111 protein-coding genes, 1 tRNA gene and 1 pseudogene (1 of these 113 cut by a window edge) are annotated in these 113,591 nt (G+C 60.9%); 68 read left to right on the forward strand and 45 right to left on the reverse strand.

Annotated features, from left to right (window positions below; translation table 11 throughout):
- Positions 1-21: 21 nt before the first annotated feature.
- The 5 genes from CLV41_RS27445 to CLV41_RS04310 all read right to left on the reverse strand — a co-directional run bounded on the left by CLV41_RS27445 (position 22) and on the right by CLV41_RS04310 (position 6,115).
- Positions 22-405, reverse strand: coding sequence for a hypothetical protein (locus CLV41_RS27445; protein WP_146048498.1), 384 nt, complete (start codon positions 403-405; stop codon positions 22-24).
- 434 nt (positions 406-839) lie between these two features.
- Positions 840-3,320, reverse strand: coding sequence for an ATP-dependent helicase HrpB (hrpB, locus tag CLV41_RS04295; protein WP_103220989.1), 2,481 nt, complete (start codon positions 3,318-3,320; stop codon positions 840-842).
- A 4-nt stretch (positions 3,321-3,324) separates the two neighbouring features.
- Complete coding sequence (gene glk / locus CLV41_RS04300; protein WP_103220990.1) at positions 3,325-4,359, reverse strand: glucokinase; 1,035 nt, start codon at positions 4,357-4,359, stop codon at positions 3,325-3,327.
- Entirely contained in the window at positions 4,356-4,787 is a 432-nt protein-coding gene (locus CLV41_RS04305; protein ID WP_103220991.1) for a methylglyoxal synthase, read from the reverse strand. Before CLV41_RS04305 ends, glk begins: the two co-directional genes overlap by 4 nt.
- 476 nt (positions 4,788-5,263) lie before the next feature.
- Positions 5,264-6,115 (reverse strand): DUF1194 domain-containing protein, encoded by an 852-nt coding sequence (locus tag CLV41_RS04310; RefSeq protein ID WP_208987262.1) that lies wholly within the window; start codon positions 6,113-6,115, stop codon positions 5,264-5,266.
- Positions 6,116-6,736: 621 nt separating this feature from the next.
- Between CLV41_RS04310 and CLV41_RS04315 the strand changes: the two genes are divergently transcribed.
- The 12 genes from CLV41_RS04315 (at position 6,737) to CLV41_RS04370 (ending at position 19,428) form a co-directional block, all read left to right on the forward strand.
- Positions 6,737-7,720 (forward strand): sugar-binding transcriptional regulator, encoded by a 984-nt coding sequence (locus CLV41_RS04315; RefSeq protein ID WP_208987263.1) that lies wholly within the window; start codon positions 6,737-6,739, stop codon positions 7,718-7,720.
- 49 nt (positions 7,721-7,769) lie between these two features.
- On the forward strand, positions 7,770-8,789 hold the full coding sequence (locus tag CLV41_RS04320; RefSeq protein WP_208987264.1) for a BMP family lipoprotein: 1,020 nt from the start codon (positions 7,770-7,772) through the stop codon (positions 8,787-8,789).
- 160 nt (positions 8,790-8,949) lie between these two features.
- A complete protein-coding gene (locus tag CLV41_RS04325) occupies positions 8,950-9,945 on the forward strand; it encodes a BMP family lipoprotein (protein ID WP_103220992.1) in 996 nt (331 codons plus the stop codon).
- Between the two features lie 73 nt (positions 9,946-10,018).
- Positions 10,019-11,575, forward strand: coding sequence for an ABC transporter ATP-binding protein (locus CLV41_RS04330; RefSeq protein WP_103220993.1), 1,557 nt, complete (start codon positions 10,019-10,021; stop codon positions 11,573-11,575).
- Entirely contained in the window at positions 11,572-12,678 is a 1,107-nt protein-coding gene (locus CLV41_RS04335; RefSeq protein WP_103220994.1) for an ABC transporter permease, read from the forward strand. Before CLV41_RS04330 ends, CLV41_RS04335 begins: the two co-directional genes overlap by 4 nt.
- A gap of 2 nt (positions 12,679-12,680) precedes the next feature.
- Positions 12,681-13,649, forward strand: a complete 969-nt coding sequence (locus CLV41_RS04340; RefSeq protein WP_103220995.1) for an ABC transporter permease — start codon at positions 12,681-12,683, stop codon at positions 13,647-13,649.
- Entirely contained in the window at positions 13,646-14,056 is a 411-nt protein-coding gene (gene cdd / locus CLV41_RS04345; protein WP_103220996.1) for a cytidine deaminase, read from the forward strand. Before CLV41_RS04340 ends, cdd begins: the two co-directional genes overlap by 4 nt.
- A 6-nt stretch (positions 14,057-14,062) precedes the next feature.
- Complete coding sequence (locus tag CLV41_RS04350; RefSeq protein WP_103220997.1) at positions 14,063-14,869, forward strand: purine-nucleoside phosphorylase; 807 nt, start codon at positions 14,063-14,065, stop codon at positions 14,867-14,869.
- On the forward strand, positions 14,869-15,645 hold the full coding sequence (gene deoC / locus CLV41_RS04355) for a deoxyribose-phosphate aldolase (RefSeq protein ID WP_103220998.1): 777 nt from the start codon (positions 14,869-14,871) through the stop codon (positions 15,643-15,645). Before CLV41_RS04350 ends, deoC begins: the two co-directional genes overlap by 1 nt.
- A gap of 45 nt (positions 15,646-15,690) precedes the next feature.
- Positions 15,691-17,007: a thymidine phosphorylase gene (gene deoA / locus CLV41_RS04360; RefSeq protein ID WP_103220999.1), complete on the forward strand. Its 1,317-nt coding sequence runs from the start codon at positions 15,691-15,693 to the stop codon at positions 17,005-17,007.
- Between the two features lie 80 nt (positions 17,008-17,087).
- Positions 17,088-18,308: a phosphopentomutase gene (locus CLV41_RS04365; RefSeq protein WP_103221000.1), complete on the forward strand. Its 1,221-nt coding sequence runs from the start codon at positions 17,088-17,090 to the stop codon at positions 18,306-18,308.
- Between the two features lie 112 nt (positions 18,309-18,420).
- A complete protein-coding gene (locus CLV41_RS04370; protein ID WP_103221001.1) occupies positions 18,421-19,428 on the forward strand; it encodes an adenosine deaminase in 1,008 nt (335 codons plus the stop codon).
- A 70-nt stretch (positions 19,429-19,498) separates the two neighbouring features.
- Here CLV41_RS04370 and CLV41_RS04375 read toward each other — a convergent pair whose 3' ends face one another.
- Positions 19,499-20,755: an MFS transporter gene (locus tag CLV41_RS04375; protein ID WP_103221002.1), complete on the reverse strand. Its 1,257-nt coding sequence runs from the start codon at positions 20,753-20,755 to the stop codon at positions 19,499-19,501.
- Between the two features lie 167 nt (positions 20,756-20,922).
- Between CLV41_RS04375 and CLV41_RS04380 the strand changes: the two genes are divergently transcribed.
- The 7 genes from CLV41_RS04380 (at position 20,923) to CLV41_RS04410 (ending at position 28,290) form a co-directional block, all read left to right on the forward strand.
- Positions 20,923-22,176 carry a DUF1688 family protein gene (locus CLV41_RS04380; RefSeq protein WP_103221534.1) on the forward strand — a complete coding sequence of 418 codons (1,254 nt, stop codon included), beginning with the start codon at positions 20,923-20,925 and terminating at the stop codon, positions 22,174-22,176.
- A 73-nt stretch (positions 22,177-22,249) separates the two neighbouring features.
- On the forward strand, positions 22,250-22,879 hold the full coding sequence (gene upp / locus CLV41_RS04385) for a uracil phosphoribosyltransferase (RefSeq protein ID WP_103221003.1): 630 nt from the start codon (positions 22,250-22,252) through the stop codon (positions 22,877-22,879).
- Between the two features lie 143 nt (positions 22,880-23,022).
- Complete coding sequence (locus CLV41_RS04390; RefSeq protein WP_103221004.1) at positions 23,023-23,922, forward strand: ribokinase; 900 nt, start codon at positions 23,023-23,025, stop codon at positions 23,920-23,922.
- 96 nt (positions 23,923-24,018) lie between these two features.
- Entirely contained in the window at positions 24,019-24,510 is a 492-nt protein-coding gene (locus CLV41_RS04395) for a retropepsin-like aspartic protease family protein (RefSeq protein WP_170107110.1), read from the forward strand.
- Positions 24,511-24,590: 80 nt separating this feature from the next.
- Positions 24,591-26,090 (forward strand): phosphomannomutase/phosphoglucomutase, encoded by a 1,500-nt coding sequence (locus tag CLV41_RS04400; protein ID WP_103221006.1) that lies wholly within the window; start codon positions 24,591-24,593, stop codon positions 26,088-26,090.
- A 93-nt stretch (positions 26,091-26,183) separates the two neighbouring features.
- Positions 26,184-27,206 (forward strand): aldose epimerase family protein, encoded by a 1,023-nt coding sequence (locus CLV41_RS04405; protein WP_103221007.1) that lies wholly within the window; start codon positions 26,184-26,186, stop codon positions 27,204-27,206.
- 55 nt (positions 27,207-27,261) lie between these two features.
- Entirely contained in the window at positions 27,262-28,290 is a 1,029-nt protein-coding gene (locus CLV41_RS04410; RefSeq protein WP_103221008.1) for a histone deacetylase family protein, read from the forward strand.
- A gap of 34 nt (positions 28,291-28,324) precedes the next feature.
- On the opposite strand, the gene CLV41_RS04415 is transcribed toward CLV41_RS04410, so the two are convergent.
- Positions 28,325-28,945 carry an HAD family hydrolase gene (locus CLV41_RS04415; protein ID WP_103221009.1) on the reverse strand — a complete coding sequence of 207 codons (621 nt, stop codon included), beginning with the start codon at positions 28,943-28,945 and terminating at the stop codon, positions 28,325-28,327.
- Between the two features lie 51 nt (positions 28,946-28,996).
- Here CLV41_RS04415 and CLV41_RS04420 point away from each other — a divergent pair, with 51 nt between their 5' ends.
- The gene (locus CLV41_RS04420; RefSeq protein WP_208987265.1) at positions 28,997-29,971 is read left to right on the forward strand and encodes a phosphate/phosphite/phosphonate ABC transporter substrate-binding protein; all 975 of its coding nucleotides are present in this window, start codon (positions 28,997-28,999) and stop codon (positions 29,969-29,971) included.
- A 3-nt stretch (positions 29,972-29,974) separates the two neighbouring features.
- Here the strand turns inward: CLV41_RS04420 and CLV41_RS04425 are convergent, their stop codons facing one another.
- The 5 genes from CLV41_RS04425 to CLV41_RS04445 form a co-directional block, all read right to left on the reverse strand.
- The gene (locus tag CLV41_RS04425) at positions 29,975-31,159 is read right to left on the reverse strand and encodes an acetate/propionate family kinase (protein ID WP_103221011.1); all 1,185 of its coding nucleotides are present in this window, start codon (positions 31,157-31,159) and stop codon (positions 29,975-29,977) included.
- 2 nt (positions 31,160-31,161) lie between these two features.
- Positions 31,162-32,574, reverse strand: a complete 1,413-nt coding sequence (locus tag CLV41_RS04430) for a bifunctional enoyl-CoA hydratase/phosphate acetyltransferase (protein WP_103221012.1) — start codon at positions 32,572-32,574, stop codon at positions 31,162-31,164.
- Between the two features lie 117 nt (positions 32,575-32,691).
- Positions 32,692-33,273: a TadE/TadG family type IV pilus assembly protein gene (locus CLV41_RS04435; RefSeq protein WP_103221013.1), complete on the reverse strand. Its 582-nt coding sequence runs from the start codon at positions 33,271-33,273 to the stop codon at positions 32,692-32,694.
- A gap of 4 nt (positions 33,274-33,277) precedes the next feature.
- Positions 33,278-33,754, reverse strand: a complete 477-nt coding sequence (locus tag CLV41_RS04440) for a TadE/TadG family type IV pilus assembly protein (RefSeq protein ID WP_208987266.1) — start codon at positions 33,752-33,754, stop codon at positions 33,278-33,280.
- Positions 33,755-33,923: 169 nt separating this feature from the next.
- Complete coding sequence (locus tag CLV41_RS04445; protein WP_103221015.1) at positions 33,924-34,388, reverse strand: pilus assembly protein N-terminal domain-containing protein; 465 nt, start codon at positions 34,386-34,388, stop codon at positions 33,924-33,926.
- Positions 34,389-34,912: 524 nt separating this feature from the next.
- On the opposite strand from CLV41_RS04445, the gene CLV41_RS04450 reads away from it, so the two are divergent.
- The 9 genes from CLV41_RS04450 to CLV41_RS04490 all read left to right on the forward strand — a co-directional run bounded on the left by CLV41_RS04450 (position 34,913) and on the right by CLV41_RS04490 (position 43,979).
- On the forward strand, positions 34,913-35,137 hold the full coding sequence (locus tag CLV41_RS04450) for a Flp family type IVb pilin (protein WP_103221016.1): 225 nt from the start codon (positions 34,913-34,915) through the stop codon (positions 35,135-35,137).
- A gap of 261 nt (positions 35,138-35,398) precedes the next feature.
- Positions 35,399-35,914, forward strand: a complete 516-nt coding sequence (locus CLV41_RS04455) for an A24 family peptidase (protein ID WP_103221017.1) — start codon at positions 35,399-35,401, stop codon at positions 35,912-35,914.
- 209 nt (positions 35,915-36,123) lie between these two features.
- Entirely contained in the window at positions 36,124-36,894 is a 771-nt protein-coding gene (cpaB, locus tag CLV41_RS04460) for a Flp pilus assembly protein CpaB (protein WP_103221018.1), read from the forward strand.
- Positions 36,895-36,932: 38 nt separating this feature from the next.
- Complete coding sequence (locus CLV41_RS04465; protein ID WP_208987267.1) at positions 36,933-38,342, forward strand: type II and III secretion system protein family protein; 1,410 nt, start codon at positions 36,933-36,935, stop codon at positions 38,340-38,342.
- 10 nt (positions 38,343-38,352) lie between these two features.
- Positions 38,353-39,066 (forward strand): CpaD family pilus assembly protein, encoded by a 714-nt coding sequence (locus tag CLV41_RS04470; RefSeq protein ID WP_103221019.1) that lies wholly within the window; start codon positions 38,353-38,355, stop codon positions 39,064-39,066.
- Positions 39,067-39,122: 56 nt separating this feature from the next.
- Positions 39,123-40,382 (forward strand): AAA family ATPase, encoded by a 1,260-nt coding sequence (locus CLV41_RS04475; protein ID WP_235867051.1) that lies wholly within the window; start codon positions 39,123-39,125, stop codon positions 40,380-40,382.
- 30 nt (positions 40,383-40,412) lie between these two features.
- Positions 40,413-41,960: a CpaF family protein gene (locus CLV41_RS04480; protein ID WP_103221021.1), complete on the forward strand. Its 1,548-nt coding sequence runs from the start codon at positions 40,413-40,415 to the stop codon at positions 41,958-41,960.
- Between the two features lie 7 nt (positions 41,961-41,967).
- Complete coding sequence (locus CLV41_RS04485) at positions 41,968-42,987, forward strand: type II secretion system F family protein (RefSeq protein WP_103221022.1); 1,020 nt, start codon at positions 41,968-41,970, stop codon at positions 42,985-42,987.
- An 11-nt stretch (positions 42,988-42,998) separates the two neighbouring features.
- Positions 42,999-43,979, forward strand: a complete 981-nt coding sequence (locus CLV41_RS04490) for a type II secretion system F family protein (RefSeq protein WP_103221023.1) — start codon at positions 42,999-43,001, stop codon at positions 43,977-43,979.
- Positions 43,980-44,275: 296 nt separating this feature from the next.
- Here the strand turns inward: CLV41_RS04490 and CLV41_RS04495 are convergent, their stop codons facing one another.
- Positions 44,276-45,055 (reverse strand): tetratricopeptide repeat protein, encoded by a 780-nt coding sequence (locus tag CLV41_RS04495; protein ID WP_208987268.1) that lies wholly within the window; start codon positions 45,053-45,055, stop codon positions 44,276-44,278.
- 201 nt (positions 45,056-45,256) lie between these two features.
- Between CLV41_RS04495 and CLV41_RS04500 the strand changes: the two genes are divergently transcribed.
- The 3 genes from CLV41_RS04500 to CLV41_RS04510 all read left to right on the forward strand — a co-directional run bounded on the left by CLV41_RS04500 (position 45,257) and on the right by CLV41_RS04510 (position 48,054).
- The gene (locus tag CLV41_RS04500) at positions 45,257-46,651 is read left to right on the forward strand and encodes a leucyl aminopeptidase family protein (RefSeq protein WP_103221025.1); all 1,395 of its coding nucleotides are present in this window, start codon (positions 45,257-45,259) and stop codon (positions 46,649-46,651) included.
- A gap of 59 nt (positions 46,652-46,710) precedes the next feature.
- The gene (locus tag CLV41_RS04505) at positions 46,711-47,061 is read left to right on the forward strand and encodes a MarR family transcriptional regulator (RefSeq protein ID WP_103221026.1); all 351 of its coding nucleotides are present in this window, start codon (positions 46,711-46,713) and stop codon (positions 47,059-47,061) included.
- A gap of 111 nt (positions 47,062-47,172) precedes the next feature.
- Entirely contained in the window at positions 47,173-48,054 is an 882-nt protein-coding gene (locus CLV41_RS04510) for a C40 family peptidase (RefSeq protein WP_103221027.1), read from the forward strand.
- Positions 48,055-48,094: 40 nt separating this feature from the next.
- On the opposite strand, the gene CLV41_RS04515 is transcribed toward CLV41_RS04510, so the two are convergent.
- Positions 48,095-48,394, reverse strand: a complete 300-nt coding sequence (locus CLV41_RS04515; RefSeq protein ID WP_170107111.1) for a hypothetical protein — start codon at positions 48,392-48,394, stop codon at positions 48,095-48,097.
- 112 nt (positions 48,395-48,506) lie between these two features.
- Positions 48,507-49,694, reverse strand: a complete 1,188-nt coding sequence (locus tag CLV41_RS04520) for a DNA recombination protein RmuC (protein ID WP_103221537.1) — start codon at positions 49,692-49,694, stop codon at positions 48,507-48,509.
- Positions 49,695-49,819: 125 nt separating this feature from the next.
- On the opposite strand from CLV41_RS04520, the gene def reads away from it, so the two are divergent.
- The 6 genes from def (at position 49,820) to CLV41_RS04555 (ending at position 55,750) form a co-directional block, all read left to right on the forward strand.
- Complete coding sequence (gene def, locus CLV41_RS04525) at positions 49,820-50,338, forward strand: peptide deformylase (protein ID WP_103221538.1); 519 nt, start codon at positions 49,820-49,822, stop codon at positions 50,336-50,338.
- 60 nt (positions 50,339-50,398) lie between these two features.
- Positions 50,399-51,031 carry a MarC family protein gene (locus tag CLV41_RS04530; RefSeq protein WP_103221028.1) on the forward strand — a complete coding sequence of 211 codons (633 nt, stop codon included), beginning with the start codon at positions 50,399-50,401 and terminating at the stop codon, positions 51,029-51,031.
- Between the two features lie 158 nt (positions 51,032-51,189).
- Positions 51,190-52,128, forward strand: coding sequence for a methionyl-tRNA formyltransferase (fmt, locus tag CLV41_RS04535; RefSeq protein WP_103221029.1), 939 nt, complete (start codon positions 51,190-51,192; stop codon positions 52,126-52,128).
- 21 nt (positions 52,129-52,149) lie between these two features.
- Positions 52,150-52,689 (forward strand): GNAT family N-acetyltransferase, encoded by a 540-nt coding sequence (locus CLV41_RS04540; protein WP_103221030.1) that lies wholly within the window; start codon positions 52,150-52,152, stop codon positions 52,687-52,689.
- Positions 52,689-53,510 carry a tRNA pseudouridine(38-40) synthase TruA gene (gene truA / locus CLV41_RS04545; protein ID WP_103221031.1) on the forward strand — a complete coding sequence of 274 codons (822 nt, stop codon included), beginning with the start codon at positions 52,689-52,691 and terminating at the stop codon, positions 53,508-53,510. The genes CLV41_RS04540 and truA overlap by 1 nt, the downstream gene beginning before the upstream one ends.
- 1,073 nt (positions 53,511-54,583) lie before the next feature.
- Positions 54,584-55,750, forward strand: a complete 1,167-nt coding sequence (locus tag CLV41_RS04555; protein WP_103221033.1) for a porin — start codon at positions 54,584-54,586, stop codon at positions 55,748-55,750.
- A 146-nt stretch (positions 55,751-55,896) separates the two neighbouring features.
- Here the strand turns inward: CLV41_RS04555 and CLV41_RS04560 are convergent, their stop codons facing one another.
- From CLV41_RS04560 to CLV41_RS04570, 3 genes are all read right to left on the reverse strand, one after another.
- Positions 55,897-56,463: a TetR/AcrR family transcriptional regulator gene (locus tag CLV41_RS04560; protein WP_103221034.1), complete on the reverse strand. Its 567-nt coding sequence runs from the start codon at positions 56,461-56,463 to the stop codon at positions 55,897-55,899.
- Between the two features lie 255 nt (positions 56,464-56,718).
- Positions 56,719-57,549, reverse strand: a complete 831-nt coding sequence (locus CLV41_RS04565; protein ID WP_103221035.1) for a DUF2189 domain-containing protein — start codon at positions 57,547-57,549, stop codon at positions 56,719-56,721.
- A gap of 196 nt (positions 57,550-57,745) precedes the next feature.
- The gene (locus CLV41_RS04570) at positions 57,746-59,953 is read right to left on the reverse strand and encodes a mechanosensitive ion channel family protein (RefSeq protein ID WP_208987269.1); all 2,208 of its coding nucleotides are present in this window, start codon (positions 59,951-59,953) and stop codon (positions 57,746-57,748) included.
- Between CLV41_RS04570 and CLV41_RS27715 the strand changes: the two genes are divergently transcribed.
- The 4 genes from CLV41_RS27715 (at position 59,952) to CLV41_RS04590 (ending at position 62,698) form a co-directional block, all read left to right on the forward strand.
- Positions 59,952-60,230, forward strand: coding sequence for a hypothetical protein (locus CLV41_RS27715; RefSeq protein WP_170107073.1), 279 nt, complete (start codon positions 59,952-59,954; stop codon positions 60,228-60,230). The genes CLV41_RS04570 and CLV41_RS27715 overlap by 2 nt on opposite strands.
- Positions 60,231-60,656: a DUF805 domain-containing protein gene (locus CLV41_RS04580; RefSeq protein WP_170107112.1), complete on the forward strand. Its 426-nt coding sequence runs from the start codon at positions 60,231-60,233 to the stop codon at positions 60,654-60,656.
- Positions 60,657-60,787: 131 nt separating this feature from the next.
- Complete coding sequence (gene dapE, locus CLV41_RS04585) at positions 60,788-61,945, forward strand: succinyl-diaminopimelate desuccinylase (protein WP_103221540.1); 1,158 nt, start codon at positions 60,788-60,790, stop codon at positions 61,943-61,945.
- 156 nt (positions 61,946-62,101) lie between these two features.
- Positions 62,102-62,698, forward strand: coding sequence for a hypothetical protein (locus tag CLV41_RS04590; RefSeq protein WP_208987270.1), 597 nt, complete (start codon positions 62,102-62,104; stop codon positions 62,696-62,698).
- Between the two features lie 119 nt (positions 62,699-62,817).
- Here the strand turns inward: CLV41_RS04590 and dapD are convergent, their stop codons facing one another.
- A complete protein-coding gene (gene dapD, locus CLV41_RS04595; RefSeq protein ID WP_208987339.1) occupies positions 62,818-63,672 on the reverse strand; it encodes a 2,3,4,5-tetrahydropyridine-2,6-dicarboxylate N-succinyltransferase in 855 nt (284 codons plus the stop codon).
- Positions 63,673-64,145: 473 nt separating this feature from the next.
- On the opposite strand from dapD, the gene CLV41_RS04605 reads away from it, so the two are divergent.
- The gene (locus CLV41_RS04605; protein WP_103221041.1) at positions 64,146-65,051 is read left to right on the forward strand and encodes a DMT family transporter; all 906 of its coding nucleotides are present in this window, start codon (positions 64,146-64,148) and stop codon (positions 65,049-65,051) included.
- A 228-nt stretch (positions 65,052-65,279) separates the two neighbouring features.
- Here CLV41_RS04605 and CLV41_RS04610 read toward each other — a convergent pair.
- Positions 65,280-66,181 (reverse strand): annotated as a pseudogene (locus CLV41_RS04610) (LysR family transcriptional regulator).
- Positions 66,182-66,316: 135 nt separating this feature from the next.
- Between CLV41_RS04610 and CLV41_RS04615 the strand changes: the two are divergent.
- The 3 genes from CLV41_RS04615 (at position 66,317) to CLV41_RS27450 (ending at position 67,876) form a co-directional block, all read left to right on the forward strand.
- Complete coding sequence (locus CLV41_RS04615) at positions 66,317-66,646, forward strand: nuclear transport factor 2 family protein (protein ID WP_103221042.1); 330 nt, start codon at positions 66,317-66,319, stop codon at positions 66,644-66,646.
- Positions 66,643-67,425 (forward strand): SDR family oxidoreductase, encoded by a 783-nt coding sequence (locus CLV41_RS04620; protein ID WP_103221043.1) that lies wholly within the window; start codon positions 66,643-66,645, stop codon positions 67,423-67,425. The genes CLV41_RS04615 and CLV41_RS04620 overlap by 4 nt, the downstream gene beginning before the upstream one ends.
- A gap of 235 nt (positions 67,426-67,660) precedes the next feature.
- Complete coding sequence (locus tag CLV41_RS27450; RefSeq protein WP_146048499.1) at positions 67,661-67,876, forward strand: hypothetical protein; 216 nt, start codon at positions 67,661-67,663, stop codon at positions 67,874-67,876.
- Between the two features lie 95 nt (positions 67,877-67,971).
- Here CLV41_RS27450 and CLV41_RS04625 read toward each other — a convergent pair whose 3' ends face one another.
- The 14 genes from CLV41_RS04625 to rpmH all read right to left on the reverse strand — a co-directional run bounded on the left by CLV41_RS04625 (position 67,972) and on the right by rpmH (position 79,462).
- Positions 67,972-68,898, reverse strand: coding sequence for an SRPBCC family protein (locus tag CLV41_RS04625; RefSeq protein WP_103221044.1), 927 nt, complete (start codon positions 68,896-68,898; stop codon positions 67,972-67,974).
- Complete coding sequence (locus CLV41_RS04630) at positions 68,895-69,236, reverse strand: ArsR/SmtB family transcription factor (RefSeq protein WP_103221541.1); 342 nt, start codon at positions 69,234-69,236, stop codon at positions 68,895-68,897. The genes CLV41_RS04625 and CLV41_RS04630 overlap by 4 nt, the downstream gene beginning before the upstream one ends.
- A gap of 302 nt (positions 69,237-69,538) precedes the next feature.
- Positions 69,539-70,105 carry a hypothetical protein gene (locus tag CLV41_RS04635; RefSeq protein ID WP_103221542.1) on the reverse strand — a complete coding sequence of 189 codons (567 nt, stop codon included), beginning with the start codon at positions 70,103-70,105 and terminating at the stop codon, positions 69,539-69,541.
- A 147-nt stretch (positions 70,106-70,252) separates the two neighbouring features.
- The gene (locus tag CLV41_RS04640) at positions 70,253-70,636 is read right to left on the reverse strand and encodes a GFA family protein (RefSeq protein WP_103221045.1); all 384 of its coding nucleotides are present in this window, start codon (positions 70,634-70,636) and stop codon (positions 70,253-70,255) included.
- 31 nt (positions 70,637-70,667) lie between these two features.
- Entirely contained in the window at positions 70,668-71,531 is an 864-nt protein-coding gene (locus tag CLV41_RS04645) for a LysR substrate-binding domain-containing protein (protein WP_103221046.1), read from the reverse strand.
- A gap of 87 nt (positions 71,532-71,618) precedes the next feature.
- Positions 71,619-72,362: a pyrimidine 5'-nucleotidase gene (locus tag CLV41_RS04650; protein WP_103221047.1), complete on the reverse strand. Its 744-nt coding sequence runs from the start codon at positions 72,360-72,362 to the stop codon at positions 71,619-71,621.
- The gene (argB, locus tag CLV41_RS04655; RefSeq protein WP_208987271.1) at positions 72,359-73,246 is read right to left on the reverse strand and encodes an acetylglutamate kinase; all 888 of its coding nucleotides are present in this window, start codon (positions 73,244-73,246) and stop codon (positions 72,359-72,361) included. The genes CLV41_RS04650 and argB overlap by 4 nt, the downstream gene beginning before the upstream one ends.
- A 97-nt stretch (positions 73,247-73,343) precedes the next feature.
- Positions 73,344-73,991, reverse strand: coding sequence for a ribosome biogenesis GTP-binding protein YihA/YsxC (yihA, locus tag CLV41_RS04660; RefSeq protein ID WP_103221048.1), 648 nt, complete (start codon positions 73,989-73,991; stop codon positions 73,344-73,346).
- Between the two features lie 80 nt (positions 73,992-74,071).
- Entirely contained in the window at positions 74,072-75,034 is a 963-nt protein-coding gene (locus tag CLV41_RS04665; RefSeq protein WP_103221049.1) for a hypothetical protein, read from the reverse strand.
- A 217-nt stretch (positions 75,035-75,251) separates the two neighbouring features.
- Positions 75,252-75,908 (reverse strand): CatB-related O-acetyltransferase, encoded by a 657-nt coding sequence (locus tag CLV41_RS04670; protein ID WP_103221050.1) that lies wholly within the window; start codon positions 75,906-75,908, stop codon positions 75,252-75,254.
- Between the two features lie 228 nt (positions 75,909-76,136).
- Positions 76,137-76,799 (reverse strand): transglycosylase domain-containing protein, encoded by a 663-nt coding sequence (locus CLV41_RS04675; RefSeq protein ID WP_103221051.1) that lies wholly within the window; start codon positions 76,797-76,799, stop codon positions 76,137-76,139.
- 227 nt (positions 76,800-77,026) lie between these two features.
- Positions 77,027-78,859 (reverse strand): membrane protein insertase YidC, encoded by a 1,833-nt coding sequence (gene yidC, locus CLV41_RS04680; RefSeq protein ID WP_235867052.1) that lies wholly within the window; start codon positions 78,857-78,859, stop codon positions 77,027-77,029.
- Positions 78,860-78,865: 6 nt separating this feature from the next.
- Complete coding sequence (gene rnpA / locus CLV41_RS04685) at positions 78,866-79,267, reverse strand: ribonuclease P protein component (protein WP_103221545.1); 402 nt, start codon at positions 79,265-79,267, stop codon at positions 78,866-78,868.
- A 60-nt stretch (positions 79,268-79,327) separates the two neighbouring features.
- Entirely contained in the window at positions 79,328-79,462 is a 135-nt protein-coding gene (rpmH, locus tag CLV41_RS04690) for a 50S ribosomal protein L34 (RefSeq protein WP_103221052.1), read from the reverse strand.
- 424 nt (positions 79,463-79,886) lie between these two features.
- Between rpmH and CLV41_RS04695 the strand changes: the two genes are divergently transcribed.
- The 10 genes from CLV41_RS04695 to CLV41_RS04745 all read left to right on the forward strand — a co-directional run bounded on the left by CLV41_RS04695 (position 79,887) and on the right by CLV41_RS04745 (position 92,431).
- Complete coding sequence (locus tag CLV41_RS04695; protein WP_103221546.1) at positions 79,887-80,696, forward strand: TVP38/TMEM64 family protein; 810 nt, start codon at positions 79,887-79,889, stop codon at positions 80,694-80,696.
- Between the two features lie 36 nt (positions 80,697-80,732).
- Complete coding sequence (locus CLV41_RS04700) at positions 80,733-82,163, forward strand: dihydrolipoyl dehydrogenase family protein (RefSeq protein ID WP_103221053.1); 1,431 nt, start codon at positions 80,733-80,735, stop codon at positions 82,161-82,163.
- A gap of 65 nt (positions 82,164-82,228) precedes the next feature.
- On the forward strand, positions 82,229-83,701 hold the full coding sequence (locus CLV41_RS04705; protein ID WP_103221054.1) for a sensor histidine kinase: 1,473 nt from the start codon (positions 82,229-82,231) through the stop codon (positions 83,699-83,701).
- 449 nt (positions 83,702-84,150) lie between these two features.
- Positions 84,151-84,227, forward strand: a tRNA-Arg gene (locus CLV41_RS04715).
- A gap of 220 nt (positions 84,228-84,447) precedes the next feature.
- The gene (locus CLV41_RS04720) at positions 84,448-85,053 is read left to right on the forward strand and encodes a LysR substrate-binding domain-containing protein (RefSeq protein ID WP_103221056.1); all 606 of its coding nucleotides are present in this window, start codon (positions 84,448-84,450) and stop codon (positions 85,051-85,053) included.
- 28 nt (positions 85,054-85,081) lie between these two features.
- Positions 85,082-85,969, forward strand: a complete 888-nt coding sequence (locus CLV41_RS04725) for an NAD-dependent epimerase/dehydratase family protein (protein WP_146048500.1) — start codon at positions 85,082-85,084, stop codon at positions 85,967-85,969.
- 432 nt (positions 85,970-86,401) lie between these two features.
- Positions 86,402-88,633, forward strand: coding sequence for a xanthine dehydrogenase family protein molybdopterin-binding subunit (locus CLV41_RS04730; RefSeq protein WP_170107113.1), 2,232 nt, complete (start codon positions 86,402-86,404; stop codon positions 88,631-88,633).
- 510 nt (positions 88,634-89,143) lie between these two features.
- Positions 89,144-90,181, forward strand: coding sequence for a Bug family tripartite tricarboxylate transporter substrate binding protein (locus CLV41_RS04735; RefSeq protein WP_103221059.1), 1,038 nt, complete (start codon positions 89,144-89,146; stop codon positions 90,179-90,181).
- A gap of 187 nt (positions 90,182-90,368) precedes the next feature.
- Entirely contained in the window at positions 90,369-91,874 is a 1,506-nt protein-coding gene (locus CLV41_RS04740) for a tripartite tricarboxylate transporter permease (RefSeq protein ID WP_103221060.1), read from the forward strand.
- The gene (locus CLV41_RS04745; RefSeq protein ID WP_103221061.1) at positions 91,871-92,431 is read left to right on the forward strand and encodes a tripartite tricarboxylate transporter TctB family protein; all 561 of its coding nucleotides are present in this window, start codon (positions 91,871-91,873) and stop codon (positions 92,429-92,431) included. Before CLV41_RS04740 ends, CLV41_RS04745 begins: the two co-directional genes overlap by 4 nt.
- 73 nt (positions 92,432-92,504) lie before the next feature.
- Here CLV41_RS04745 and CLV41_RS04750 read toward each other — a convergent pair whose 3' ends face one another.
- Complete coding sequence (locus CLV41_RS04750) at positions 92,505-94,256, reverse strand: thiamine pyrophosphate-binding protein (protein WP_235867053.1); 1,752 nt, start codon at positions 94,254-94,256, stop codon at positions 92,505-92,507.
- 238 nt (positions 94,257-94,494) lie between these two features.
- Between CLV41_RS04750 and CLV41_RS04755 the strand changes: the two genes are divergently transcribed.
- The 6 genes from CLV41_RS04755 to CLV41_RS04780 all read left to right on the forward strand — a co-directional run bounded on the left by CLV41_RS04755 (position 94,495) and on the right by CLV41_RS04780 (position 100,943).
- Entirely contained in the window at positions 94,495-95,703 is a 1,209-nt protein-coding gene (locus CLV41_RS04755; RefSeq protein ID WP_103221063.1) for a cupin domain-containing protein, read from the forward strand.
- Between the two features lie 44 nt (positions 95,704-95,747).
- Positions 95,748-97,187 (forward strand): ethanolamine ammonia-lyase reactivating factor EutA, encoded by a 1,440-nt coding sequence (locus CLV41_RS04760; protein WP_208987272.1) that lies wholly within the window; start codon positions 95,748-95,750, stop codon positions 97,185-97,187.
- Positions 97,188-97,193: 6 nt separating this feature from the next.
- A complete protein-coding gene (locus CLV41_RS04765; RefSeq protein ID WP_103221065.1) occupies positions 97,194-97,706 on the forward strand; it encodes a tripartite tricarboxylate transporter TctB family protein in 513 nt (170 codons plus the stop codon).
- Between the two features lie 95 nt (positions 97,707-97,801).
- The gene (locus CLV41_RS04770) at positions 97,802-98,752 is read left to right on the forward strand and encodes a tripartite tricarboxylate transporter substrate binding protein (protein WP_103221066.1); all 951 of its coding nucleotides are present in this window, start codon (positions 97,802-97,804) and stop codon (positions 98,750-98,752) included.
- Positions 98,753-98,818: 66 nt separating this feature from the next.
- Positions 98,819-100,312 carry a tripartite tricarboxylate transporter permease gene (locus CLV41_RS04775; protein WP_208987273.1) on the forward strand — a complete coding sequence of 498 codons (1,494 nt, stop codon included), beginning with the start codon at positions 98,819-98,821 and terminating at the stop codon, positions 100,310-100,312.
- A gap of 25 nt (positions 100,313-100,337) precedes the next feature.
- Positions 100,338-100,943, forward strand: coding sequence for an SAM-dependent methyltransferase (locus CLV41_RS04780; protein ID WP_235867054.1), 606 nt, complete (start codon positions 100,338-100,340; stop codon positions 100,941-100,943).
- A gap of 13 nt (positions 100,944-100,956) precedes the next feature.
- On the opposite strand, the gene CLV41_RS04785 is transcribed toward CLV41_RS04780, so the two are convergent.
- Positions 100,957-101,283 carry a non-heme iron oxygenase ferredoxin subunit gene (locus tag CLV41_RS04785; RefSeq protein WP_103221067.1) on the reverse strand — a complete coding sequence of 109 codons (327 nt, stop codon included), beginning with the start codon at positions 101,281-101,283 and terminating at the stop codon, positions 100,957-100,959.
- Positions 101,284-101,478: 195 nt separating this feature from the next.
- Between CLV41_RS04785 and CLV41_RS04790 the strand changes: the two genes are divergently transcribed.
- The 4 genes from CLV41_RS04790 (at position 101,479) to CLV41_RS04805 (ending at position 105,056) form a co-directional block, all read left to right on the forward strand.
- The gene (locus tag CLV41_RS04790; protein WP_103221068.1) at positions 101,479-102,102 is read left to right on the forward strand and encodes a cupin domain-containing protein; all 624 of its coding nucleotides are present in this window, start codon (positions 101,479-101,481) and stop codon (positions 102,100-102,102) included.
- Between the two features lie 2 nt (positions 102,103-102,104).
- On the forward strand, positions 102,105-102,704 hold the full coding sequence (locus CLV41_RS04795) for a cupin domain-containing protein (RefSeq protein WP_103221069.1): 600 nt from the start codon (positions 102,105-102,107) through the stop codon (positions 102,702-102,704).
- 54 nt (positions 102,705-102,758) lie between these two features.
- Positions 102,759-103,736, forward strand: a complete 978-nt coding sequence (locus tag CLV41_RS04800; protein ID WP_103221070.1) for a DMT family transporter — start codon at positions 102,759-102,761, stop codon at positions 103,734-103,736.
- Between the two features lie 414 nt (positions 103,737-104,150).
- Positions 104,151-105,056 (forward strand): LysR family transcriptional regulator, encoded by a 906-nt coding sequence (locus CLV41_RS04805; protein ID WP_170107114.1) that lies wholly within the window; start codon positions 104,151-104,153, stop codon positions 105,054-105,056.
- 6 nt (positions 105,057-105,062) lie between these two features.
- On the opposite strand, the gene CLV41_RS04810 is transcribed toward CLV41_RS04805, so the two are convergent.
- The 5 genes from CLV41_RS04810 to CLV41_RS04830 form a co-directional block, all read right to left on the reverse strand.
- Positions 105,063-105,302, reverse strand: a complete 240-nt coding sequence (locus CLV41_RS04810) for a hypothetical protein (protein ID WP_103221072.1) — start codon at positions 105,300-105,302, stop codon at positions 105,063-105,065.
- Between the two features lie 140 nt (positions 105,303-105,442).
- On the reverse strand, positions 105,443-106,465 hold the full coding sequence (locus tag CLV41_RS04815; RefSeq protein ID WP_103221073.1) for an amidohydrolase family protein: 1,023 nt from the start codon (positions 106,463-106,465) through the stop codon (positions 105,443-105,445).
- Between the two features lie 4 nt (positions 106,466-106,469).
- Positions 106,470-107,165 (reverse strand): 4-carboxy-4-hydroxy-2-oxoadipate aldolase/oxaloacetate decarboxylase, encoded by a 696-nt coding sequence (locus tag CLV41_RS04820; RefSeq protein ID WP_103221074.1) that lies wholly within the window; start codon positions 107,163-107,165, stop codon positions 106,470-106,472.
- 13 nt (positions 107,166-107,178) lie between these two features.
- A complete protein-coding gene (locus CLV41_RS04825; protein WP_103221075.1) occupies positions 107,179-108,171 on the reverse strand; it encodes a CobW family GTP-binding protein in 993 nt (330 codons plus the stop codon).
- Positions 108,172-108,175: 4 nt separating this feature from the next.
- Entirely contained in the window at positions 108,176-109,279 is a 1,104-nt protein-coding gene (locus CLV41_RS04830) for a zinc-dependent alcohol dehydrogenase (RefSeq protein WP_103221076.1), read from the reverse strand.
- A 108-nt stretch (positions 109,280-109,387) separates the two neighbouring features.
- Between CLV41_RS04830 and CLV41_RS04835 the strand changes: the two genes are divergently transcribed.
- Together CLV41_RS04835 and CLV41_RS04840 are read left to right on the forward strand one after the other, a co-directional pair.
- Positions 109,388-109,681 (forward strand): hypothetical protein, encoded by a 294-nt coding sequence (locus CLV41_RS04835; protein ID WP_103221077.1) that lies wholly within the window; start codon positions 109,388-109,390, stop codon positions 109,679-109,681.
- 13 nt (positions 109,682-109,694) lie between these two features.
- Positions 109,695-110,639, forward strand: coding sequence for a 4,5-dihydroxyphthalate decarboxylase (locus CLV41_RS04840; RefSeq protein ID WP_103221078.1), 945 nt, complete (start codon positions 109,695-109,697; stop codon positions 110,637-110,639).
- Positions 110,640-110,675: 36 nt separating this feature from the next.
- Here the strand turns inward: CLV41_RS04840 and CLV41_RS04845 are convergent, their stop codons facing one another.
- The 4 genes from CLV41_RS04845 to CLV41_RS04860 form a co-directional block, all read right to left on the reverse strand.
- Positions 110,676-111,533: an alpha/beta fold hydrolase gene (locus CLV41_RS04845; RefSeq protein ID WP_103221079.1), complete on the reverse strand. Its 858-nt coding sequence runs from the start codon at positions 111,531-111,533 to the stop codon at positions 110,676-110,678.
- Positions 111,533-112,354, reverse strand: coding sequence for a 3-methyl-2-oxobutanoate hydroxymethyltransferase (locus tag CLV41_RS04850; protein ID WP_103221080.1), 822 nt, complete (start codon positions 112,352-112,354; stop codon positions 111,533-111,535). The genes CLV41_RS04845 and CLV41_RS04850 overlap by 1 nt, the downstream gene beginning before the upstream one ends.
- A 129-nt stretch (positions 112,355-112,483) precedes the next feature.
- Complete coding sequence (locus CLV41_RS04855) at positions 112,484-113,479, reverse strand: 2Fe-2S iron-sulfur cluster-binding protein (RefSeq protein ID WP_103221081.1); 996 nt, start codon at positions 113,477-113,479, stop codon at positions 112,484-112,486.
- Positions 113,480-113,507: 28 nt separating this feature from the next.
- Positions 113,508-113,591, reverse strand: the 3' end of a protein-coding gene (locus tag CLV41_RS04860; protein ID WP_103221082.1) for an IclR family transcriptional regulator. 750 nt of this gene lie beyond the right edge of the window; the window shows 84 of its 834 coding nt (coding positions 751-834); the start codon falls outside the window, past its right edge; it ends in the stop codon at positions 113,508-113,510.

Here is a 113,591-nt window from a genome sequence, read left to right on the forward strand (position 1 = left end):
GGGTAAACCGCGAAGCGGTCACTAGGGCGACGTCACCGTTAAGCCAAGCATGGTTTGAATTTTGTCTTGGTAGGCTATTACTGCAGTAATTAAGGCTATTGCGGTCATTACAACGGTAAAAATATACCCTTTTGACGGAGGGTGGCTAACTTTTTCTTCGAGTTTTGGCAGTCTTTCGCGAACGTTCTTAAGATCAGGCCGAATTTCTCCAATGTTAGTCTTAATATTTTCTGTGTGAGCCTCTAGAGAGGCTACACGTGCGACAAGATCACTCATACCACCGTCTCCACCGTCTCCGGACCTAAGTGGTCCAACATCACTAAATGAACGCTCACCGAGGCGGTCCATTAATTCATGTGTTACATTGGGTTCGTAAGCGTCCGGGTCAATATTTGAATCCGTCATGTAACTTCGCCCCTGTTTTTTAGGGCACTGGACATCAACGAAGTCATCAGTCCGCGTAGTGCGTTTACACTTTCGATTGAACTTCTTCGCGATGCGTCCATTCTCTCATTGGCTCGTTCTAGCTCGCCGTTGCTGTATGCAGTTAGCGCATCTTGCAAAGCGTCTTGAGAGGTAACCATATGATTTATTGAGAAAAAAAGGTTGTCGATATCTTTTCTCGTAAGCTGAATCGAAACGTATTCGTCAGCCGGAATTTCAACCCACTGATCAACTGTGGCTTTCGGAATCGAATGCAAGATGGCAATGGTGGTCGTTGGTTTTCCATATGGGAAATACAACAGCAAAATACCTAGATGTGCGAATCTTTTTCTCTTCTTTTTTGTCTCTCGAGACTATTTTCGCTTTTGGATCAAGCGGTGTGTTGAGAATTCTTTTTAGGATCTGACGTTGCCTCGTGGCTTCACCCGCCGCGTTGCCTCTGCAACTGTCGGGTCGTCCGGCCAGAGGTGTCTTGGATAGCGTCCCTTCATGTCCGCCTTCACGTCCGACCAGGACCCCGCCCAGAAACCCGGCAGGTCCCGGGTGATCTGGATCGGGCGCTGGGCGGGGGAGAGCAGTTCCAGGATAAGCGGCAGCCGTCCTCCGCAGACGCTGGGGTGGTCCTTGAGGCCGAAGAGTTCCTGCACGCGGATCGAAAGCGTCGGACCGGCCGCCGCGCCATAATCTATCGGCACCCGGCTTCCTGTCGGCGCTGTGAAGTGGGAAGGGGCGAGCGCATCGAGCTGTGCGGTGGCGTCATAGGGCAGCAGGGCCGACAAGGCTGTCCCGAGCAGGCCGGCGTCTATCGCAGAGACGCTGGTGCAGCCTGCCAGAAAGGGCTCAAGCCAGGTTTCCAGGCTTTCAGTCAGCGCACCGTCCGAAAGATCCGGCAGATCGGCCGCGCCGTTGTGGCGGGTGTAGGCAACGCGCCTGCGCAGTCGCTCCTGGTCCTTGTTCCACGGAAGTCTAGCGACGCCACGGCGGCGAATTTCTGCGGTGAGCGCTCTTGCAATTGCCTCGGGGTCGGAAGCCTTGACCGGCACGGCCTGAAGCTCGACGGCTTTGTAGCGCCGCACGCGCCGCGCCTTGAGGGCTCCGTCGCCGGTCAACTGCACCTCTTCCTCTTCGGCGATGTCCGGGGCGAAAAGCTCTTCAATCTCGGCCCTGGTGATCGGGGCGCAAAGCTGGATGCGGCCGCTGGCCGCCTTGCCCTGGATGTCGGCCACGGTCAGGAAGGGCTCCGCCGCAAGTCCGTGCGAAGGCTCAAGCTCGGCCCCCCGGCCGTTGGCGAGGCGGAAACGGCCGGTCTGGCCGCGGGCTTGCGCGATACGATCTGGATAGGCGAGCGCCAGAAGCATGCCGGCGCTTTCGATATCGACTTCGCGACCGGAGTCCCGGGCCTGTTTCAGCCAGCGTTCGGCAAGGGTGCGGCCATCCTTCGCCCGTTGGCTCTTGTCATGGCGAAGCGCCTGCAGACGGACGCGGATGTCTGGATCGCGTCCGCCGAGGCCGGGTTCGGAGAGAAGCAGAGCGATCAGCGCGGCCGTGTGACCGAGGTTCTGTTTCACGCCTTCCAGCACCATATGCGCGAGCCTCGGGTGCAGCGGAAGATCCGCGAGCGCTTTGCCCTGTTCCGTCAATCGTCCCGTGGCATCGAGCGCGTGCAGATCCTGCAGCAGCGCTCTGGCTTCCGCCCAGGCGGCGCGCGGCGGTGGATCGGCGAAGCAAAGACTGTCCGGATCGCAGGTGCCCCAGGCTGCTAGATCCAGAACGAGGCCGGTGAGATCGGCCTCCAGGATTTCCGGTGTTTCCGACTGCGGCAGGGCGACAGTCTGGGCTTCGTCCCACAGCCGGTAGCAAACACCGGCTTCCGTCCGGCCCGCGCGGCCTCGCCGCTGGTCGGCGGAGGCGCGCGACACGCGCACGGTTTCCAGCCGGGTCAGGCCGGTTTGCGGCTCGTATCTCGGCACCCGCGCCAGCCCGCTGTCGATAACCACCCTGACACCTTCGATGGTCAACGAGGTCTGCGCGATGGCGCTGGCAAGAACGATCTTGCGTGTACCCGGCCGGGCGGGCCGGATCGCCTCATCCTGCGCCCTGGCGTCGAGACCGCCGTAAAGGGGCGCGATGACGCAGTTGCCGGGAACCTTTCCGGCGAGCAGATCGGCGGTGCGCCGGATCTCGCCCTGACCCGGCAGGAAAACCAGAAGGGAACCGCCGTCCGCGGCGATGGACTGCTGAATTGCGCGGGCGACCTGCGGTTCGATGCGCGTATTCGGCGTGCGGCCGAGATAGCGGGTCTCGACGGGGAAACTCCGCCCCTTGCTCTCTATCACCGGCGCGTCGCCCAGGAGGGTCGAAATCGCCGCGGCGTCCAGTGTTGCCGACATCGGCAGAAGGCGGAGGTCTTCGCGCAGGGCCGATTGCACGTCGAGCGCAAGGGCCAGACCGAGATCGCCGTCGAGCGAGCGCTCGTGGAATTCGTCGAACAGGACGGCGGCGACACCGGTCAGTTCCGGATCGTCCAGAATGAGCCGGGTGAACACGCCTTCGGTGATGACCTCTATCCGGGTCCGGGCGCTGACTTTGCTTTCCATGCGCACCCGGTAACCGACGGTTTCGCCCGCACGCTCGCCCAGTTCCCCGGCCATGCGCCGGGCGGCGGCCCGGGCGGCGAGGCGTCTTGGTTCCAGCACCAGGATTTTCCCGTCCTGCCGCCACGGCGCGCCCAGCAGCGCGAGCGGAACACGCGTCGTCTTGCCGGCGCCGGGCTCGGCCACCAGAACCGCGTTGGGGCGGCGGTCCAGCGTGTCGAGAAGGTCCTGAAGGACACCGTCAATCGGCAGAGGGGCGGCGAAGGCGGGAACGCTCACCATCGCATCAGGTCTGCGAAGCAGCGCTTCTCCAATGCCGGCCCTGCATGTCGACGGCAAAGGCATCCGGCATCTTGGCGAAGGCCACCAGGCCTTCCAGCGCCGGGTTCGGGTGGCGAACGATGAAGGTCGGGATCTTGGCCATCAGCGCCTCGTGCGGCGCTTTCGCCTCGAAGGCGGCCCGGAACCCGCCGTCGGTCAGGAACCGGGTGATCCTGGGTGTTATGCCGCCGGTCAGATAAACCCCGCCCCGGGCGAGGACGGTGAGCGCCAGATCCCCGGCGACCCGGCCGAGGCAACGCACGAACACTTCCAGGGTCTTGACCGCGACGGGATCGTTGTCCTGCGCGGCGGCGGTGATGCTGGACGGCGTTTCGAAGGTGCGCTCGGTGCGCATGTGGCGGGCCACCGCCCGCGCAAGGCGCGGCAGACCGGTCCCGCTCAGAAGCTGCTCGGCGCCAATACGGCCACCGACCCTTTCGATATGCGGCCAGATCTCGAAATCTTCGGGTGTGACCGGACCGAGTTCGACATGCCCGCCTTCTCCGGGAACGGGAACCCAGGTGTCGGAAGCATGGATCATCGCGGCTGCGCCGAGGCCCGTTCCCGGGCCGAGCACGAATTTCGCGGTGGCTTCGCGGATGGCGCCCGGTCCGATCTGCTCGACGTCGTTGCCGCTGTAGGCCGGAAGCGCAAGCGCCTGAGCTTCAAAATCATTCAGCACAACGACCTGCTGCAGGCCGAGATCGGCGATCATCTTCAATGGTTCGATCACCCAGGCCGCATTGGTCAGCGGAATGACATCGCCGGTCACCGGACCGGCCACGGCGATTATGGCGGTTCTGGGTGTAAAATTCGTCCCCGGCAAAACCGCGTTGCGGATGGCCGATGAAATGTCGGGATGGCCGGCGGTCGCCGTCTTTCCACACATGCGGGTCGGCGCGTCCGGGCCGTCCACCAGGGCAAACCGGGCGTTGGTGCCGCCGATATCGGCCACCAGAACAGGATAGGCGAAGGAGTTTGAAATTGCCGGAAAACTCATGATGCGAAGGTACCCACTTCCGGGGTCTGGGAACTTGTCTTGAGGCCGGTGAGGCGGGCCGAGCGCAGAAGGATGTCCGCCGTCGAAGGATTGAGCGCCATCGGCAGGTCATAGACCAGCGCCAGGCGCATCAGGGCTTTCACATCGACATCGTGCGGCATCGGCGAAAGCGGATCGACAAAAAACAGCAGCCCCTGCAGCTTGCCGTCGGCGATCATGGCGCCGATCTGCTGGTCGCCGCCGAGCGGGCCGCTTTTCAGCCGGGTGATCTCCAGGCCGGGGAAGGCCTCCTGTATGCGTCCGCCGGTCGTCCCGGTTCCAACCAGGTTGAAATCCTCCAGTTTGTCCAGATGCCGCCGGGCAAATTCAACCATGGCATCCTTTTTGGCGTCATGCGCGATGAGCGCGAGCGTAGGCTTGGAGGGCATCGAGGATCCTCTTTTTGCGAAGGCAACAACGGCCGGATGTGTTTAGCCGTTCAAAGCGCTTTAGGCAAAGGAAGATGGCCGAATATACGTAAAATGCCGGGGGCAAGAGGCTGCGACGGCGAAAAGCGCTACCGGAGCGTCCGGAGCGGCAACGGAAAAATGCCGCGCTCCGGCAGGGAACGCGGCAGGGAAATTATACCAAAGAGCATTGATTATGACCCATCTGATGGGTCATTCCCGGTCGCCGGTGAGGCGCGTTGCGCATCACGGCCTGGTTGGCCGACAAGTAACGCAACGAAGTCCGGCGGGTGGGAATGGCCCGCCGGAGGCCAGTTTTAGAGGGCTTTCGGACGGTGTCGCACGTCTTGTCCGATACCCCGCATCGCGCTGCGACGGGCTCCTGGCCTAAAATCCTCTAAAACCGGTCAGATGAGTCATAATCAACGCTCTTTGGTATCAAGGAGAAGACGCGGCTCTCAATCGAACAGGTTGCAGCGGATCGGTTCGCGGCCGGCAACCTTGTGCAGATAAGGCTCGGGCTGTGGCAGCGTCAGTCCGGCGATTTCCATCACCAGCTTCATGCGGATCGCGTCGGCAAAGCCTTCCTGCGACCGTACCGGGATGGCGAAGGAACCCGGACCGCCGATCACGCAGTCCTCGTAATAATGGTCGAGATTGAGCATGGCCTGCCAGGTGTTCTTGTTGGATTTCATCATCAGTGGCAGGCCGTTGATGGTCACGCCTGACGCAACCATGCGGTCGCGCATTTCCGTGACAGACCCGCCCTGGTTGTTTGGCCCGTCTCCGGAAATGTCGATGACCTGGCGAAGGCCCATATACTGATTGTTCTGCACCAGATGAACGGATTTCTCCAGTGCCGAGGCAATCGAGGTGCGCTGGACCTGCCGCAAGGGGGCCTCCGCGATCTTGGAAGCGAAATGGGAGGCCGAGCCGGCATCCCGGATGACGGTCCATTCGGCGACGATGAAATGTTCATCGACGCCGCCCCATTCCATGTAGGTGACCGCTACCCGCCCGATCGGACCGACCTGAATGGCATCTAGGAATTCCTGGGAGGTCAGGGCAGCCACATAGCCGGCACGCTGGACTTCCTGTTCTTCTGTATCCATGGACTGAGAGATGTCGACGGCCAGGACGAGTTCGACGTCCACTTCGCTGGCCGGATCATACGCATATTGCGATGAGGCAATCAGAGCCGGACGGTAATCCCGCGCGACTGAAGGTGCGGTGAGTAGAAAGACCGCACAGAAAAGAGACAGTAATTTCGTAAACGCGAGTGCACACAGTTTTGATAAGTCGAGACGCATTGTTTTTCTCCTTAACGACAGCCTTGCGGCTGGGTTGTTACGTCTCCCCAAATTATTTTGTTATTGTATTTCTTTGCTTTTCGTTCCTTGTGATTCCTACGTAGGCATTGTGAATGCCTTGGTTGAGCATGATGATTTACTTAGCAAGCTACATGCCAAACGTAGCCGAATAGAATTTATCTGGCAAAATCAAATGCGCACGGAGTGCATGTTATTCACAGATAGGAATAAAATACCGGATTGCTAGGCAGGAAATGCCGCGTTCCGCCGTTTTTCGCCGTCTGCCCGGCAAAAATTGCCGAATCCGCTTATCTGGTATGCGGGCAAGAAATTTGCCTAGAAAAGCATCATGCGTCTGGAAATTCGGCATTTTTTAAGGTTGACGCCAGCGTTGCGGCTGGTCATGATCTGAAGAAATTATCACTTGGTGAAGAATTTTTCAGGCGACTCTTTCGCAGAATCGCCTGGCAGGAACAAAAAAGCTTCAAAACGGAGCAAGGCTCAGGCGGCAGTGACCGGCATTGTTTCCGGTGGACACGGCTGGTTACAGGTGCCGGTTTCACGGGTCGGTTTCATGGGCCGGTTTCAGGGGCCAATTTCAAGGGAAGGTGTCGAGGCGGAATGCAGGTTCGCGACGACGACTGGACAACTCATATGGCTATCCGGGCGGCCTGGCTTTCCTTTGTGGGCGGCCGGACGCAGGGAGAGATCGCCTCTCAGCTCGGGGTGTCGCCGGCAAAGGTTCACCGCCTGATCGCCCATGCCCAGAAGGCCGGATATGTGAAATTCCAGGTCGATGGCCGGCCGATGGAATGCCTGAAGCTGGAAAATGAACTCACCGATCGGTTTCATCTGACGAATTGCATCATCGCGCCGGATCTCGGCGGCGGCGACGATGACAGCGCCGTGCGGGCGGTTGCCGCCTCCGGGGCGCAGTTCCTGGCGGCTCTCCTGAGCGGATCGAACCTCACCCGTCTTGGCGTCGGCATGGGGCGTACGCTCACGGCCACGGTCGAGGCGCTGCCCAAGATTACCCGCCCGGATCTGGAAATCATGTCGATCTGCGGTTCTCTGACCCGCACGCTTGCCGCCAACCCCTACGATATCATTCAGAAGATGCAGGAACGCACCGGCGGGGTCGGTTATTATCTGCCCGTGCCCTATTTCGCCGAAAACCGGGACGAGAAGGCGATGTTCCTGACCCAGCGCAGCGTGCAGGACCTCATGGCGCGCGCCGGCGGATCCGACGCCTTTCTGGTCGGTATCGGTTCGGTGGAAAATGAAGGCCACCTCGTGCGGCGTGGCATGATTTCGAAACAGGAACAGGAAGAATTGCTGTCAGTCGGCGCTGTCTGTGATTTGATGGGCCGGTTCTTGACGCTTGACGGAAAACTGGCGCCCGATACGCTCGGCGATTGTGCCGTCGGGCTGCACTTCGATGAAGTGCGCGGCAGCCGCGTGATTGCGCTGGTGGGCGGGGAAAGCAAGGTGGACGCCACGCTTGCAGCCCTGCGCACCGGTGTCATTACCGACCTCGTGACCGACGAGACCCTTGCGAGGGCTCTGAGCACACGGGCCGGATTGCAACTGGCACAGTCCGCATGACGCGGCTGGGCCACGAGGGGAAACGGGCCGGCCAAAGGCGGGCCCCCGCATGTCGGAGGACATACACGTGAAAAAGTTTCTAACCATCGGCACGGCGCTTGCCGGACTGGCTTTGTCAGCCTTGAGCGCGGCAGCGGCGGATATCCAGCCGGCCGTTCTCTACGATCTGGGCGGCCGTTTCGACAAGTCCTTCAACGAGGGCGCGTATAACGGCGCTGAAAAGTTCAAGGAAGACACCGGTATCGAATTCCGCGATTTCGAAATTCAGAACGACAGCCAGCGTGAGCAGGCGCTGCGTAACTTCGCCAAACGCGGCATGAACCCGATCGTCGCCATCGGCTTCTCTCAGGCCAATGCCGTGGAAAAGGTCGCCAAGGAATTTCCGGACACCCAGTTCGCCATCGTCGACATGGTCGTGGATCTGCCGAACGTGCGCTCCATCCTCTTCAAGGAGCAGGAAGGCTCCTACATTGTCGGCATGATGGCGGCGATGGCCTCTGAAACCGGCAAGGTCGGTTTTATCGGCGGCATGGACATTCCGCTGATCAGCAAGTTCTCCTGCGGCTACAAGCAGGGCGTCCTGTCCGTGAATTCCGACGCGGAAATCTTCGAGAACATGACCGGTACGACGGGCGCGGCCTGGAACGATCCGGTCAAGGGCGGTGAACTGGCCAAGTCGCAGTTCGACCGCGGTGCGGACGTCGTCTATCACGCGGCGGGCGGCACCGGCATCGGCGTGCTGCAGGCAGCGGCCGACAGCGGCAAGCTCGGCATCGGCGTCGACAGCAACCAGAACGGTCTGCATCCCGGTTCCGTCCTGACCTCCATGCTGAAACGCGTCGATATCGCCGTCTATCAGGCATTTGAAGATGCCAAGAATGACGCATGGACGTCCGGTTTCGAAGTTCTCGGACTGAAAGAGGGCGGTGTCGACTGGGCGCTGGACGACAACAATGCCGCGCTCGTTTCCGACGAGATGAAGGCGGCGGTCGAAGAAGCCACCCAGAAGATCATCTCCGGCGAAATCGCCGTTCATGATTACATGGCCGATCAGTCCTGCCCGGACTGAGGCAGGTAACAGCCTCGCACAGGAGTTCGGCCTGCTTTCATGGGGAAACGTATGAAAGCGGGCCGATCGATCTCAAGATGCCGGAGCGTCCTGTCCGTATTTTTTTAAACGCGGGATGCTCCGGGAATGTCTGCCGCCCGGGCAGGTTGAGGGAGACCGTATGATCCGTTTCACATCAGTCGTCTTCAGCGCGGTGATCGCTGCCGCGTTCACCGCGGCCGCGGCCTTCGCCGAACCGGCGATAGTCTATTCCGTCGGCGGCAAGTTCGACGGGTCCTTCAACGAAAGCGCCTATTCCGGCGTGAAGCGGTTCCAGGATGAAACCGGCAGCCCGGTCCGCGAGTTCGAGCTGGAAAGGGATGCGCAGAGCCTGCAGGCGCTGCGCAATTTCGCGAGCCGCGGTTATGAGCCGGTGGTCGTCATCGGCTTCAATCAGGCCAACGCGCTCGCTCAGTTGGCCCCGGATTTCCCGGAAATGGATTTTGCCATTGTCGACATGGTCGTCGACCGGCCCAATGTCCGTTCTTACGTGTTCAAGGAACAGGAAGGCGCCTATCTCGCCGGCCTGCTGGCGGCGATGGCCTCCAAAAGCGGCACCATCGGATTCGTCGGTGGCATGGATATCCCGATCATCCGGCGCTTCCTGTGCGGCTACAAGCAGGGCGCGCTGGCCGTCAATCCGGATATCAGGGTACTCTTCAACATGACCGGCGACACACCGGCCGCCTTCGCCGATCCGGTGCGCGGCGGCGAACTGGCAACGGTTCAGATCCGGCAGGGCGCCGACGTGATCATCCAGGCGGCGGGCGGCACCGGCATCGGTGTGTTGCAAAAGGCGGCCGACGCCGGAATTCTCGGCATCGGTACCGACAGCAACCAGAACGGCCTGCATCCGGGCAAGGTGCTGACTTCCATTCGCAAGCGTGTCGACAATGCGGTCTATGACAGTTTCCTCGCGGCCCGGGACGGAAGCTTCACGCCGGGCATCCGGGTGCTGGGCGTGGCGGATGGCGGTATGGACTGGGTGCTGGACGGCAATAACAGGGATCTCATCACGCAGGACATGAAGGCGGCGGCGGACGCGGCGGTCGCGGGTATTTCCGACGGCTCCGTCAAGGTGCACGATGTCGTCACCGAGGGGGCGTGTCCTTTTTAGAAAAACTGCGGACCGGTGAGATCCGAAGGGGCGAAACGATGACAAGGAAAATCCGTCAGGCCTGGGGGAAGGCATGAGCGAAACGCCGGCAATTGAACTGCGCGGGATCAACAAGAGCTTTGGTCCGGTCCACGCCAACAAGAACATCGACCTCGTGGTGAAGAAAGGCTCCATTCACGGGATCGTCGGAGAGAACGGCGCGGGCAAGTCCACGCTCATGTCGATCCTCTATGGATTTTACCACGCCGACGACGGCGACATTCTCGTCAACGGCAAGAAGGTCACGATTGCCGATTCCAAGGCGGCCATCGGCATGGGGATCGGAATGGTGCATCAGCATTTCATGCTGGTCGATAATTTCACCGTTCTTGAAAATGTCGTTCTGGGCGCGGAAGACAGCGCCATGCTGGCAGGCGGTCTGGACCGGGCACGCATCGAGCTGAAGCGTCTGGAAGAGGAATATGAACTGCGCGTCGATCCGGATGCGCTCATCCAGGACTTGCCGGTCGGCCTGCAGCAGCGGGTGGAAATCCTGAAAGCGCTTTACCGCAGCGCCGAAGTCCTGATCCTCGACGAACCGACCGGTGTTCTGACCCCGCCGGAAGCCGATCACCTGTTCAAGATCCTCGAAGTCCTCAAGAAAGAAGGCAAGACCATCTTGCTGATCACGCACAAGCTGCGCGAAATCATGGCCGCCACGGACAGCGTCTCCGTCATGCGCCGCGGCGAGATGGTGGCGACCCGCGAAACGCAAAACACCTCCATGGAAGAACTGGCCGAGCTGATGGTCGGCCGCAGCGTACTCCTGCGGGTCGACAAGAAACCCGCGGTCCCCGCGGAGCCGGTCATGGAGGTGGAGAACCTGTGCGTGACCGACCAACGCGGTGTCCAGGTGGTCAAGGATGTGAGTTTTTCCGTCCGCGCCGGCGAGATCGTCGGCATAGCAGGGGTCTCGGGCAACGGCCAGTCGGAGCTGCTGGAGACCCTTTCCGGCATTCGCCGCGCCACACAAGGCAGGCTCAAGATCAACGGCGAGACCATTGATCTTGGAACCAGCACTCTGGACGCGGCGGACATGCGCGCCAGGAGCATGGGCCACGTTCCCGAAGACCGTCACCGCATGGGCCTGATCAACAGTTTCTCCGAATACGAGAATTCCATTCTCGGCTATCACCGCGATCCGGCCTATTCGAGCGGTCTTTTGATGAATATCGCCGCCATCAAGGAAAACGCGGTCGCCGAGATCGGGAAATACGACATCCGGCCGCCCAACCCGATGCTCAAGACCGCCAGTTTTTCCGGCGGCAATCAGCAGAAGATCGTTCTGGCGCGGGAAATCGAACGGGATCCGGAGGTGCTGCTGGTCGGCCAGCCGACGCGTGGCGTCGATATCGGTGCGATCGAGTTCATTCACAGCCGTCTGGTGGAACTGCGCGATGCCGGCAAGGGTATCCTGCTGGTCTCGGTGGAACTCGATGAAATCCGGGCTCTTGCGGACAGGATCCTGGTGATGTTCGACGGCAGGATCGTCGGCGAGCGCGGCGCCAATGCGGACGAAGGCGAACTCGGCCTGCTCATGGCGGGTGTGGAGGACAATGCGAAAATGTCTGTAGAAGGAGACGTCCGATGAGTGCCGGTCAGCTCCCGCGCTGGGTCGATTACGGCCTGATTCCCTTCGTGAACCTGGCCGCGGCCTTCCTGGTGTCCGGCCTTGTGGTCGTCCTGATCGGGGAAAACCCGCTGGAAGCGGTGCGGATCCTGCTCTGGGGTTCGCTTGGCTATGGCGAAGGCATCGGCTTCACGCTGTTTTACGCCACCAACTTCATCTTTACCGGTCTTGCCGTTGCCGTCGCCTTCCATGCCGGGCTGTTCAACATAGGCGGCGAGGGCCAGGCCTATGTCGGCGGGCTCGGCGTCACCTTCGCCTGTCTTGCCCTCGACCACATCGTGCCCTGGTACGTGACGCTGCCCTTCGCGATCGTCGGCTCGGCGCTGATGGGGGCAGCCTGGGCCTTCATCCCCGCCTGGCTGCAGGCGACACGCGGTAGCCACGTCGTCATCACGACCATCATGTTCAACTTCATCGCCTCTTCGCTGATGGTCTACCTGCTCAACAGCGCGCTGAAGAAACCGGGCTCCATGCAGCCGGAAACGCGAACCTTCGAGGCGGGTGGCCGCCTGCCGTTCCTGAACGACGTCTTTCCCTCCTTCGGCTTTGGCTATGCCCCGGTGAACCTGTCCCTGTTCGTCGCGCTGGCCGCCTGCGTTCTGATCTGGCTGCTGATCTGGCGGACGAAACTCGGCTTTGAGATCCGCTCCTTCGGCGCCAACGCGACGGCCGCGGTCTATGCCGGCATTTCGCCCGTGCGCACCATCGTCATCACCATGCTGATTTCCGGCGGTCTGGCGGGCATGATGGCGATCAACGAGATCATGGGGTCGCAGCACCGTCTCCTGATCGATTTCGTCTCCGGCTATGGCTTTGTCGGCATCGCGGTGGCCCTGATGGGACGCGCGCATCCGGTCGGCATCGTTCTGGCGGCGATTCTGTTCGGCATGCTCTACCAGGGAGGCGCCGAACTGTCCTTCGAAATGCCGAATATCACCCGCGACATGATCATCGTCATCCAGGGACTGGTCATTCTGTTCGCCGGCGCGCTCGAACACATGTTCCGGCCGGCCATCACTAGATTGTTCACGCCTTCACGGGCCCTGGCGGCGGAGGAGGCGTAATCATGTTCGAGACCCTGATCCTCATCCTCGATTCCACCGTCCGCCTGTCGACGCCTTTGCTGCTGGCCTGTCTGGCCGGGCTTTATTCCGAACGCTCCGGCGTTGTCGATATCGGCCTGGAAGGCAAGATGCTCGGGGCCGCCTTCGGCGCGGGCGCCGTCGCCTATGTCACCGCAAACGCCTGGCTGGGGCTGCTTGCCGGCATTGGCGTCTCGGTAGCACTGGGGCTGCTGCATGGGTTCGCCTCGATCAGCAATCGCGGCAACCAGATCGTTTCCGGTGTGGCCATCAACTTCCTGGCTGCCGGCCTGACGGCACTGCTCGGCCAGACATGGTTCCGCCAGGGCGGCCGCACCCCGGCCCTGCCCGAGGGCGGCCGGTTCAGGGACATCGCCTGGCCCTATGCCGAGCAACTGCGCGAGATTCCCGTGATCGGGCCGCTCTACAGCGAGCTTCTGTCCGGTCACAATATTCTTGTTTATGCGGGCTTCCTTGCCGTCCCGCTGACATGGTGGGTGCTGTTCCGCACGCGCTTCGGCCTGCGGCTGCGCGCCGTCGGCGAAAATCCGGCCGCCGTGGACACGGCGGGGATCTCGGTTGCCTGGCTGCGTTACCGCGCGGTGATCGCCTGCGGCATCCTCTGCGGCTTCGCGGGTGCTTATCTGTCGATCGCGCAAGGGGCCGGTTTCGGCGTCAACATGACGGCGGGCAAGGGCTTCATCGCACTGGCGGCGCTGATTTTCGCCAAGTGGCGGCCGGCCAACGCGATGTTCGCCTGCCTGCTCTTCGGCTTCCTCGACGCGGTGTCCATCCGCATGCAGGGCCAGGAGGTCCCCGGCATCGGCGAGATCCCGGTTCAGTTCTTCCAGGCGCTGCCCTATATCCTGACGGTGATCCTGCTTGCCGGCTTCATCGGCAAGGCGGTGCCGCCGAAGGCGGCCGGTATCCCGTATCTGAAGGAACGGTCATGAGCGATCTGGACAAGCTGTTCGAAGCGGCCCGGGCGGTGCGCGAAAAGGCCTATGCGCCTTATTCCAACTTCCTGGTCGGCGCGGCGCTGCGCACTCCGGACGGCAGCGTCTTCACCGGCTGCAATGTCGAGAACGCGTCTTATCCGGTCAGTGTCTGCGCCGAGGGCGGGGCGGTCGGCGCCATGGTCGCGGCCGGCTATCGCGACATCGCGGAAGCCGTGGTGATCGGCGACGCGGCCCTGTGCACGCCTTGCGGCATGTGCCGTCAGCGGCTGAAGGAATTCGGCACGGACGATCTGATCGTCCATGTCGCGGACTTGAACGGTATCCGCCGCAGCTTCACCATGGACGAGCTGCTGCCGGCGGCGTTCGAACTGGATTACAAGTCAAATAACAGGAAGGACTGACCCTCAATGAGTGGTTATGGTCATGAATGCGCGGATATCGTTCGCGCCGCCCGCAAAGGCTCCTACAAGATCGGCATGATACTCGGCTCCGGCCTTGGCGCACTGGCCGAGGAAGTCGAGGATGCGGTACGCATTCCCTACACACATCTGACCGAATTCCCGGTCTCCACCGTGACTTCCCATTCCAGCGAACTGGTGGCCGGCACGCTGGCGGGGGTTCCCGTGGTGATCCTGTCCGGCCGCGCCCATTATTACGAGGCCGGCGACCCGTCCGTCATGCGCACGCCCGTCGAGACGCTGAAGGAACTCGGCTGCGAAATCCTTCTGGCGACCAATGCGGCGGGCTCCCTGCGGGAGGACGTGGCGCCGGGCTCGCCGATGCTGATCCGCGATCACATCAACTGGTCCGGCAAGAACCCCTTGATCGGCGAAGAGGACGAGAAACGCTTCCTGGACATGAGCGCGGCCTATGATCCCGAGTTGCTGGAAGCCATGAAGAAGGTCGCGGCGGAAACCGGCGATCCGATTGCAGACGGCGTCTACATGTGGTTCTCGGGGCCGTCCTTCGAAACGCCGGCGGAAATTCGCATGGCGAGGCTGCTGGGTGCGGATGCGGTGGGCATGTCCACCGTGCCGGAAGTCATCATGGCCCGGTTCATGGGTCTCAGGGTTGCGGCCATGTCGATCGTCACCAATTACGGGGCGGGCATGCAGACCCATGCGCTTTCCCACGACCAGACCAAATCGGTTGCCCTGCAGGGCATGGAACGCATGAAAGAGCTGGTGCGGGCATTTGTGAAGGAGGTCGGTTAATGAGTGACAGGATCGAAAACGCAAAACGCGCCCTCGGGCTCATCGATCTGACCAATCTCAACGACGATTGCACCGCCGCCGATATCACCGGACTGAGCATCCGCACGGTGACGGATCATGGCTCGGTCGCCGCCGTCTGTGTCTGGCCGCGTTTCGTCGCGCAGGCAGCGCGGGAGCTGAAGGGAACCGGCGTCAAGGTCGCCACCGTCGTGAACTTTCCGGCGGGCGAAGACGACACCGGTACCGTGACCGCCCAGACGAAGCAGGCGCTGGCCGACGGCGCCGACGAGATCGACCTGGTGATGAATTACAAGGCCTTCACGGCGGGCCGGAAGGGATATGCCGAAGAGCAGATTATCCGCGTCAAGGCGGCGATCCCGGAACCCGCGATCCTCAAGGTGATCCTGGAAACCGGAGAGATCGGCGATCCGCTGCTGATCCACGCCGCATCCAATGTGGCGATTTCCGCTGGAGCCGATTTCATCAAGACTTCCACAGGCAAGGTCGCCGTCAATGCGACGCTTGAGGCTGCCGAAATCATGCTGACCGCCATCGAGGAGGCGCGCCGCGACAACGGCGAGCGCGTTATAGGGTTCAAGCCCGCCGGCGGCATCAGGACGAGTGAGGATGCCGCCTCCTATCTGGCGCTCGCGGACCGGATCATGGGCCATAACTGGGCGTCGGCGTCCACCTTCCGTTTCGGCGCAAGCGGCCTTCTGGATGCGCTGATCGCAACGATCGAAGGCAAGGAACCAACGGTCGGCCAGAGCTATTGAAGCTGAAACAGGCTCCTGAAAAATGTTGCCACAAGGATACCAAGCATGCTGCCGCAGGAACTGATCCGCAAGAAGCGCGACGGGGGAACGCTCGACGCCGGGGAAATCGCTTTTTTCGTCAAGGGACTGGCCGATGGATCGGTCACCGAGGGACAGGTTGCGGCCCTCGCCATGGCGATCTTTTTCAAGGGATTGAGCGTCGATGAACGTGTCGCCCTGACACTTGCCATGCGCGACAGCGGCGATATCATGAACTGGTCCGGCATCGACGCACCGGTTCTCGACAAGCACTCCACCGGCGGTGTCGGGGACAATGTCTCCCTGATGCTTGCCCCGGCGCTTGCCGCCTGCGGCGCCGCCGTGCCGATGATTTCCGGCCGCGGCCTCGGTCATACCGGCGGCACGCTCGACAAGTTCGACAGTATCCCCGGTTACCAGACCCAGCCGGACAATGCGCTGTTCAAAAAGGTGGTCAAGGAGATCGGCTGCGCCGTCATCGGCCAGACCGGCAATCTGGCCCCCGCCGACAAGCGCTTTTACGGCATCCGGGACGTGACCGGCACAGTGGAGAGCATCGATCTCATCACCGCTTCCATCCTGTCGAAAAAACTGTCGGCGGGTCTGCAGGGACTGGTGCTGGACGTCAAATGGGGCACAGGCGCTTTCATGGCGACGCTGGAGGAAGCCCGCGCACTGGCGGAAAGCCTCGTTCAGGTGGCCAATGGCGCCGGTCTCAAAACCACGGCGCTGTTGACCGACATGAACGAACCGCTGGCCTCCGCCGCCGGCAACGCGGTCGAGATGCAGAACGCGGTGGATTTCCTGAAAGGAACGGCCATCGACAACCGCCTGTGGGACGTCACTGTTGCCCAGGGCGGTGAACTGCTGGCCACCGGCGGCATCGCCGCAACGGCCGAAGCGGGCGCCGCGATGATGCGCCAGGCCTTTGAAAGCGGCAAGGCGGCGGAAAAATTCGCGCAGATGGTCGAAGCGCTGGGCGGTCCGGCCGACTTCATGGAAAAAGCCGAACTCTACCTTGCAAAGGCACCTGTCGAAGCTCCTGTCTATGCCGATCATGACGGCATCGTCACGGGCGTGGATGCCCGGGCGGTCGGCGTGGCCGTGGTCGCGCTGGGCGGTGGCCGCAAGGCCGCCTCGGATGTGATCGATCCCGCTGTCGGACTGACAAGCCTCGCGGGTGTCGGCAACACGGTCGATGCGGATGCGCCGCTGGCGATCGTCCATGCAAGGTCGGAGGAGGACGCCGAAGCGGCGGCGCGTGCGGTGCGCAAGGCCTATACCCTTGGCTCGGCCGCGGAAGTCGTCGACCGGCCCATCGTTGCCGGCCGCATCGCACCGTAAGACACGAACTTGTGCCGGGACCGCAGGTTCCGGCGCGCTCCCGGCATCAGGCCGGCAATAGAAAACTTGAGGAGATGCCCATGCCCCGTGCAATTCTGTGCGTGCTGGACAGTTTCGGCATAGGCGGTGCGAAAGATGCGGATGCCTTCGGCGATGCCGGATCCGATACTTTGGGCCACATCGCCGCGCGTTGCGCGGCCGGTCTGGCGGACAGGGACGGATTGCGCAGCGGTCCTCTGTCGGTTCCCAATATGGACCGGCTCGGTCTGGGCGCCGCCGGGCGTCTGTCGACCGGGGCGGACGTGCCGGGTCTGGATTTCGCAGGCGATCCGCAAGGGCTCTGGGGCTATGCGGCGGAAGTGTCAAAAGGCAAGGACACCCCTTCCGGCCACTGGGAAATCGCAGGTGTGCCCGTGCGCTTCGACTGGGGCTATTTTCCGATGACGATCCCGACTTTTCCAAGCGAACTGATCGGGAAAATCAGTGAAAAGGCCGGACTGAAGGGCATTCTCGGCGACAAGCATGCATCCGGCACCGAAATTATCGCCGAACTCGGCGACGAGCATGTCAGAACGGGCAAGCCGATTTTTTATACGTCGGCGGATTCTGTCATTCAGATTGCCGCCCACGAAGAGCATTTCGGCCTTGAGAGGCTGTATGAGCTGTGCGAGATCACCCGCGAATTCGCCAATCCCTATAATATCGGGCGGGTTATCGCCCGGCCCTTCAGCGGTGAAACGGCCGAAAGCTTCGTCCGCACGGCCAACCGGCGGGACTATTCGGTTCTGCCGCCGGAGCCGACGCTGCTCGACCGGCTTACGCAGGCGGGCCGCACCGTCTACGGGATCGGCAAGATATCCGACATCTTCGCCCATCAGGGCGTCGCGAAGGTCCTGAAGGGCGCCGGCAACGATGAGCTTTTCGAAAAGACGCTCGAAGCCATGCAATTGGCCGGGGACGGAGATCTGATCTTCGTCAATTTCATCGATTTCGATTCGCTTTTCGGCCACCGCCGCGACGTTCCGGGCTATGCCGCCGCGCTGGAGCATTTCGACCGCCGGCTGCCTGAACTGCTTGCCGGATTGCGCGAGGGGGATTTGCTGATCCTGACCGCCGATCACGGCTGCGATCCGACCTGGAAGGGCACCGACCACACGCGCGAACATGTGCCGGTCATCGCGACCGGACCCGGTATCGCGGGCAGATCCGTCGGTGGACGAAAAACCTTTGCCGATATCGGCGAGAGCATCGCCGATCATCTGGGCATAGCCGGGGGGCTCAACGGTGAGAGTTTTCTTTAGGTCACGGACTCAGGCACAATGACGGACCGGTCCGTCTCTTCATGAGGACGCGGCTGCGATATACCGGGAACGGCGCACCTGCCATTCATTCACGATCGAGGACCCGCCGCACATGAGCGATCCCATCACGGTTCCGAAAGCCGAACTGCACTGTCACATCGAAGGCGCGGCTCCGCCGAGCCTGGTCAAGCGGCTGGCGGACAAGCACGGCATGGACGTGTCGAAGGTGCTGGATGGCAACGGCAAATATGTCTGGTCGGACTTCACCACTTTCCTGAAGGCCTATGACACGGCCAGCGCCGTGTTCAAGACCCCCGCCGACTATGCCCTCCTGACGGAAACCTATTTCCGCATGCTGGCCGCCGAGGGCGCGATCTACGGCGAAATCTTCATTTCACCGGATCATGCCCAGGCGACGGGCCTCTCCTACCGCTCCTACGTTGAAGGCCTGGCCGCCGGGATCGAGCGCGCCAAGAACGATACCGCCATCGAGGGCAGGATGATCGCCGTCGGGGTGCGTCATTTCGGGTCCGCCGCGGTGGAACGTGTCGTCAAGGAGGTGATCGCCAATCCCGATCCCCTGGTGACCGGTTTCGGTCTTGCCGGCGACGAGCGCTCGGGCCATCCCGCCAACTTTTCCAAGGCCTTCCGCATGGCCTCGGAGGCGGGTCTCGGGACAACGGCCCATGCCGGCGAATTCGGCGGACCGGACAGCATCACCGCGGCATTGGAATTCCTGCGCGTCAAGCGGATCGGTCACGGCGTGCGTGCCATCGAGGACAAGGAACTGGTGAAGCGGCTGGTTGACGAGGAGATCGTCCTGGAGGTCTGCCCGGGTTCCAACGTGTCGCTGGGCGTCTATACCCATCTGCGCTTCCACCCGGTGAACATGCTGCGCAGGCAAGGTGTGAAGGTCACCCTCAACTCCGACGATCCGCCTTTCTTCGGCACCACGCTCGGCAAGGAATATGCCTCCGTCGCCGAAACATTCGGCTGGACGTTCGACGACCAGATGGACATCACGCGTACGGCCATCGAGGCGGCCTTTTGCGACGAACTGACGAGGAAGCGGCTGCTGGTCCGGCTGGACAGCGCGGTGCAGAAGCCGGTCGAGGGGTAATACCGGAGACGCTCCCTTGTCTTTCCGCACAAGTGAGGTGGAGCCTTAATGACGGGGGAGCGAAAGTCCCTCAGATATCCCCGCCGGTCTCGTCGACTTCCGTCCTCGGGTCGAGCACGACCGTTTCCGGCGTTGTTGTCTGGGCGGTCGTCAGGACAGGCAGGAAGTCGGACTTGTCTTCGCTCCTCACCGGCGCCCGCTGGCGTATGCGCCAGATGGCAAACAGCATCATGGAAAGATGGGCCGCGGCGGTCACCTGAAAGAGGGCGCCGGGATAGGTGAAGGTCATCAGTCCGGCGGCCAGCAGCGGCCCGACCATCGTGCCCGTTCCGAAGATCAGCAGCAAGCCGCCGCTGATGCGCAGGAAGTCTCCCGGCTCCGCGTGGTCGCTGGCATGGGCGACGATCACCGGATACATGGAATAGATGATGCCGCCGAAGATCGCGATCAGCAGGATCGTAACCATTGGATCGTTGCCGCCGATCAGCGACAGGCTGGAGCCGAAGGACATGGCGGCGACCGCGAGGCCGACGAGGACAAGCCGCCGGTCCAGCCGGTCCGACAACATGCCGACCGGGATCTGCACCATGGCGCCGGCCAGAAGGGCGAGGCTCATCATGATGGCGATCTCTGGCACGTCGAGGCCGATACGGCGGCCGTAGACGGCGCCGAGCGTTCCGAAGGAGCCGTTGGACACACCGACCATGAAAACGGCGACCACCGCGATCGGCGAGTTGCGCCAGAGCTGCCTGGGATCGAGTTTCGCCTGGGTCAGCGGCTGCGGGGAGGCCGCTGTCGACAGCGCGGTCGGCAGCAGCGACAGGGAATAGATGATGGACCCGAGAACGAAGAAGAAATATCCGCTCGCGGATCCGAGCGTGAGCAGCATCTGACCGGCGGTTGTCGCCGCCAGGTTGATCATCGTGTAGAGGCCGAAGATCCGTCCCCTGGTTTCGGATGTGGAACGCTCGTTGAGCCAGCTCTCCACGATCATCGCCGCGCCGGAAAAGCAGAACCCGGAAATTGCTCGCAGAACGATCCAGACGGCGGCATCGATGAACAGCAGGTTGAGCAGAACGGTGATCGCGGCGAGCGAGGCCAGCGCACCGAACGACCGCACATGCCCGACCCGCTTGACGATGACCGGCACGGCGAGGCATCCGCTCATGAAGCCGAACGCCCAGCCGGCTCCCAGCAGGCCGAGCGAGGCATCGGAAAATCCCTGCGCAAGTCCGGCCAGCGGCAGCAACAGGCCATGCAGACCGCCCGCCAGCAAAAGCAGGCCTGATCCGGCGAGAAGGGCGGCGATCGAAACGACGGAGGACATGAATTTTCCAGTTGGGGCGATTGTCGGTGCGGGTTTTCATACAGCTGAATGATGATCAATGACGAACCCGTTTGACAAGTTTATGGTGGAAAGCCACACGAAACATGTCTTTTCGGGGTGCTGCCCGCAGCGATGCCGCCCGTCCCCCACTTTCCGGATTGTTTTTGATGAATGCTTCTGTCTCACCCCTGACCTTTTTCCAGCCGCGGGAAGTGTGGCGCGAGGCGCACCGGTTTCTCGATCTGGCGCAGGCGGGCACGCTTGCTCATGTGCGGGTGGATCTTGCGAAACTGGGCGACGCCCTGGTCACGGTTCTGGAGACAACCCGGGAGAACTATCCCGACTTCCAGATCCCGCCCTACGGCATCTGGCGCGACTTTGAAGCCGGTGGCATCGACCGCTGGGGCGCGATGGCAAGCGCCCGCAACTTCGAGACCGCCGAAGACATGCTCGCGGCGGCGGCAGATCTTGCGGTGCTCGGCACTTTCATGAAGACCCGGCATCCGCAAGGCTGGACATTCGAGGACCGGATGACCGGGACCTCCGCGACGGGCAGGCAGGCATCGGCGCTTGCCGCGTTTCACATGTTCGCCGCCGGCTCCTTTTCCGCCGAGATGACGGATCCCTACCGTGTCGATGCCGAAACCCTGATCCGGCTGGACGCGGAGGAGCTTGCCTTCGGCCTGCAATGGGAACTGGCGGACGATGCCGGACTGCTTGAAGACATGCAGCGGCACCTCAAGCGTCTGGGTGAAGCGCTGGCGCTGCGCCCGGATCTGTTTTCCGAGGGGGATGCCATCCGGCCCGGTTCACTGGCCACACGCCTGGCGAAAGACGGCGGTGGGGCTGTCAGCGCAGGGACGCTTCTCGATCACCTGCTTGAAGCGCTCGCCCCGGTCTGGGAGGGCGGGGCACAGGAAGGCGAGATTTCCCTTGGCGACAGCTTTGGCCATTCCGCGCTTCCGGCCGCGCTGCCGGAGGAAGAAAGCGTGATCGTTGTTCCGTTCCACCTCGCGGCGCAGGAAATGGTCTACGCCCTTGTCGAGCCCTTCGCCTGGGCCGGGCTTGAAGTTGCCGGTCTGGAGGACCTGACGGCGCCCGCCGACGAAATCCATGCCGCCCTTTTCGTTCACACCGGCGCAATGGCAGTCCGAACAGCCGCTGACGAGCTGACTTTCCAGGAGGAGCGGGACCGGATGATCGAATTGCGCGCCGTCAGTTCCGCCCTGACGGACAGGCTGGCGGAACTGTTGCGCCGGGAACTTGAGGTTCCGGCCGATCAGTTGCCGCTCACCTGCATTCTGGAAGGCGGCACGCACCGGGCCGGGCGGCGGATTCTGGAACGCGGTGCGGGCGACCTGAGCAAGCTCGGAAAATTTATGAACCCGGGGCCTGTTTTTTGGTTGCCGTTCGGGGCATAGGTCCCGAACATGAAAAATCATTGAGGCCGGTCCCGATCGTGCGGACCCAGACTTGAAGAAAAGAGAGGCAGATATGTCCGGAGCCAATGTCATCAGCCACCCGCTGGTCCAGCACAAACTGAGCATCATGCGCGACAAGGGAACCTCCACCCAGAGCTTCCGGCGTCTCCTGCGCGAGATTTCCACGCTGCTGTGCTACGAGGTGACCCGGGATCTGCCGCTGGTCCGTCAGACCATCGAAACGCCGCTGGCGGAAATGCAGGCGCCGACGCTGGCGGGCAAGAAGCTTGTCTTCGCCTCCGTCCTTCGGGCCGGCAACGGCCTTCTGGAGGGCATGCTGGACCTGGTCCCGTCGGCGCGCGTCGCTCATATCGGCCTCTACCGGGATCCGGAAACCCTCCAGCCGGTCGAATATTATTTCAAGGCGCCGGAAGATCTGAACGAGCGCCTGGTGATCGTCGTGGACCCGATGCTGGCGACCGCCAACTCCGCCATCGCCGCCATCCAGAAACTGAAGGAGCGGGGAGCCAACAACATTCGTTTTCTGTGCCTCCTGGCGGCTCCGGAAGGGGTTTCGAAATTCACCCAGTTGCACCCGGACGTACCGATCTTCACGGCTGCGATCGACGAGAAACTCAACGAAAAGGGTTATATCGTTCCAGGCCTCGGCGATGCCGGCGACCGGATGTACGGCACGAAATAATCCGGTTGACAGGCGGATCGGTCACAATCCCGCATTGATCGTTTCCGCACCGGCTTTCCAATCAAAACGGATATTCCAGCCACGCAATATTGCGGCCATGCGTTTGGCTGACTGACCCGCGCCAGAAAAAAGAGGACCACGGCATGATCACCGTTTTCGGCTCCATCAACCTCGACCTTGTCGTTTCCGTCCCGCGGCTGCCGAAAGCCGGGGAAACGGTCAGCGGACCGGATCACCAGTCCTTCGCCGGCGGCAAGGGCGCGAACCAGGCCCTGGCAGCCTGCCGGGCCGGCGCCGCGGTGAAAATGGTCGGCGCGGTCGGACGGGATGACTTTGCGGGTCCCGCCCTCGCCAATTTGCGGGAAGCCGGTATCGACCTGTCGGATGTCAGGGAGCTGGACGGCGCTACCGGCCTTGCCCTGATCGGCATCGATCCCTCCGGGGAAAACCAGATCATCGTCGCCAGCGGCACCAATGCGCGCGTCAAGGCCGACTGGCTGGAAGGCTGCCTGACGGACGGGCATATTCTGATGCTTCAGGGCGAAGCGCCGTATGAAGAAATCATGCGGGCCATGGGGCTGGCGCGCGGGGCGGGGGCATCCGTTTTCTGGAACCCGGCTCCCGTACCATCGTGCGATCCGGGCGCCGGGCTTGAAGCGGTCAATACGCTGGTGGTGAACGAAAGCGAAGCCGCCCAGCTTGCCGGTCGTCTTGGCATTGCGGGCGGAGCGGAGACCTTTCTGGACAGTGTTGTCGGGCCGGCGCGGACCGTGGTTGTGACCCTCGGGTCCGATGGCGTTGTTGCCGCCAAGGGAAAAGACCGGTTCCGGTTTGCATCGCCCTCTGTCGAAGCGGTGGACACCACCGGTGCCGGTGACGCCTTTTGCGGAGCCCTGGCGGCCGCGCTTGATCTTGGCCTGCCGTTCGAACGCGCGCTCAGGGAGGGGGTCGCCGCCGGTGCCCTTGCCTGCACCGTGACCGGAGCCCAGTCCAGCGCGCCGATGAAGGCGGACATTGCCCGCCTGGCGGATCAAATCGTGTGATGCGGTTTTACAGGCCGCTTTTTACAGGCCGCTAAGGAAACTCTGATATGCCAGCGGCATCTCGCTCTGAAGGGTCAGCCGGGCATGTGGCGGTTTATGGTGATTTTGCTGGTCTGCGTCGCTCTCGCACCGTTTGTGCCGGGACTGATCGAGAGCCGGTTGAAGTCGCTGGGCGGCCATGAAACATCCTCAGTCGAAGCCGAAGAGGATGCCGGCGAGCGGATACACCGCATTTCTTCAGACCCTCAGGGGCATTTTATCGCCGAGACACGTTTGAACGGCCGCTTTGTCGACCTGCTGGTGGATACCGGGGCGACGCTGACCGCGCTTCCGCGGTCTCTTGCTGAAGATATAGGCATCTTTCTGGACGAATCCGACTTCAAATATCCGATCCGCACAGCCAACGGCACCACTTTTGGCGCAAAATCGTCGATCGACCGGTTGAGCATCGGAGACATACGATTCACGAATGTGAATATATTGGTGCTGAAAGACCAGAGCCTGGGGAACCCGCTGCTGGGTATGTCCGTTCTCAACAGGCTGAGAAAGTTTGACATGTCCGACGGCACCCTTGTACTGATCCAGTAGAAAAATACTTATGGATTGATCGGTGTTCTCCGGGATCTGTCATTTTAGCAGGATCCGTCTTTTCAAATTGAGAGGCTTGCATGTTTCCCAAACCATTACCGAGTCTGACCCCGAATACATTTGAATATGAATCATTGCCCATGGTCAAAGCGACCGGTTTCCGGGAATATGACGCCCGGTGGCTGTTCGAAAAGGAAATCAACCTGATGGGATTGCAGGCGCTCGGAATGGGCATCGGCACTCTCATTCATGAGCGCGGTGTGCGTCCGGATCTCGTCGTCGGTCATGATTATCGCAGCTATTCGTCCTCGATAAAGATGGCGGTGGTCAACGGCCTGCTGGCGGCCGGCATCAATGTTCATGATATCGGTCTGGCCCTGTCGCCCATGGCCTATTTCGCCCAGTTCGCACTGGATGTTCCGGCGGTCGCCATGATCACCGCCTCCCACAACGACAACGGCTGGACCGGCGTCAAGATGGGCATCGACCGACCGCTGACCTTCGGACCCGACGAGATGGGCCGCCTGAAGGAGATCGTGCTGGAAGCCGCATTCGATCTCAGGGGCGGCGGCAGCTACCGCTTCGTTGACGGGTTCCCGGAGGTCTATTTCAAGGACCTGACCAACCGTGCGAAACTGAAGCGCCCGATCAAGATCGTCGCGGCCTGCGGCAACGGCACGGCGGGTGCGTTCGCTCCGAAAATCCTGGAGGCCCTCGGCGCCGAGGTCATCCCGCTCGACGCGGACCTCGATTACACCTTTCCCAATTACAATCCGAACCCGGAGGACATGAAGATGCTGCATGCGCTCCGGGACAAGGTTCTGGAGGTGGGGGCGGAAGTCGGCCTCGGCTTCGACGGTGACGGCGACCGTTGCGGCGTTGTCGATAATGAGGGCGAGGAGATTTTCGCCGACAAGGTCGGGGTGATGCTGGCGCGGGACATCTCGGCGCTTTATCCGGGCAGCCAGTTTGTCGTCGACGTGAAATCGACCGGCCTCTTCAACACCGATCCGGTGCTTCTGGCCAACGGGGCGAAGACCGACTACTACAAGACCGGCCATTCCTATATCAAGCGCCGGGTGACCGAACTGGACGCCATTGTCGGCTTCGAGAAGTCGGGCCACTATTTCTTCAACAAGCCGATCGGCCGCGGTTATGATGACGGCCTCGTCTCCGCCATCGCGATCCTCGACATGCTCGACCGCAGCCCGGACAAGACGATGGCCGATCTCCGCCGGGATCTCCCCAAGACCTGGGGGTCGCCGACCATGGCGCCGAAATGCGCCGACGAGATCAAATACGATGTCGTCGAGCGGGTGGTTGCCAGGTTCCAGGACATGAAGGCAAAGGGCGAGACAGTCGGCGGCCAGTCGATTTCGGACCTGATCACCGTCAACGGTGTCCGGGTGGTGGCAGAGGACGGCACCTGGGGTCTGGTGCGCGCCTCTTCCAACAAGCCGGAGCTGGTCGTCGTTGTCGAAAGCCCGGTGTCCGAGGCGCGGCTGCACGAAATGTTCAAGGCGGTGGATGGCGTTCTGCGCGAGAACCCTGAAGTCGGCGAGTATAATCAGACGCTCTGACCACTAAGAAATCACCCTGTTGGATTTCACGAAAAGGCGGCGGGTTCTCCGCCGCCTTTTTCACATCCGGCCGGTTCCTCAACGGAGACTCTCATGATCAGGGATTTCGGTGTGCTGCCCGATGGCACGCCCGGAGGCACGCCCGGAGGCAAGATGGTGCAAGAAGTGACACTGAAGAAAGGGGCGCTGGAAGCCTCGGTTCTGACCTTCGGTGCGGTCATCCGTGACCTGAAGGTGGACGGGCAGAGTGTCGTTCTGGGCTTTGAGGACCTGCAAAGCTACCTGGATCACCGGAACTATTTCGGGGCGATCGTCGGGCGCTGCGCCAACAGGATCGCCGCAGGCGGACTGACGATCGACGGGACCAACTATCAGCTTGACCGGAACGAGCAGGGTCTCAATCATCTTCATGGCGGATCGAATGGATTTTTCAACCGGGTCTGGCAGCTCGAACAGCACGACAAGGCCAGCGTCCTTCTGAAACTGGTCTCCGATGATGGCGACATGGGCTATCCCGGCCGCGTGGAGGCGCTGGTGCGCTATACGCTGACGGGAACAGGCGCTCTGCGTGTGAAGATCGCGGCGGTCACGGACAAGACCACGCCGGTCAACCTGACCCAGCACAGCTATTTCAATCTCGATGGCAACAGCACAATTCTCGATCACACGCTTGAAATCGCGGCGGAAACCTATCTTCCGGTCGACGATCAATTGATCCCGACGGGCGAAATCCGCAAGGTCGAGTGGACGCCGTACGATTTTCAGGGCGGACGCAGGATCCGCCGCAAGGCAGGCGAGGAAAATGTGATCTACGATCATAATTTCTGCCTCTCCGCGCAGCCGCGCGAGACCGTGCAATTCGCTGCGGCTCTTGAAGACGGGGCGGGAGAACGGCGCATGGAAGTCTGGACGACGGAACCCGGCCTGCAGTTTTACGACGCGGGCAAGCTGGATGTGCCGGTTCCGGGACTTGGCGGAAAACGCTACGGTCCCCATGCCGGCCTCTGTCTGGAAACTCAGCGCTGGCCGGACAGCGTCAACCGGGAAGGGTTTACAAGTGTGTTGTTAAGGCCTTCGGAAACCTATAGTCACGTTACGGAATACCGTTTTTCCTGAAATGGTTTACATTGGCCGGGTGGCTTGAGGCGGCAAGGGGACTGGGGGCAGGCGTGTGAAGACGGTTTTTTCAGAGACCCAGCTTGCGCACGCACCGGCGCAGGAAATTTCCGACGGAGAACTGAAGCCGGCGGTGGAGATACCGGCCCGCGCCGAAATCGTGCTGAAAACCGTCAGGGACCGGCAGGTTGGTGATGTCATCGCCCCTGAGGAGTTTCCACTGCGGCATATCCAGCGCGTGCATGCGCCCGATTACGTCGCCTTTCTGGAAAATTTCTGGCAGATGTGGACGGCCGTGGGGCGTTCCGGTGAAGCCTTTCCCTTTGTGTGGCCCGTCCGCTCGCTCAGGGTGGACACGCAGATCAATCACATTGACGGCCTTCTCGGCCGCTACTCGATGGATGCCGGCACGCCGCTGGGTGCGCATACCTACAAGGCGGCGCGCGCCTCGGCCGATACCGCGCTGACGGCGGCTCAACTCCTGTTGAATGGCGAGCAATCCGCCTTCGCGTTATGCCGTCCGCCCGGCCATCACGCGGGCTTCGACTTTCTGGGTGGCTATTGCTTCTTCAACAACGCCGGCGTGGCGGCTCAGTATCTGCGCGACAATGGCCTGAACAGGATCGCCATCCTGGACGTGGACTATCATCACGGCAACGGTACCCAGGCGCTGTTCTACGACCGGCCGGACATTCTGTTCCTGTCCATACATGCCGATCCGAAAGACGAGTATCCCTATTATCTGGGATACGCGGACGAGACCGGCGAACATGCGGGAACCGGGTTCACCCGCAACTGGCCCTTGCCGCTTGGCACCAACTGGGAAGCCTATGCTCCGGCGCTTGAAGAAGCCTGCCGCTGGCTTCTGGTCTACAAGCCCGAGGCGATGATCGTTTCCCTCGGGCTCGATTGCTTCGAAGGGGATCCCATTTCCGGGTTCAAATTCAAAAGCGAGGATTATCTCCGCCTTGGCGAGCGTCTTGCGAAGGTCGGCGTGCCGACCATGTTCGTGATGGAAGGCGGTTATGCCATCGACGCGCTCGGCACCAATTGCGTTAACGTCCTTGAGGGCTTTGCCGGCTGACGTTTACTTGAATAGAGGTTGACGAGATCGTCCGTCAGGCGGCGAGCAGACCCAGCCCGGTCAGCTCGCGGCGCAGAGCGGCGGCATTCTTGAAATGATGTGCGCTCATTCCCGCATTGCGGGCCGCGGCCACATTGGGCCCGGAATCGTCAATGAAGAAGCACGTCCGTGCATCGAGCCCGTTCCTCTCGAAGAGGACCTCGTAAATCCTTGGATCGGGTTTGATCAGCTTTTCCTCCCCGGAGACGACAACGTCCAGAAAACTGGTTTTCAGGAAGGGAAACCGTGTCCGCGCCTCGTTGAACTTCCCGGTCGAAAAATTGGTGATGGCATAGAGCGGAACTGCGCGCTCCCTGAGCTGGGCAAGAATGTCGCCGGTGCCCGGAATTTCTCCCGGAACCATCTCATGCCAGCGACGGTCATAGGCGGCGATCAGCTCCGCCTTGTCCGGATGCTGGCGGGAAAGCGTCTCCACCGCTTCGCTCCAGGAGCGGCCGAGATCCTGTTGCTGGTTCCACTCCGCCGTACAGACCGTTTCCAGGAAGGTTTTCCGCTCAAGCGGATCGGGAATGAGCTGACGGTACAGGTAGTCGGGGTTCCATTCGATCAGGACATTTCCTATATCGAAAACCACGGTCGTGATAAGATCGCTCATGAACTTGTCCGATGTTGCTGGCGGATGAATGCAGACAGACAGGAAAAGAATTTGCAAGTCGTCTCAGAAGGTTATGTCGGATTTGTGACGCCGCTGAAAAACTGCGTCCGGATGATTCTCCTTGCCTTTGCTCTTGTCTGGCTGCCAATGACAGCGGACGCGCGGGACGGCGGCGACATGCCGGAGAGGCTGCGTCTCGGGGTTATCGTTGCCGCCGACGAAGGCGCGCGTGAGCGGGTGGAGCCGTTTCGCCTCGCTCTGGAGGAAATCGCCGACCTGCCGGTGGACCTGTTCCTGCTGAAGACAATGGGCGAGGCTGTCGAGGCGATTGCCTCCGGCCGGATCGACTACGTCCGGCTGTCGCCCTCCGCCTATGCGGCGGCACATGAGTTGTGCGCATGCGTGGAACCGCTTGTCACCGCCGGCCCGGATGATTTTCCGGCCCGGTTCTACGCCATCCTGGTCGCAAGACGCGGCCCTGAAAAGTCCTCGCTCGCGGATCTCGCGGGCACCCGGCTGGCTGTGGGCGCCAGACAGGCGGTGACCGGATACCGTGTGCCGCTCGCCAATCTTGCCGCGGACGGTATAAACGCGCGCACGCATTTCAGCACGCTTGTTGAAGTCCGGGACCCGCTGGAAGGTTTGAGGGCAGTGCTCGACGGCCGGGTTCAGTCCTCCTTAGCCTGGTCGACTCTCGCCGGAGAAGCCAAGACCGGCTATACCGCCGGCACGCTCAATGATTATTACGTTGCCGGCGGACCGGGGTTCAAGGATCTTGAAATCGTCTGGCGGTCCCCGCCGATCCCCTATTCCGCGCACAGCCTGCGGACGGATTTGCCGGACGCCTTGAAACGGCGCGTGCGGGCCGGACTGATGGACCTGCGCCGGGAGGCTCCGGACGCCTATCTGGCAATCGAGCCGGATTTGCCGGGAGGTTTCGAGCCTGTGGTGCATGGGGACTACCGTCCGGTCCTGCGGACCTATGAAGACGATTTCGCCGCTCTCCTCGACCCTTCCGGCGGATAGGGATCAGGCTGAAATCGTTTCGGCGCTCAGCAGCTTTTCCGTGTGCCGCCGGATGATTTCCTCTTCGTTGGTCGGTATGACCAGGATCCGTGTCCTTGAGCGCTCCGCGGAAATGTCTTCGGCGCCATCCCGGTTTTTTGCCTCGTCGGCCATCAGTCCGAGCCATTCAAGGTCCGAACAGACCTTGCTGCGGACAAGGACGGAATTCTCGCCGATGCCGCCGGTGAAGACCAGTGTATCGAGACCGCCGAGCACTGCCGCCATCGCACCGAGTTCCCGGCGGATGCGGAAGACGAAATAATCTATTGCTTCCGTCGCTTTCGGGTCATCGCTTTCCGTCAGCGTGCGCATGTCCTGGCTGATGCCGGAAAGACCCTTCAGGCCGGACTCCTTATAGAGGAGATCGGAGACCTCCTCAGGCGTCATGCCCTTTGTGGTGAGAAGATAAAGCACCACACCGGGATCGAGCTGGCCGCAACGCGTGCCCATCGGCAGACCGTCCAGGGCGGTGAATCCCATCGTCGAGCCGATGCTCTGTCCGTCGCGGATGGCGCACATGGAAGCGCCGTTGCCCAGATGCGCCACCACCAGCCGGCCCGCGTATAGGTCCGGCCGGGTCTGCTTCAGATAGGTGCAGATATATTCGTAGGAGAGGCCATGAAACCCGTAGCGGCGCACACCTTCCTCGTAAAGCGGTCGCGGCAGGGCGAAAGTGTCGTTCACCCAGGGATGATTGCGGTGGAACGCCGTGTCGAAACAGGCACTCTGCAAGGCTTTCGGAAAGGCGGCGCGCGCCGCTTCGATGCCCGCCAGATTATGCGGCTGATGCAGCGGGGCAAGCGGCTCCAGCCTTTTGAGTTCCCTCATCACCTCGCCGGTGATGCGCACCGGGGCCGTCAGGGACACACCGCCATGGACCACCCGGTGACCGACCGCATCCACGCCCTGTCCGCCGAGCTCCTGCTCCAGGCTCGGCAGCAGTGCGGCGAGCGCTGCCGCGTGGGAACTGCCTTCCACGGCACTCAGGGCCCGGTCGACCCGGGTGCCCGTGACATGTGACTTCAGCGAGATATGCGGCTGCGCGCCGAGACCGGAAATCTGTCCGTTGAGCTGGACGGCATCGCCTGAAAACAGCGTGTATTTGATGGAAGACGAGCCGGAATTCAGGACCAGGATGACCGGTGCCATGATCACTCTCCTTCGCGGTCGAACATACCCGCGGGAGCGCCGGTAGCCTGCCAGTGCTTGTAGAGAAGCGCGAGTGCGCAGGACGCCAGCCGGGCGCGGCTGTCGTCGGCCCGGCTGGTCAGCATGACCGGTACCTTGGCGCCGATCACCAGCCCGGCGGCTTCCGCGTGGGCAATGAAGGTCAGTTCCTTGGCCAGCATGTTGCCCGATTCGAGATTTGGAACGATCAGCACTTCCGCATGGCCGGCGACCAGCGACGTGATCCCCTTCGAACGGGCCGCCTGGACATCGATCGCGTTGTCCATCGCCAGCGGACCATCGACGATGGCCCCCGTGATCTGACCGCGTTCGGCCATTTTTGACAGGATCGCCGCGTCCAGGCTGGATGGGATCAGGGGGTTCACGGTTTCAATGGCGGACAGGATGCCGACCCGCGGCATCTCGAGACCGAGCGCCAGCGCAAGGTCGATGGCGTTTTGCGTGATATCCACCTTGGTATTGAGGTCCGGCGAAATGTTGATGGCCGCGTCGGAGATCAGGACAGGCGTTTTCCGTCCCGGAATATCCATGACGAAGACATGGCTGATGCGCCGCCGGCTTCTAAGGCCGCCATCCCGCTTGACCACGTGGTGAAGCAGATGGTCCGTATGAAGGTGACCCTTCATGATGGCCTCGACGCGGCCCTCGTGAACCATCGCGACGGCCCGCCCGGCGGCTTCGGTTTCATCCTCGATGTCGATCAGTTCAACCGCGCCGAGATCTTCACCCAGTTCCTCGGCCGCTTGCGCGATCCGGTTTCGCGCACCGATCAGGATCGGCCGGATAAGACCTTCACGGGCCGCCATCAGCGCGCCTTCGAGCGAGTTGGCATCGTCCGGAGCAACAACCGCCGTCGACAGGGGCGGCAGGGTTTTCGCCAGTTCTATCATCCTGTTGAAATGCCGGTGCCGCTGAACGAGAATCGCCGGCAGATTGCTGGAATCGAATTCGATGGTCTCGGTCGGGGCGGCGACTTCCGCCACTCCCTCCACCAGACTGGTTCCGTCGTCGCGCGTTACGGAGAGATCGAAGACGATGATGTTGCCCGGGTGTTTTTCCCGCGCCGTGACCTTCACATGCAGTTTGTCGCCGACGGCCGCGCCTTCCAGGAAACGAAAGGACTGCGACTTGTAGACCGTGCCGGGCCCGGGAAGGATGTTGCCGAGGACAGCCGATGCAAGGCCGCCAACCCACATGGCGGGGGCGACCGGCTTGTCGATGTGACCGTCTCCGGTCCAGTCCGTATCCGGCAGGTGGATCGGGTTGTGGTTTCCCGAGGCATGCGCAAAGACCAGAAGATCGTTGGAAGAACACTCCCGGACAATCTCCGCCGTGTCGCCAACCGCAATCTGCTCATAAGTCTTGTTCGTCGCCATCGGCTTCGCAATCCCTGACTGAAAAATCCATATTGCAACGCAGCAATGGAAGAGGAGGTTAGCCGCATTATACGACGGAACAAATACGGGAGAGTTACTATGACGCCGCGTGAGGCTTCAGCAGGCCGGGCATTTTACCTTGTCGGTCAGGCGTGGACGCAGATAGAAAATGTCCTGCAGGGTGTAGGTGGCCAGGCGAGGGAAAGCCTCTGTGAGAAGCCCCGAAAACGGCGGCGAGTAGACCAGGGTGCTCTGCGCGAGGACGATCGAGGTCAGCGGGGCCGCGACGGTATCCGGCAAGGTGATCGGTGGGGCGGATCCTGCGGGCCAGGGGGTGCCTTTGTCGCTGTCATAGCTCCAGTCGACAGTCGGATCGCCGTCTTCGTCGAAGGTGATGCTTGAAATGATGGTGTCCAGGGTGTCGTCCGGATAGGGCGCCAGGATCTTTCCGCCCAGGGCCAGAATGTCATCCAGTTCAGCGGGGCTCAGGGTCTGGGACTGCGCCACCAGGTCGGTAGTCGCGTTCGCGATGCGGCTGACTTTCCGGTCCGCGTTGATGGCGCCTGAAAGTTCCGTCATTCCTATCAGGATAATCAGCATGAAGGGCAGGATCAGCGCGAACTCCGTCGCCGAAACCCCGCTCCGGTCACGCCAGAACCCATGCAGGAAGACCGGAATTTTGCGAAGTGACGAAGCCATGAAACTATTCCCAGGGTTCATTACGAAACACCATGGTCGAGGTGAGATGACGGAGGCCGCCACGGTCTTCAGGATAGAGTTCGAGATTGGACATGATCATCGGCCATTTGAAGATGACATGCATGACGACGATTTCGCTTGCCCCGCCGGTCACGAACTGCAGGTCCTCTCGAATTTCGCCTTCGTCGTCGTAGAGATCGTCGGTCTCCGTTGCCTCCGCAAAGCTGTCCACTGAGACAACTTCCACGGAAATCCTGTTGGTGTCGCACATGAAAGCCGGCAGGAAGCCGCAGATCTCGTCCTTGAACTCATCCGCGGTGAACGTGCCTTCCTGGGCCTGCCCCGTCCTGATCATCCTTGCGGCACTGACGACGGCGTTGTCGACCATACGGTTGACCACCTGCACAAGCCCGACTTCCAGGATGCCGATCGAAAGGATAAAGAAGGGCATGGCGATCAGGGCGAATTCAACCGCGGTCACGCCACTTCTGTCTTTAAGCAGCGACCGGCTGTTCTTGCGTCTGAATGGCCACAAGGGCCGTTTCCTGCCGCGCATGAAGAGTTCGCTCCGCAAAACCGTTTAGATCAACAAAGCTCCAGCCGGAATCGATTGGAGCTCTAAAAGTCGATCGATTGTAAAATGGCCGCGCCTATTTACCGCCGCCTGCCGCGTCCAGCGCAAGGCCGTTCCGCGCTGTTGCCTGTTCGGCGGCCTCATTAAACGCTTCCACGTCATCGCCAAGGCGAAGCGTCGGCTCGCACATCGGATTGCAGGAAAGGGTCTCCCGCTCGACGTTGCGGTAAACCGAGACGACATCGTCTTCAGAAGCGCGGACGGTAATCTCCTCGTCCACGATCGGTCTGTTGTCGGCATCCAGAATGACGAGATTGGTGGTGCCGTAGCTTTTGCCGGTTATGACGACCGTGTTCTTGTCGAACATGGCCACGTCGGCGATGAAGGGATTGCCGACGATGACGGCGGAAGCACCGTCTTCGATACGGAACACCTTGGCCCGGTCGACGGTCACCATGACCGGTCCGTCCTCAGCCATCGCTGCGCCTGCCTGAAACGCCAACACAAGCACGCCAGTCCATCTGATCAGGTTCGAAAACATGCTTATGAGTACTCCATATGCCACTTTTCCTGCGAGATCATGCCGTAGACGTAGTGAACGATCTGCTAACGCCGGGTAGCAAGAAGAGTAAATCACTGCCCTTGCAGTCTCCGAGTTGTTGAGCAGGGCAGCGGTGTATTCACCGGGTAATGCAAACATTTGGTCCGCGATCCAGGACGGAGAATTGATGGTTCACCTGAATATGGGGCACTGGAGATTTGCTTCATTCGAAGTATATTAGGAAAGAAAAGATAGTAAGTGAACGTATATTTTAAAAATAATAAAACAAATTTAAAAAAGAAAGAAGTTCTAATTTTTATATTAAATTATCAGATCGTATTAATTAAATTTTATCTATACGCTTCGTTAACTATAGTTATATTTGCCACCGAAACAAAGGCAGCTGATGGTAAATTTAACTGCTTGGAAAGCTATTTACTCTAGGGTCAGCTCATGTCCAATTGGACCCGAAAAAGATCCAGAGGACTTGAAGCTATCAGTTCAGTGGTACTTGGAGCAAACATATGAAAAATCTTCTGAAGCGCTTCGTCAAAGACGAATCCGGCGCAACTGCAATCGAATACGGCCTGATCGCGGGTCTGCTGTCCATCGTCATCATCGGCGCGGTCACCTTGACCGGTGGGTCTCTGACCGACGTGTTCACTTCCATTTCTACACAGCTTGATAGCGCTGTTGCTACGACTGGTGGCGGTGGTGATGCTACGGGTGGCGATGCAACCGGCGGCTAATCGCCTGGCGTGATCGTTGGATTATACCATCGAAAGAAAACGGGCAGTTCACTGCCCGTTTTTTTGTGAATCACTCTGATACCGACGCACTCTTCTGGAAACGCAAAAGCGATGAATCTTGAAGTGTGCGGGCACTATATCCGTTTTCGTCTGAATACAGATCCGAGGCTCTGGGTGAAGACCGACAGTGCGAACGTCCGCAAAAAATTAACAATCGGGCGATAGGATTCAGGGAGATGAAAAGGACTGAACGGTAACGCGATGATTGAAGCGGCCATCCTGGTGATCTTTCCGATGCTCGTTGCCTTTGGCGGCGCATCGGATCTCTTGACGATGACGATCCGCAACAGGGTGTCAATCCTCCTGATTGCCGGTTTCGCCGGTCTTGCTCTTGCAACCGGACTTCCCTTGAGCGACTGGGGAATGCATGCGCTGGGCCTGCTTGTGGTCTTTCCCGTCTGCTTCGGATTTTTCTCAGCCGGCTGGATGGGCGGAGGCGATGTGAAATTTATCAGCGCCATCGCATTGTGGATCGGACTGACACCGGAACTCGGCGCCTTCGTCATCCTCGTTTCCATTTATGGAATGGTGCTTACCTTTGGCCTCCTTTTCTTGCGGAAAATCGAAGTCGTGCCGGTGGCCCTTGCGACACAGGACTGGTTCGCGCGGCTTCACGACCGCAGAGGCGGCATCCCTTATGGTATCGCGATCGCGGCCGCCGGTCTGAAGATTTATCCGTCCACCGAGTGGTTTCAACTGGCCGCTCGGGGGCTTTAAAAACCACCTCCATACTATCTGAGTACTTCGGTTTCGTGCCCTGCGGATAGCTGATTTTTCGCAAAATGCGGTTGGTTTAAGAAGTCATTTAGTAAAGTTAATGAATGTTAACCAAAATCATCCAGATCTGGTTAACCATGTTTTGACTAATTACCCCTCATTCTAAGATTGAATGGCGCATCTGCGCACAGGATTATTGGGTATAGGTCATGAAATTCGCTCGACTTTTAGTACTGGCAGTTGCGGTAGCTGCAGGGTTTTTGGCTTTCCGCATGGTCATGATGTCCGGCGGAAATGACCAGGAACAGCAAACTGCTCAGACGCCGGCCGTTGAGCGAAAGCAGGCTCAAGTCCTGGTGGCCGCCAAGGATATTCCGCTTGGCGGGAAGCTGAAGGCCGACGATATGTCCTGGTCCCCGTGGCCGGAGGACGTGATCCCCAAGGGGGCGGTCACGCAGAAAACCTCTCCCGCGGCGAACAAGGAGCATGTGGGCCAGATCGCCCGTGCTCCGATTTTCGCGGGTGAACCGATTCGCCCGGAACGCCTGATCAGCACCGACAAGGGCTTCATGTCCGCCATCCTGCCGAAGGGCAAACGCGCCAGCGCGGTGAGCGTGGAAGCGGAGACCACGGCCGGCGGCTTCATTCTACCCGGCGACAAGGTCGATCTGATTCTGACGCGCAGATCCGACAGCGGAGTCAGCAGCGAGACAATTCTGGAAAACATCCGTGTTCTGGCGATCGACACCACGACTGCGGGCGAACAGGACAAGAAAAGCCTCTCTCCGAAAAAGACCGCGACCCTGGAGCTGACTCTGACTCAGTCGGAGATCGTGGCGCAGGCGCAGCAGATCGGAACGATTTCCCTGGCCTTGCGCAGCGCCCAGGATTCGGCCGACGACGCGGAACCGGAAAACGATAAGCGCCGCGGCATGAGCTATGTGAAATATGGCGTGACCAGCAAGTCGGGTTTGCGATGACATCGGTAATGAAAAGAAAGTCCAGCGCGAGGGGCGCGATGATAAACCAGCTTAAGAAGTTCATGGCCGCCGCAGCGTTTTTCGCCACGGCGCTAACCGTGACGACGCCTTTTGCCGCGGCCGAGGGCAATTTCCCGAGCCAGGTTCACATCGCCGCCGGAGAGCGGGCGAGCGGACGGATCCTGAATGTCGGCGTCGGCCGGTCGGTCGTCGTCAATCTGGCGGAAGACGCGGCCGATGTGCTCGTGTCCAATCCGGAGATCGCCGATGCGGTTCTGCGAACGCCGCGCCGGATCTTCGTCATAGGCAATACGGCCGGCCAGTCCCGGCTTGTCCTTTTCAGCCGCAGCGGCCGTGAACTGGCGAGCTTCGATCTCAGGGTGGAGCGGGATACTTCCGACATGACCCGGATCATCCGAAAGCTGATTCCGGGTTCGAACATCGACGCCGAATCGGTCAATGGCAACGTCGTCTTGAGCGGAACGGCGAAAAGCACGATCGAGGCGCAGCAGGCCGCGGATATCGCGGTGAAGTTCCAAGGCTCCGGGAACGCGCAGAACATCGTTAACCTGATCACCGTCGAAGGCAAGGATCAGGTCCATCTGAAAGTAACCGTCGCGGAAGTCGAACGCTCGGTCATCAAGCAGCTTGGTGTCCAGTTCTCCGGGTCTATAGGTGCAGGGAACTTCACCCCTTTCGGGTCGAACCTGCCGGAACTCACAGTTAACCCGACCATCGTCAACCAGGCGATCGCCGGGATCGGCTTTTCAAGCGGGACGACCAGCCTGGCCGCCCAGATCGAGGCCTTGCAGCGGGAAGGCGTTGTCAGGACCCTGGCGGAACCGACCCTGACAGCCATATCCGGCGAAAACGCGAGTTTCCTTGCCGGTGGCGAGTTTCCCATCCCGATCGCTCAGGACAATGGCGAGGTAACCGTCGATTTCAAGAAATTCGGTGTGGGTCTGGATTTCACTCCCGTGGTGCTGTCCGGCGGACGCATCAGCCTGCGGGTCAAGACGGAAGTAAGCGAACTCAGCAATGACGGTGCCGTCTCGGCGGGCGGGATCACGATCTCCGCGCTGAAGGTCAGGCGCGCGGAATCGACCATGGAACTGCCTTCCGGCGGTACGCTGGTGATGGCGGGCCTCTTGAAGGAATCCTATCAGCAGGCGGTCGATGGCGTTCCGGGCCTGATGCAGATTCCGATCCTTGGCGCCCTGTTCAAAAGCCGCGATTTCCTGCGCAAGCAAACGGAACTTATCGTCTTCGTGACGCCCTATGTGGTCCAGCCGGTCGCGGTTCAGAAACTGGTCCGGCCGGACAAGAACCTGATGCCGCCGTCGGATGCGGAAACGATTTTCCTGAACCGGCTGAACAAGATCTTCAGTCCGGCCGGTGATGCGGTCGAAGGCACCTACCACGGCCAGGTCGGCTTTATCTACAAGTGAGGACGGACGGATGAATACCAACAATACGGTCCGGGTTGCCGCAGCATCCAAATCCGCGCTTGTCGTTTTGGGATGCCTGGTGATGGCCGGCTGTCAGGGCTCGCAGTCGCAAAGCCAGATGCTGGCGTCGCACGACTACCGGCTGAGACACCCCATTGTCATTACCGAAGAACCGGAAACCCTCGATCTGCCGATCGGCCGTAACACGCGCCGGCTTTATGGACCGGTCGAAGACACGATCACGGCGTTTGCGGTGAATAGCCGGCGCAAGGGCGACGGCGCGGTCGAGATACTCGTTCCCTCCGGCGGAGCGAATGAATCCGCCGTCCATGCGATTTCCGGCGATATCCGCGCCGCGCTGCAGCGCGGCGGTCTCGGCCGCTCGCAGATCAGCACGCGCACCTATGCGGTCAACGACCGGGCGGCCGATGCCCCGATCCGGCTTTCCTACGCAAGGATGCAGGCGACCGCCGGCTCCTGCGGCAGCTGGCCCAGGAATATCGGCGGCAGCGGATTTGGCGAGAACACCGAATACGAGAATTTCGGCTGTGCGACCCAGTCCAACCTCGCCGCGATGGTTGAAAATCCGTCCGACCTCCTGACGCCAAGAGCCATGACGCCGGCCGATCAGGCACGGCGGGCGGTTGTCATCGAAAACTACAGAAAAGGTGACGTGACAGCCGGGGACTATCAGGAAGGCGTCGGCGCCCAGGTCTCTGAATAGGTGAAGATATGAGTGCAAATCCAGACTTGAGAGAAATGGCCGGCCATTTGGATACCATGTCGCTGCCTGATGAACAGCAGTTTGCCGTCAACGATGAGGCCATCCAGATCGGTCCCATTCCGCGCATCACGATTCACGGATTTTTCCTGAACGAATCGTCCATGCGTGTCGCGGAAGCGGCGATGGAAGACCGCCGGCTGGCCAAGGCCCATCTGAAGCTTGATACGGGCGGAATTCCGGCTGCGATCGAAATCTTCTCGCAAGCGCCGACACCGAACCTGATTGTCGTGGAGACGGCGGGTCACAAGGAAGATCTCATTGCCAGCCTTGATAACCTGGCCGAATATTGCGACGCGGGCACGAAGGTCATTGTCGTCGGTGATGTCAACGACGTCACGCTCTACCGGGACCTGATATCGCGGGGCGTCAGCGAATATCTGATCACCCCGATGAGCGTGCTCCAATTGATCGCCTCGATCGGAACCCTTTACGCCAGTCCCGACGCGGAACCTCTCGGCCGGACGATTGCCTTTTATGGTGTCAAAGGCGGCTGCGGAGCTTCGACAATCGCTCATAATGGCGCCTGGTCGCTAGCGCGCTGCTTCGAGAGCGAAGTCGTTGTCTCCGACCTGGATCTGCCCTTTGGCACGGCGGGCCTGGATTACAATCAGGACCCGCTGCAAGGGGTTTTCGAAGCCGTGTCCTCACCCGAAAGGCTGGATGAGACCTATCTGGACCGCATCCTGACCAAATGCAGCGAACATCTCAGCCTGCTCGCCGCGCCGGCGACTCTGGAACGGACCTACGACCAGAGCGAAAAGTCATTCGAACTGCTCCTGGAAACCATGCGGGCAAGCATGCCTCATGTGGTGCTGGACCTGCCGCATGCCTGGAACGCCTGGATCAAGAACACGCTGCTGAATGTCGATGAAATCGTGCTGGTCGCGGAGCCGGACCTGGCCAATCTGCGCAATGCCAAGAACGCCGCCGACATGCTGAAACAGATGCGGCCGAACGACCGTCCGCCTCACCTGATCATGAACAAGGTCAACATGCCCAAGAGGCCGGAAATCAAGCCGGATGAATTTGCCGGAGCGCTCGGACTGACGGTCCAGGCGTCGATCCCCTTCGAGCCGCAGCTCTTTGGCACCGCGGCGAACAACGGGCAGATGATCGCCGAACTGGATGGCAAGCATGCCATCACGCGCATGTTCGATGATCTGGCCCAGTCCGTTTCGGGCAAGGCGCAGCCGAGCAGGTCACCCAGGTCGAGCCTCGGCGGCTTGTTGTCGAAGCTGAAACGTAGGGCCGGCTGACCGGTTCTTGAGCGGAGCAGATAGTTCGTTATGTTTGGAAGACGTGGCAGTTCATCATCCGGAGTACGGACAGTCCGGCCGGCAGACGTGCCGGGGCTGCAGGATGCGCCTGCGCCGGCCGAAGACAACAGCCGTGCGGAGGTCTCTGCACCACCGCCGTCAGTTCAGACAGAACCTGAAAAACCGGCAGCTCCTGACCAGTCGTCGGCCCAGTCGTCAACCCAGGCACCTGCTCCGGGCCTCGCGCAGGAAGCCGCGCAATCGGCTCCGCCACCCCGCAAGAAGAACAGCGAATATTACGAGACCAAGGCGCAGATCTTCAACGCGCTGGTGGAAGCGATCGATCTGTCGCAGCTCGCCCGACTCGACGCGGAAGATGCCCGCGACGAGATCCGCGATGTCGTCAATGACATCATCGCCCTGAAGAATGTCGTCATGTCGATTTCCGAGCAGGAAGACCTGCTTGAGGACATCTGCAACGACGTGCTCGGCTATGGTCCGCTGGAGCCTCTGCTGGCCCGCGATGACATCGCCGACATCATGGTGAACGGCGCGCACACGGTCTATATCGAAACCGCGGGCAAGGTCGAACAGACCTCAGTGTCCTTCCGCGACAATGCCCAGCTGATGAACATCTGCCAGCGCATCGTGAGCCAGGTCGGCCGGCGGGTCGACGAATCGAGCCCGATCTGTGACGCGCGCCTGCCCGACGGTTCGCGCGTCAACGTCATTGCACCGCCCCTGTCAATCGACGGGCCGGCGCTTACCATCCGTAAGTTCAAACGCGACAAGCTGACCCTCGATCAACTGGTGAGATACGGATCGATCACGCCGGAAGGGTCGACGATACTGCAGATCATCGGTCGCTCGCGCTGTAATGTCCTGATTTCCGGCGGTACCGGCTCGGGCAAGACGACGCTGCTGAACTGCCTGACGGCCTATATCGACCATACCGAACGCATCATCACCTGCGAGGATTCCGCGGAGCTTCAGCTTCAACAGCCGCATGTGGTCCGGCTCGAGACACGCCCGCCGAACCTTGAAGGCGAGGGCGAGATCACCATGCGTGACCTGGTCAAGAACTGCCTGCGTATGCGTCCCGAGAGGATTATCGTCGGCGAAGTGCGCGGACCGGAAGCCTTCGACCTGCTGCAGGCGATGAACACCGGCCATGACGGCTCCATGGGCACGCTTCACGCCAACTCGCCGCGCGAGGCTCTGTCCAGACTTGAATCGATGATCACCATGGGCGGTTTTTCGCTGCCCTCCAGAACCCTTCGGGAAATGATCGTCTCTTCGATCGATGTGGTGGTTCAGGCTGCCCGCCTGCGCGACGGTTCCCGGCGGATTACCCATGTCACCGAGGTCATGGGCATGGAAGGCGACATCATTACCACCCAGGACGTCTTCCTTTACGACATGGTCGGCGAAGACGCGAACGGCCGGATCATCGGACGGCACCGCTCCACCGGTATCGGCAGGCCGAGATTCTGGGAGCGCGCGCGTTACTTCGGCGAGGAAGCCCGTCTGGCCCAGGCTCTGGATGCTTCAGAGATGCCCGAATATGTAGCGGATTGAGGCAAAAATGTCCGGACTTGAAGAACTGATTACCCCACAGGTTACAGGCCTCGCAATCGCGGTGCTGGTGATGCTCGCGGTCGGAGGCGTCATTTTCAGCCTCTTCCAGCCGATGTTGTCCGGAAGCAAGCGGCGCGACCAGAGACTGCAGGCGGTGGCGGAACGCCCACAAAGTGAAAAGCAGCGCAAGCATTTGCGCGATAACGACCGCCGCAGGAGGTCCATCCAGGACCAGCTGAAGGAATTCGACGACCGGCAGAAAGCCAAGCAGCACAAGCAGCAGAAAATTTCCCTGAAGGTCCGAATGGAACAGGCGGGTCTGACCTGGGAAATCAAGCATTTCATCATCTTCAGCGTTGTTTGCGGCCTCGTCTTTCTGGTGATCGGTTTTTTTGTCAGCAGCAACCTGCTCATCATCGCCAGCCTGACATTCGCGGGCGCTCTGGGATTTCCGCGCTGGTACGTGTCCAACAAGCGCAAGCGCCGGTTCGATGCCTTTTTGAACGAACTCCCCAACGGAGTGGATATCATCGTGCGAGGCGTAAAAGCCGGTTTGCCTCTCGGCGACTGCATCAAGGTGGTCGCGCGGGAATCCCGGGAACCTGTTGCCACCGAATTCCGCAAGATTACGGAAACCCAGGTGATGGGGATCTCGCTCGGCGAAGCGGTTGCCAAACTGCCGGATCGGGTTCCCGTTGCCGAAGCGAATTTTTTCGCGATCGTTGTCGCCATCCAGCAGAAAGCGGGCGGCGGTCTCGCGGAAGCGCTCAATAACCTGTCCAGGGTGCTGCGTGGCCGCAAGGCCATGAAGGGCAAGATCAAGGCCTTGAGTTCGGAAGCCAAATCCTCCGCGGCGATCATCGGAGCGTTGCCTTTTTTCGTTGGCGGGATCATTTTCCTGATCTCCCCCGACTACATCATGCTGCTGTTCACAACGACCACCGGCAACATCATTATCGCCGGGTGCCTGTTCTGGATGTTCCTCGGCATCATGGTCATGCGCGCCATGATCAACTTCGATTTCTGACGAGGGACAGCATGAATCTCGAAACGATCGCTTCAACACAATTCCTTGCGGCCCTGCTTGCAATGGTCGCCGTCTCGGGAACGATCTTCTCCCTGGTGTGGCCGATGTTTTCACGCAACGCCTTGAAGACCCGGATGAAATCTGTCGCCCTTGAGCGCGACAAATTGCGGGCCAGGGAAAGAGCGCGCCTTCAGGCCAGCCAGTCCGATGCAAGGGCGTCCCTGCGCAATCAGCCGAAGGCGAAAATGAAAAATTTCGTCGACCGGCTGAACCTGAAGGAAATGCTGTCGGACGAAAGCACGGTCGAACGCCTGCGCATGGCCGGTTTCCGTGGTTCTGCGCCGCTTTACTACTTTCTGACGGCGCGCATCGCATTGCCCGGTGTCATTTTCTTATTCGCGATCACCTACGCGTTTCTGGTGTTGCCGGCAACGCTTCCGGCAATCTCGAAAATCTGCTTCTGCATCGCCATCGCCGGGCTTGGTGCGTTCGTGCCTAATCTTTATCTGAAAAACAAGATCGACAAGCGCAAGCTGTCGATTCAAAGAGCCTGGCCGGATGCCCTCGATCTCATGCTGATCTGCGTTGAATCGGGGATGTCGATCGAAGGTGCGTTCCAGCGGGTCGCGGAGGAGGTGGGCATACAGTCCATCGACCTGGCGGAGGAAATGTCCCTGACCACCGCGGAACTCTCCTATCTGAGCGAACGGCGGCAGGCATATGAAAATCTTTCCAAGCGCACAGGCGTGGACGGTGTCAAGAACGTGATGATGGCGCTCATTCAGGCCGAACGCTACGGGACGCCGGTGGGGTCGGCCATCCGTACGATGGCGGACGACACCCGCGACCAGCGCATGCTCATGGCGGAGCAGAAGGCGGCTTCGCTGCCGCCGAAACTGACCGTCCCGATGATCCTGTTTTTCCTGCCCGTGTTGTTCTTCATCATCATGTCGCCCGCTGTCATGCAGGTGATGCAGATGAACGCCTTCTAAAGCGCGTCGCGTTAAATTGAATCCAGGAAATCGCCCGAACGCATTTGCAATGCAAACGCTGCCTCGGGCGTTCTCCTAAATCCATGAATCCGCTCAAACGCGACACGCCCTAGATCAGCAGACACTCGAACGGAATCGATCCGGGAGTATCCGTGTTGCTCAAGGCACAAAAGCTTTTCGACTTCAGAGTTGTCGGGGTGATCACGACTCGAGCGCTTCCAGGAAAATCCCAAAATCGGGCGGAGCGTCGCCGCTCCGCCCGGTAGCAATTCCAGCCTGTTTGATAAATCCGTGACCTAACCCTGGCGGCTCTGCATCATGGAGCGCAGATAGGCGATGTTGGCCTTCGCCTGCCGGGGGTCGAGTTCGGCCTGTGCCACCTGGATGGCTTCGTCATACTTGCCCTGAATTCCCAGAACCAGGGCAAGGTTCTGGCGGACGCGGCTGTCCGCGCCGGGCAGGGTGGCGGCGCGCCGCAGCGTGTATTCCGCATCGGGAAGTTCGTTGGACAGAAGATAGGACAGGCCGAGATTGTTGAGCAGGCTCGGGTCGTCCGGAGCGATTTTGAGGGCCTGCTTGTAAAGGTTCCGTGCTGTCGGGTGCTCGCCCATCTGGTCGTAGATGGCGGCCTCGGCGGACATCAGTTTCCAGTCCGGCATGTCCGCCTGCTGGGCTCTTTGCAGGACGTTGAGAGCTTCCTCGAAACGGCCGTTCATCGCCAGAACCTTGCCGTAGGCCGAGGCGATCTCCCGGTCCTTCGGATGGTTGATCACACCCGACCGCAGAACCGCCAGGGCCTGCGGCGTCTGGCCGTTCTGGCTTAGCGCATTGGCGTAGCCGAGAATCGCCGCGCGGTTCTTCCGGTCTTTCTGGTAGGCCTTCGACCATTTGGAAACGGATGAAATGGCTTCCCGCGAACCGGGGGCGGTGTATTGGGTTCCGTAGGCCGGGGAATGCGTTCCGGTGTCGGATTTGTTGGAGGCGCAACCTGTCACCAGGACCAGCGCGGTCATTGCCATCAACGTCGAGGCGAGGCGGGCGCGTCTTGGAAAGATACGGGTTACGGGCGCATGCATCTTCAACATCCTGGTGTCTGCAGCTTTTCTTGTTCTCCTACAGAAATAGATAATTAACCCTAATGCTTGGTTAAGCGGGCTTGCGAATTGCGAGATGACAGGGAATTCCGGTGACCCGCCGTCCCTTGCGGACATGTTGCGTCCTGCCGCGGTGCGGCTAATCTGGTCGACAGTGATTCTTGAAATTTCGGAGTATCTCCCGTGCGTGACTGCCTTGTGCGTAAAAGCGACGTTTCCCGGTCAACCCCCATCATTGCCGTGACCGAAGCCGGTCTTCCGGAGCTGCTCGACGAACTCGGGGACGCGGCGAAAAGCTGGTGCGGTGTGAATGACTTCACCGCCAAAGCCTCGACCTTTCAGCTTGTGCCGGGCTTGAGCGGGGAGGGAGCGGCGGTCCTTTTCGCTGTCGAGGAGACCGGCCTGCCGCATTCTTTCGCGCTCGGCGGCCTTGCCAATGCCCTGCCTGAGGGCGACTATCATCTCGCCGACGGGTTTCCGGACCAGGAGCAGGCCGCGCTCGGCTTTGCGCTCTCCGCCTATGCGTTCGGGCGTTACCTCTCGACGCCCGGCAAGAAGAGACGGCTCGCCGTCGATGCCGATGTGGACCTCGACCGGCTGCACATCGTTCTCGACGGCGTACAGCTCGCCCGGGACCTGATCAACACACCGGCAAACGATCTGGGCCCGGAGGAACTGGTGGCGGCCATCCAAAGCCTGTTCAAAGACCATGGCGGCAGCGGCAGGATCATTGCCGGCGGCGATCTGCTGGACGAAAATTTCCCGATGGTCCATGCGGTCGGCCGGGCGAGCTCGCGCGCACCGCGCCTTGCGGATTTTTCCTGGGGCCGGGAAGGGGATCCGAAGGTCACACTGGTCGGCAAGGGGGTCATCTTCGACACCGGCGGCCTGAACATCAAACCGGGGTCTTCTATGGCCCTCATGAAAAAGGATATGGGTGGGGCGGCCAACGTGCTGGGCCTTGCTTCGATGATCATGGCGGCGAACCTTGCCGTGCGCCTGCGGGTGATAGTCCCCTGCGTTGAAAACTCCATTTCCGGAAATGCTTTCCGGCCCGGGGACATCCTCCCCAGCCGCAAGGGCCTCACGGTCGAGATCGGCAACACGGACGCGGAAGGCCGCCTGGTGCTGGCTGACGCGCTTGCCCTGGCGGATGAGGAAACTCCGGATCTGCTGGTCGACATGGCGACCCTGACCGGCGCCGCGCGCGTCGCGCTCGGTCCCGACCTGCCGCCTTTCTACACCCATGACGATGAGCTGGCCGAAGATATCGCCGTGATGGCCGAAGCGGCCAACGATCCGCTTTGGCGCATGCCCCTGTGGCAACCCTATATGAAATATCTCGACAGCAAGGTGGCCGACATCAACCACATCAACACCTCCGGGGCGGGGTTTGCCGGTTCCGTGACGGCGGCGCTGTTCCTGTCCCGTTTTGTCGAAAATACCGGCAGTTGGGTCCATTTCGATATTTTCGGCTGGACGCCCATCGACAAGCCGGGAAAACCGGCCGGCGGCGAGGCGCAGGGGATCCGCTGCCTGTTCGACCTGATTTCGGAGCGTTATGCGGGCGCACAATAACGGCTCCGAAACGTTTTTGTGTTTCTATAGCCATGAGTTGGATGGGAACCTGACGATCCATGGCTGTCGAAATACGCGCCTCCCAGGCGTTGAAATTGCTGCATGAGGTGAACCTGGCGCTGGTGCGCGACAGCGAACAGGATCTGTCTGCCCGCCAGCTGACGATCCTTTTGACCGTCTATCTCGAACCGCCGCCCCACACGGTCCGCGGTCTTGCCGCGAAACTGAACGTCACCAAACCCGCCATCACCCGCGCACTCGACACGCTTGGCGGCATGCGGCTCCTGTCCCGCAAGCGCGACGCAGCCGACAAACGCAACGTGATCATCACCCGCACGGTTGAAGGCGCGCTCCATCTGGAGCACCTTGGCGATCTCGTGGCCGAAAAGGCGGCGGAACTGCCACGCTGATTTCAGGCAATTTCTGTTTATTTCGTGAGAGTGTAACCTGTAAGATGAGCGTCGTGTCCGCTGGATGCTCTCGTCAGGAAAAGCTTCAACACCCGGAACCGATTGTCGACCATGACCCAGAATTTCGACCGCCGCCGCCATCCGGTCCGGCCGGATCTCGCCGCAAGCGACTATGAAGGGCTGGCGGATGCCGGCCGTTTCGTCGAGGGTGAAGTCTTTCAGGTAAAAGCCGACCGCCTTGCCATGCGGCCGGAGCCGCGTCAGGACCGTCCGATCGACACCGAAGCCCTGCGCGGCGAATGGCTGACCGTCTATGAGCAGACGCCGGAAGGCTGGGCCTGGGGACAGCTCGATACGGACGGCTATGTCGGCTGGTTTTCCTCCGACGGTCTGGGACCCGTGACGGCCGCGACCCACCGGGTCAGGGCGCTGCGCACCTATCGCTATCCGGCGCCGGATCTGAAATCCGTGCCTCTCGGCCTCCTGTCGCTCGGCTCGAAGGTCACCGTGACGGGGGAAGCGGAAACACGCGGACTGGCCTATGCGCTGCTCAGCGACGGATCGGCCGTGGTGGCAAGGCATCTTGTGCCGCTGGAGGACCGCGAAGAGGATTGGGTGCGCGTTGCGGAGGAACTGCTCGGCACGCCCTATCTGTGGGGAGGGCGATCAAGTCTGGGGCTTGATTGCTCGGCGCTGGTGCAGCTCGCCGCCCAAACCGGCGGCCACGACCTGCCGCGCGACAGCGACATGCAGGAAGCCGAAGCCGGCGAGGAAATACCGCACGACGATCCGGCGGCGCTGGAACGTGGCGACCTGCTCTTCTGGAAGGGCCATGTCGGCATCGTCGCCGGTCCCGGCAAACTGCTTCATGCCAACGGCCACACCATGACGGTGGCCTTCGAACCGCTCGAGCAGGCAATCGAACGGATCGCGGCAACGGAATGGGGCGCGATCACCAAGGCCCGACGCCTGAGCGCACCTGAAAGCACCTGATAGCTTTTGAACGGCCGGCATTGCGCGGCCATCCGGGCCGTCAGATCGACGCGGCGATTTCCTCCCACAGCGCGTCAACGTCACGGCTCTCGACAGGTTTTCCGGCGCGCCGGAACCAGTAGGCCGCGTTGCCCGGATCGTTTTCGATCAGGTGGCACAAGCCATGGACCCAGTCATGCGGCATGTCGCCTTCCCGGCTCTGGCAGATCTCGTGCGCCCGTTCCCATTGCGGGCCGAGCGTCAAACCGCCTTTTTTCAGCCACCACAAGGCTTGCCTGGGAGGTGACAAATCAGCCGGCGGTTCAGCCGGAGAAAAATCCATCGGGGTCTGACTGGACATGAAGCACTCCTGAGTCAGTACGTGAGACCGGTGCAAGGGCAGGGCGGGAAAACACGCGCCGACTCAGGGAGCTCGAGGCTGCGCCGGGCGCATCGATGAAAATTCGAAAATACTACGATTCCGGCGACACGGCGAGTTGCGGCTCCGGCGCGGAGGCGTCTTCTTTTTCCCCCTGGATGTCGCCCAGCTCCAGGTCCTCGATCCTTCGGCTGCGTTTGCTGATCTTGTCGGTGGAAATCAGGATCTGGTCGATATCCTTGTTTGCCTGGGTGAAATGGGATTGCAGCTTGCCGACCCTGTCGTTCAGCCGGCTGACATCGACGATCAGATGACCGACCTCCGCCTGGATCAGGTGAGCCTGTTCGCGCATCTTGGCATCGCGCAGAACCGACTGGATCACCTGAATGGAGAGCATCAGCAGCGACGGTGAGACAATCACCACCCGCGCCCGGTGGGATTTCTGCACCAGGTCCTCGAAACTTTCATTGAGTTCCGCGAAGACGCTTTCCGACGGTACGAAGAGGAAGGCCGTGTCCTGGGTCTCGCCGGGAAGCAGGTATTTTTCGCTGATATCCTGAATGTGCTTGGTGAAATCCTTGCGGAACTGGGCTTGGGCGTATTTCAGCTGGTCGTCGCTTTCCGCCTTGCGCAGCAGGTTGAAGGCCTCAAGGGGAAACTTGGCGTCGATGGCAAGCGAAGGCGCGCCGTTGGGCATGTGGATGAGGCAGTCCGGGCGGCTGTTGTTGGACAGCACGGCTTGGAAGGAATAGGTGCTCGGCGCCATCTGGTCCTGAACGATCGCCTCCATCCGTCCCTGACCGAAGGCACCCCGCGTCTGCTTGTTGGAGAGGATCGCCTGCAGCTGCCCGACCTGGCCGGAAAGATCGGTGATCGTGCGCTGTGCCCGGTCGATGACAGCGAGCCGCTCATGCAGGTGCCGCAGCCCGTCCTGGGTGCGCTTGCTGGTATCGGCCATGGACAGGCCGAGCTTGTGGCCCATGCCGTCCAGGCGCTCGTTGACGGAGCGCATCATGTCGGAATGCCGCGAGCCGAAGACCTCGGCCATGGTCTGCATGCGCCCGGTCATCTCGCCCTGCGATTTCAGAAGCTGCGACAGATGGCTTTCCAGCTCGTGAACGCGCTCCGTTGCGGCCGTATCGGCCTCCGCGCGCAGCCGGATCTCGCGAATGGTCTTCAGGCCCAGCCAGAAAATCAGGGCAAGCAGCAGCAATCCGCCCGCGATTGCAGTTTCCAGGACCGTCACAGGACGGCCGCTCAACTCAAACAGGATCTCATTCATGAAACAAACATAGAACGATTCGGCCCGTGCGCGCATCTGGCGGTCCGTTCATGACCGTTGAAAACGCAGGGCATACCTGCGTTTTCCGCGTTGACCCGTGCCAAATGATTGCCTATGTGAGGCAAATGACAACACGCCCGATCATCACCATTCCCGATCCGGTCCTGCGCGAGGTCTGTGCACCTGTCGAGACTATCGACGACGGGATACGCGCGCTGGCGGACGACATGCTGGATTCCATGTATGAGGCGCCAGGCATCGGCCTGGCCGCCAGCCAGGTCGGTATCCTCAAGCGCATCTTCGTTCTGGACGTTTCCAAGGACGAAGAGCCGAAGGCGCCGATGGTCTTCATCAATCCTCAAATCGTCTGGTCGAGCGAGGACACGTCCATCTATCAGGAAGGCTGTCTGTCGATCCCGGAATATTTCGAGGATGTGGAACGCCCCGCGGAAGTCACCGTCCAGTTCCTGAACCGGGAAGGCGCGGAACAGGAAATCAGGGCCGAAGGGCTGCTGTCGACCTGCATTCAGCATGAGCTTGACCATCTCAACGGGAAACTGTTCATTGACTACCTGTCGAAGCTGAAGCGCGACAGGGTCGTCAAGAAATTCACCAAACAGGCGAAAATGGCCGGGAAGCTCTAGGGTCTGTGGACAATAAGGTCCGTGACCCAAGGCTGAAATTACCGAAAAGGGGTGGCAATCATGGATCAGGCCTTGTTCCTGAAAATCTTCGCTGCGCTCTTTGCGATCATGAACCCGATCGCAAATCTGCCGGTATTCCTGTCGCTGACGGCGGACCGGGGGGCGGGATTTGAACGCAAGGTCGCCTTTACCCTGCTGATCAGCGTGAGTCTCGGCGCGATCTTCATCGGCGTGACGGGCGATGCCATCCTGAGGGTTTTCGGCATCAGTCTGGACGCCTTCCGCCTTGCCGGCGGGTTCCTGATCCTGCTGATCGCCCTGAACCTCATTTCCGGGGAAAAGAGCAAGGCCCATCACGGGACCGAAGAAGAACGTAAGAACGTTGACGAACAGGAAAATCCTGCGATCTACCCGTTGACGGTTCCGATCCTCCTGGGCCCGGGTACGATCTCCACCATGATCATCTACCGGGGCCGGGTGACCGACACGCCGCAGGAAATAGCCTATATCGCCGGGGTCGCCGCCGCCATCGCCGTCCTGATCGCCACCTTTTTCGCCGCTCCCTTCCTGTCGCGCTTTCTCGGCCAGACATCGACCAGCGTGATGAGCCGCCTGATGGGCATGATCCTGGCGGCCATTGCCATGGAAATGATGGTCGGCAGCCTCAAGGTGCTGTTGCCGGGACTGGCTTGAACGGCACCTGTTCGGAAGCCGGGCCTCATCCTGAGAACGCGCTGCGCGCTGCGCCGGCCAATGGGACGCAATCTCCGGAACAACCCGTGCCGCGCTCTTGCAAGCCATGTCCCGAGGCGCAATAAGGGTCCGAATTCCTCGAACCGCTCAGGAGCGTCATGTCCCTTCGCGTCGTTTTTATGGGTACCCCGGATTTCTCGGTGCCGACCCTGATGGAGATCGTCGGCCACGGGCACGATGTCGTTGCCTGCTACAGCCAGCCGCCGCGTCCGGCGGGACGGGGCATGGATCTGAGGAAGTCGCCGGTCCACGAGGCGGCCGAATCCTTCGGCATTCCGGTTTTTACGCCAAAGAGCCTCAAGGGCGCGCAAGAACAGGCCGAATTTGCTGAACTGAACGCGGATGTGGCGGTCGTGGTCGCTTATGGCCTGCTGCTGCCCGGGGCCATTCTGGACGCGCCGCGCGACGGCTGCCTCAACCTTCATGCCTCCATTCTGCCGCGCTGGCGCGGCGCGGCGCCGATCAACAGGGCGATCATGGCGGGCGACGCGGAGACGGCGGTTCAGGTCATGCGCATGGAGGAAGGCCTGGATACCGGGCCTGTCTGCATGTCGGAAACCGTTGCCATCGGCGAGGATATGACCGCCGGTGAACTTCACGACCGGCTTTCAGCGCTCGGTGGCGATCTGATGGTCCGCGCCCTGGCCGCCCTTTCCCGTGGCGCCCTCGGCGAGCAGCCCCAGGCCGAAGAAGGCGTGACCTACGCGGCCAAGCTCTCCAAGCAGGAAACCCGCATCGACTGGACCAGACCGGCGCGGGAAGTGCATAACCACATTCGCGGCCTTTCGCCGTTTCCCGGTGCCTGGTGCGAAATGACGCTCAGTGGCAAACCGGAGCGGGTCAAAATCCTGCGCAGTTCCCTGGCGGGTGGGGAGGGAGCCCCTGGGGCGGTGCTGGAAACGGCCAACGGCCCGGTCATTGCCTGCGCTACCGGTGCGGTGCGTCTCGATCAGGTCCAGCGGGCGGGCAAGAAGCCGATGAGCGGCACGGACTTCCTGCGCGGCGCGACCCTTCCTGCAGATACTGTTCTGGGCTAAGCTTTTTCTCAGGAGAGATGAATGACCAATGCTGTCGATGCCTCCCGTCTGACATTCCGGGATGTCACTTCCGCGGACGAAGCCGTTGTAAAGGACCTTCTGGAAGCGGCATTCCCCTCCGATATGGAGGCCCGTCTGGTCCACAAGCTGCGCCACTGCGGCGCACTGGTGCTTGAGCAGGTTGCGGTGGACGACGAGGGCAATGTGCAGGGTCATGTTGCCTATAGCCGCGTGACGCCGGCGGCGATCGGCCGTGCGCAGGGCCTCCAGGTCGCGTGTCTTGCCCCGGTCTCCGTCTGGCCGCAGAGCCAGCGGACCGGTATCGGTTCGGCTCTGATCCGGGCGTCGCTGGAAAAGCTGAAAAAGATAGGCGAGGATCTTGTCCTTGTGCTCGGCCCCCCTTCCTACTATCCGCGTTTCGGCTTCGATCCGGTTCTGGCGCGCAAGGTTCAGGGGCCTTATGCGGGCGATGCCTTCATGGCGCTGGCATTGACGGAGGCGGGCCGCCGTGACCTGCCGATAGAGGTGGCTTTCGCCACGCCGTTTGAAGAATTCGAATAATGCCGCGATACAAACTGACGGTGGAATATGACGGCCGGCCGTTCTGCGGCTGGCAGCGCCAGTCCAACGGGCCATCCGTTCAGGCGGTGATCGAGCGCGCTCTCAAGTCCTTTTCCGGCGAAGACGTGACGATCGGCGGGGCCGGGCGCACGGATACCGGCGTCCATGCGACAGGGCAGGTCTGCCATGCGGATCTGTCGAAATCCTGGCCGGTCAGGACGGTCATGGGCGCGGTGAATTTCTATTGCCTGCCCGATCCGGTCGTCATCCTCGATGCCGAGGAGATGCATGAGGGTTTCGATGCCCGCTTTTCCGCGATCCGGCGTTCCTACCGCTACCGTATTCACAACCGCCTCGCGTCGCTGACCCATCAGCGCGGTCTTGCCTGGCATGTGAAGGCGGATCTCGATGCCGAAGCCATGCACGAAGCGGCGCAGGAATTCGTCGGCCATCATGATTTCACCACCTTCCGCCACACCCGCTGCCAGGCCAGAAGCCCGGAAAAGACGCTGGAGCGTTTTTCCGTTCGAAGGGATGGCGAATTCGTCATCGCCGAATGTTCCTCCCGCTCCTTCCTGCACAATCAGGTCCGCTCCATGGTGGGGTCTCTGCGCCTGGTGGGCGAGGGCAAATGGGTCCCAGGCGACATCACCAGGGCCTTGCAGGCCCGTGACCGCTCCGCCTGCGGCCCGGTCGCCCCGTCGGACGGGCTGTATCTCACCCGAGTCGACTATCGACCGGCGGAGGTCGATGTGGCGGAGTGGAAAGACAAGCAGGCGCGCAAGACCATGCCGGCGGTTGAGGAGAATGGGGAGGCGTAAGGCTCGGCCATTCCCTCTCCTCCAGTGTCTCCGGACATTTTCTGTAAAGATGAAAGCTGGTGTGGGTCAGCACCGGCGCGGTGATGATCAGCCAGGAAAGGCCCGCGCCATCGGCGAGACCGCGGCTGCCCACGAGTTGGACCGTCATTCTTTCCCCGGCGGTGACCTGATGGTGCGCGCGTTGGCCAACTCTCTCTTTTCAGATTGGAATCAGGGTCTGGCTCTGCCACCGGAACACAATGGGTGGAAGACCGGCCTGGACGGCCAGGAAACCGAAAGAACACTCGCTGTGCTTCGCGGTCGAGTTGTTGAAGGGGCTTGAAATCCGGAAGTGCGAATCAGCCGTGTTGGCAGATCTGAATGCACGGCTTTTCAGCCGACAGTCCTGGCTTTCAAAGTCGGCGCGTCCTTCGAACACCTGTTGAGTGCATGAGTTGCGGCCCCACGGCGAAAATTGCCGCCGCACCACCTGTCTTTGTCCATTTATCTCTCATTTCAAGCAACGCGCGAAAACGGTCGAATGTAGCGGATTTCCGCGAATGGCGAGGCAGCACCTCAACGCGGCCTGACACCTTTCCAGATGGCTTTCGAAAACGACGTCACCTTGTGAAGCAGGCCATGGCATCAAGCGACTAGACACTTATACAAATAGACGCGTTGACAAAAAACAGCTTCGAGTCTAATTGTACATCGTCGTCAATTTTTTCTCCCTCGAACGCGAAAGTGCGATCATCGCCACGGATAACAAGCGCATGAGCTAAAGTAAAAAAATACATTCAGTGAAGCACTAAATCTGGTTTGACTCTGGGGCTAAAGCTGCTGCCTGGAGCGTTGAATGTTGGAAAAACTCAGTGAAAACAAAGTGTTGCAAAAATACGACTCAGAAGTTCATTGTAGTTGGCGGGTGCGCAAAGGGCTTGATTGTCAGGACGAAAATTGGAAGAACGTAAGTAGGCAAGCAAGTAGACGAAAACTAAATCTGGAAATTACAAATTAGTTTACTCTGATTTGTGGTGGGGTTAAGTATTAGTTTTTTCTTGATTGCTTTACTGAATGTAAAATTGGAGAAAATGATGAAACTCAAGAGCTTGATGCTCGGCGCTGCTACTGCCGCCGCCGCTGCTACCACCGCCCATGCGGCCGATCTTCCGGTTGCTCCGGAACCGGTCGATTACGTTCGCGTCTGTGACGCTTACGGCGCACGCTTCTATTACATCCCGGGCACCGAAACCTGCCTCCGCGTTGGCGGCCGTGTTCGTACCCAGGTCGTAGCCAACAACGTTCTTGAAGATGGCGCCTGGAGCGACCGCGACGCTGACGGTTACTCCTGGCTGGCTCGTGGTTACCTGTACCTCGACGCTCGCACGGCTACCGAATTCGGTACGCTGCGCACTTACGTCTCCATGTACGGCAACTCCACCAATGGCGACGCTTCCGGCTTCGTCATGGACAACGCCTACGTCCAGTGGGGCGGCCTGACGGCTGGTCGTCTGACGTCCAATTTCGACATGTTCACCGGTCAGGCATTCATCGGTGTTGTTGATCGGGACTGGTCCGATGTGACCCTGAACCAGGTTGCTTACACCGCTGCTTTCGGCAACGGCTTCTCCGCAACCATCGCTCTTGAAGATCGCTCCAGCCGTGAAGCTACCGGCTCCGCAGCAGGCGGCGGTGTAGTGAACTACGGCGGCACGCGTGCTCCGGACGTCGTGGCTGCTCTCGGCATCTCCCAGGGTTGGGGTTCCGCACAGCTGTCCGGTGCTCTGCATCAGGTTTATCCGGATGCGGCTGCTAACGGCGGCAACAGCGGCGGCGAAGACGAAATGGGCTTTGCGGTCGGTGGTGGCGTTGTCGTCAACCTGCCGATGGTTACCCCGGGTTCGAACATCTTCTTCCAGGGTTTCTACGGCGACGGCGCAATGGCCTACATCTCCACTTTCGGTGGCATTGCAGACAGCAACGGCTCGGGTGACACCTCCACAGGTTACTCCCTGTCCGCTGGTGCCTTCATCCAGGCAACTTCGACCATCGGTCTCGCACTCGACGGGTCTTACCTCGATGTTGACGCAGCCGCTGGCCTGAACGACGTCACACGTTATGCGATCGACGGATCCGTGCAGTGGGAGCCGGTCTCCGGTTTCGTAATGGGTGCTGACGTTGGTTACGCCAACACCGACTACGACGTCACTGGCGATGCCGACGAACTCCTCTTCGGTGTTCGTATGCAGCGCACGTTCTGATCCTTAACAAAGCTACTGGCTGCGGTCACTGACCTCCTTGACCTCCAGTCGGTCAACGGTCCGGCAGGCTCCAAACCTGCCGGACCGTCCCCTTAAAGGACCGGAACCTTTTGGGCCCGGGAGAGGCGGTTGAACGAGGATGGAAGTTATGAATCGACGCTGTTTACGACCAGTTGCCGCAGTGCTCGATAGGAACGGTGTACATGATCAATGTTGACCGCGTACTTCTTCAGCTGCTCGAATGAAAATCTGATAAAGTCGCAAAGGTCATCGAATTCTACAGTGTCAAGACGCATGCGGTTCTTATATGGCTTGAGCAAGTCCGCGATGACGCTGTTATAAATATTAATAATATGATTTTTTTTATCTTGAGACATTTCTTCTGTAGCTTGAAGAATCTCTTCCCGGTGGGGCATGGTCATTATTATCTTGCACGGCTCAAGTGTAAGAAAACTGAAGGCCACATCCAGACGATCCCCGAGATCGTCAAGACCAGCGCATTCCCTTGAGATAACGCACGCCGATTGTCGGGCGCGATGTTCCAGTGCGCCGTAAATCAGTTCTTCCTTGCCATCATACGCATTGTAAATCGATTGCCGCGCAACGCCTGCAGCGGTCGCAATTTCACTCATGGTGGTTTTCTTGACACCATAGTGAGCAAAAAGCTCCAAAGCTGTTTCGACGATCTTGATATTGCGTTCGTTCATACCCATTTGATAGGGTTACCGTCAGTCATTGTCAATTTCAGGCAACGACTTCCGGCCTGTAAATATTCAAGAAAAAGCAGGTCTGCGAACTCCGGTCGGCAACCAATTCCAATTCAGGTTCTGCTTACTTGCCTGACAGCAAATGAAACACCGCGGGAACACCGGAATTCATTGCTTCCGACCTTGGAGCGTGACTCACAAATATGGATCCTGAGTGTCTCGTTATGCAAAGGCACGGCATTCTTCATCGGCAGTTGCGCTCTACCTCCCGCATTCCTCCGGTATCGTCACGCATTTCCTGTAAAGATGCCAGGTCGTGTGGCCGAGAATAGGCAGGGTGACGACAAGCCCGATAAAGGCCGGAACCATCGAGACGATCAGAAGCGCCGTGACCGTGAAGGCCCAGCCGATCATCGGCACAGGGGACTTCACCACGGCGCGGACGCTGGTGATCATCGCGGTGATGAAATCGCGGTCTTCTTCCAGCAGCAGCGGGAAGGAAATCACCGTCAGCGAGAACAGGATCAGCGACAATACAGCGCCGACCACATGGCCGATGGCCAGGAACATTAATCCTTCCGGCGTGCTGATTACCTCGTTCAGGAATTCCTGGAAGGACGCGAAGGAGCGAAAGCCCAGAAAAAGGGCAAGCAAAAGACGCACCTGATACATCCACATGATCTGGATGAAGAGAACCACGAAGGCCATCCAGGACAGTTCCCGGCTTTTTTGCGCCCACATGGTTCCGAAGATTTTCGACCAGGACAGCGTTTCCCCCGAGTTCAGCCGCCGGCTGACCTCGTAGAGGCCGACCGCTGCGAACGGACCGATCAGCACGAAACCGGCGGCAGCCGGGTAGGACAGGTAACTGATGTTGAGCGCGGCGGCGCTGAGGACGACGAACAGCCCACCGAGCGCGAAGACCGCGCCGATGCACAATCCGTAGACCGGAGCGCGGCGAAAATCGCCAAGGCCGGCGGCCAGTGCATCGATGACATCGTTGACGCTGATCGTGTTGACCTTCGGCATGGGCCGCATACCGTCATCGGCCGGAGTTCCGGCGCTCATCGGGGCCGAATTGTTCTCGTTCATCCGCCAGCTTCCTCCCAAAAGCGGCCTGCCTCGCGCAGGCGGGCAATCTTAGCCGGGAAAATCGGGGGCGTTCAATGCGGAGAAGGACTTATATCGCGCCGGATCTATCTGCTTTCACGTGAAAATTTGAATCCTGAATGGCGCTTGGCGGCATCCCTCCTCTGCAAGGGGAGGGAACTGGGTCTGAACAGGAACGCTATCCCGCCGCCGGTTTAGGTTCGATTGCCGATGCCGCCGCGGCCGCTGCGACCTGTTCCTTCTGCTCCTTGTCGAGCCTGGCGTTTTCGGGAATATGCACGCGGACTTCCTTGCGGGCGAACTGGATATCGTTTTCCTCGAATGCCTGCTGGACGCGTTTGTAGATTTCCTTGCGCATGCCGAACTGCTTGCCCGGTTTGGTGGTGAACTTGCCGCGCACCACGATGCCGACATCGTCGACATCGGCAACGCCCTGACCCTTGAACGGCGCCAGGATGTCGTCCTTGAACTCCTCCATCTCCATGATCTCCTGGCCGATCTTCTTGAAGAGCTTGCGGACCTTCTCGACATCGGTGTCGAACGGCACCGTGAACTTGAGCTTCATGATCACCCAGTCGCGGGAGAGGTTGGTGAGTTTGGGGATCTCTCCATAGGGCACGATGTGAATGGCGCCCCTTGTGCCGCGCAGTTGCAGCGAGCGGATCGAGATTTTCTCGATGGAGCCCATGGTTCCGCCGGCGTCGATGAATTCGCCCAGGCGGAAGGCGTCGTCCATCAGGAAGAAGACGCCCGAGACCACATCGCGCACCAGGGTCTGCGCGCCGAAACCGACCGCCAGGCCGACGACGCCGGCCCCGGCCAGAAGCGGGGTGATGTTGACGCCGAGCTGGCTGAGCGCCAGCAGCACCGTGAGGGTCAGGATGGTGATCTGCAAAACAACGCGGATCAGCGGCAGGACCGTTGCCATGCGCGACTTGCCGGCACCGCCCATTTCCGCATCGTCGTCCTCGTTCGCCACCGGCGGGGAATCCTTGGCAAGCTGATGGGCAACCCACAGATTGGTGATTTCCCAGGCAAGGTACCCGGCGGCAAGAATCAGCAGGAAGATGACAGTGTGCCGGGCGACGGTCGTTCCGGCCTCGCCGCCGATCGCCAGGAGGTTCAGGCCGTAGATGCGCCCGACCGCCAGGATCAGAAACGCGATGAGGGCAACGCGGGCGATCCGGACATAGCTGTGCCGGGTCTGATGATGGGCGGCTTCCGCCACCGGGCCTTCCCCCTGCATCGGCGGAATGATGTGCGAGACGATGCCGCGCACCATCGTGTCCAGAAACGGCGCGAAGACGACAAGAATGATGACGGCGAAGGAGTGGCGCGCCGTCAGGGTCTCGATGTCCATGCTTACGGTGAACTGTACCAGCAGCCAGTTGAAAACGATGAAGGCCATGGAGAAATACGGCCAGAAACTGGCCATGCGCTCCAGGCCGCTGGTCGGTTCCTTTTCGTCACCCAGAATGATGCCGGTCAGCCCGTGCCGGGCCTTCCAGATGACCGCGACGATCCACGCATTCATCGCGAAACTGACGAAAAACCGGAACGTTCCGCCGATGGTTTCCCCCGCATCGTGAAGGACAATAGCCAGAAAAAAGGAAATGCCGACAAAGGCGAACAGCATAGTGAAATTGCGGTAGAGCGATTTGGCGGTGCTGTCGTCCGCCGTGACCAGACGCAGTTCGGGCCGGTGCGGGGCAAGCGCGAAGCGCAGGAGAGCCGCGATCAGTCGTGGCAGGAACACAATCCAGTAGACGGCCTGCAAGGCAAACGTCCTGACCACCGGATCGAAAAGGACGATACGGCCGACGACCAGGGCGACGATCGCGAAAACGATCAGGCCGCCGAGATCGAGGCCGGCCCGGACGGTGACCATCTTGACGGTTTCGAACAGGCTTTCCGGGGTGCGGGTCCGGATTTTGTCGCGTCTGGACGCCGCCAGCCGGTTCACCAGAAATTCTGCGACAAAGCCCGCGGCAAGGAGAAGGGCGATCGCGCCGGCGAGGATATGAATGGGTCCGGCGACCTTTCCGGCAAAGAGATCGCCGATGCCGGCAAAGAGACCGGCGAAGAGCTCCGGCAGATTGAGAAAATATCCGGCAATCGCCGAACCGAAATCGTCCAGCGCCGTGCCAGCCTGTTCGATGAAGCCTGGTCTCTTTTCCGCGAGAGCCGCCGTCCGCCCTTTCGCTTCGGCGCCCTGCTGCAGCAGGGTCATGAAATCCGTCAGCGCTTTCACCTGTTGCGGGTCGAGATCCGAAACAAGTTTCTCCATCGCTTCCTGCTGAAGGGGAGGGGGAAGAGCGGACGCGCCGCCCTGGGCGGAGGCAGGAGCCGGCAGCAACAACACCGGGACGAGTAACAGCAAGAACATGCAGGCGATTACCGTCGTCTTCCAAACACCGCTCATCAGCGCGTTCCCCTTCGTCGGTGCTGAATCTTATGCTGACAATTTTGACATGCCAATTGTGCAATTTTCATTAAATCACCCGGCGTCGGCGCAGGGACGCAGGTATGACGTTGGCGACAGTTTCGGTCTGCTTTCCACCCTGGCACGGGAAATGCTCCGGCGGGAAATCATGACAGAGCTTGATCAACGCCGCTTATGCGTCTACGTCCAAGCCAGAATGATCTACAGCGAGCGGGATTGAATGAGCACGCCCCAACGAAGCGCGAATATTTCACCGGGCATATTCTGGGCCTTGCTGAGCCCGATCGGCCGCATGGGCAGGCTTCCCTACTGGATGTGTTTTGCCTTCATGTGGGTCGTCATAGGCATCGCGATCCGGCTGTGGTGGATGTCACTCACGGAATTGCCGACACCCGAGACGGTGACGGTCAATATCTTCGTGAGCTCCAATCCACTGCTGCCGTTTCTGCTTCTGGTGCTCAACTGGTTCGAACTGGCGCTGGTCATCAAGCGTCTGCAGGATATCGGCCAGAGCGGGTTTCTCGCGCTGCTGATCTTCGTGCCCGTCGTGAACCTGCTGGTGGTCCTCGTCCTGGGCTGCATTCCCGGTCAGGCGGAGGCGAACCGTCACGGCCCGTTGCCGAACAGCTACTGGCGCAGGAGCTGACCGGATCGACCGGCTTTCCCGTGAAACTCCGGCAAGCCGAAGAGCGGATCTATTTCAGCGGTGATTGCAACTGATGCACATCTGGCTGCAAATATCCCGATACCGATAAACCAATGTGGAGTTCCCCTCCGATGCCGTCTTCCGCCGTCACCATTGCCCGCGACCTGATCCGCTGCCCGTCCGTGACACCGGCCGAAGGCGGTGCGCTGTCCTTTTTGCAGGAGCTGCTGGCGGGGGCGGGATTTTCGGTCTCGCGTGTCACCTTCAAGGACGCGGACACGCCGGATGTGGACAATCTTTTCGCCACCATCGGCTCCGGAAAACCGCATTTTGTCTTTGCAGGACACACCGATGTGGTTCCGGCCGGGGCGGCTGGCGACTGGCGTCACGACCCGTTCGAGGGCACGATTTCCAATGGGTTCCTCTTCGGCCGCGGGGCGGTGGACATGAAGGGCGGCATCGCCGCCTTTGCCGCCGCGGCACTGGAATTCACCGGCGAGACCGGAGCGGATTTCGGCGGCACGATCTCCCTCCTGATCACCGGCGATGAGGAAGGCCCGGCGGTCAACGGCACCGTGAAGCTGCTGCAATGGGCGAAAGAGCAGGGGCACGAATTCGACGCCTGCATCGTCGGCGAGCCGACCAACCCGGACAAGCTCGGTGACGCGATCAAGATCGGCCGGCGCGGGTCGCTTTCCGGCGTCATCTCGGTCACCGGCATTCAGGGCCACGTCGCCTATCCCCATCTGGCGGACAACCCGATCCCCGGTCTGGTCCGTCTGCTGGCGGCGCTGGATGCTCTGCAACTCGATCGGGGCAACGAGCGTTTCCAGCCGTCCAATCTGGAAGTCGTGAATATCGATGTCGGCAACGCGGCCTTCAACGTCATTCCCGCCCGCGCCGAAGCGCGCTTCAACATCCGCTTCAATGACGCGTGGACGCTGGACAGCCTGAAGGCGAAAATCCGCGAAACCCTGCAGGGTGTCGATCTCGGCAGCCTGCTGCTCGAGATCGGCTTCCGGCGCGATGCCAGCGAATCCTTCCTGACGAAGGACGAGACGCTGATTGCCGCGCTCGGAAAAGCCGTCGAAGCGGAAACCGGCCGTGTTCCTGAGCTTTCTACTGGGGGCGGCACCTCCGATGCGCGCTTCATCAAGAATTATTGTCCGGTTGTGGAATTCGGCCTCGTGGGCCAGACGATGCACAAGGTCGATGAATGCGCCGCCGTCGATGATCTTGACCGGCTGGCGGCGATCTATAAACGTTTCCTGACGAGTTATTTCTCATGAGGGTATCGCGCCTCGCGATGACGGCGGACGATCGCTTTCACACTTGGTATTCATCGACCTGCTTTCATGCGATTTCCCATGGAAGCCGGGCTGGCCCGGAAATCTGAACTCGGAAATTTGAATTCGGGGATTTGATCCTGTAACGGGAGCGCATTGGTGTTGGTGAGTTTGAGCGAAATTCGGGCCGCGCTTGACGGCTCCTGGCTGCTGTTGCGCAACCGGCCGGAAGGGATGACGTATTTCGACCAGTCCATTCAGGGCTTCTGGCGGTCTTTTTCTGCCGTCTTCCTGCTGATCCCGGCCTTTCTGCTCAGCGCTCTCGCCGAGAAGGAATTCTATTTCTCCGAAGACATGTTCCAGCCGGACACTTTCCCCGAGGGGGCCTACTGGACGGCTCAATTCGTCGGGCTGGCTGTGGACTGGGTCACCCTGCCGATCCTGCTGGCCGTGCTGGCGGTGCCGATCGGCATTTCAAAACGCTATGTGCCGTTCATCGTCGTGCGCAACTGGACCAGCCTGCTGGCCTCCGTGCCCTATCTGATTACCTATGTGCTTTTCCTGCTGCGGATCATCCCCCCGGGCGTCGCGGTGCTGCTGTCGTTTTCCAGCCTTCTGGCCGTCCTGTGGTACCGCTACCTGGTCGCCCGCATCGCCCTCCAGGCCACCATCAGCCTCGCCGCCGGCGTCGTCGTGCTTGACGTCGTCCTGACACTGGTGATCTCCCAGATCGTCGGAAATCTCTGGGGCGGTTAGAACGCTGCCTGGCGACCGCAGAAGGTGCGTGAACCTCAGCCTGTTTCCCTTCCCCCTTGTGGGGAAGGGTTAGGGATGGGGGTGAACGGCGAAGCCGTAATCGACGGATCGGTTCCCGCTCAGTCGCGCAGCAGTTCGTTGATGCCGGTCTTGGAGCGGGTTCTCTCGTCGACGGTCTTCACGATGACCGCGCAATAGAGGTTCGGGGCCGGCTCGCCGTTGCCCATTTTGGTGGCGGTCGGCATGGAGCCGGCGACGACGACGGAATAGGGCGGCACCTCGCCATAGCTGATCTCGCCGGTCATGCGGTTGACGATCCGCGTCGACTGGCCGATGAAAACGCCCATGCCCAGCACCGAGCCTTCGCGGACGATACAGCCTTCCACGACTTCCGAGCGCGCGCCGATGAAGCAGTTGTCCTCGATGATGACCGGGCCCGCCTGCAGAGGTTCCAGAACCCCGCCGATGCCGACGCCGCCGGACAGATGCACGTTCTTGCCGATCTGCGCGCAGGAGCCGACCGTCGCCCAGGTATCGACCATCGTGCCCTCGTCCACATAGGCACCCAGATTGACGAAGGACGGCATCAGCACCACACCCTTGCCGATGAAGGCCGAGCGGCGCACGGTGCAGTTCGGTACGGCGCGGAAGCCGGCTGCCTCGAAATCGACGCCGCGCCAGCCGTCGAACTTGGAAGGAACCTTGTCCCACCAGGTCGCATCGCCCGGCCCGCCCTTGATGACGTCCATCGGGTTGAGGCGGAAGGACAGCAGCACGGCCTTCTTGGCCCACTGATTGACAACCCAGCCGCCGTCCTTCTTTTCCGCGACGCGCAGCTTGCCGTGGTCCAGAAGGGTCATCGCGGTGTCCACCGCGTTGCGGATGTCCCCGGTCGTCGAGGTGCCGATGGCATCGCGGTCCTCAAAGGCGGCGTCGATGGTTCTGGACAGGGCGGCGAGGTCGTGGGTCATCAGCAAGCAGTCTCCGGCGGTGTCGAATTAAGCGCGGACCTAAGCCGCCGCGCCGCGCACTGTCAAGCGCTTCGCGCCTTCAGGACGTCCCGTTCGGCGGTTTGCCCCCCGCATCGCGGTTCCGGAAGGAGTCCTTTCCTCCCGGCCGCCTCACTCATACTGGTCAGCACCCCACTCTTCTCTTCGCAGTCCCGGACTTGATCCGGGACCTGTCCCCATGCTTTGCCGCCCCTGACTTGATCCGGGCCCCCGAGCAGGTCCTGGGCAGGTCCCGGATCAAGTCCGGGACTGCAAGAAGGGGCTCTGTTCGGATGCAAACTTCGCCGGACGCGAGCAAGCGGACCGCACGGAAGACGCTCGCGGAAACCTCAAAGGTTGAGCAAATCTAACCGGTGGGTTTCCTTTTCGCGGGATATTCAAGCGTGGGGCGCGCGCTATGATGACGGCAGTTCAACCCGCTTCGGAAAGCCGCTTCCTTGGAACTCTGGATCCCCATCACCATTGCCGCCGCGTTCTGCCAGAACCTGCGCACGGCCCTGCAGAAACATCTGAAGGGCAGGCTGGGCACCACGGGCGCGACCTTCATCCGCTTCGGCTACGGGGTTCCCTTCGCCGCGCTCTATGTCGCCTTTCTGCATTTCGGCCTGGGCCATCCCCTGCCGGATCCGACCGCCACGATGCTGGTCGCCGGGGCCCTCGGCGGTCTGGCGCAGATCCTGGCGACCTTCCTGCTGATCCATCTGTTTTCCTTCCGCAATTTCGCGGTCGGCACGGCCTATTCCAAGACGGAGCCGATCCAGGCGGCCCTCTTCGGCTTTCTGGTGCTCGGCGAACAGGTTTCGCTGACGGCAGCGGTCTGCATCCTGATCGGCATTTCCGGCGTCATCGTCATCACGCTCGCCCGCGTGCCGATGACGCTCAGCGCCGTCAGATCGTCGCTGATCGGCCGGCCCGCCCTGATCGGGCTGACGTCCGCGGCCCTTTTCGGCGCTTCGGCGGTCGCCTACCGCACCGCGTCCCTGTCGCTCGACGGAACGAGTGTCGCCATGCAGGCCGCCTTCGCGCTGGTCTATGCGACATCGTTCCAGACCATCGCCATGGCCGCCTGGATGGCCGTGCGCGAACCCGACCAGCTGCGCGCCAGCCTGCGCGCCTGGCGCAGCGCGGTCTGGGTCGGCATCGCGGGCGTCGCCGGATCGGCCGGCTGGTTCACCGCCATGACCCTGCAAAACGTCGCCTACGTCCGCGCCCTTGCCCAGATCGAACTCGTCTTCACTTTCCTGGCCTCCTGGCTGTTCTTCAAGGAAGTGATCGCGAAGTCGGAAATCCTTGGCTGCGTCCTGATCGTGCTGGCGGTGGTGGGGATTGTTCTGTTGGGGTGAGGGAAATCGCAGCGTTCGGATGGGTTCCTCCCGAAACGACTGTTTTGCCCCCCTCCAAAAGAAAATGCGGCCCAAGCGGCCATTACCAACCTGAAACCTGCCGTCCATAAACATCCGGTTTGTCCCGGAAGCGGCCGAAAATCCGTCGTCATCCGTTGCATCTGACCGAACCTGGAACATCCATTCAAATCCGGTTCCGGATCAGCGTTGTCGCTGCAAGAATGAACTTCACTTTAGATTTTTACCGAGATCTCGGGCCATTCCTACGAAGGCGCGGAATGCAGCCGACGGGTTTTTGCGACCGGGGTAGTAGAGGCATAGTGGCGTCGTAGGTGGGGTCCAGTCCTGCAGGACGCGTGTAAGCCTTCCGCCGACAATGTCGTCGCGCACATCCGCTTCCATGAAGAAGCCGATCCCGATCCCGTCAAGCACGGCGATCCGCGTAAGCGTCGCTTCGTCAAGTGTGATCGGGCCATCGACATCGATCTGGAGGGGGCTTCCCTCCTTCTCAAAGTGCCATCGATAGGGAGCGCCGTTCGGCAGACGGATGCGAATACATTGGTGGGCGAGAAGATCGGGGGGCACGTAAGGCCTTCCGTGTTCCTCGAAGTAGGAAGGAGTGGCGACCACGGCGAAACGGCGAGGCGCTCCAAGCGGGACCGCGATCATGTCACTCGGCACCAGGTCGGCGGTCCGGATACCCAGATCGAACCCTTCGGCGACGATGTCGACGATACGGCCTTCGGTGACGAGATCGACATGGACCTGTGGGTAGCGCCTCAGGAAGGCCAGACGAGGGGAGCCAATATTTCGCGGGCGCCGGTGGCGAAGGCATTGATACGCAGCGTCCCGCACGGCGTGTCCTGCTGCGACCTTACGGTTGCCATCGCTTCTTGTATTTCGCGAAGTGCAGGCGCCACCTGGTCGACAAAGGTTCGGCCAGCATCCGTCAATGACACGCTGCGCGTGGTGCGATTGAACAGGCGAACGCCGAGTTGCCGCTCGACTTTGCCGATCAGGTTGCTGAGCGCCGTTGTTGACAGCCCGAGTTCGAGCGCCGCGGCACGGAAAGAACCTCGATCGGAGATGGCGAGCACCGCTTCGAATTCGATCAGGACTTGTCGTGACATTGTTCCGGTTTCCGCAATGTTACATCCAGCTTTGTCCCAATTATCGCAATGAAGGTCCAGCCTTATATTCACGCAATCGACGCCGGAGCAGCGAGCTGATCAGGCAGATATCGTTACCAGAGATGGAGATGTGACATGGACATGCAGTTGCCTGGACCCATCGCGGCCTATTTTGAGGCCGACCGGAGCAGGAACGTTGACGCCGTGGCTAAGTGTTTCAATGAGGACGCGGCGGTGAATGACGAGCGACAGGTGCACGCCGGACGAGAGGCGATACGCCGTTGGAAGGCGGAAGCGTCGAGCAAGTTCTCCTATACGGTCGAGCCTGTCGCAATCGGGATGGAAGGAGACCGCACTGTGGTGACGGGCCGCGTTGTCGGAAACTTTCCCGGCAGCCCGGTCGACCTGCGGTACTTTTTTGTCATGAGAGGAGAGAAGATTGCTGAACTGGAGATCGCACCGTGACCCCGTTTGTCAGCCTTGCAGGCAAGCGGGCTCTCGTCACGTCCGGTACTCGTGGCGCCGGAGCGGCGACGGTCAAGCAATTCCGGGAACTCGGAGCCAAGGTGCTGACCAGCGCGCGCACCAGACCGGACATGCTTGAGGAAGGCGTTCAGTTCGTCGCGGCGGACCTGACATCGGCCGAAGGCTGCGACGTTCTGGGAGCCGCCGTCCGGGACCGCCTTGGAGGCGTGGATATCATAGTGCATATGCTTGGAGGGTCCTCTGCTCCAGGTGGCGGGTTTGTGGCGCTGAGCGACGCCGAATGGCATAACGAGCTCTATCTCAACCTCTTTCCTGCCGTGCGGTTGGATAGGCAACTTGTCCCGGACATGGTCGGCCAAGGTAGTGGTGTCGTAATCCACGTTTCGTCGATCCAGAGGGAGCTGCCGCTGCCTGAGTCAACGACCGCCTACGCAGCGGCGAAGGCGGCGCTTTCCACCTACAGCAAGTCCCTGTCGAAAGAGGTGTCGCCCAAGGGTGTGCGCGTCTTGCGGGTATCTCCTGGTTGGATTGAGACAGAAGCGGCGGCGCGCCTCGCGGAGCGTCTCGCCAAGCAGGCCGGCACCGACTACGAGGGCGGCAAGAAGATCATTATGGATGCGCTCGGCGGCATTCCGATCGGCCGCCCGACAAAACCGGAAGAAGTCGCTAACCTCATTGCCTTCCTGGTTTCCGACCGTGCTGCGACGATAACCGGTACCGAATATGTCATCGACGGGGGAACCGTGCCGACAGCATAGGCTCTTCACAACACCGGATCAGGCAGGTGTGCTCCACCCGCCGATCTGGAAACAGATCGAATCTCGTAGGTAACGGATGTCCTTGTTCCGTTTTGCCAGTTCATCCGGGCTTTGCATCGATGTCGACAACAAGGCCTCGCCGACCTGTCTTTTCCCGGCCCCGAACCGGTCATTCGATTAAATTGCAGCGAACGGCTCCCTCACACCCTCACCCCGCCGCGGAAATACTGTGCAGATGCACGTCGTGCTCCCAGTGCTACTTCGATATGTCAGCGGTGCGCTGTTCGTCGGCTGGGTTCCAGGTGCTCACCCACAACAGCAGGCCGCCGCGCTCAAGCTGGCCTTGCGGATGCTGCGCGAAGCGGTCACCGACAAGCTTGGCCACAATGCCGCCGATGAGCCCACCCGCGCCGCCGGCAAGCACCACGCCGCTGATGACCTTGGCTTGTAGCTTCCGCCCGGGTGCGGCTCAATCCGCTGTCTGCGGTCAGTTCCGGGCCGCACCCTCCGGTCGCCTGCTTCGAGCCGACGGGAAATGGCGGCCCTTCACCGGGATGCGATGAAGCGTTCCAGTTTGCCCAGGGTTTGCTGTCCCAGTTCCACTGCTCCGAAACCTTTCGCCTCCTGAAACTCGGCCGCCGTGGTGAAGACCATGCCCAGGGTAACCTTCGTCGCCCCGTCCTGCTCCTCGAACGAGGCCCAGGCGTCGGCGTGCTTGGGTCCGTTCTCGCCCCATAATAGCGTATAGCCGAGCCTCTCGTCGGGCCGGACCTCATTATAGAGATGGTGGTTCGGGAAGACCGTGCCGTCAGGGGCGATCATATCGAATACCCATTCGCCTCCCGCGCGCAGGTCAATCCTTTGAGTGCGACAGGAGAAGCCTTCCGGTCCCCACCATTGCGGCAGCGTTTCAGGGTTCATCCACGCGCCCCACACCACAGACCGCGGTGCCCGGATCACCCGTTGCAGCACCATGGTCCGTTCCGCCGCGCCCGCGAGGTTGTCCAGACCGGCGCCGAAGCCTTCCCGGTAGCCTGCCACCATGTCCTCGGCCAGCGAGGAAAGCTGCACCGTCAGGACCAGCCGGCTGCGCTCCTGCGTTCCAGAGATTTCCGCTGTCACCAGCGCGGCCGATTGCGTCACGCCTTCGGATGAGATCACCTCGTAGTTCACGCTGAGCAACTCCGGCTGCAACTCCAGCCAACCGCATTCGCATCGGATGTCCGGGTGGTCCTCCCCCTTGCAGAGCGAGATCTCGCGGCCACCCACCTTGGTATCGGCCTCCAGAAACTCCACGGTCACCGCGGAGGATGGCGCGGCCCACACCGCCCGCGCTGCCGGGTCCGTCCATGCTTTCCAGAGCACCGAGGCCGGTGCGGCCACATCCCGCTGGAAGGTGAGCGTCGCAAAACGGTTTCTTCCATCATCAACCGCGGCACGGGGCGCACCGTCTGTAGCCAGGTTCTGTGTCATTCTTCGCTTTCCTTCACAGCATTCATCACAAATGCGTCCAACCGGTCGAGCCGGGCCTCCCAGATGGCCCTCTGTTCATCGAGCCATGTCCGCATCGGGGCCAGAGCCTCGGGTACGATGGCGCAGGTCCGGACCCGTCCGTCTTTGGAGGTGGTTATCAATCCTGCTTCCTCCAGCACGGAAAGGTGGCGCATCACCGTGGGCAGTCGCAGGCCCGTGGGTTCGGCCAGGTCCGTCACCCGCGCAGGTGTTTCGGCGAGCCGGGTCAGGATCGACCGGCGGGTCGGGTCCGCCAGCGCGTGGAAGAGCAGGGACAGATCGGGATCATACTTAGTCATACGACTAACTATTCCACAGACTGCGAAGGACGCAAGAGAAAACTTCGTCAATTGGCTAAGTTTCTCCAGCCAGGCGCGGAACGCGGCCACCGGGCGGGTGAGCCCAGGGGCGGGGGAGCGGACAAACCAGTAGCCGGTTTCCAGTTCGGCACATGTCCAGTCCGGCATGACCGGATGCCCGGCGTCGAGTTCCCGGGAAACGAAGCGGCGGTCCATCACGATGGCAGCCAAGCGAGCAATAGCACCGGCGCCGGTGAGGTCACGGATTTGCAGGCTTCCCCACACTCCCCCGACCCAACGCCCTATCCTGTCGCAGAAATACTATGCAGGTGCACATCGTGGCCGGAGTGTTTCTTCAATATGTCCGCGGCGCGCTGTTCGTCGGCTGGCTTCCAGGTGCGCACCCACAACAGCAGGCCGCCGTGTTCAAGCTGTTCCTGCAGATGCTGCGCGGAGCGGTCGCCGACGAGTTTGGCCAGGATGCCGCCGATGAGACCGCCCGCGCCGCCGGCAAGGGCCGCGCCGATGATGGCGGCGGCCATGGTGCCGCCGGAGGCGAGGATCACGCCCGCCGCCGCGCTGGCGGCGACATAAAGCGGCACTCCGATCAGCGCGCCTTCCGCGTCGCCGGTCGTTTCCGTGGAAACATAGGAGCACCGGGCGGCCTTCGGGTCGTCCTCCAGTTCGGCGACTTTCCTGTATTTGTGGCCGAGTTTTTCCTCAACGGCATGCTCGCCCGCCAGCAGACTGAGCTCGGCGCGGTTGAACCCGGATGTCAGCAGTTCGTCTACTGCTTCCTGCAGTGTTTCGGCGGTGTCGAAATAGCCGACCGCCTCGCGGATCTCGTAAGTCTCTTGTGTTGAGGTCATGAGCATTCCGTCTTTCCTGATGCTGCTCCCGGGTCCGGGAACCGGCCTCGCCGTCCTGTCCGTCAGATGTGGCGGACAGCAAAAAAAGATGCCGGTGATTGCCGCATTGATCAGATCACCGGACAGACCTGTCCTCATTGATGCGCATCAAAGCTTCCGGAATTGCGGCGCGCCGTCGCCGATCTCGTAATAGCCGGCCTTGTCCTTGACGAAGATATGCTTGCCGGTGGTCAAACCGTCAGAGGTGTCCAGGCAGCCGGCCGCGATCGCGATCGTGTCGTCACCGTCCATCCGGTAGAACAGGCTGGAGCCGCAGGCCTTGCAGAACCCTCGCTCCGCGAAATCGGAGGAGCGGTACCATGCGAGGCCGTCGTCGCAGGTAAAGCGGAGCGTATCGGCGGGCGCGACCGTGCTGGCCCACAGATGGCCGCTCGTGCGCCGGCACTGGTTACAGTGGCAGACCGTCACGGTCTCCCGGACCGCGTCCACCTCGAAGGCGACCTTGCCGCATTCGCATCTACCTGTGATCACGTTGGTTTTCCTTATCTTGCATGGGCACGTCTCAAACCGCTGTCAGCAACCAGTCGCGAAACGCGGCCACCGGGCGGGTGAGCGTGCGCGCCGGCGAGCGGACGAACCAGTAGCCGGTGTCCAGTTCGACAAGGGTCCAGTCCGGCATGACCAGATGACCGGCGTCGAGTTCCTGGGAGACGAAGCGGCGGTCGATCACGATGGCGCCCATGCCGGCGATGGCGGCCTGGATGGCAAGGTCGCGGCTCTGCAGGACCATGCCGGATTTCGTGTCGCCATGGTCCAGACCGGCTTTTTCCAGCCAGACGATCCAGTCATTGCGCCGCGAGGTGCTGTGAAGCAGGCGGAACCCGCTCAGGATGGAAGGATCGGAAGGGTCCTTGCCGCTCAGCAGGCTTGGCGCGACGGCGACGGCCAGATGTTCCTGCCACAGCAGCCGGCTTTCCACGCCCGGCCAGTTGCCGGTGCCGAGGCGGATGGCGCAATCGTAGTTTTCCCGGTCGAGGTCGATCATGCGTGTGGAGGCCGACAACAGCAGCTCCACATCCGGCTGGATGGCCTGAAACTGCGGCAGGCGCGGGATCAGCCAGCGCGTGGCGAAGGTCGATACCGTGCTGATCCTCAGTTCCGTCCGCCCGCGCCGTTTGAAACTGTCGACCGCCTCCTCGATCCGGTCGAAGGCATCGCCCATGCTCAGCGCAAGCCGCTGGCCTTCCTCCGTCAGGCTCAGGCCCCTGCCGTCGCGGTTGACCAGCGTCGCGCCCAGCTCGCTTTCCAGCTTGCGCATCAGATGAGACAGAGCAGACGGCGAGACGCCCAGCTTTTCGGCGGCCAGCGCCGCCCGGCCGTGGCGGGCCAACAGGGAAAAGGCATGAAGTGCGCGCAGGGACGCCATGAGGCAGCTTCCTGATTATTGAACTTAGTTCAATAATGGATAGCGCGGTAAGTGTCGAGCTGGCGGCGTCGGGTTCGGGGCCGAGACCTATCCGAGCGCGCCGAGGACGGCTTTCAAAAAACCCGTCAGGTCGTCGGTGACGAAATCCACATGGGGGTAGGGCTCGCCCTCCAGATCCCAGGTCTCCTTGAAGACCTGCCCCGCGACTTGCGGAACGATCAGCGTCGTGCACATGCCGAGCTGATGCGGCACGACCAGGTTCTTCGAAAGGTCCTCGAACATCGCCGAGCGCACGGAGGAAATGCCGGTTCTTGCCAGAAACCTGTCATAGGTTTCCCGGTTGGGTTTGGGGATCAGGTCCGCTTCGACAATGCCGAAAATGTCCTCGAAATGCTCAGAAATGCCCAGGGCCGCGGCGGTGCGTTCCGCGTGCGGCCGGTCGCCATTGGTGAAGATGAACTTCCTGCCCGGCAGTGCGGCGATGGCCGCGCCCAGATCCGGGTTCGGCGCCAGGCCGGAATAGTCGATGTCGTGCACGAAACGCAGATATTCGTCCGGATCGATTTCGTGCCGCGTCATCAGGCCGCTCAACGTGGTGCCGAACTCGTGATAGAGCGCTTTTTGATGCGCCATCGCCTCGTCGCGGGGCACGTCCAGCATCTTCTCGACATAGAGCGCGATCTGTTCGTCGATCTGCGAAAACAGATCGGCGTCAGCCGGATAGAGCGTGTTGTCCAGGTCGAAGACCCAGGCTTCGATGCCCTTGAAGATCCTCAGATCCAGCTGGTGCGCTTGCGGGCCCTCGTGGGGCAGGGGGCGTTTTCCGGTCACGGGTGGATCAGGGTTCCCGCACCGCCATCGGTGAACAGTTCCAGAAGAACCGCATGCGACACCTTGCCGTTGAGGATGACGACGCCTTCCACACCCTGGTTCAGGGCTTCGATGCAGGTCTCGACCTTGGGGATCATGCCGCCGGAAATTGTGCCGTCGGCCATCAGCTCGCGGGCCCTTGCGACGGTGAGCTGCTTGATGAGATTGCCGTCCTTGTCGAGGACGCCCGGCACGTCGGTCAGAAACAGCAGACGCGTCGCGTTGAGCGCGCCGGCAATTGCCCCGGCGCAGGTATCGGCGTTGATATTGTAGGTCTCGCCGTCGCTCCCCGGTGCGACAGGCGCCACCACCGGGATGATGTCTTCCTTCAGAACCAGTCTGAGGACGGTCGGATCGACGGTTTCCGGTTCGCCGACAAAACCGAGATCGAGGACGCTTTCGATATTGCTGTCCGGATCGACGACCAGCCGCTTGAGCTTGCGCGCGGTGACCAGATTGCCGTCCTTGCCGCACAGTCCGACCGCCCGGCCGCCTTCGGCGTTGATCAACTGCACGATTTCCTTGTTGATCGATCCGGCCAGAACCATTTCGACGACTTCGACCGTGGCCTTGTCGGTGACCCTGAGCCCGCCCTTGAACTCGCTGACTATGTTCAGCCGCTGCAGCATCTTGCCGATCTGCGGCCCGCCGCCATGCACCACCACCGGATTGACGCCGGACTGGCGCAGCAGGGTGATGTCCCTGGCGAAGGCCTGGCCAAGTTCCTGGTCGCCCATGGCGTGGCCGCCGTATTTCACGACGACGGTCTTGTTGTCGTAGCGCTGCATGTAGGGCAGGGCCTGGGCGATGATATGGGCGCGGCTGGTCATTTCAGGCGTGATCATGGACTTGAGATACTCTGCGTGGCTGAGGGACGTCTCGCGAAAGAGACCTGCTATAGCCGGTTTGACGGGTCTTCACAATCTGCTGCCGGAGCGCGCCTCACTGGGTCGCCAGCAGAAACAGTTCCGCCCGAAGATCGTCGACACCCTTGTTCTTCTCCGAGGAGGTGGCGATGATTTCCGGATGGGCGGCGATCCGTTTGGCAAGAAGCGCCCGGGTCTCCGTGATCAGGCGCGCCAACTGGGGCGGCTTGATCTTGTCGGCCTTCGTCAGCACCACCTGGTAGACGACGGCCGCCTTGTCGAGCAGCTCCATCGTCTCCAGGTCGTTCGCCTTGATCCCGTGACGGCTGTCGATCAGGAGTATGACGCGCCGCAGGTTCGGCCGGCCGCGCAGATAGGAAAACACCAGCCGTGTCCAGGCGTCGACCAGGTCCTTCGGCGCCTGCGCATAGCCGTAACCGGGCATGTCGACGATGGTCAGCGGCGTCTCCGGCGCGACGAAGAAATTCAGCATCTGCGTGCGGCCGGGCGTCGAGGAAGTCCGCGCCAGACCCTTGCGCCCGGTCAGCGCGTTGATCAGGCTGGACTTACCCACATTCGAGCGGCCCGCAAAGGCAATCTCGGTATCCGCCGCTTCCGGCAGGTTGGCCATGTCGGTGACGCTGGTCAGGAACTCCCAGGGGCGGGCGAACAACAGCCGGCCTGCTTCCAGGTCTTCCGGCGAATAGGTTTGATCTTCACTCATATGCGCGTTTTAGCCTGCCGGACTGACGCCGTCGAGCGTGCATTCCGGTGCGGCGGTTAAATTCCGGCCGAGGCTATGGCCTACAGGCCGGACAGCTGTTTTTCGAACTCGTAGGTGGGGGCGATGAAGTCTGCGTTGCTCTTGATGATCGCGCAGGCGAAAAGAGTTCTGACAGCGCGCCCGTTGCCGTCTGTGAAGGCATGCGCGCGAAGGTGGGCGCCCAGCAGGTAACAGGCAATATTGCCCCAATTGTTGTGCTGATTCTGAACCGTGGGAACGAAGATGTAATGGCGTTGTCCCGGAGACTGATAGCGGTGCCTTTGCTGCTCGGCCGTGGGAGGCAGGGGCATCATTTCCCGGATCTTGCGGGATTGGCGCGCGGCATACGCCTGCAGATAGGTTCCGCCGCCGACGCCGCAGTAGTTCTGTCCCATCGCCGTATTGCGAAGGGCGTCGGCATTTGCGGGGATGGACCCCACGACGGCCCTGTGGATGTGTTCAATCGTCTCCACATGCCGCAAGTCCATATTGCGGTTCAGGACGGTGGCGATCGCCCTTTGGACAGCCGTCAAGTCCGCCCGGTTGGCGGTTCTGCCGAAGCTGTTGGACGAGGTGCAGACCCATTTGGAGGCCTTGATCAGGTCGGTGTCCGTTGCGCGGGCACCGTATTGGTCGGGCGGTATCTGATTGCCCGGGGTATTCCGCAAAGTCACGAATACATTGGAGTAGGCTTTCAGCAGCAGCATATCGAGATGGCGCGTGGACGATGAAATGCGCTGGCGTTCCATGTCGAGGCGCCCGGCCAACTGGTTTCTGAAATACGGTTCGTTGCTTCGCGCGGTAACAATTTGCGTCAGGTCGTTGGTGAAGGTTCTCTTGTTTTCGAACGCCCAGAGCGTCGCAACGGTCAGCTCCGCGCAGTCCCGGTCGGTGTCCTGCACCAGCCGTTGAAAGGCCGGAAGCGCCCTGGCCATGTCCAGATAACTCCTGGGGGTCAGGGTCATCATGTCCTTGCGGCGCTGGAAAAAGTTAAATCCGGTCATGCCATACCTCGAGTGCGTTGATTGCACAAATTTTGGGGGCCGTACCTCGAAGTAGCGGCCCCGCGAATGAACTTTCTTCACTGGCAGATTTACGGAAGAGTGTAGGCGAGCGCCTGTGACGGGCGGCACTGGCGACAACACCGCGTTGGCAGCGCCCGGGGGGCGGGATTGTCTCAAGATCGGGGAAACCCGCCGGAGTCGGTCGGCCCGGCGGTGCTCAGGAAACTTCAGTCCTGGCGGTTGCCTGTTCCAGCCTGGCGAGATCCGCCCCCCTGATCGCGCCGAGATGGCGGGTGATCTTTTCCGCGGGCCAGTTCCACCAGGCAATTTCCAGGAGGCGCTCGATGGTGTCTTCATCGAAGCGAAGCCGCATCACCCGGCCCGGATTGCCGACGACAATCGCATAGGGAGGAACGTCGGAGGCGACCACCGTATGAGCGCCGATGATCGCGCCGGAACAGATGGTGACGCCCGGCATCACCGTCGCGCCGGTCCCGAACCAGACATCGTGTTCCACGATCATGTCGCCGCGCAGGTGATCGAAGATGGTGGCTTCGTCAAAACCTTCGCGCCAGGCATCGGCGAAAATATTGAACGGAAACGTCGAAAACCCCGTCATGGCATGGTTCGCGCCGTTCATGATGAAGGTCGTGCCCTGCGCCAGCGCGCAGAACCTGCCGATCTTCAGCCGGTCGCCGACGAAGTCGAAATGATAGCGCACGTTGCGCTCTTCGAACGCGGTGGCGTTCTCCAGGTCGTTGTAATAGGTGAAGTCGCCGACTTCGATGGTCGGGCGGGTGATGACGTTTTTCAGGAAAACCGTATGCGGTTCGCCGTTGAACGGATGAAGGATGTCGGGAGACGGGCCGTGCATGGGACCTCCTCAAAAAGCAAGAAACAAGGGAAGACGGAAAACGCGAAAAATACGCGGTCGACCTGCCGGTGAGCGGCTTCGCCTTGCGGAACAGGTCTTGCTTTATCGGTTCATCGGTCCGGGAACTCCTGAGGAAAGCCACGAAAAAGCGCCGCTTCAATCGGCGCTGACAGGACGAAATCCATACATTTACCCGTCCGCCGGGTCAAGATGCGAAGAGCGTCAGCGCTATTCGCGCCGGCAGCCTTCCAGCCAGACATCGCCGTTGCCTTGCGGCGTGCAATCGCCAGATACCAGCCTTTCAATACGGGCGATGCGCTCTTCAAGCCGCGCATCTTCATGCCTCAGATCGTACGCTCCCGGCGCGATCAGGACAGCCACGAGCGACAGGAACTCCCGGCCTGTCAATTCGGCCGGCGGCCGCTGGTAAACGGCTTCGCTCGCCACGAAGAAACCTTTCATCCAGCCGTCCGGTCCCCTGCCCATTTCGAGCGTATCCAGCCATAATGCCATGATCTGGTCTTTGGTGAGCTTCCGTTCCAGCCCGATGGCGTAGCCGGTCTGCCGGATCTTGCCGATGCCCGGTTTGAATTTCCTGAAGGCAACGCGTTTTGCCAGGGACTGTGTGACCGTCGTGATGCCGGCTCCCGGCGTTGCAAAATCCAGGCCCGCGTGCTGATGAAAGGCCGGATCCTGAACCATGAGGAGCTTTTCCAGCCGGTCTTCGCCGAGATCCTTCCCGCCGCGGCCCTCGGTCATCAGTGCGTCGGCGCGCAGGGCCAGTCCGTCCGCGTCCGAAAGGGCGTCGAGATAACCGGTAACACCATAGATCAGGCCCGCAGCGACAAGCAGCAGAAACGCGGCACCAAGGAATTTGAACAGTCGATTCATGAAGGCTCCACGGGAAGTGGTCGAGAGATGACACGTGAAAAGCGGCAATGTCATGATTGCCCGCTGCGGGCTTTCGCATCGGCACGCGTTCTTGCGCAATTCATGTCAGCACTGTTGGCTGACCGGGCTCACCTGTCATTTTCGGCAGGATAAAAATTCGCTTCTTCATGAAAAAAGCCCCGCCTTGCGGCGGGGCCTTTGCATCTGTTGGGTATTTGCCTGCTGCCTCAGGTCTTGTCGCCGGCGGCCGGTTTCTTTCGCTTGATCATGCCCGACAGATTGTCCCACAGCTCCACCTTGACGCCCAGACGCCGCATGATGATGTATTGCTGGGTGACGGACAGCGTGTTGTTCCAGGCCCAGTAGATCACCAGCCCTGCCGGGAAGGAGGCCAGCATGAAGGTGAAGATCACCGGCATCCAGGTGAAGATCATCTGCTGCGTCGGATCGGGCGGCGCCGGGTTCATCTTCATCTGGATGAACATGGTGATGCCCATGATCAGCGGCCACACGCCAAGCATCAGCATCTGCGGCGGATCCCAAGGGATCAGGCCGAACAGGTTGAAGAGCGTGGTCGGATCGGGCGCGGACAGGTCCTGGATCCATCCGAAGAACGGCGCGTGCCGCATTTCGATGGTGACGTAAAGAACCTTGTAGAGCGAGAAGAACACCGGAATCTGGATCACGATCGGCAGACAGCCGGCCAGCGGATTGATCTTCTCTTTCTTGTAGAGCTCCATCAGCGACTGCTGCTGCTTCTGCTTGTCGTCCCCGTATTTCTCGCGGATTTCCGCCATCTGCGGCTGCACGAGCTTCATCTTGCTCATGGAGACGTAGGACTTGTTGGCGAGCGGGAAGAAGATCAGCTTGACGAGCACCGTGACCAGAAGGATCGCGACACCGAAATTGCCGGTCAGATGGAAGAACCAGTCGATGGCGAAAAACATCGGTTTGGTCAGGAAGTAGAACCAGCCCCAGTCGATCAGCAGCTCGAAGCGCTTGATGCTGAGGGCCTCTTCATACCCGTCCAGAAGTTTGGTTTCCTTGGCGCCGGCGAACAGATAGGAACTCGTTTCGCCGGTCCCGCCAGCCGACACCGAAACGGCGTTGCCGAGATAGTCCGCCTGGAAATTGCCGGTCTTGGCCGAATGGCTGAAGCCCGGCTGGAATTCCTGGCCCGGAAGCGGGATAAGCGTTGCCGCCCAGTACTTGTCGGTCATGCCGAGCCAGCCCTGGTCCACCTTGGGAGGACGGATCGTGCCTTCCTCTTCAAGATCGGAATAATCGACCTCCTGGAGCCCTTCCTCGCCGAAGACCCCGAGCAGGCCTTCATGCAGGATCCAGATGCCGTTGGTCTCGGGAATGTTGCGCCGGGCGATGAGGCCGTAGGGATAAAGCGTGAGCGCATCGGCCGTGGTGTTCTCGACCGACTGTTCGACGGTGAACATATAGTTGTCGTCGACAGAGTAGACGCGCTTGAAGAGGACGCCCGCTCCGTTGTCCCAGGTCAGGGTGAGCGGCGTTGCCGGGGTGAGCGTCGCCTGTCCCTCCAGGGACCACTCCGTATCGGGGCCGGGAAGCGCGATACCGGCGTCGGGGTCGGCGACCCAGCCATAGTCGGCATAATAGGGATTGGGACTGCCGGAGGGAGAGAACAGCACGATGGTCGGGCTGCTTTTCTTGACCGTCTCGTGGTATTCCTTCAGCCGAAGGTCGTCGAGACGGCCACCGGTCAGATTGACCGATCCTTCCAGATGCGGCGTATCGATCGTGACCCGTTTCGAGGCGGAAAGTGCCTGCTCCCGGCTTGCAAAGGCAGCCTGTCCGGCTGCCGCCGGCGCGGGGGCCGAAGCATCGGTGCCCGGCGCGGCGGATGGCTGCGGAGCATTCGGATTGCCGCTGCCGGTGAGCCCCTGACTGGAGGCGTCCGCATCCTGCTGTGTCTGAAGTTCAGCCTGCTGGCGCTCCAGTTTCGGCCCGGCGATGAAATACTGCCAGCCCAGCAGTACGATCAGGGACAAAACGATTGCAAGAATCGTATTTCGGTTTTCAGAAATCAACTGGAGTTACCCCTGTTTCCTGCGCAAGTTCGTTTGACCCTGCCGGTCTGTCCGGCGCGGCTTGCCCCGTCCGCGCGGCGTGGCAGGGTCAAGCACCTGGCTGAGGCCAGACTTAAGGTCTGCGACGAGTTTTTGAAAGGGAAGAGTGAGCGCGCTGTCCCGTGCGATCAGGACAAAATCCGCATTTTGCGGTTTATCGCCCGATTCAAGTTCGGCGACGGCGGCCCTGAGGCGGCGTTTGATGCGGCTGCGCATGACGGAATTGCCGGTTTTCTTGGTGACCGTATACCCAACGCGCGCTGCGCCGTCCGCATCGCGTTTCAGCCCCTGAACGACAAAAGCGCGCCGACCCAGCCGGCCGCCTTTGGCGACCGCCAGGAACTCGGAGCGCTTTTTCAAAGTGTCCATGAGCGGCAGCTGGTTGTTGGCAGACGCCGCCAACCCGGCGTGCTGCGGGCTCAACGCCGGTTAGGCGCTTAGGCTGTTGCGGCCCTTGGCACGGCGGCGAGCAAGCACCAGACGGCCATTTTTGGTGGCCATACGTGCGCGAAAGCCGTGGCGGCGCTTGCGGACAAGACGGCTCGGTTGATACGTACGCTTCATTGTTCTTCCCCACGCGGATTAATGCGCGGCCCTTGTTCATTTTAATTCTTTGGAGGAAGCACCCGAAGCGCGTGAAGCGCGCGGCTCTTGTCAGCCTTGGGTCCGAATGCATGTCCCGGTCGAGCGCGCTTATAAGGGCCATGCCGCTTCAAGTCAACTTTGCGCGTGAAGAATCTCTCAATTCCTGTGAGATCCGCGAACGCGCGCGCGATCCGGCTGGCGAGAAGCCGGGCTGCGCCACTGGGCCAAGCGGATCACACCGGAGTGAACCGAAGCCGGCCAAGCGTCACTTATCGGTGAAGCATGGTTCTTTTTACCGGATTTAAGGTACATCTGCCAATCTATGGATAACGCACACCCCCGAATGCAGAAAAACGGGCGAGTGAACGAAAAACGGGCGGATGAAAGAAAAACGGGACCGCACATGCCGGGTGACAAGGCCAACGCAATGACCGCGCCGAAGGAAACGGAGGCCTTGGCGGGCGAAACGCGCAAGCGCTCGATTTCCGCCCGGATCCGCACATGGTTGCCGCTGAGTGTCCTGATTGCCCTGATGGGGCTTGCTTTCTCGCTGGGCCTGCATGACCAACTGACGCTGTCCAATCTGATCATGCGCCGCCAGGAACTGGCCGGCTATGTGGACGGCAATACCGCGCTGGCTCTCGTGGTCTATCTGGCGGTTTATACTGTCGCCGTCGCGCTTTCCTTTCCCGGCGCGTCCCTGTTGACCATCGCAGGCGGTTTCCTGTTCGGCTGGGTCCTGGGCGGTTTCGTCACGGTTCTTGGCGCAACCCTGGGCGCTTGCGCGGTCTTTCTGGTGGCGCGCACTTCCCTGGGCGATGTCCTGACCCGGCGCGCCGGGCCGTTTTTGTCCCGGCTCGCGGACGGGTTCCGCAACGATGCCTTCAACTACCTGCTGTTTTTGCGGCTGACCCCGGTCTTTCCCTTCTGGCTGGTGAACATCGCTCCGGCCATTTTCAGGATGCCGCTGCCGTCTTATGCGCTCGCGACCTTTGTCGGCATCATTCCCGGCACCTTCGCCTTCACCTTCATCGGTTCGGGTCTGGACAGCGTCATCGCGGCGCAGGAAGCCGCCGACCCCGGCTGCGCTGCGGCCGGAACCTGCCGTATCGAGTTGTCCGCCCTGGTGACGCCTCAGCTTCTGACCGCGTTTTTCGCGCTCGGCATCGTCAGCCTCATTCCCGTCATCCTGAAAAAGCTGCGGTCCCGCTGATACTCCGCATTCCCGTTCATTAGAGAGGAGCCGCAGATGGCAAGCCTGCTGACCCCGGATATTTGTGTGATCGGCGCCGGTTCCGCCGGATTGTCCGTTGCCGCCGCGGCCGCCGCCTTCGGCGTCGATGTGGTCCTGATCGAAAAGGGCCTCATGGGCGGGGATTGCCTGAATTATGGCTGCGTTCCCTCAAAGGCGCTGCTCGCCGCCGCCAGGGCGGCCTCCGCTGAAGCGAAAAACAGCAAATTCGGAATATCGGCCAAAGGCCGGACAATCGATTTCGCCAGGGCGAACGACCACGTCCGGCAGGTGATCGCCGCCATCGAGCCGCACGATTCGCAGGAACGCTTCGAAGGGCTCGGCGTCACCGTGTTGCGCGAAACCGCGGCATTCACGGCGCCGGGCGTGCTGATCGCCGCAGATTACGAGATCAGGGCGCGCCGCTTCGTGATCGCAACCGGCTCCTCCGCCATGGTGCCGCCGATCCCGGGACTGGACGAGGTTTCCTTTCTCACCAATGAAACCCTGTTCGGGCTGCGCGAAGTGCCAGAGCACCTGGCGATTGTCGGCGGCGGCCCGATCGGCCTGGAAATGGCCCAGGCGCATTGCCGTCTCGGCGCCAGGGTGACGGTGTTCGAGGCGCAAAAAGCGCTTGCGAAGGATGACCCGGAGCTGGCCGCCATTGTTCTGGAGGCGCTGAGATCCGAAGGCGTCGAAATCCTGGAGGGTACAGGTGTCGAGAAGGTCGCAAAAACCGACGGCGGCATCCTCGTCACCGCGAAGGCGAAAGACGGGAAAACGCTGGAGGTCCCGGCAAGCCACCTGCTGGTCGCGGCCGGGCGCGCGCCGAATGTGACCGGTCTGGGGCTGGAGGCGGCCGGTGTCGCGTTCGACCGGAAAGGCATCAGGGTCGACAAGGGCCTGCGCACCTCCAACCGGAAGATCTATGCCATCGGCGACGTTGCCGGTGGGCTGCAGTTCACCCATGTCGCCGGCCATCAGGCCGGACTGGTCATCCGCTCCATCGTGTTCCGCCTGCCGGTGGCGATGAATGAGGACCTGGTGCCCTGGGTCACCTATACCTCTCCCGAGCTCGGCCATGTAGGCCTTTCCCAAGCCGCGGCGCGGGAGAAATACGGCAAAAAGGCGAGGGTGCTTGCCGCGGATTATTCCGGCAACGACCGGGCGCGGACCGAAGGCGAGACGACGGGCAGGCTGAAGCTGATTGCCGGGCCCGGAGGCAGGCTGCTGGGGGCCGATATCGTCGGCGCGCAGGCGGGAGAGATCGTCAACCTTCTTTCGCTGGCTTTGTCCAAAAAGATGACCATGAAGGACCTTGCGGGATTTGTCGCACCCTATCCGACACTTGGAGAACTGGTGCGCCGCGCCGCAATTTCTTACTATGCGGAAACACCCAAAAATGTTTGGGTGCGCCGGGCAATCGCTCTTTTGCGCAAATTCGGATGACCGGTTGCGCGGATGGCCGCGTATGATGTCATGACTTGGATTCGGGAAGCTTGGGACGTTGCGACATGAAGCATGAGGGCGCGCCGCATGGGTCGGTTGTTCCGCCGGAAGGCGAGGAAGGGCCGCGCAAGCCGGGCGACAGCTTCGGCCGCTACAGTCTCGGCGGTCTCTCCGGCAAGCTGCTGCTCCTGACCGTCGTCTTCGTGATGCTGGCCGAAATCTGCATCTACGTGCCGTCGACCGCCAATTTCCGCAACACCTGGCTGATGGAACGTCTCACCACGGCCGGGGTCGCGGCCTCCGTGCTCGCGGAAACCAACACGATCGCTCCGAGGCTTCAGGAAGAGTTGCTGCGCACCACCGGCGCTCTCGCCATTTCGCTCGACCAGGGCAGCCGCCGCAGCCTGATCGCCATGAGCAACGTCCCGGACGAGGTCGATTTTGTCATCGACATGGCCAATGTCACGCCCTGGTCTTCCATCCAGAACAGTTTCGCCATCCTGACCTATCGCGGCGGCGGCGTGATGCGGGTCGTCGGCGCCGGGCAGATGGGTCATACGGAGCGGGTGGACGTGGTTCTTCCGGTCGCGCTGCTGCAAAAGGACATGCTGGCCTTTTCCGGCCGCATCCTGGCCCTGTCGCTGGTGATTTCAATCATTACCGCCAGTCTTGTCTATATCGCGCTCAGGGCGCTGTTCATCCGTCCGCTGCGCCGGTTGACCCTCTCCATGGAGCGCTTCGCCGAAAGCCCTGAGGACGCCTCGCGCATCATGCCCGTCTCCGGCCGCCGGGACGAATTGGGCGACGCGGAAATCCGCCTGGCCGGCATGGAGGAGGCCCTTTCAAGAGCTCTGCACCAGAAGCAGCGGCTGGCGGATCTGGGGCTTGCCGTCTCCAAGATCAATCATGACCTGCGCAATCTTCTCGCCTCCGCGCAACTCTTTCTGGAGCGCCTGGAGCATGTGCCGGATCCGACCGTCAGCCGGCTCGCTCCCAAGATCCTGGCAACGCTCGACCGGGCCGTCAGCTATACCCAGGCGGTCATGTCCTACGGCAAGGCCCAGGAAAGAGCGCCCCAGCGCCGTCTGCTGACCCTGCGCCGGGTGGGAGACGATGTCGCCGACGTCCTGGGTTTGGTGGATCACGAGCTGGTGAGCTTCGACAACAAGGTGCCGGACGGGATCGAAATCGACGCCGACCCGGAACAGATTTTCAGGATCCTTTTGAACCTCTGCCGCAACGCGCTTCAGGCTCTTGAAGCGGAAAAGGACGCGACGCTGGTCAGGCGGATCACTCTGGAAGCCGAACGCACAGGCTCCTGCGTCTCTATCGCCGTGACCGATACCGGGCCCGGCATCCCGGAAAATATTCGCAAGGCCCTCTTCAAGGCCTTCCACAGCGGTTCCAAGCATGGCGGTATCGGTCTTGGCCTTGCCATCGTCGCGGAACTGTTGAAGGCTCATGGCGGCCGCATCCGGCTGGACGACACCGGCCCGGGCACCTGTTTCCGCCTTGAGGTGCCCGACAGAAGCAACTGAGACAGGCCGCGTGTGGACAAACGCTCCTGCCGGACGCGAATGAGGTGCCCGGCAAGCGGTTCGGGAATGCCGGTCCAGACCATCCTGGAGCCTGAAACCTTGCGGTCCTTCGACCATCTGAAGCGGGCGGTAGTGAAACGGAACGATCAAGTTTAACGCGTCTGGAGGCAAGCATCGGCCAGCGGGCAGCCGTGAGCGGCAACGAAGCGTTTGGAACGGATAAATCCGCCGGATTCAAACGCCAACCTGCCGGCAGCGGCTGAACCTGCGGGATTCCGGCAACCTGCGAACCTTTGTGACTGTTCCATGAAAAAAAGTTCGAAAAGTCCCTTGCATTCCCTGCCGGACCGAAGTACGTAAGCGCCCTGTCCGGGGCACGTCCCCGCAGCGCCAAGACCGGTCATTCCGGGGTCTTCCAGGACCCGATGACAAGATCTTCGCCTCTATATGCACCGGTAGCTCAGCTGGATAGAGCACCAGACTACGAATCTGGGGGTCAGGGGTTCGAATCCTCTCCGGTGCGCCATATTTCCCAATGACTTAGCCAAAATTCATCGTTTCAAGTCGAGTCGCTGAAACGGCTTTTGGCAATCGGATACTCTGTCGAACGCTGTCGTAAGGTAGTGGATATTGGCCGACGGTAGCTGCGTGAAATGTTGCTGCAAAGTTCTTTGATGTTGAACATATGCACGCTTAAACGCGACACGCTTTAATGGGCCGAAAATCTCCGAATTCACAGCACATCGATGCCTTGCTATTCGCGAATTGGCACAATCCGGGCCATTGTCCGGGTTCAGCGCCATCCGGAAATCCGGTTTTGCTTCGATGCCGAGCGTGAGATAGTGGACATAGCCGAATGTGGATATCATTGCGCCGTGCGGTTTGGAAATGGGGCCTGGCGTGACGTGAACGCTACCAAGATCATGGATCAGGTCCTTTTCCCGGTCTGTAATTTGGACTTGAAGGGAACGGTGAAATCGGTTCAGGATCTTTCGAAGATCAACATTATCACCTCTGAAAACCTCGTCGGATATTGGGGGACCTGGCTGAAGGCCAATCAGGCAGCAGATCTCGAAATTCGTAAAAAATTCACGCTGTCGGATGAAGACATGTGCCTTGGAGCGGCCATTGGAGGGCTAGGTGTTACCATCACCTGGCAGACCCAAGCCATTGAGTGCCTGAAAAGCGGACAGCTAACATGCCCCTTGCCAAGCAGAGTCGAAAGCGGTTCGTCCTACTGGCTGATAACACCGAAAGACAGGTCCGCGTCCAGGGCGATGAGCCTGTTCAGAAACTGGATGAACGAGGAGGCCGCTGCCAGCAATCGGGAATTGTCGCAGCTCCTGTCGTGAGCTGCACCTGGTGGCGGCGCGCGAGACAATGACGGTCAACGAAGCACGCCTTCTTGTCACTGGAAGCAGTGGCCGTATTGGCAGCGCGATTTGCGACGCTGCCGGCAAGCGTTATCGAACGATTGGCCTCGATATCACGCCGGGGCACCACACCACGCATGTGACCGATCTCTTGAGGCTGAACGAATTGCCCGGAATGCCTGTTGATGCCGTCATTCATGCAGCGGGCTTGCACGCGCCTCATGTAGGTCTTGCATCCGACAGTCAATTTACTGCGCTCAATGTGCTTGCCACCGAGCGCCTGGCTAAAGCCGCCAAAGCCTCCGGTGTGCCGGAATTCGTTTTTACCAGCACGACGGCGCTTTACGGAGTGCAGGTGTCCACCGGTCAACCGGCGAGATGGATCGACGAAACCAGCGAACCTTGCCCAAGGACAATTTATCATCGCACGAAGCTAGAGGCTGAAATCCGGTTGCGGCGGCTGGCGGCGCCGGGGTTCCGCGTCACGATCATCCGGCTCGGCAGGTGTTTTCCGGAACCGGCGGATCAAATGATCATTCACCGAATTTGCCGGGGGGTGGATGAGCGGGATGCTGCCAATGCCCACCTTGCAGCGCTTGGCCGGACAGGAGGCCTTTGCGAGACGGTGATCGTCAGCGGCGATACGCCGTTTACGAAAAGTGACTGCGTGGGGCTGCGGGAGGACGCGGAAACCGTAATTGCCCTTCGGCGGCCTGATATCGTCACAATTTTCAATTTGCGCGAATGGAAACTCCCGCGGACGATTGACAGGGTATATGACAACGCCCATGCAAAACGGCTGTTGAGATGGGCTCCACGTTACGGTGATCGCTCAATTCTGGAAGAATTGGCGACCGGCTCCTCACGGGTCTTGCCAGGAAGTATGCCGGGTTAATTTTTAAACCCCTGAAACTGCGGGATAAAACTTATAAGTTTGTTTTTATATACATAAACTTGAAGACGTAAGTCCGGAAAACTCTATCCCCTCCCGAGGGCATGTAGGGTAGCACTGCACCATGAGGGCCGTTCAAGCCGTCGGGCGCATTCCGTTTTCAAGCCTGCCAATGCGCGGCTCATATGCGTCAGTTCCGACCGCAGGGGGCGGAGCGCCGCAAACTGCCGAAACTGAACCCTGGTTGAATGTGACCCCACAGAGGACACCAATGGGACCGGCCGGGGAAGTCACCGCGGGTGCTTGCAAATCAGCCCGGTGCATCGGCGAACGGTGTCCGTAAAATCCAACAACGTTCTTTTATGTGAAACGCTGTTCCTATAATGTGTGCTCACCCAAATTTGAATTTGCGCAAAATCGGGAATGGTGCAGGGCATGAACGAGCGGACTGAAATGCGGTTGGAGGATCTGCGTCTTGTCACCGGTCGCGGCCGGTATGTTTCCGATTTTATTGAGCCGGAGACCTGTTTCGCCGGATTTTTCCGCTCCGACGTCGCCAGTGGCAGGATAGAAGGGCTGGACGTTTCGCAAGCGCTTGGCATGCCCGGCGTGATCGCCGTATTCACCTCAGCGGATCTGGACGCCGATGGGATCGCGGCGATAGCGCATGTGGATCTGCCGCGCGACGACGGGCTTGCGTCGGAGCAGTTCCCGCAACCGATCCTGTCGGGCGAGGAGATCAAACATACAGGCGAGCCGATAGCGCTTGTCGTCGCCGAGACCCGCGAGAGCCTTGCGGCCGCCCTTGAAACCATTGTCCTCGATATCGGCGAACGGGATCCCGTGCAGGGTATCGCTTTCCTGCGCAGGCTTGGCGATGCGCAGGCGGTCAAGGAGGCTTTTGCCCGCGCCGCCCATCGCTCGACGGTGATGGTGGATATGCCCCGGGCAACGACCGCGGCGATGGAGCCGCGCGGAGCAATCGCCACGCCCGATGCAACGGGCGGCCTTCATTTCCGGGCGAGCACCCAGAACCCGTTCGCCATGAGAAACCAGATCGCGGGCCATCTTGGCTGGGACGAGGACAGTCTTCACGTGCAGGCGGACGATGTCGGCGGCTCCTTCGGCCTGAAGGGCGCCATGAGCCGTGAAGACGTTGCCTTGTGCTGGGCGGCGCGCCGTCTGGACAGGCAACTTGCCTGGTTGCCCGGCCGTTCGGAGAGCTTCCTGGCGGATGCCCAGGGGCGGGGCGCCAAGGGGCGCGTTTCGATCGCCCTGGACGAGCATTTCAGAATTCTCGCCGTGGAGGCGGATTTCGAGGTGGATGTGGGCGCCTATCCGGGCCGGCGCGCATTCGGCCTGGTCAACAACATCAACGGTCTCACGGGCATGTATGACATTCCCGCGGCGGCGGCCCGGGTGGTCGGTCGGTTGAGCGCCCGCGCCCCGCTTGCGCCCTTTCGCGGCAATGGCCGGCCCGAGGCGACCTATGCGATCGAAAAGGCGATCGATCAGGCCGCCCGCCAGCTCGGTATCAATCCGGTTGCCCTGCGCCGGAAAAACCTGATCCGGCCGGACGCCATGCCCGTCGTGACCGCGCTCGGCGCCAGAATCGACTGCGGCGATTTTCCCAAAGTCATGGACACGGCCCTGTCTCTCAACGAGGGAAACCAGGAGCGGCGCAAGTCCGCTCGGGAGCGGGGGCTGCTCTTCGGCCTTGGGATTGTCAACTGCATCGAATCGGCTGGCGGGCCGCTCAAGCAACCGAAGCCGGACTTTGCCCGAATTACCGTTGGTGAGGACGGCCGCGTGGTGGTGGCGCCCGGCGTCATGTCGGTCGGGCAGGGGCATGAGACCGCTCTGACCCACATGACAGCCGGGCGGCTGCAGATCGATATCGAACGAATTGACTACCGCAACGGCGATACAAGAGCGCTCAGTTTCGGACGCGGCAGTGGCGGGTCGTCCGGCCTGACCGTCGCGGGATCCGCCTTGTGGCAGGCGCTGGACAGGCTGCTGGACGAAGGGTGCGCCGATGCGGCGGCTGTGATGAACTGCCCGGTCCGGACCGTCATGTTCCGGGACGGTGCATTCCATCGCGAAGGGTCCAACGAGAGTGTTCCGCTGGAGCGGATCGCGGCGGCGAAACAAGATGGCAACTGGCAGGTGGAAACCAGCTTCACCCCGGCCGGGGCGACATTTCCGAACGGCACCCATATCTGCGAAGTCGAGATCGATCCGGAAACAGGTGAGACCCGCATCGTCCGCTATGTTGCCGTCGAGGACATCGGAACAATCATGTATCCGATGCTCGTCGAGGGGCAGCTTCATGGCGGCATAGCCCAGGGCCTGTCGCTCGGCCTCGGGGAGCGGATCATCTACGACGATGCGGATCAGCTTCTGACCGGATCGCTGATGGACTACCAGATGGCGCGGGCGGACAATCTACCCGACTTCTTTCTCGCCGGGGTCGAGGTTCCGACCGCTCTTAATCCGCTGGGCGTCAAGGGCGTCGGCGAGGCGGGAACGGTCGGAGCGACGGCGGCGCTTGCCTCGGCCGTTTGCGATGCGCTGTTCAGCGCGGGTGTATCCGAGTTTGAATTGCCGGCAACGCCTTCAAGGGTTTGGGAAGCCCTGCGCGATGCCCGTTCGGTGGAAAAAAGGTAAGGCCGGTCATGCCTGACTTTCTTCCGCAAAAGCTTTTCGGGTAAGCTCTCGCCCTGTACCCGGCCACGTCTTTCTCCTTCTCGCAAAAATCGCCATAAGCCCCTGCCCTTGCGGCAATCGGTGCCTTGCAAGTCGCTGACATCAGGGCCCGGCAAGCTGAAAATTAGCTGGCACAGCAAACTAATTCGTTCCTTTATGTGGATCACTGTCCCATTGACGGGAATACAAAAGCCGTCATACGCTGTTGTCAGGAAAAGCGGAGGACATAAAGTCGCAGGAAGTTGTTGTATTTTAGCAGGGCCTGATCGGGCACCCGGCCATGCGGTCGAAGGCGGCATATAGACCGGCGCTACCGTAGCCAATATTGCCGTGATCGGTCTCATCCAAAAACCGCCGTTCAAGCAGCAGTAAAAATACATCGCGCGAGAAACGCGCGGGCAATTTCATTTGCGTCCGGGTTTTAATATCGGGCCGCACTGGACCTGAAGTGAATTCCAAGGGAGGGAAATCATGAGAAGAACAGTACTCAAGGGCATGGCCGTCGCGCTGGTTGCCAGCGTCACCATTGGCCTGGGCGGTATTGCCCACGCGGAAGACGCGGCCGAGTTCTACAAGGGCAAGGCAATCAAGTGGATCGTTCCTTACAAGCCGGGCGGCGGATATGACGAGTACAGCCGCATGATCGCGCCGTATATGGAAAAATACACCGGCGCGCGCGTCGATATCGTCAACATGCCCGGATCCGGTGGCATGAAGGGCGCTGTTGAAATCTTCAATTCTCCGGCAGACGGTCTCCATATCGGCATTATCAACGGTTCGGCGATGATCACCAATGAACTCGCCGGTATCGAGGGCGCCAACTACAAGGTCGCCGACTACAATTTTCTCGGACGCATCGTGGCCGACCAGCGCGTCCTGGTGACCGGAACCAACAGCGGTATCGACTCCTTCGAGGACATGATGACCGACGGCAGCACCGCTGTGGTCGGCGCGACCGGCCTCGGCGGGTCGACCTACGTCGACGCGGTGATCGTCGGTGAAGCGTTCGGCATCGATCAGAAGGTCGTGCACGGATTCAATTCGTCGTCGGATATCCGCACCGCGATGCTGCGCGGCGATGTCCACGCCATGTGGGGATCGCTTGGATCCGCGGCCAAAGGCGTGACAGCCGGCGATCACAAGATCATCCTGCACGGCGAAAGAGAACCGTCAGGCATGCTTGCCGGGATTCCCAGTGTCTTTGACATGGCTGCCGAAGCTGAAGATGCCGATCGCAAGCTCGCTATCCTGGATGCATGGGATGGTCTTTCCGCGGTAGGGCGCCCCGTTGCTGCCCCTCCAGGTGTTCCCGCGGACCGTCTCGCGTTCCTGCGCGATGCATTCGCACAGGCCATGCAGGATCCGGAATTCGTCGCCAAGACGGAAGAGACCGGACGGGATATCGCCTTCGCCGACGGTGATCGCACAGGCAAGATCGCCAAGGCTTCGACCGATCTCGATGAGACCAACCGCGTTCTGTTTGTCAGGGCCATCAAGGGTGAACTCTAGACCGACAGACCTCCAGTCGGGTTCGATTGGAGGTCTGAAAGTTGATCGGTTTGAAGTGTTGGAGCATCTTGTCTGCGGTCAACTGAACGCGGGATGCTCCACGCCAGACCGGGCTCACGCCACCTGAAATGTATCCCCGCCTGGTGTGGGCGGGGAACGTGGTCCTTTTCCAGCCAATAGGAACTCCATGACCATCATCGAAGGCATGATGAGCGGCTTCCTGCAGTCGATCAGCCTGAGCGTCATACCGTATCTTTTTGTCGGGTCCCTGTTCGGTCTCGTCATCGGGGTCATTCCCGGTCTTTCCGGTCATTTTGCCATGGCGATGGCGGTGACGTTCCTCTACTCGATGGAACCGGGGGCTGGGATCGCGTTCATTCTGGGGGCGCACGCAACCGTTGCCCAGGGCGGCGGCCTGACCGCTATCCTGTTCTCCACGCCGGGCACGGGCCAGAACGCCGCGACGCTTCTGGACGGGCCGCCGATGCGGGACAAGGGCCAGGCCGGCTATGCGGTGGGAGCCGCCATGGCCGCCTGCTTTCTCGGTGCGACCTTCGGGGCGGTTTCCCTGGCGCTTCTCATACCCGTCCTGCGGCAGGTCGTGCTTTTCTTCGGCCCGCCCGAAATAGTCGTTCTCGCTTTCCTTGCTCTCACGTTCGTCGCGGTGCTGGGCAAGGAGGACATGACCCGAAGCCTGATCGCCGCGCTTCTGGGGCTTCTGCTTGCAATGATCGGGGTCGACAACGTCACCAATACCGAGCGCTTCACGATGGGGTCCGACCGCCTCTCCGACGGTCTGCCGCTTGTGCCTGTCATTCTGGGTCTTTTCGCCGTTGCCGAAATGATCGACCTGTGGGGGCGCGGTGGATCCCTGGCAAGGCACACGTCCGGGCCGCTGTCGGCACGCGATACCCAGAAACAGATTTTTGCGGGTATCCTGGTCACCTTCCGGCACTGGTGGCTGGTGCTCCGCTGCTCGGCGATCGGCACGGCCATGGGTCTTATTCCCGGCCTTGGTTCCGCCCCCGCCGCGTTTGTCGCCTATGGTCACGCCAAGCAAACCTCCAAAAACAAGAACGAGTTCGGCAAGGGAACCGTGGAAGGCGTCATCGCGCCCGAGGCATCCAACGATGCGGTCGAGGGCGGAGCGCTCGCCTCCACCATTGCGTTCGGGATCCCCGGATCGTCGTCCATGGCGATCCTGTTGTCCGGTCTGTTCATTCTGGGGCTCGAAACCGGTCCCCAGATGCTGAACGACAATGTCGACATCATCTTCATCATGATCTTCACGATCATCATCGGCAACCTGATCGGCACGATCGTCGGCATGTTCCTCGTCAACCCTCTCAGCCGGGCAACGTCGATCAGGTCCGAGATCATGGTGCCGGTTCTTCTGATGGTTATCGTGACCGGCGCCTTCGCCGGGGAGCGGTCGCTGTTCGACATCGGCATCGCGTTGTTCTTCGGCGTCTTCGGGTACGTCATGAAAATTCTGAACTATTCGCGCGCGGCCCTGCTGATCGGCTTCGTGCTCGGATTTGCGGTCGAGAAGAACCTCTATCTGGCTCTGCTGCTGGATGGTCCGTTCTTCTTCACCGAACCGATCCCGCTGGGCCTGTCCCTGTTCACCATTCTGTTTCTGGCGCTCAACATCCGGTCTGTCTACCGTGACCGGCGGGAGGTGAAGGCATGAGCGAGAACGCCAACGAGACCGGCCGGCCGCTTTCCGAGGTGGAAGAAACGGAAAAGGCGAAGGGCCATCTGGCGAATATGATCACGCTGGAGATCCTGTTTCTCACGGTCATCGGCATAGCGGTGGTCGCCGCCTTTTTCGAAGCGCGCACCTATCAGCTTGTCTCCTCGCGCACGCCCTTCGTGATCATGGTGCCCTTGTTCGCGCTTATCGTCTTTCACGCGCGGCGGATGTGGTCCGTAAGAGGACGGTCGGATTTCACCCATCGCTTGAAGTTGGCGGCCACGGGGCAACTGGCCAATCTCAACCGGACGGTCGTGATTTCGATCTGGATGGTCGTGCTGCTGGCCCTGATAACGGTTCTCGGCCACTACGCCGCAATCCTGATCTTCGGCTTCGGGTTGATGCGCGTTGTCGCGAAGCAGGGATTGAAGGTTTCCATCCTCGTCGCCCTAGGGACGACCCTGATGATCTACTTCATTTTCGAGATCGGATTTAACGTCGAACTCTACCGCGGTCTGATCTGGCGTTATTTCGCGGGGTACCGGGACTTCTGATCCTGACCGAATGATCCTGAACGATCGGGAAGGGCGCGCCGGAAATCTTTCCGGCGCGCTTTTTCGTAGGGCTTTATACCCCGCCCTTGGTATTGCGTTTGACGGCGCTCTCGCGTCCCTGGCGCGGGTCGGTATGGACATCGACGAGATAGGGACGTCCGGCCCGCAACGCGTCAACGGCGCAACGCATCGCGGCTTCCAGGTGTTCAACGGTCTTGACCGGCCCGGACGCCTCCACACCCTGGGAACGGGCCAGGCCGGCAAGATCGGGCGCCGGGTCGTCGAGACGCTGCCCGACCCAGGCATTCGCCGGGTTTCGGCTGCGCCGCAGGGCGATGTTTTCCTGATGCAGTTCGTCGTTGAAATAGCTGCGGTTGTTGGAAATCAGGAACAGGGCCGGTATCCGGTATTTGGCGGCCGTCCAGAGAGCGTTGATGCTCATGAGGGTATCGCCGTCGCCGAGCGAGCCGACGACGAGCTGGTCTTCGGTGCGCAGCGCCAGAGCCGCGCCTATGGTCAGGCCCGGACCGCTGCCGATGCCGCCGCCGCCATCCTTGCCCAGATAATCCAGCGGCTGTTCGTGCGGCCACAGATCGACCGGCCAGCCGCGCGAAAGGGCGGCGAAGGTAACGGGCGTATCGCCCACCGCGGCCTTGAGCGCTCTGGCGATATCGCGGTTCGTGAGCGCGCCGCCCATGACGTCCTTTGGAGATGCGGCCGCCGGGATCCGCGCGGCCGATCCGGCCGGGCCGTCCGGGAGAGCCGCGAGGATCGCCCGGACCGCCGCGTCGGCGGAACAATTCAGGTCGATGTCGATCGGCGGCAGGCCAAAATGCTCCTGCCCCCAACCGCGATGAAGCTGCCCGTCGAGGCTGGCGTGGATGATGGCCGCCTGCGGGGCGGTGTCTGCGAACGCCTGTTTGAGAATACCTCCAAGGTCGATCCAGCCGAGGCTCAGGATCGCATCGGCATTTTCCAGAACCTGCCGGGCAACCGGCGACAGCTTGTTAAAGGGCACACCTGCGTGCAGCCGATGGGCGGTCGGCACCATCGCTCCTGCCTTCAGGTCGGAAACCATGGCGGCACCCAGCCGTTCCGCCAGCGCGACGCGGTTTTCCATCGCGTCTTCGCTGCGGGCGCCCCGGCCGAAAAGGATCACCGGATTTTTCGCTTTGGCCAGTATCTTGATCGCGTCGCCGAGCTTGTCCGGGTCGGGGGCGGACGGTGCGGCGGGTGCATAGCGGCCGGGGCCGGGCAGGGAAATGGCGGTTGGCAACGGCGCCTCCTGGTCGCCCGCATCCAGGTTGATATAGACAGGGGCCATGGGCTCGGTCATGGCGATCTTCCAGCCCCGTAGCATGGCTTCCGGAATAGCGGCGGCGGACCCAGGCTGGTCGTCCCACTTCAGGAAGTTGCGCACCAGAGCGGCCTGGTCCTGGGCGGTGTGTAGCCAGTCGATCCAGGGACGGCGTTCGGTGGCGTCCATCGGCCCGGTGGCGCCCAGGATCAGCATCGGAGCACGATCGGCGAAGGCGTTGAAGATCGCCATCGTGCCGTGCATCAGCCCGACATTGGAGTGCAGGGCGACAGCCATCGCGCGTCCGGTTGCCTTGGCGTAGCCATGGGCAATCGCGACCGCGTGTTCCTCATGCAGGCACACGAGCATCTCCGGCGCGGTATTTCCAAGGTGGTTCACCAGACTGTCGTGCAGACCCCTGTAGCTGGCGCCCGGGGTAAGAGCGATATAATCGATCCCGAGGCGGTGCAGCATGGCCGCGGCGACGTCTGAGCCCCAGGCCATCTCGCTGTCGATGGGGCCCGCCACCGGCTCTGCCTTCCAGCAGTTTCTTGTCTCTCCGTCCATAGTCCCTCAGCATGTTACGTTATGTGGAACGCTGTTCCGCTATTATGATCGCTTCTCCCGGCCTGTCAAAATCGAATTTCCACGCTCGCAAGATTCTGTCCTTAATGTTCCTTTATGCGGAACACTATTCCAAAAGCTTGACCGGTGGCGTCTAAATGGGCAGGATGATCGTCAAAACAACGGGAGGGAACTGCAGCCGATGTCGCATTTCGTGGACGACGCGCCTCAATGGCATGAACCTAAGCACGGAGAGCGCGCGGGCTTCGGAAAATTCGGCCAGCCGCAATCCGATTACGACCGCTTCATGGAGGCGGACGGTATTCCCGTTTTCCGGGGCGTCGGCATCTCGAAGGTTCAGAACTTGCCGCTCGTGAATTGGCCGCGCATGGGAGGACGCGGGTCCTACATCCAGCTGCACGGCACCGAAGGAAAGTGGGGCAACTACGTTGTCGAAGTTCCGGCCGCAGGCGCGCTCAATGTCGAAAAGCACATCTACGAGGAGATCTACCTTGTTGTGGAAGGCCGCGGGTCGACCGAGGTCTGGATGGAGGAAGGCGGGCCGAAGCACGTCTTCGAATGGCAAACCGGTTCGCTGTTCTCCATACCTGTCAACGCTTACCACCGCATCGTCAACGCCACGAATTCTCCCGCCTTGCTTCTCGGCGGCACGACCGCGCCGAACCTGATGAACCTGATCGGCGACAAGGATTTCATCTTCAATTGTCCTTACGGGTTCATGAGCCGGTTTTCCGCCGACCGGGACTTCTACAAGCCCAACGAAGAAATCGAGCCCGACCCCATCCGGGGGCTCGCCATGCGGCGCACGAACCTTGTGCCCGATGTCATGAATTGCGACCTCCCGCTCGACAATCGCCGTTCGCCCGGCTACCGGCGCGTCGAACCCTTCATGACGGCCAACAAGTTCTATCTGTGGATCGGCCAGCACGAGACCGGCAAATACTCAAAGGCGCACGCCCACACCTCTGCCGCCGTGCTGGTTTGCGTGAAGGGCAAGGGCTACACCTACACCTGGCCGGAAGAGTGCGGAGTCAATCCCTGGAAGGACGGTCATGCGGACCGGGTCAAGCGGGTCGATTATGAACCCGTAGGATTGGTCAGCGCGGCTCCGGGCGGCGCGCGCTGGTATCACCAGCACTTCAACACATCTTCCGAACCGTTCCGGCTGAGCGCCTGGTTCGGGCCCAATCATCCGAGCCTGGTGACGGGACTGCCGCCCGGCGAAAAGCAGATCGACTATACGGCGATGGATGTGACCGAAGGCGGCACGTCCATACCCTACTGGATGGAAGACCCGCATATCCGCTCGGAATTCGAGGAACATATCGGCCGTACGGGCGCCAAGAGCAGGATGGACCCGGTCCTCTACGACAAACCGGCAACGGTATGATTCCGCAGAAAACCTCCACAGGCGTCCCGGGTTCCGCGCGGCGAATGCAATTTACAAATGCCGCCCGGAACCTGATCGAGGAAGACGAGATCGAACTGACCAGTGTCGGCGTCGATATCGGGTCCTCCACATCGCATCTGATGTTCTCCAAAATCGTGCTGGAGCGCCGGGACGCGAATTACGTCGTTTCCAGACGGGAGGTTCTGTTCGAATCCGACATCATGCTGACACCCTATGCGGCCGGACAGACCATCGATGCGTCAGCGCTGGGGGCCTTCATCGAGGCGCAATACCGGTCCGCGGGGTTCGCCTTTGAGGATATCGATGCCGGAGCCCTGATCCTGACCGGCGTTGCCGTCCGGCGGGCAAACGCGCGCGCCATCGCGGAACTGTTCGCCGCCGAGGCTGGAAAATTCGTCGCCGTCAGCGCAGGCGATGCCCTGGAAACGCTGATGGCGGCACAAGGATCGGGTGCGGCCGCACTTTCGGGAAAAGGAGAGCGGATCGTCAACATCGATGTTGGCGGGGGCACCACCAAGATTGCTCTTTGCGACGCCGGCCGGGTGATCGGACGAACTGTGGTGGAAGTCGGCGCGCGTCTCGTTGCCTATGATCGTGACGGCTGCATCGTCCGGCTTGAGCCTTTCGGCGCGCGTCATCTTGCCGACGCGGGGATTGACGCGAGAGTCGGTTCGAGGCTGACGTCCGAGCAGCGGGAGCGTGTTGCCGGAAAGATGGCTGACCGGGTATTTTCCGCACTCATGGGCGAGGACCTCGGTGACCTGCTTCGCATGCCACAGCTTGATCGTCCTTTGGACAAAACCTCCGTTGTCTTTTCCGGAGGTGTGTCGGAGTTCATCTCCAAAGACGGCGAGGCGACCAGCGACGATCTCGGTCCCGAACTGGCGGTCGCGCTGAAGAAACGCATCGGTGCCTGGGCGCATTCCATCCTGCCGGCCCGCCAGGGTATTCGGGCAACGGTTGTCGGCGCCTCGCAATATACGGTTCAGGTCAGTGGCTCGACCATTTTTCTGGATCCGCCCACCGCCTTGCCCTTGCGAAACATGCCGGTGATCGCACCGGACCTGGACCTCGGCGAGGACATCGACGCACAGGCGGTTACCCGCGCGGTCGAAGAGGCGCTCCTGCGTATGGGGCAGGAAACCGGTTCGCAGCCGGTCGCGGTCGCTCTGCCCTGGAAGGGATCGGCGACCTACGTCCGATTGTCGGCTGTCGCGCGCGGCCTGGTGCGCGGCCTTCGCCGCCATCTCGATGAAGGGCATCCCCTTGTCCTGGTCATCGAAGGCGATGTCGGTGGTCTGCTCGGCATGCAATGCCGTGCGGAAGAGACAGTGCCCGGCGCCATCGTCTCCCTAGACGGCATCGGCCTTTCGGAATTCGATTTCATCGACGTCGGCGAAGTGATCCGCGCGACAGGTGCGGCCCCAGTGGTCGTCAAATCCCTTGTGTTTCCGAGCGAATGACGTGCGATGAGTGATATCGATCTTGTTCCGGAGAAAATTCGTTCCCTTTGGCCTCCGGTCATCCTGATGCTTTTGTCCGCCGCCTTCACCGCGTGGGCGCAGCGATACGGTGACACACCGAGGTTGATGCCGACGCTTGCGGGCGTGGCGACAACCGTTTTGGCTTTGCTCGATCTGCTGTCCCGTTTCGACAACAGGCTCGGTGCCGGGCTGCGGCTGGCCCTTGGGGCTGATTTCCGCAACCGGGAGATGACCCATGACCCGGCTGTCGCAAGGGAGGCGGGCCAGATCGGCTGGATGGTGGCCTGTGTCGTGGCGATGCTGGTAATCGGCATCCTTCCCGCCATCCCCCTTTTCATCACCCTCTACATGCGCTTCTGGGGCCGGCAGCCGTGGATACCCTCGCTGATCGCGGCCTTTGTCGTCCTGGGTTTCGTCTCCGTCGTTTTCGAGGTGCTGCTCGACTACACGCTCTATCGCGGCGTCCTGTTCGATCCGAAAGGATTTCATGCCTGGTAGGGCAGGCAGGACAGGGGCCGTAGACGCCTTCAACAACAACCAGAAATCGCGGCTTGTTTCGCACGCGGTCGGACACACTAGAGAGGAGAATACAAATGCGTAACCGCTTTATTCGCAGCCTGACGGTTGCTGCCGCGGCGCTTGTGGCGTGCACCGGCATCGCTTCGGCGGAATGGCCGGAAAAACCGATCACCTTCGTTGTGCCCTATAGCCCCGGCGGCGGCTTCGACGCCTATGTCCGCGCGGTCGCTCCGGAAATGGAAAAGATCCTGGGCACAGAGGTCGTTGTCGAAAACATTCCCGGCGCCGGAGGGCAGAAGGGCGCTTCGACCGTTTATCGCTCCGATCCCGATGGCTATACGATCGGCATCTGGAACGTGCCGGGCCTGACCGTTCCGCAACTGCTCGGTAAATCCACGGGCTACGACCTGACGGACGTGACCTGGATCGGCAATCTGGCGACATCGAACTATGCGCTGGCGGTCAAGGCCGATAGCCCGTTCAACAGCCTCAAGGAACTCTGCAGCCAGGGCAAGCCGTTCAAACATTCCGATACCGGTCCGGCCTCGACTTCGTCCGTGACCGCGCGTGTCGCGATGACGCTGATCGACTGTCCTATCCAGAACGTTACCGGTTACAAGGGCTCCACCGACACGATCATCGGCCTGATGCGCGGTGAAGTCGATGCCACGATCAAGCCGCTTGCGCAGCTTTTGAAATATCGCAAGTCGGGCGATGTGAAGATCCTGATGACGTTCGAGGAGACGCGCTCGGCGGAGGATATTCCGACCTCCACGGAACTGGGATATCCCGACTTCGCCAACTTCGACCTGCGCCGCATCGTCGGCGGCCCTCCGGGCATTCCGGCGGACATCCAGGAAAAGCTGTCCGCGGCGTTGCTTCAGGCAGCCGATGCACCTTCCGTTCAGGAGTGGGCGGCGAGTTCCAACAACGCCCTTGATCCGGTCGGCGCCGAGGAGGCGTCCGCGATCATGCAGCGTCTGATGGACTTTTACGGCTCCTACAAGGACGTGCTGGCGCAATAACCAGGCGTTTCCGAAGCGGGGTGGACCCGCTTCGGCTTTTTTTGGTGCGAACAGGGCAGGCGTGGCATGGGCTTTGATGTCCTCATCGATTCAATGGTTTCGGTCTTCAGCAGCGGATCGGCCATCTATGTGCTTTTGGGTGTGCTGCTGGGTCTGTGCTTCGGCGTCATTCCGGGGCTTGGTGGAACGACGGCGCTCGCGCTGCTGATTCCCGTGACATTCTCGATGGAAGCCCTCGATGCCATGTATCTGGCCGGTGGCGTGATGGGCGCCACGTCCTTTGGCGGTTCGATCACGGCCATCCTTTTGAATACGCCCGGCACGGCGCCCAATGCGGCGACGACTTTCGACGGCTATCCCCTGGCCCGACAGGGCAAGGCGGGACTGGCAATCGGAGCATCGGCCACCGCCTCCGCGCTTGGCGGATTGATTGGTCTGGTCACCCTGCTGTTCGTCATTCCCGTGGCGCGAAGTGTGGTCCTGGCCTTCGGTCCGGCGGAATTCTTCCTTTTGACCATGCTGGGGCTGGTCGCGATCGCCGTTTCATCACGCGGCAAGCTGCTTCGCGGTTTGATCGCCGGCGGCTTCGGACTGATGCTTGCCTTCGTCGGCACCGATACGGTGTCCGGAGAGCTCCGGTTTACACTCGATACGGATTACCTCTGGGACGGGATCCCGCTTGTACCGACCCTGACGGGCATGTTCGCGATTTCCCAGATGATAGAACTCGGTCTCAAGGGCGGGTCCGTTGCGGGAGCGGTCGGGGATGCCCGCCAGAAGATCTCAGGCGTATGGGACGGGGTCAAAGCGGTCTTTGTCCACTGGCCGGTGCTGCTGCGCGGATCCGCCATCGGAACGATAATCGGCGCCGTTCCGGGGCTTGGCGGCACTGTCGCGGCCTTCATGGCCTATTCGTCGACCGTCCAGTCCTCACGGGATCCGGAATCCTTCGGCAAGGGCAATATCGTGGGTGTGATCGCGCCGGAAAGCGCCAACAATGCAAAGGATGGCGGCTCGTTGGTGCCGACGGTCGCTTTCGGTATTCCGGGCAGCGCGGAGACGGCGCTCTTTCTGGGAATTCTGGTGCTGCATGGTATCGATCCGGGACCATCGATCCTGCTCGACAACCAGCAGGAGGTCTATGGCCTGATCGTTGCCCTGACCCTGTCGGCCGTGGGGGCTTCCATTATCGGCCTGATGTTCTCCAGGTGGCTGGTGCTCATAACCTACGTCAACGTTCACGTCCTGGTGCCCGTGGTGGTCACGGTCTCGCTGACCGGGGTCTATGTGCTCGACGGCAAGCCCGGCGATGTGATCCTCGCCATGATCATGGGGATCGTCGGTTACATGATGCTGCGGTTCGACTATCCGCGCCTGACGCTGGTCATAGCGCTCGTTCTGGGGGAGACCGCCGAAAGGTCTTTCCATCAGACGCAGATGATTTCCGACAATGATATGCTCGGTTTCATGGCCGGGCGGCCGCAGTCCCTGATCCTGATCGCGCTGACCGTGTTGACACTTCTGTTGCCGGCGCTGCGCAGGATCCGTATTGCTCGATGAACGTAAATCCGGGATCGGAATGAGCATGAGCGAACTGGACCGATGGGAAAATCGCTTCGCCGCGCGCGAATATGTTTTCGGCACCGCGCCCAACGCGTTTCTGGCCCGCCAGGCGCCGCGGCTGAAGGCGGGCCTCAGGGCACTGTCGATCGCTGACGGCGAAGGCCGCAACGGCGTATGGCTGGCGGAGCAGGGACTGCAGGTGACCTCCCAGGATTTTTCACCGCGGGCGCAGGAAAAGGCGCGCGCCCTGGCAAGGCAGCGGGACGTCGAGCTGGACTTTTTCCTTGGCGATCTTCTGGAGTTCGACTGGCCGGATGCCGGATACGATGTGATCGTCGGCATCTTCTTCCAGTTTCTCGCGCCCGATGACCGCGCGCGTGTCTTCGAAGGGATCAGGTCCGCTGTCAGGCCGGGAGGTCTCGTGTTGATCGAAGGCTATGGTCCGAAGCAGCTGGAATACAGGACCGGTGGTCCGGGAAAGCTCGAAAAGCTTTATACCGGAGAGTTGCTGAAGGCGGCCTTTGAGGGGTTCTCCGAGGTCGACGTCCAGGTTTATGACGCGGAAGTCTCGGAAGGCGCCGGGCACGTGGGTCTTTCGGCGCTGGTCGATTTGATCGCAAGGCGCTGAGACGGCAACAGGGTCAGTCTTCCGGCGCTTCGATAACGACAGCGGTATCGTGGGCCACGACCTTGTAGGTCTTCAGGTTCACGATGCAGGGCGGAGCGACGACGGTGCCGTCACGGATGTCGAACCTGCCCTGATGAAAATCGCATTCAATGACATGCCCGTCGAGTTCCCCTTCCGAGAGAGAGCCGGGCCCGTGGGTGCACAGATCGTTGGTAACGTAGAACTGTCCCTCGACACGATAGACCGCGAGTTCCAGGTCGCCTGTCTCCACCTTGTGTATGCAGCCTTCCTCGACCGCATCCTTGGGACAGAGTTCAATGAGATTTTCCGTCTCGGGCATGTCTACCTCGCAGCTTCGTTCCCTAAATTCAAATATCGGAACAACGTTCCGTATGCAAGAACAAATGACACTCCGGATCGATCTCTGAGTATGGCAAATTCACCTCTTCGGGTGATTTTGTAATGTTCCGCATAGAAGAATGTTGTTCTTTTATTGATGAACGTTTAGAAATGAAGCGAAAGAGGAGGCGGTTCGATGAACAAGAAAACCGACGGGAACGAAGAGACGGCGCCAGCCGTTTCCGATAAACACGATCATGGGCCCGAGGGCTACTATCACAGCCAGAAGGACCGCATTTTTGTCCGGCCGGTCCAGGGGGAATACAATCTTACCCATGAGCTTGACAGGCTTCGCTCGATGCCGCGCGTGCGCAAGGCCAGTGAGATCAAATTTGTCGATGGCCCCCAGGCCTACAGCCGCCATTATGTCGAACCCAAGGACGGCATCACGCAGCTCTTCCACATTCATCTTGAGGAATACGGCCCAGGCGGGAAGAGCCAGAAACATGGCCATGTGAACGAAGCGGCCTTCTACATTCTCGACGGCGAAGGCTACGAGATCCACGATGAACAGCGTTACGACTGGCAGGCAGGGGATATAGCCATCGTGCACAACAATTGCGTGCACCAGCATTTCAACGCCTCCGACACGAAGCCCGCTCGCGCGCTTGTGCTGAAAACCAAGCCGATGTTCGTCTTCATGAACATGCTTTTCCAGAAGACGGTCGAACCGCGGTCCACGGTACCGGCCCCCGGCGGCGAAAAATTCGAGGTTCGCGAGGAAGAGCACGACCACAATCATCCCGAGGAAGGTTATTGAACATGGCGTGGGGAGAAACCGGAGTCTGGATCGACGGCGAAGAGAATATGCCGCTGTACCAGAACCTGCTCGACGATGCGGCGAGCGCGCCGGAGCGAAACGCCCGGCGCAACAAGATCGTGCGGCCGGATGAAATGCCTTGGGAAATGTCCCGTCAGGGTCTCTTGAAACACCTGATCAATGAAGCCATGAACACCCGGATGGAAACGGTGGATGCCTACATGCAGATCATTCCTCCGGGTTCGAAGTCGGGCAAACACCGGCATCTGGCCGAGGAATGCCTGTATGTGGTCGAAGGGCACGGCTACGACCTGCACCAGGACTGCGATGTCGAGATTACGGATGTGTATTTCTGGAAACCGCAGGACGAGATCAAGCGCTTCGACTATGAGGCCGGTGACGTGATCTACGTGCCGCCGAATACGATCCATCAGCATTTCAATGCCGATCCGGACCGGCCGCTTCGGCTGATTTCGGTGATCAATCGCATCTTCAAACAATGTGGTCTGAACGATCTGGAACAGATCGAGGACGCGCCGGAATACGATCCCTCGATTACGCTGTCGCCGGAAACGGTCCGCGCGTTCCTGCGCGTGAAATGACCCGGCCGGCCCGTACGCGGGCCGGCTTCCATCACAACTTATCGGTATCAGTCCATGCTTGGTGCGTTGCTTGCCTTCGCTTCGGCCGCTTTTTTCGGCCTCAACAACGCAACCATCCGGCGGGGCGTGCTGAAAGGCTCCGTCCTGCAGGCCATGGCGGTCACGGTGCCGCTCGGAATTCCGCTCTTCATCGTCTTCGCCGTCTTCATGGACGGGTTCACGGCGTTGGAGGACTGGTCCCTCGACGCCTGGATGTGGATGGTCCTGGCGGGCGTGGTGCATTTCGTGATCGGACGATATGGCAACTACCGGGCAACCCAGGCGCTGGGCTCGACGCTTTCGGCTCCTGTCCAGCAATTGTCCATCCTGATCGCGCTTTTCCTCGGATTCCAGTTTCTCGGCGACACGGTGAACACGGTGAATGTCGTCGGCATTCTGCTGGTGATCGTGGGGCCGATGATGTTGATGCGCCGCAGGAAGGCAGCGGTAAGCCGCGGCAAGGAAAAAGGGTTCGAACCGCAATATCTGGCCGGTATGGTCTGGGGTGTCATCTGCGCCATCGGCTATGGCACGAGCCCGCTGTTCATTGCTTTCGGCCTCGGAGCCGAGGGCACCCTTGCCGACAGCACGGCAGGCGTGCTGGTGTCCTATGTCGCCGCGTCCATCGTGGTCGTGCTGCTGGTGCTGGCCGCGGGCGGACGCACTTACATGGCAACGCTCGACCGGGCATCGTTCGGCTGGTTTCTCCTGTCGGCGCTCTTCGTCGCCTTGTCGCAGATGTTACGCTATCTGGCCCTCGCGGTCGCACCGATCTCCGTGGTGGTGCCGATCCAGCGGCTTTCGGTGGTGTTCCGCCTGATCTTCAACGCGGCGCTCAACCGTGAACATGAAATTCTCGATACCTGGGTGATCGGATCGATCCTTCTGTCTGTCCTTGGCGCCGCTGCCGTCGCCACGGATACCCAAGTGCTGCTGGGCCTGTTCGGGCTCAGCGACGCGCTAGTCGGGCTTTTGTCGGCACCGCTGTTCTGACAATTCCGAAGAAAGCGGGAAATCGATACCCGTTGCGCGCGGTTTTCCTTTGGGCGGGCCCGGCTTCGGGCTATCCTTGTTCCTTGTTCCTTGTTCCTTGTTCCTTGTTCCTTGGCCGTGTGGACGAATTGGAGACGCATTTCGTGAGACAAGAGGCGAGAGATGGCGGGGAAAGATCCGCGGAGCGTATCGGCGATACGTTCAAGGGTCCTTTGGCGTCAGGTCGAAGTCTCTTGTCTCACCCGAAGGGCCGGGCCCGCAGCGCCCAATCCCCGCGCCAATCCGTCTTGATGATGCGCCCGCATCACCTGCGCCGGCTTGACTTGATCTTGAACGATGCAGCTCCCGGCGAAATGCATCTCCAATTCGTCCACACGGCCTAGACGGGGGAGGCTTGCCATAAATCTGAAGCAATTGATCTATTTCCAGAAAGCGCTCGAGACTGGAAACATCACCCAGGCTGCCGCCGAGTTGCATGTCGCCCAGACCGCGCTCGGCATCCAGATCCGCAACCTGGAAAGCGAGCTTGGTGTGCCGCTTCTGGAGCGCCATTCCAGAGGCGTGCGCGCCACGCCCTGCGGAGACGTTCTGAGCCAGTACGCCGAGGAAATCATTTCCCGGGTGGAACAGGCCAAGCGCGCGGTCCGGGAAAGGGCCGGTTCGGGAACGAAGACCATTACGCTGGGGCTCACCCCGAGCATCGTACGGCTTGTGGGGGACGAGATCCTGACGGACCTGTCACACATGCTGCCGGGCGTTTCGCTGGCTGTCGTGGAGGATTTCAGCATCGTCCTGATGCGGCAGCTCGAGCGGGGGGAACTGTCCTGCGCGTTGACCTTTGCGCAGCACACCGATCCCCGGTTCACCCGCCGCGCTCTCCTGGAAGAAGAGCTGTTCCTGATTACGGCGAACGAAACGGACGGAGACACCGGTGAGATTACCTTCCGAGACGCGATCGCTCACGAATTGGCGCTCTGCGCGGAACGCGATGTGGTCACCATGAGTGTCACTGAAATCGCCACCCGGCTGGGCGTTCCCCTGCAGGTCGCCTATCAGGTGCAGTCGCTGCGCGCGGTCAAGAACCTGGTCGCCAAGGGCGTCGCGGCGACGATCATGCCCTATGGTGCGGCGGAAGGTGAATTGCGCAAAGGCGAATTCATCGCCAGGCACATCGTTTCACCAGCCATCGTGCGGACGCTCGCAATCGTCATTCCGCGCGATCGCGGCGCGGCAGGGCTGGGGCCGGAGTTCGATGCGTTCATCGATGCGGTCGCGGACAGGCTGCACGCCGCCAGGGGGCCGGTGACCCGGCGCCTCTGAAACGGGTCAGGCGGCTTCGCGGCCCTTGAAAACGGCATCCATGGCAACGCTCGGCAGCTCTGCCCGGGTCACACCCATGAGGGCCAGTTCATTGTCCGACTTGGCGCTCAGATGGGTGTAGAGCAGATACGCCCGGTAGCCGGAAACCAGACCCAGGGGATCGAAGTTCGGACGCTTCGGCGTGATGGATTTGATGACGTCCTGCAGCTTTATGACCGGAGCGTCAAAAACAGTTGAAATGGTCATGTTCTTTTCCTGTGTCATACGCTTTATGCTGCATAGCAATATAGTGCGGAAAAGCTACCAAACAACTGTTTTATATCAACTGCATGCCAGACTTGCAGCGGATGCAGGGCTCTTTATTTTGCGCTGCACCCACCAAAATTTCAATGCCCGAGGGCTTCCAGGGCCTTGTTAAGGCGGGGGTAAACGGTGCGGGCATTTTGTTCGAACACCTTGCGCCGATCCTCCTCGCTCAGGGCGAGCGCGTCGATATATCGCTTGGTGTCGTCGAAGTTATGCCCGGTCTCGGGATCGACGCCCTTGACCGCGCCGAACATCTCCGAGGCAAACAGGATATTGTCGATGTCGATGACCTTAAACAGAAGATCGATGCCGGGCTGGTGATAGACGCAGGTGTCGAAGAATACGTTTTTCATCACATGCTCGGACAGTTTCGGCTTGCCGAGCATGTCGGCAAGGCCGCGATAACGCCCCCAGTGATAGGGGACCGCGCCGCCTCCATGGGGAATGATCAGCTTAAGATCCGGGAAATCGGAGAACAGATCGCCGGCAAGGAATTGCATGAAAGCGGTGGTATCGGCGTTGATGTAATGCGCGCCGGTCATGTGGAAGTTCGGGTTGCAGCTGCCCGAGACATGGATCATGGCTGGAACTTCCAGCTCGACCATCTTTTCGAAGAACGGATACCAGGACCTGTCGGTCAGCGGTTTGCCGGTCCACATGCCGCCGGACGGGTCCGGATTGAGATTGCAGCCGACGAAGCCCAGTTCCAGAACGCAACGCTCCAGCTCCTCGATGGAGTTTTCGACCGGAACACCGGGAGACTGCGGCAACTGGCAGACGCCGATGAAATTCTCCGGAAAGAGCCGGGTCACCCGGTGGATCATGTCGTTGCACATGCGGGTCCAGGTTTTCGAAATCCCTTCGTCGCCGAGGTGATGGCCCATGCCCGATGCGCGCGGCGAGAAGATCGTCATGTCGGCGCCGCGGTCCTTGAGCGCCTTCAGCTGATTGTTTGCGACGCTTTCCCGGATATCGTCGTCGCTGATACCGGCCAGCGCGGGCTTCGGCGCCGACCGATCCTCGAAATGAGCTATCTGAGCTTTGCGGTATGCCAGGAATGCCGGCGGTTCCGTGGTGTAATGGCCGTGGCAGTCGATGATCATCCACTCACTCCTTTTCATAATCGGCCTGGGTCATATAGATCAGGCCCTTTTCGGCCAGCTTCGGCCGCATGTTGTTGATATCGATACCAAGTTCACCGGCTGCGTACCGCTGGCGGATGATCTCTTCCCGTTCTGTCCGGGCCCGGGATTTGTCGACAGCCTCCTGAGCCTTCAGGCGGGGGACGACCACGACGCCGTCGCTGTCCGCCACGATCACGTCCCCGGGATTGACGAGGGCGTCACCGCAGGAGACCGGCACATTGACGTCGCCGAGTGTTTCCTTGACCGTGCCATGGGCGCAGATCGAGCGCGACCAGACCGGGAAGCCGATTTTTTCCAGATCGTCGATGTCGCGGCAACCCGCGTCGATGATGAGGCCGCGCGCACCCCGGCTTTTCAGCAGGGTTCCCAGCAGGTCGCCGAAATAGCCGGCATGGGACTCGCCAATGGCGGCCGCCACGAGAATATCGCCTTGCCGGCATTGCTCGGCGGCCACATGGATCATCCAGTTGTCGCCGGGCGGCAGGGTGCAGGTCACGGCCGTGCCGCTGATCGCAGGGCCGCGGAAGACCGGACGGAGGCGCTGGTGCATCAGGCCGACCCGGCCCTGGGCCTCATGGACTGTGGCAACGCCATATTCGGCCAATGCGTCCGCGGCAGCGCGCTCGGCGCGTTTGATTTCGGTGACGACGACGGGCATCGAGTTTCCTTTCTTAAGCGGTCGGCTGCGCGCGGCAGGCGAGAAAACCGCGCTCAAGGGACACCCGGTCAAGGTGCCTGCCGATAAACACAAGTCTGCTGACATGAGGCGGCTGCTTGCGCCAGCGCCCGATGAAATCGCCTTCCAGCAGCATGTGAACAGCCTGGAGCACAAGTTTGCGGTCTGAACCTTCCGCCCAGACGATACCCTTGGTACGCAGGATGTTTTCGCCCTGCACCGACAGGAGCCCGGTCAGCCAGCGCTCCACCGCGCCGGCGTCGAACGGTCCGTCGAAACGCAGCGAAACGGAGCCGATATCGTCCGTATGGCCATGGAAATGATCATGGCGGTCGTGCCCGGCCGTGTCTGTCAAGTGATCGGTGATGCGCTCCAGATCGAAGCCATGGCTGTCGAACACAAGTGAAGGATCCGCCTGTCCCCGATCGATCCGGCGGATCGGCGCGAAGGGGTTTATCCCGCTGATGACCGCCTCCAGTCCGTCGGGGTCCGCGGCCTCCGAGATCTTGTTCAACAGGATGATGCTGGCGAGGGCCAGCTGGTCGGCGGCGTCCTGGCTCGATTGGATCTGGCGTTCGATGTTCAGTGCGTCGGCCACCGCCACAACCGCATCGAGACGCAAACGGGCGGCAAGAAGCTGGTCGGCGAAGAAGGTCTGGATGACCGGCGATGGATTGGCGAGTCCCGTCGTTTCGATCACGATTGCCTCCAGGCCCGAAGTGTCGGTCAGGAGGCGGCGAAGGGTGCGGATAAGATCGCCGCGAACCACGCAGCAGATACAGCCGGAACTCAGTTCGATCAGCTCCTCGTCACCGGTCCGGATAAGGTCGCCGTCAATGCCTATCTCACCGAACTCGTTGACGATGACGGCCATTCGGCGGCCTTTTGCATGGCTGAGCAGGTGATTGACGAGTGTCGTCTTTCCCGCGCCGAGATAACCGGTCACCACCGTGACGGGGATCCTGCGATCTTTGGATCCGCCCGGCATCCCGTCACTCCCAGGGCATGAGAGAGACGTGAATCACCTCACCCGAAGCCCCGACGGCCTTGATCGCCTCATGGGTCTTTTGCAGCCCGAACCGGTGGGTGGTGATGAGATCCAGCGGAAACCGGTCCGAGTTGAGCTGCTGAAGGGCGAGTTCGCAGGATTCGTAGTTGTGTCCCCGAGCTGCCTTGATGGTGATGTATTTGTTGGCGATCTTCGCGAGCGGGAAGTTCGGAAACTCGCTGACATCGCCCTGGATCAGCAGCGTGCCGCCTTTGCGCTTCAGCGCCTCGATGCCGAGCAGAACCGGGATGGTGCCGGCGCCCGCCGTGCAGTCGAGGGCAACGTCGACGCCCTCTCCGGAGGTAATCTCCCGGATGCGCTCCAGCGGATCTTCCTCGCTCACGTTGATGACATGGTCGGCGCCGAGCAATCTGGCCGCTTCCAGGCGCCTGGTGTCCTTCGATGTTCCGGTGACGATGATGAGCGATGCGCCTGCCTGCTTGCAGGCGACTACCTGGGAGAGCCCCTGCTGTCCGGGCCCCTGTACCAGAACCCGCGAATTATAGCCGACCTTGCAGTCGAGAAGCGCCCATTGAATGCCGTTCGCCATCGGTGTCACGACGCCCGCCAGTTCGGGTGAAAGACCCTTGGGAATGCGGTGCAGGATCGAGTTCCAGGGCAGATACATGTATTGCGCGAAGCCGCCCCACAGATGCGGCGCTTTGCGGGCCGATGTGTAGCCGAAGCGGATGCCGTCGGGATTCTTGCGCCAGTCGGTCGCCATGCACAGGCGGTAATCGCCGCGATGGCAGTGTTCGCAATTCATGCAGCCGACATAGTGCTCGGCGAACACGAGGTCGCCTTCCTTCAGACCGCGGCGCTTCTGGAAGGTTCTTCCCGCCTTTGCGATGTAGCCGATGTTTTCATGTCCCATGATGACGGGATCGGTGATCGGAGGTTTGGAGTAGAATTTGACGTCCGTGCCGCAGATGCCGGCCACTTCGACCTTGAGCAGAGCACCATCGTCGGGAATGTCCGGCATGGCGAATTCCTGGAATTCGGTCTTTTCAGGGCCGGTACGAACCGCTGCGAGAACTTTCTCCGACATTGACACTTCCCCAATTTCTAATTGACCACCAGTTACCAAAGCGGCAGACTGCATTCAAGAACAAAGTTCCATATAAAGGAACAACGAAGTTTGCAGTGAGGGGAGGAAATGTTCCAGCGGCTTGGTGGCAGAACAAGAAACGTGGCCCATCTGGAACGGATTGAGACCGCGGTTCGCAAGCATTTCTCGCTTGCCGAAAACGATCTTGTTCTCGTCTCCGAGGAGAACCTCCGGGTGCCCGGGTTTCCCGCATGTTGCACGCTTGTGCGGTTCTGGAAGGGACCGGAGAGGCGCTACCGCATCCGCATATTCGAACCGGTCTCGCGGGTCAGCGAGACCGACTTGCCCGTAACCTGGCTCCTGCCAAGCCTGACCGATGACGGAGAGCCCGATTGTTGCTGATCTGGAGACCTGAATGCCCAAGACGCGCCTGACCGCGGTGACCCGCACCCAAGGCAACAACCGCGCTTTAAAGGAAGGCGCGGTTGCTATGCCGGATTTCGAGGTCGATTTCGAGGAAGTCGCTCCCTTGCCGAGGGCCTTTCGAAAGATGGTGCGTGAGGGAGCCTATGACATCAGCGAAATGGCGTTGACGACCTATGTCTGCGCCCGCGCCCATGGCGCGCGCCTGACCGGCATTCCGGTCTTCCTCGTTCGCGATTTCCATCACAAGTCGATGGCCTGGAATCGGGCTGCGAAACGGCCGAACCCAAAGGATCTGGAAGGATGCCGGGTGGGCGTCCAGCGAGGGTATACGGTCACGACCGGCGTATGGGCACGATCGATCCTTGCGGATGAACATGACGTGGATCTCTCGCGCGTAACCTGGGCACGTTCTGACGAGGAGCATGTTCCCGACTATCGCAGGCCGGGAAACGTCGAGGAACTCGGAGGCGAGGGCAGCCTGGAAGAACAGCTCGCACGCGGCGATATTCCGGCCGCTGTCGGTCTTCCCGCGACGGGCGACGCACTGGTGCCGATTGTCGAAAATGCATTCGAGGCCGGCCTGTCCGCGTTAAAATCCCGCGGTCTTTATCCGATCAACCATCTTGTCGTGATCCGCGACGATGTTCTGGCCGCCAATCCGGGGCTCGCCGTGCAGGTGTTCGACGCTTTCTCGAAATCCAAGAAGCTTTATGTCGATGGCCTGAAGGCGGGCCAGGTAACCGAACCGACCCCGGTCGACAAGGTGCATCAGGCCGCGATGACGGTGATGGACGATCCGCTGCCCTATGGCATCGAGCCCAACAAGCGGGTTCTGGACATGTTGATGGCGGCGGCGGTCTCGCAGCGGATCATCGACAATCCTATCCCTCTGGAAGACCTCTTCGCCAGGGACCTCCTCAACCGCATCGGCTAGGGCATATGAGGTTTCTTGCGTTTCAGCCGGCGGTTTTCAGGAAGTCCCGGCGCTTTTCAGGAAGTCGATGAGCCTGGCCGGAGCGTTGGCCTCGGTCTGCTCCGCGACCGGAATATCCCAATAGTCCGCGCCCTTGAGGCATTCCTGCAGGTAGCGGGCGGCGGAAGTCGCATGTGCGGCATCCGCGCCCGGTACGATCAGCGCGGGGATGTCGAGCTGCATGATGTCTTCCGGTTCGGCGCCCGGAGCGGTGTCACGATCGAACATCCCCCGGACCATACCTGCAACGGTCAATAGATAGTTCCTGACATCCAGCGCCGCATAGGCTGCCGCGAAGTCTGCCGAATTGCGGATCGGTGCGCCCCAGGGCCCGCCGCGCGGATCGGCGGAAAAGTTCTTGTCGTGGCTCTTTACCAGATCGACGACCGCCTGAAGGCCGTTTTCCTCCACGAAGGCGAGATGCCGGGCGAAGCGCTGATGACTGGAGATGCGATAGGGAGCTCCACCCACCGGCCAGTAGAGAACCATGGAACGCACCCGTTCCGGCGCCATGACGGCCAGAGCCGTGATCGGGCAGCAGCCCATGCAGCCGCCGATCACATGGGCGCTTTCATGGCCCAGGTGATCGAGAAGCCCCAGTCCCTGTCGGGCGAAATGCTGCCAGGTAATCCTCTCGATCCTGCCGCCGGACTGGCCGTTCTCGCGGCGGTCGAACAGGATGCACTGGAAACAATTTGGCAGGTGATCGAGCAACTTGATGCGCTGGTAGACGCCGAGGTCCGACCACTTCTCGATCCGGGCGTCGAAACCACCTGGCGCGAACATCAGCAGCGGCGGGCCTTCGCCGACAATTTCGTAGCGCGTGGAAATACCGTCGATTTCGGCAAAGGGCATCAGGACCTCCCGGGTTGACCCTTGATCTGGCGAGCGGCACGCACGTCACCCGCACACTCGCTCAGCGCGTCGTGAATGATCCGCGCCACATTGGCATAGCCTGCCGGTTCCGTGTCGAGGGCAGATACGTTGTATCCGACGGCCGCCTGCGCGAGGCGTACGCGCCCGTCAAGCCACGGTCCGCCGCCGAAGCCGCCGATGACCGGAATTTTCACCGCCTCGACCACCTTCGGTCCAGCGACCCGTCCGGAATTGGTGAAGTCGAGCAGCACGGCTCCGGCCGCTTCCAGCATCCTGGCCTCCCCGATCATGCGCTCGGTCATGCCGGCGGGAAGTTCGGCCGCGCTGCCGGCCTGGTTTTCGTAGGCAATACCCACCGACAACGCGGTTTGCGGTGTCAGGCCGAATTGGGCCCACACTGGAACCCCGGCACGGGTCAGCGCTGAAACCGCCTCCGGGTAATCCGCTGCGCCGTCGAGCTTGATCATGTCGACGCCCGCTTCCTTGACGAAGCGGATCGCCGCCCGGACAGCCGCATCGGTGCCCTCCTGCAGGGGCCCGTAAGGGAAGTCGGCGCTGACCAGCGCGCGTTTCACCCCGCGCCGGACGGCCTTGGTGACGATGATCATCTCGTCCATCGTCACTTCGAGCGGATTATCGTGCCCCCACAGGTTCTTGCCGACGGTGTCACCGACCGAAACGATCTCGACACCGGCCCGGTCGGCGATGGCGGCCATATGCGTGTCCCAGGCGACAACGCCGAATATCTTTTCGCCCTTGCGCTTCATTTCGTGCAGCGCGGGGATGGTGACTGCGGTCATTTCATCCTCTTTCGTGGGTCTTTTGATCTAGGGCATCCTGCGTTCAGTGGAACGCAGACAAGATGCTCTACCACTCTAAAATCGATCAACTTTTAGCCTCCAATCGAATCCGGTTGGAGGTCTGTTGATCTAGAAGAATTCGTCGAAATGCATCCGGTCCATCTGCAGGCCCGCCTCGTAGGCGGTCTTTTGAATGGCCGCGGACATGGCTGGAGGACCGGCGAAATAGAGCTCCTGTTCGCACAGGGCCGGGCCCATGGTTTGGGCAATGACATTGGGCAACAGGCCGCTGGGGCCGCTCCAGCCCGTTTCCGCTTCGGACAGCGCGGCCGTAAACCGGATTTTACCTGCCAGCTCCTTGCCGAGAACGGCTTCGGGGTCGAAGAGGTCGGAGCTGGTGCGGGCGCCGTAAAAGAAGTGCAGGGTCTGGTTGTCCAGCATTCCTTGCGCGAGAGCGCCGCGGGCGATTGAAACCATGGGCGAAAGGCCGGAGCCGCCGGCCGCGAGGACGATGTCCCGCTCGCTGTCTGCGCGTAGCCAGGCTGTGCCGTAGGGTCCGTCGATTGTCATTTCATCGCCGGGTGTTGCCTGCTCGAACAGGCAGCCCGTGGCAGCGCCTCCCGGCACGCGTTTGATCATGAAGCTCCAGGTGCCGTCGCCCGCAAGATTTGCCATGGAGTAGGCGCGGCCGCCTTCGACATCCGGTGGTGTGATAAGGGCGTATTGGCCGGGGCGAAAGCCGTCCTGTGCGGGAATGCGGAAGGTGAATTCGTTGATGTCACGCGTAACAGGCGTGATGGAAACGAGTTCGGCTGTCCGTATTTCCGGCCTGTCGCGGCAGACCGTGGACGGATCCTGACGGAACTTGATCGTGCAATCGCTTTTGGGCGCCGCCTGGCAGCCGAGCCAGCGGTTGCGCTTCAGATCGCGTTCGCTCCACGCCGGCGCGTCGGTGCGCTGGTGAAGCACTTCGCCGTCGAGCAGCTCGAACCGGCAATTGCCGCAGGAGCCGACATTGCAGGAGTAGGGCATGCCCAGGCCTGCGCGTAACGCCGCCCGCAGGATGGTGTCACCCTCCCTGCAATCAAAGACCGGCCCGTCTGGATGTATTTTGATCTTGGTCATTAGACTGGCGGTTTCAGGCCTTCCTGGGTCAAACGTAAATCGGAGCGTTTATGTCGTAACCGAGTTTGCGGGAAATCTTCTGGGCGGTCTCCACGGCCAGGGCCGCCAGTTG

The organism is Roseibium marinum (assembly GCF_002906165.1).
In the GTDB taxonomy this organism is placed as follows: Bacteria; Pseudomonadota; Alphaproteobacteria; order Rhizobiales; family Stappiaceae; genus Roseibium; species Roseibium marinum.

Coding starts and splice junctions, on each gene's coding strand:
- CLV41_RS27445 (WP_146048498.1), bottom strand. CDS start 405: ATGACGGATTCAAATATTGACCCGGACGCTTACGAACCCAATGTAACA.
- hrpB (WP_103220989.1), bottom strand. CDS start 3,320: ATGGTGAGCGTTCCCGCCTTCGCCGCCCCTCTGCCGATTGACGGTGTC.
- glk (WP_103220990.1), bottom strand. CDS start 4,359: ATGAGTTTTCCGGCAATTTCAAACTCCTTCGCCTATCCTGTTCTGGTG.
- CLV41_RS04305 (WP_103220991.1), bottom strand. CDS start 4,787: ATGCCCTCCAAGCCTACGCTCGCGCTCATCGCGCATGACGCCAAAAAG.
- CLV41_RS04310 (WP_208987262.1), bottom strand. CDS start 6,115: ATGCGTCTCGACTTATCAAAACTGTGTGCACTCGCGTTTACGAAATTA.
- CLV41_RS04315 (WP_208987263.1), top strand. CDS start 6,737: ATGCAGGTTCGCGACGACGACTGGACAACTCATATGGCTATCCGGGCG.
- CLV41_RS04320 (WP_208987264.1), top strand. CDS start 7,770: ATGTCGGAGGACATACACGTGAAAAAGTTTCTAACCATCGGCACGGCG.
- CLV41_RS04325 (WP_103220992.1), top strand. CDS start 8,950: ATGATCCGTTTCACATCAGTCGTCTTCAGCGCGGTGATCGCTGCCGCG.
- CLV41_RS04330 (WP_103220993.1), top strand. CDS start 10,019: ATGAGCGAAACGCCGGCAATTGAACTGCGCGGGATCAACAAGAGCTTT.
- CLV41_RS04335 (WP_103220994.1), top strand. CDS start 11,572: ATGAGTGCCGGTCAGCTCCCGCGCTGGGTCGATTACGGCCTGATTCCC.
- CLV41_RS04340 (WP_103220995.1), top strand. CDS start 12,681: ATGTTCGAGACCCTGATCCTCATCCTCGATTCCACCGTCCGCCTGTCG.
- cdd (WP_103220996.1), top strand. CDS start 13,646: ATGAGCGATCTGGACAAGCTGTTCGAAGCGGCCCGGGCGGTGCGCGAA.
- CLV41_RS04350 (WP_103220997.1), top strand. CDS start 14,063: ATGAGTGGTTATGGTCATGAATGCGCGGATATCGTTCGCGCCGCCCGC.
- deoC (WP_103220998.1), top strand. CDS start 14,869: ATGAGTGACAGGATCGAAAACGCAAAACGCGCCCTCGGGCTCATCGAT.
- deoA (WP_103220999.1), top strand. CDS start 15,691: ATGCTGCCGCAGGAACTGATCCGCAAGAAGCGCGACGGGGGAACGCTC.
- CLV41_RS04365 (WP_103221000.1), top strand. CDS start 17,088: ATGCCCCGTGCAATTCTGTGCGTGCTGGACAGTTTCGGCATAGGCGGT.
- CLV41_RS04370 (WP_103221001.1), top strand. CDS start 18,421: ATGAGCGATCCCATCACGGTTCCGAAAGCCGAACTGCACTGTCACATC.
- CLV41_RS04375 (WP_103221002.1), bottom strand. CDS start 20,755: ATGTCCTCCGTCGTTTCGATCGCCGCCCTTCTCGCCGGATCAGGCCTG.
- CLV41_RS04380 (WP_103221534.1), top strand. CDS start 20,923: ATGAATGCTTCTGTCTCACCCCTGACCTTTTTCCAGCCGCGGGAAGTG.
- upp (WP_103221003.1), top strand. CDS start 22,250: ATGTCCGGAGCCAATGTCATCAGCCACCCGCTGGTCCAGCACAAACTG.
- CLV41_RS04390 (WP_103221004.1), top strand. CDS start 23,023: ATGATCACCGTTTTCGGCTCCATCAACCTCGACCTTGTCGTTTCCGTC.
- CLV41_RS04395 (WP_170107110.1), top strand. CDS start 24,019: ATGGTGATTTTGCTGGTCTGCGTCGCTCTCGCACCGTTTGTGCCGGGA.
- CLV41_RS04400 (WP_103221006.1), top strand. CDS start 24,591: ATGTTTCCCAAACCATTACCGAGTCTGACCCCGAATACATTTGAATAT.
- CLV41_RS04405 (WP_103221007.1), top strand. CDS start 26,184: ATGATCAGGGATTTCGGTGTGCTGCCCGATGGCACGCCCGGAGGCACG.
- CLV41_RS04415 (WP_103221009.1), bottom strand. CDS start 28,945: ATGAGCGATCTTATCACGACCGTGGTTTTCGATATAGGAAATGTCCTG.
- CLV41_RS04425 (WP_103221011.1), bottom strand. CDS start 31,159: ATGGCACCGGTCATCCTGGTCCTGAATTCCGGCTCGTCTTCCATCAAA.
- CLV41_RS04430 (WP_103221012.1), bottom strand. CDS start 32,574: ATGGCGACGAACAAGACTTATGAGCAGATTGCGGTTGGCGACACGGCG.
- CLV41_RS04435 (WP_103221013.1), bottom strand. CDS start 33,273: ATGGCTTCGTCACTTCGCAAAATTCCGGTCTTCCTGCATGGGTTCTGG.
- CLV41_RS04445 (WP_103221015.1), bottom strand. CDS start 34,388: ATGTTTTCGAACCTGATCAGATGGACTGGCGTGCTTGTGTTGGCGTTT.
- CLV41_RS04450 (WP_103221016.1), top strand. CDS start 34,913: ATGAAAAATCTTCTGAAGCGCTTCGTCAAAGACGAATCCGGCGCAACT.
- CLV41_RS04455 (WP_103221017.1), top strand. CDS start 35,399: ATGATTGAAGCGGCCATCCTGGTGATCTTTCCGATGCTCGTTGCCTTT.
- cpaB (WP_103221018.1), top strand. CDS start 36,124: ATGAAATTCGCTCGACTTTTAGTACTGGCAGTTGCGGTAGCTGCAGGG.
- CLV41_RS04465 (WP_208987267.1), top strand. CDS start 36,933: ATGATAAACCAGCTTAAGAAGTTCATGGCCGCCGCAGCGTTTTTCGCC.
- CLV41_RS04470 (WP_103221019.1), top strand. CDS start 38,353: ATGAATACCAACAATACGGTCCGGGTTGCCGCAGCATCCAAATCCGCG.
- CLV41_RS04475 (WP_235867051.1), top strand. CDS start 39,123: ATGTCGCTGCCTGATGAACAGCAGTTTGCCGTCAACGATGAGGCCATC.
- CLV41_RS04480 (WP_103221021.1), top strand. CDS start 40,413: ATGTTTGGAAGACGTGGCAGTTCATCATCCGGAGTACGGACAGTCCGG.
- CLV41_RS04485 (WP_103221022.1), top strand. CDS start 41,968: ATGTCCGGACTTGAAGAACTGATTACCCCACAGGTTACAGGCCTCGCA.
- CLV41_RS04490 (WP_103221023.1), top strand. CDS start 42,999: ATGAATCTCGAAACGATCGCTTCAACACAATTCCTTGCGGCCCTGCTT.
- CLV41_RS04495 (WP_208987268.1), bottom strand. CDS start 45,055: ATGCATGCGCCCGTAACCCGTATCTTTCCAAGACGCGCCCGCCTCGCC.
- CLV41_RS04505 (WP_103221026.1), top strand. CDS start 46,711: ATGGCTGTCGAAATACGCGCCTCCCAGGCGTTGAAATTGCTGCATGAG.
- CLV41_RS04510 (WP_103221027.1), top strand. CDS start 47,173: ATGACCCAGAATTTCGACCGCCGCCGCCATCCGGTCCGGCCGGATCTC.
- CLV41_RS04515 (WP_170107111.1), bottom strand. CDS start 48,394: ATGTCCAGTCAGACCCCGATGGATTTTTCTCCGGCTGAACCGCCGGCT.
- CLV41_RS04520 (WP_103221537.1), bottom strand. CDS start 49,694: ATGAATGAGATCCTGTTTGAGTTGAGCGGCCGTCCTGTGACGGTCCTG.
- def (WP_103221538.1), top strand. CDS start 49,820: ATGACAACACGCCCGATCATCACCATTCCCGATCCGGTCCTGCGCGAG.
- CLV41_RS04530 (WP_103221028.1), top strand. CDS start 50,399: ATGGATCAGGCCTTGTTCCTGAAAATCTTCGCTGCGCTCTTTGCGATC.
- fmt (WP_103221029.1), top strand. CDS start 51,190: ATGTCCCTTCGCGTCGTTTTTATGGGTACCCCGGATTTCTCGGTGCCG.
- CLV41_RS04540 (WP_103221030.1), top strand. CDS start 52,150: ATGACCAATGCTGTCGATGCCTCCCGTCTGACATTCCGGGATGTCACT.
- truA (WP_103221031.1), top strand. CDS start 52,689: ATGCCGCGATACAAACTGACGGTGGAATATGACGGCCGGCCGTTCTGC.
- CLV41_RS04555 (WP_103221033.1), top strand. CDS start 54,584: ATGAAACTCAAGAGCTTGATGCTCGGCGCTGCTACTGCCGCCGCCGCT.
- CLV41_RS04560 (WP_103221034.1), bottom strand. CDS start 56,463: ATGGGTATGAACGAACGCAATATCAAGATCGTCGAAACAGCTTTGGAG.
- CLV41_RS04565 (WP_103221035.1), bottom strand. CDS start 57,549: ATGAACGAGAACAATTCGGCCCCGATGAGCGCCGGAACTCCGGCCGAT.
- CLV41_RS27715 (WP_170107073.1), top strand. CDS start 59,952: ATGCAGGCGATTACCGTCGTCTTCCAAACACCGCTCATCAGCGCGTTC.
- CLV41_RS04570 (WP_208987269.1), bottom strand. CDS start 59,953: ATGTTCTTGCTGTTACTCGTCCCGGTGTTGTTGCTGCCGGCTCCTGCC.
- CLV41_RS04580 (WP_170107112.1), top strand. CDS start 60,231: ATGAGCACGCCCCAACGAAGCGCGAATATTTCACCGGGCATATTCTGG.
- dapE (WP_103221540.1), top strand. CDS start 60,788: ATGCCGTCTTCCGCCGTCACCATTGCCCGCGACCTGATCCGCTGCCCG.
- CLV41_RS04615 (WP_103221042.1), top strand. CDS start 66,317: ATGGACATGCAGTTGCCTGGACCCATCGCGGCCTATTTTGAGGCCGAC.
- CLV41_RS27450 (WP_146048499.1), top strand. CDS start 67,661: ATGCACGTCGTGCTCCCAGTGCTACTTCGATATGTCAGCGGTGCGCTG.
- CLV41_RS04625 (WP_103221044.1), bottom strand. CDS start 68,898: ATGACACAGAACCTGGCTACAGACGGTGCGCCCCGTGCCGCGGTTGAT.
- CLV41_RS04630 (WP_103221541.1), bottom strand. CDS start 69,236: ATGACTAAGTATGATCCCGATCTGTCCCTGCTCTTCCACGCGCTGGCG.
- CLV41_RS04635 (WP_103221542.1), bottom strand. CDS start 70,105: ATGACCTCAACACAAGAGACTTACGAGATCCGCGAGGCGGTCGGCTAT.
- CLV41_RS04645 (WP_103221046.1), bottom strand. CDS start 71,531: ATGGCGTCCCTGCGCGCACTTCATGCCTTTTCCCTGTTGGCCCGCCAC.
- argB (WP_208987271.1), bottom strand. CDS start 73,246: ATGATCACGCCTGAAATGACCAGCCGCGCCCATATCATCGCCCAGGCC.
- yihA (WP_103221048.1), bottom strand. CDS start 73,991: ATGAGTGAAGATCAAACCTATTCGCCGGAAGACCTGGAAGCAGGCCGG.
- CLV41_RS04665 (WP_103221049.1), bottom strand. CDS start 75,034: ATGACCGGATTTAACTTTTTCCAGCGCCGCAAGGACATGATGACCCTG.
- CLV41_RS04670 (WP_103221050.1), bottom strand. CDS start 75,908: ATGCACGGCCCGTCTCCCGACATCCTTCATCCGTTCAACGGCGAACCG.
- CLV41_RS04675 (WP_103221051.1), bottom strand. CDS start 76,799: ATGAATCGACTGTTCAAATTCCTTGGTGCCGCGTTTCTGCTGCTTGTC.
- rnpA (WP_103221545.1), bottom strand. CDS start 79,267: ATGGACACTTTGAAAAAGCGCTCCGAGTTCCTGGCGGTCGCCAAAGGC.
- rpmH (WP_103221052.1), bottom strand. CDS start 79,462: ATGAAGCGTACGTATCAACCGAGCCGTCTTGTCCGCAAGCGCCGCCAC.
- CLV41_RS04695 (WP_103221546.1), top strand. CDS start 79,887: ATGCCGGGTGACAAGGCCAACGCAATGACCGCGCCGAAGGAAACGGAG.
- CLV41_RS04700 (WP_103221053.1), top strand. CDS start 80,733: ATGGCAAGCCTGCTGACCCCGGATATTTGTGTGATCGGCGCCGGTTCC.
- CLV41_RS04705 (WP_103221054.1), top strand. CDS start 82,229: ATGAAGCATGAGGGCGCGCCGCATGGGTCGGTTGTTCCGCCGGAAGGC.
- CLV41_RS04720 (WP_103221056.1), top strand. CDS start 84,448: ATGCCTTGCTATTCGCGAATTGGCACAATCCGGGCCATTGTCCGGGTT.
- CLV41_RS04725 (WP_146048500.1), top strand. CDS start 85,082: ATGACGGTCAACGAAGCACGCCTTCTTGTCACTGGAAGCAGTGGCCGT.
- CLV41_RS04730 (WP_170107113.1), top strand. CDS start 86,402: ATGAACGAGCGGACTGAAATGCGGTTGGAGGATCTGCGTCTTGTCACC.
- CLV41_RS04735 (WP_103221059.1), top strand. CDS start 89,144: ATGAGAAGAACAGTACTCAAGGGCATGGCCGTCGCGCTGGTTGCCAGC.
- CLV41_RS04740 (WP_103221060.1), top strand. CDS start 90,369: ATGACCATCATCGAAGGCATGATGAGCGGCTTCCTGCAGTCGATCAGC.
- CLV41_RS04745 (WP_103221061.1), top strand. CDS start 91,871: ATGAGCGAGAACGCCAACGAGACCGGCCGGCCGCTTTCCGAGGTGGAA.
- CLV41_RS04755 (WP_103221063.1), top strand. CDS start 94,495: ATGTCGCATTTCGTGGACGACGCGCCTCAATGGCATGAACCTAAGCAC.
- CLV41_RS04760 (WP_208987272.1), top strand. CDS start 95,748: ATGCAATTTACAAATGCCGCCCGGAACCTGATCGAGGAAGACGAGATC.
- CLV41_RS04765 (WP_103221065.1), top strand. CDS start 97,194: ATGAGTGATATCGATCTTGTTCCGGAGAAAATTCGTTCCCTTTGGCCT.
- CLV41_RS04770 (WP_103221066.1), top strand. CDS start 97,802: ATGCGTAACCGCTTTATTCGCAGCCTGACGGTTGCTGCCGCGGCGCTT.
- CLV41_RS04775 (WP_208987273.1), top strand. CDS start 98,819: ATGGGCTTTGATGTCCTCATCGATTCAATGGTTTCGGTCTTCAGCAGC.
- CLV41_RS04780 (WP_235867054.1), top strand. CDS start 100,338: ATGAGCGAACTGGACCGATGGGAAAATCGCTTCGCCGCGCGCGAATAT.
- CLV41_RS04785 (WP_103221067.1), bottom strand. CDS start 101,283: ATGCCCGAGACGGAAAATCTCATTGAACTCTGTCCCAAGGATGCGGTC.
- CLV41_RS04790 (WP_103221068.1), top strand. CDS start 101,479: ATGAACAAGAAAACCGACGGGAACGAAGAGACGGCGCCAGCCGTTTCC.
- CLV41_RS04795 (WP_103221069.1), top strand. CDS start 102,105: ATGGCGTGGGGAGAAACCGGAGTCTGGATCGACGGCGAAGAGAATATG.
- CLV41_RS04800 (WP_103221070.1), top strand. CDS start 102,759: ATGCTTGGTGCGTTGCTTGCCTTCGCTTCGGCCGCTTTTTTCGGCCTC.
- CLV41_RS04810 (WP_103221072.1), bottom strand. CDS start 105,302: ATGACCATTTCAACTGTTTTTGACGCTCCGGTCATAAAGCTGCAGGAC.
- CLV41_RS04815 (WP_103221073.1), bottom strand. CDS start 106,465: ATGATCATCGACTGCCACGGCCATTACACCACGGAACCGCCGGCATTC.
- CLV41_RS04820 (WP_103221074.1), bottom strand. CDS start 107,165: ATGCCCGTCGTCGTCACCGAAATCAAACGCGCCGAGCGCGCTGCCGCG.
- CLV41_RS04825 (WP_103221075.1), bottom strand. CDS start 108,171: ATGCCGGGCGGATCCAAAGATCGCAGGATCCCCGTCACGGTGGTGACC.
- CLV41_RS04830 (WP_103221076.1), bottom strand. CDS start 109,279: ATGTCGGAGAAAGTTCTCGCAGCGGTTCGTACCGGCCCTGAAAAGACC.
- CLV41_RS04835 (WP_103221077.1), top strand. CDS start 109,388: ATGTTCCAGCGGCTTGGTGGCAGAACAAGAAACGTGGCCCATCTGGAA.
- CLV41_RS04840 (WP_103221078.1), top strand. CDS start 109,695: ATGCCCAAGACGCGCCTGACCGCGGTGACCCGCACCCAAGGCAACAAC.
- CLV41_RS04845 (WP_103221079.1), bottom strand. CDS start 111,533: ATGCCCTTTGCCGAAATCGACGGTATTTCCACGCGCTACGAAATTGTC.
- CLV41_RS04850 (WP_103221080.1), bottom strand. CDS start 112,354: ATGACCGCAGTCACCATCCCCGCGCTGCACGAAATGAAGCGCAAGGGC.
- CLV41_RS04855 (WP_103221081.1), bottom strand. CDS start 113,479: ATGACCAAGATCAAAATACATCCAGACGGGCCGGTCTTTGATTGCAGG.